The sequence below is a fragment of the Bradyrhizobium sp. JR4.1 genome (genome assembly GCF_040548605.1).
Classification (GTDB): Bacteria; Pseudomonadota; Alphaproteobacteria; order Rhizobiales; family Xanthobacteraceae; genus Bradyrhizobium; species Bradyrhizobium canariense.
Map to the genome: position 1 here is coordinate 56,534 of NZ_JBEPRY010000013.1, position 111,979 is coordinate 168,512.

Sequence of the window (111,979 nt, forward strand, 5' to 3'; positions counted from 1 at the left end):
GCTCGAGCCACTCGACGGCGGCCTGCTCCATCACCGCCGAGGCAGTCGTGTCCCGCAGCGCGGCCGCCGACTTGACCCTCTTGATGATCTCGGGATCCAGCGAGGTGAGAAGCTGCTTCTTGGGACCGCCGGTCGGCGGCTTCCGTCCCGGTCTCCCGGCTTTCTTCTTTTCCGCCATCGGTCCCGTCGCCCATATGCTGTTGGATCGGGGGAAAATTCCACGGTAGGCGGAACGCGGCAAGCCCTCGGGCCTCCACGCGGCCGATTTCCACATCGATCGACGACCTCGATAACCTGAAACGCCCCCAAAAGTCCCGAAAGATCGTGATCCTCATAGACCTATTTGAAATAGGTCTATCTTTTCAATAGAATCTATTGACTCGATGCGGCAGCCTCGGTCATAGAACAAAGCAAGAACATTTGTTGTGTAGGCGTGAGGTGTTGGTATGGCGGGCGTGCTGCAGCGTGACGATTGGCGGGACGATCTGGCGTCGATCCTTCCGGACTTCTTCGCCAGGCCGGGCCGCGCCCCGTGCGTGCCGGAGTGCGGCCCGGGCTGGGCCGGCGTCGTCGACCGCTGCTGCGTCCGGATCGCCGCCGCGCTCGAGCCGCGCGAGTCTTTCCGCTTCGAGAGCATCGAGCAGAGCCATGGCGCGCTGCGCATCAGGTGGGGCGGCCGGCTCTCGGCCGCCAGCGAGGCGGCGGTCCGCGCCGCGGTCGATCTCGCCGAGGCGCGCTCCGTCTGCGTCTGCGAGACCTGCGGCGCGCGGGGCCGGCTGTACCGGGCCGACGACGTCCTCGCGGCCCGCTGCGCCGACCACGCCGAGGGCGCGCCCGCGATGACGCCCGAGATGGAAAACGTGCACCTGACGCAGGTGACGGTGCGCGGCCGGCTCCGCGTGGTGGTCGCGGCCCGCTACGACTACGACACCGACAGCTTCGTCCGGATCGACGACGCCGAGGCGCTCGAGCGCAGGGAGGCGTGACGATGGCCCTGCGGTGCGATTCCGGCTGGCGGGCGACGCTCGTGAAATCCTATCCCGATCTTTTCCACGCGGAGAACGATCCGCTCGCCGCGGAAGGCTGGCCGGCCGTGGAGGACGGCTGGCGCGATCTGCTCGAGCGCGCCTGCAAGCGCATCCGGGCGGCGGTCCGCGCCGACGGCGGGCCGTTCCGCGCGACGCAGGTGAAGGAAAAATACGGCTCGCTCCGCTTCTACTGGTCGGGCCGCCTCTCGCCGACGGCCACGGCTCTGATCGAGGAGGCGATCGAGCTCGCCGAGGCGCGCAGCGCGACGACCTGCGAGATCTGCGGCGAACCCGGGCGCCTCTTCGGCGGCGGCTGGCTCACGACCCGCTGCGCCGTCCATGCGGAAGACCGCCCCGCCGTTCCGGTCGATGAAGGATTCGAAAATCTCTACGTCGATCACCGCCGGGTCGGCGGCCGCTGGCTGCCGCGCTACCGATTCTACGACCGCGACACGGACCGCTTCGTCGAGGCGGGGCGGCCCCGCAGAAAGGGCAAGTGATGGCGAAATTCCGCTGCGGCGCCTGCGGGCGCAAGGGCGAGTGCGAGTACGACGGCGACCGTCACGGCTGTCCGCTGTGCGGTTCGGCGGACCTCGTGTTGGCGCTGGCGATCGAGGAGGTGCCGGACGAGGTGCTCGCCGCGTTCGCTTCGCTCGGATCCGACGACGAGGGACGGGACGGGGACTGAGGTTCACGATTGCGAGGTGGCGTAGATGACGAAGAATCTGAAAAAAAAGCCGAAGAAGCCGAGGAGCGGACGCCGCCCGGCGGTGCGGACGGGGTTCAAGAGACTGTCCGACCTCCACGTGGACGACTCGCTCGGGCCCGAGGACGTCGAATCCGAAGGACCTGAAACCGCAGGACCGGAAACCGAAGCCGCGCCGGCGCGGCCCGAGACGGCCCGGAAACCGCGCGGGACCGCCACCGCCATCGTCGTCGGCGCGGCCTTCGAGGCGGCGACGACGCCGGCCGTCCGCCGCCGCCTCGCGCACGTCCAGGCGCTCGCCGCGATCGTGATCGTCCCCGGCCCCGCCTGGGTCGCGCCCGTGGCGGCCTACGTCGCCTCCGAATTCGGCTCGCGCTGGTGCTTCCACACGCGCGACGGCACGGACCGCAGGCGCGACGACGCCGGCACGGTGGAGGCGGCCCGCGACCTGTCGCGGGGCATGTGCGTGATGGGCGTGAGCCACGACGAAAAGCTGCTGCCCGCCTCGTTGCGGAGCGCGGCGGACATCGTGGTCAGCGTCGCCCCGCCGGACGGCGCCGTGCTGCGCAAGGCCATCGCGCGCTTCGCGCGGCGATCGCCCGGCGAGCTCGAACCCGGGATCGCGGCCGGCCTCGACCTGCCCGAGATCGTCGCCGCGTTCAGGCCGGGCAAGGGCGCGAAGGACGTCGTCCGGCGTCTCGAAGCCGCGCGCCGCTCGCACGTCGGGACGGCGCAGCGCGTCCCGGCGCTCTCCACCGCGGTGGAATACGGAGCGGCTCAGCGATTCGGACTCGACCTGGCGCGCGACCTGGAGGATTTCCGGAATAACCGAATTTCTTGGCGGGACATCGACCGGGGCATCTGCCTGCACTCAATCCCAGGTTGTGGCAAATCATGGTTTCCCGCAGTGCTGTCGCAAGGATGCGGCGGCATTCCGCTGGTCACGACGTCCGCCGGCTCGTGGTTCGCGAACGGTCCGGGGTATCTTGATACCGTCGTGAAGGAAGCGCGCAAGTCGCACGCGATGGCGGTCGCCATGGCCGCGCCGATCGCGATCTGGCATATCGACGAGGTCGACGCCGCAATACCGGAACGTGCAAACATGTCGAATCGCGCGCAAGAGTGGTGGAACGTCGTCGTTTCGGATATTCTGAATATCGTCGATTCCGCACTGGCGGCGAAGGACGCGCATCTCCTGGTGGTCGGCACCTGCAACGATATCAGCCGCGTCGACCGCGCGCTTCTCCGGCCGGGGCGGTTGGAGAAGGTCGTCCGGATCGATCCTCCCGATGCCGCCGGCATCGTCAACATCCTGCGTTTCCATCTCGACGACGAACTCGCGGGCGAGGACCTCGCCGCGGCCGGCGCGGTGATGGAGGGGGCGACCCCGGCCGAGATCATGTACATGGTGCGGACGGCGCGGCGCGCCGCCAGGCACGCCGCCCGCGGCCTCGCCGTGGCCGACCTGATCGCCGCGGCGATGCCGGCGGAGACGCATCCGCCGGCGCGCCTGTTCAGGATGGCGCTCCACGAATCGGCGCACGCGGTGATCCTGCTCGCGCTGGCGGCGGGCACCGTGCAGGGCGTCTTCCTCAGGAGCGCCGGCGACGCCGGCGGCCGCACGTCCGTGCTCTATTCCGACGAGGACCTGACCACCCGGCAGACCATCGAGGACCGCGTCACCGTGGCGCTGGCGGCGCGGGCCGCCGAGCGGCTGTTCACGGGCTCGGTCTCGAGCGGCGGGGGCGGGGCCGCGGACAGCGACATCGGCTTTTCGACGGTCCAGATCGCCTCGCTCCACGCGAGCTTCGGGATGCGCGGGGCGCCGCTCTACCTCGGCGCCGGCGAGGAGGAGCTGCTGCGCGCCGTCGCCTTCGACCCGGACCTGCGCGAGGCGGTCGGCCGCGACCTGCGCCGGCTTCAGCTCAGGGCGGACCGGCTGGTGGCCGCCAACAGCGACGCCATCCTCGCGGTCGCGGAGCGGCTGGCCGAGAGGCGCCATCTGACCGGCGCCGAGGTCGAAGGACTCGTCCGCGGCCGGCTCGCCCGGCCCGAATGCGGCCGCCGCAAGAAGACGAATCCTTGAGAAGGAGAAGGAGGATCGCATGAAACCGAAGCCCAGGCGCGTCGCCGCCAGACCCCTCGAATCCATGTGGTCGGACACGGAATACATGTCGTTCGAGGAGGCCGCCGCGCTGCTGTCGCCCGACGGCGGATTCCTGACCGCATCGTTCTTGCGGTCCGCCTACCGGGCTCAGAAATTGGAAACGGTTCTTCTCAACCGTAAGTTGCTAACGTCGAAGAAGGCCATACGCGAGATGTTCGAGAATGCGCGTCGGCCGGCGAAGAATGCGGGCGGAGCGCGATGACGGACGCGCCGATTCCACCGCTTCCGATCCGTCTTCCGGGCGCCAGCCGGCCTCTTGGCATCGACCGGCCGCTCGATCTAGAACCTTGATGCGTCCGGTCACGGCCGGTCGCGAAGATCCGGAAGGGCCCTGCGGACGAACCGCCGGGAGCGTCCCGTCCGAAAACCAGGGGTTTCCGTCCTTCGAGACGGGCCCCCGACGCGAAGCGCGCCCGGACCTGGCCGTCGAAAAGCAGCCGGCGTGCTTCGCAAGAAGGATGAACGACATGCATTACCTCAAGCACTCCGTCCTCGGCGCCGGCGTCTCGGCACAGGGCGCCTTCGAATTGCGCCGTCGCCCGAGCGGCGTTTGGGCGATCACCCGCAACGGCCTCTACTTGACCAGCACCGGTTTCCGCGACCGCGCGCTCGCCGCGCGCTACCTGAGCGTCTTCGTGCTCCACCTCGACGCGGAAGCCCGCGAGGCCGCGCGCGCCCGCGCGGTCGGCCTGCACTAGCGACCCCACCCTACCGCATCAGGAAGCGCCCGGCGGAATCCGCCGCCGGGAGCTCGCTTCCGTCCCGAAAACCAAGGGCCCCGCCTCGCGGCAGGGCCCCCAACGACGCACGACGCGGACCTAGCCGTCGAAAAGCAGCCGCGACCGTGCGCCAAGAGGCTCAGTCATACCATGAACGAGATCCGACAGGCAATGCACGACGCCAGCGTCGTGCGGGCCGCGTCCATGCCGCAGGTCGCGGACGGCGCGGACTACCGGCCGGCCAAATACGAAATCCGCGAGCGGCCGCACGGCATGTGGGCGATCTTCCGGAACCACTGCTACGTCCGGAGCACCAGGACCAGGGACGAGGCGCTGGCGCGGGACATCCTGGACCTGTTCAAGAAGCAGGACGAGGCCAAGAACCGTCGGATCGTCGACGCCCGTTTCACGCTCGCCTCCGAGGTGGTCGAATACCGCAAGCGCACCTGCCCGAAGAGCAACGTCCGGTCCGTCGCCGTGCTGGAGTCCACCTTCAAACCGCTCGATTCGTATCTCGCGGGCCGGCGGCTGATCGACCTCGACGGCGACTGGCTGCTGGCGACCGAGGAAGGCATGCTCCAAGCCGGTTACGAATACGGCTATTATTACAACTGCATCGTCAAGCTGATCACGGCCATCAACGCCTACTGCAAGGCCAAGCTGTGCGCGTCCGCGGTGGCGTTCCCCCGACCGGAAGCGCCCGAGGGCCGCGACCGCGTGCTGACTCGCGAGGAGCGCGACCGGATCCTGCGCTGGGCCGACGGCGACGAGGACTACGATCCCGCGACGGGTAGCTGGAGGCCGGCGTCGAAACCGCTGACCAAGGCCGAAGCCAACCGGCGCCTGATGGTCGGACGGGCGGTGCGTCTCGGACTGCCGCTCGGCAGCAGGCCCGGTCGCTACGCCGGCATGGCCTGGAAGCCGTTCCTCGGCACCGGCCACATCGACGTCGCCGGCGCGACGATGTACCGCTGGCCTCTCGGCGCTTCGAAGAAGAAGCGCAAGCATGCGCCCCCGGTGGCGCTGCCGCCGAAGCTCCTCGCCGTCATCGCGGAATGGGAGCGGGCCGACGTCGGCCACGACTACGTCTTCCGCAATTCGAAGGGCGGCCCGCTCTCCCAGAAGGGGCTGGAGGACTACTTCGCCGCGGCGATGCGCGAACTGGGCATCGAAAAGGTGACCGGCCACACGCTCCGCCACACGTGCATCACTTGGCTGATCGAGAAGGGCCTGTCCGCCAGCGTGATCTCGGCCGTGGTCGGCATCAGCATCTTCATGCTCAAGCGCCGGTACGACCACTCCGACGAGCGCGTGGTCCAGGTCATCGGCCACGGCGTCATGGACCAGATGCTGCACTGACGCCGGACGGGCCCGTCTGCGCCGCCGCCAAGGCCTCCAGCAAGGCCGCCGCCCCATCGGGTCGGCGGCCTTTTTCGTCCCGGAACGGGCAGCCGGCGCCCGGCCTATGCCCGCCGGCGGCCCCGTGATAGGGTTCGGTCCATCGGCCGCGACGGCCGACAGCGACCGTACAATTCCCGGACAGCCTCCGTCCGCCGCCGCCTCAAGCACCTGAATTCGCTGGACTTTCCGCCTCGTTCGCGAAGTCGGGTTGATGGGGACGGTTAACCGCCTTCGTCCGAACCCAACAAATTCAATGTCCTACGAGGTACGTCGGATCGTCTCGGGACATCGAAAACGGCGTCGCGGCGACCGGTGGAAGCCCAATCCGTACAGAATCCGTACAGCGCTTCTGCCCGTATCCGAGACAACCATCCCATGAACGTGGGCGAAGTCGCTATCTAGTGCGCAAGGCGAGGCGCAATCGACCCGCTTCGTTCGAACCATGGCACGTTTCGGAAGCGCCGGCGCCTGCTCGCGGCGGTTCGGGGCGCCAGATCGGCGTACTGCACTACGGTTCGTAGCCGCCGGATCGCCGCTCTTGGTGTGATGTCCGGTGAGGATCCCGGGTCTCTGCGACCGCCGGACCCGCACCGCCTCGATCACCATTTGTAACTTCAAGTCATTGATCGTGTTCAATAATACGTCAATTCTGCCTTGACGGCGTCTGCTGCTGCTGGCGGGGGAACCGCGCTCCCGCTCGCCATCGTTTCGCGCGGGGCGGGAAATTCGCCAAAGTCGAAAACTCCGGGTCCCGCGCGGTGCGCCATCGGAAACTCCGGGTCCCCGCGGTGCGCCTCCGCGCGCTCAAAGGAAGTCGTCTCGCCGTTTGTAGGATTGGAAAATGGATCCCGGACGGTGGGAGCCGGGGCGGGTTCCCGCGAACGCGCCCATCCCGAGCCTGCGGGGATTCCTTGGGACTCGAGCGGCCCGGTGACGGGCACCGAGCATCGTCCGAATCCTACCGCAAGCCGGAGCTCGGCCGATCCCCTCAATGGCGCCGGACGTTCGAAGCGACCGGCCCTCTCCCGACGGCACCGCCTAGGCGGTCGGCCGCGTCTGCGGCGCCGAAGGCGTGCGGGATTTGCGTGCGGAAAAGACGAAGCGGCGTTCGGCACGTTTCATCGACCGCCTTCCGGGTCCAGTCCGGGCCGTCGGCGACGATCCTGTCTCCTCTATCCCGCCCGCGCGGACAGCCGTCGATGTTCGCCGTCGATGTGCCGAAACAGCTCATACTCCGCGTCAGTCATCAGGGCGTGGCCGTACTCCTCGTAGTGCGAGCGATCGGCACGATTGACGAGGTCCTGCAGCTCAGGTCCGGCGTGTCGGATGTTCTTGCGGACCAGATCGATGATCCTGGCCAACGGGAAGTCTCCGCCATATTCGACCTCGGCGCTTGACGAACGCTGCTTGTCGAAGAGCGCCCGAAAGGCTCGCTTGATGCGTCGCCAGCGCCGCCCCTGGGCACCAAGCGCATCCCAGGCGTTCTCGATCCGCTGCCGCAAGCGCGGCGAGGTGGCGCCGGTGCAGACGGTGACGTGCCGCGTCAGAAAGAGCGCGTTGAGCGGACGATAGAGATGCGTCAACCTCTCTCGTTCGCGGGCTCGCGAGCGCTGCCGGCGCTGGGCGAGATGCGCCAACCACAAGCTCAGGAGATTGCAGACGGTCAACGTCGACACGAAGAACAGCACCAGGGGGACGTTCGAGCGCACCGGTTCGGGAAGCGCGAGCTGGAACGGCGGCCAAAGCCAGATCGACAGGAGCGAAACAAGCAGCCCCGCCAACAGCCATGTCGGCATCGACTTGAACGTATCCAGCATCCTTGCGGCGGGTACACCGAGCGTCGGGTCCATTTCCAATCTCCTGCAGAGCAGGAGCACATGTAGGCGCGGCGTCGCGATTTAAGTAGAAGGTTCCGCTCGCGGGAGGCGCGCAACGCGTCGTCGCGGCGGTGGTGGTCTCGCCGACGCGGCGTCGCCAGCAAGGATTCAGAACTTCTCGAATCGCCCTCGATCGCCCCGAGCTTCGAGTCGAGAATCGCGCGCGTTCGTGGCACAACACCGGTGGGGAGTGCTCCACCGCAGTGCTCCACCGAAAAAATCCGGAGTGCTCGCAGAACGCTGATTCCGAAGGGTTTTTCGTCACGCAATTTATGGTGGCGGAGAGGGAGGGATTCGAACCCCCGATAGGCTTGCACCTATGCCGCATTTCGAGTGCGGTGCATTCGACCACTCTGCCACCTCTCCTGAAGGCGCCAAGTAAGGAGCAGGGCCCCTGTGGTTCGGGCGTTAATAGGCGAGGATGGCGGGCCAGACAAGGCTGGGAGCGCGAAAATCCGCTGCCCGTTTCACCGCTTTCGCTCTGTTTCTCGCCGCGCAATCAATAACCGGCACGTTTTCCTGGGCTACCCCCCTCCCTGGCCCTCCCCCACAAGGGGGGAGGGAACGCACCTTTATCGGGGCACGAGGCCCGTCTCATTCATTATGCGCTGAAAAAGGGGTGGGACCGCCAGACGCGGTAAACACTGGCGGTCCCGTGCCGCTCATTGAAATACTGGCTGGGAAGGGCGGCTTCGCCGGCCAGGTGAGGCGACGGTTCCACCGTAGCGTGTAACCCGTGCACCGCAACGCAATCCGTTTCTTAACCTAACCAGACAAGGTTACTCCTTGTCATTCTTTGTCATTCTTTGCCTTTTTTCTTCCCGTTCTCCGTGGACTCCCGGTCTTTGCCATTATCTTTGCCGTTACCTTTGCCTTGGCCGTTGTCCTTGCGGCGATTGGTGAAGCGGGCATTGCCGAGGCCGGTGCCGATGGTGAGCACGCCCCAGCGATCGACGTCCTGCATGAACGGCACCTCGGAGAGGCCCTGAACCACGCCGTCATTGTGCATCAGGATCGCGGTATCGTGCTCGCCGATGGAAGGGATGCCCTCGAGCAGGCTCGCCGGCAGGTTGAACTTGCTGCTCTCCCAATTGCCCGGCAGGTTCTGCGCGCCTTTCTCGATCGAGCCGTCCGCGTTGATCACGCCGGGACAGGCAATGCCGATGAACGGCGCCAGCTTGTAGCCTTCTTTTTCGGCCTCGGTGATCAGCCCCTTCAGCATCTTGGTGAGCCGCTTCACCGCGCCTTCGCGCGTCGGCTCGTCGTCGGCATGGCGCCACAGCTCGGACTTCACGACCTTGGCTTTCGACAGGTCTTTTGCCTTTTTCCAGCTGGTCTCCACCAGGCCGCAGCGGATGTTGGTGCCGCCGATATCGACGGCGAGGATGCTGTCATGGGCCTCGAAGATCCAGGACGGCGCCAGATGCAGCGCGCCGATCAGGCCGGCTTCGTCGGGGTGATGGCGGATCGGCATCATGTCGATCTTGAAGTCCTCGGATTTGAGGATGATCTCCGCGCGCGCGATCGCGAGCTCGCCCAGCCGGGAATCGCGGAAACCGCCGCCGACCACGATGCGCTCGGTCTTGGCCCAGGCCTTGGACTTGAGGAAACGGCGGGTGACATAGGCGAGCTCCTGGGCAAAGTCCTCGATCGCGCTGTGCACCAGCGCGGAGGCCTCGGTGTCGTCGCCGACCAGGATGGCGTCCAGCGTCTTCTTGCTGATCTCATCCGACGGCTCCTTGCCGAAAGGGTCCTCGCCGGTCTTGCGCAGCGGCTTGCGCCAGCGATCGAGGATCTCGCGAAACGCGCCCTTGCTGGCGCGGTCGCCGAGAAACCCGTCCTCGTCCTTCATCTCGATGTTGAAGCTGTCGATGTCCACCGACGGCAACCGCTCCGCGCCGTGGGTGGCGATGCCCGTCGTCGTCTTGACCAGCTCGTCCGTTGCCATGGTAAGCCCCTTGCCCGTCTGACTGAATTCGCGGGGACAACGGCGGGGGAACCTGTTGGTTGCCGCGCGGGCCGAAATTCGCCTGCGGGGCCGGATCGGGCCCAAATGCTTCAAATCCGGGCCGTTTTCGCCGGCTTTTCCTTGACTCCGTGCTGTCAGCGGCTATAAATCCCGCAACCGGCGCGGGGCGTTTCTCGCGCCGCTTGTTTTTGTGTGGGTTTTCAAAGGGATAACTCCCGCCCGCACAAAACTCGCATAAACCCATAACGACTGACAAAAAGCCGGCCCCGACGATAAGTCGCGAGGCCGGGAATGAACACGAAGGAAAACAACGATGTTCGCAGTCATCAAAACCGGCGGCCGGCAGTACCGCGTCGTTCCGGATGATGTCCTGGAAGTAGGCAAGATCGAAGGCGAAGTCGGCTCGATCGTGCAGCTCAATGAAGTTCTCCTGGTCGGCGGCGACACGCCGATCCTGGGTCTGCCCACGGTCGCAGGTGCGTCCGTTGCGGTCGAGGTGCTCGACCACAAGCGCGGTCCCAAGGTCATCGCTTTCAAGAAGCGCCGCCGCAAGAACTCGCGCCGCAAGCGCGGCTATCGCGACGAGATCACCGTGCTGCGCATCTCGGAGATCCTGACGGACGGCGCCAAGCCCACCAAGGGGCCGCGTCCGAAGCGGGAAAAGGTCGTCAAGGAAACGACCACCGAAGAGGCCGCCGCATAATTTGATCACGCGCCATCACGAATTGATGCGTGAGAAATTGTGAAATGATTCCGTCAAGGAATTGATCTAGAAATACTCAGGATTTCGGAGACGAGCCATGGCTCACAAAAAAGCAGGCGGTTCATCGCGCAACGGTCGCGATTCCAAGGGCAAGCGCCTCGGTATCAAGGCGTTCGGCGGGGAAGTTGTGATTCCCGGCAACATCATTGCGCGTCAGCGCGGCACCACCTGGCATCCCGGCCTTAATGTCGGCATGGGCACGGACCACACCTTGTTCGCCAAGGTCGAGGGCCGCGTAACGTTCCAGGCCAAAGCCAACGGCCGCACCTTCATCTCGGTGCTCCCGCTCGCAGAGGCGGCTGAATAGACGGTGGATCAAATTTGGAGTCCGCCGGGTCCCAGACCGAACCGGCGGAGTCCTTTAGATCCTAGAGATCGAAGGCTCCAGGGGAGGCGGGAAACCGGCCTCCCCTTTCGTTTGCGTGCTCACTTTCACTTTAGTGACTTCGACGGAGCCGGACATGTTGCAGGATTTTTCGAGCGTGACCTTGCGGGAGGCGAGACCGAGCGTCGTCGCCACCGAACGGCTGACCTTGCGGCGGCCGACCCTCGCCGACGTCAGGACCATCGCCCTCCTCGCCAACGACCGCCGTGTCGCCGAAAACACAAGGCGCCTCCCGCATCCCTATTTGCAGGACGACGCTATCGCCTTCGTCCGCGCCACCGCCGCGCCCGGCGGCGAGACGGTGTTCCTGATCGAGCATGACAACGGCCCCGTCGGCGTGGTCGGCATCGACCGCTCGACGCCCGACAATGCCGAGCTCGGCTATTGGCTCGGCGTCGAGCATTGGGGCCGGGGCTTTGCCACCGAGGCCGCGCGCGGCGCGATCGACTTCTTCTTCGAGGAGTTCGAGGACGATCATCTCTATGCGGGCGCGCGCGTCACCAACCCGGCGTCGCGCAACGTGCTGGAGAAGTGCGGCTTCCAGTGGAGCGGCGTCCAGCTGCATCGCTTCCTGGCGCTGGGCTCGTCCACGCCCGTCGACTGCTTCCGCCTGTCACGCAGTGTGTGGGCGTCGCTGAAGAGCTGGAGCAGTGCGCGGAGGGTGAGGTAGGCGGAAGCGCCTCAATCACAATCGTCGTCCTGGCGGAAGCCAGGACCCATTACCCCAGGGTGAAGTCGTGGCGCGAACTATCAACCACGAATCTTCATCAAACTCCTCCCTGGGGTAATGGGTCCTGGATCTGCGCTCCGCTTGTCCAGGACGACGCCGATGACTGTGATTACGCCGGCGGATTCACATCCACGTCCCCGCGCCCCAGATCGCGCTCACGCAAGTAAATATAGAACCCGGCGCCGATGATGATGGCGGCGCCGACGATGGTGGCGATTTCGGGCACGTCGCCGAACACGACGAAGCCGAAGATCACCGCCCAGACGATCATCGAATATTGATAGGGCACGACGACGCTGGCCGGCGCGAGCTTGAGCGAGCGGTTGACGCAGAACAGCGCCGTGACCGAGACGCATCCCGCCAGCGCGAAGATCACGAGGCTGCCCGGTGTCGGCGGCACCCAGTGGAACGCCGACAGCACCGCACCCAGCAAGAACGTGCCGACGAATTGCGACGACGCCATCACGATATCGGGCGTCTTGCGCAGGCTGCGCGTGATCAGCATCAGCGTTGCGAAGGAAAGACTGCCGCCAAGCGCGATCAGCGCCGGCAGGCTCACCGTCTGTGCCGACGGCCGCAGCGCGATCAGCACGCCGCAGAAGCCGATCAGGATCGCCGTCCAGCGCCGCCAGCCGACCTTCTCGCCGAGAAAGATCGCCGACATCGCGGTGACGAAAATGGGCCCGGCGAGATAATAGGTGATGACGTCGGCGAGCGGCAGGTAGACCGTCGCAAGGAAGAAGGCCGCCACTTCCAGCGTCGACAGCACGACGCGAAAGAGCTGGAGGCCCGGCCGCTCCAGCTGCAGGAACTGGTGACGCTGCCGCCAGACCAGCGGCGACAGCAGCAGCAGCGCTGCGCAGGCGCGCAGGAACAGCAGCTGCCCCACCGAATAAGTCCCGACCAGGAACTTGCCCATGGCGTCGCCGAACGAGAACATGAAGATCGACAGCACCATGAGTGCGATCCCGGCGAGGCGCGCCGAGCGTTCGTCATAGGCCGAGAGATTCTTGAACAGGGGCATTGCTGTCGTTCGTGGAAACTCGTCATTGCGAGGAGCTCTTGCGACGAAGCAATCCAGACTGTTGCCGCGGAGACAGTCTGGATTGCTTCGCTTCGCTCGCAATGACGAGCGGAGAGAGCGTCGGAATGGCGACCGGAGTCGCTTGCGGTCGTTTTAATGACGTGAGCGCCCGCGACAAGCCCGCGCAAGCCGAATTGAACGGATTGCCGCACTCTTCGCGTCGCGGTAGCGATAGGCGACACCGAACGAAAGAGCCAGGAAAGAGCTTAGCCATGACCGACTTCGACCCGGCCCGGCATCGCATGATCCCCGCGCAACGCTGGTTTGAGGATTTCGTGGTCGGCGAGCGCTTTGTGCTGCCGAGCCGCACGCAGACGACGGCCGTGTTCGCGGCGTTCCAGACCGCAAGCGGCGACACCCATCCGGTGCATTACGATGTGGAGTATTGCCGCAGCCGCGGCATGCCGCATCTGCTCGCCCACGGTTTCCAGACGCTGATCCACACCGCACCCGGCGCAGGCCTGTTTCCGTTCATGGTCGAGGACTCCCTGGTCGGCTTCCTCGAGCAATCGAGCCGGTTCCTCAAGCCGGTGTTCGCCGACGACACAATCTATCCCGCGCTAGAGGTCACCGAGCTGGTGCCGGGACGCTCGACCGGCGCCGTGACGCTCAAAAGCACCGTGTTCAACCAGCGCAAGGAGCTGGTGCTGGAGGGTGTGCAGAAATTCCTGATCCGGCGCCGGCCCAACTAACGTCGTCCCGGGGTTAAGCACGCCCCAAAATCGCGGAAATTCGGCCGATTTGCGGGTCTATCCGGGTTGCCGCGCGGGACCGGCTGGCCTACCTATGGCCCATGAAATTCCTTGACGAAGCAAAGGTCTATATCCGCTCCGGCGACGGCGGAAACGGCTGCGTGGCGTTCCGCCGCGAAAAATTCATTGAATTCGGCGGCCCCTCCGGCGGCAATGGCGGCCGCGGCGGCAATGTCATCATCGAGGTCGCAGACGGCCTGAACACGCTGATCGACTATCGCTACCAGCAGCACTTCAAGGCCCAGAAGGGCGAGAACGGCTCGGGGTCGGACCGCCACGGCGCCAACGGCAAGTCGATCGTGCTGAAGGTCCCGATCGGCACGCAGATCTTCGACGAAGATCGCGAGACCATGATCCACGATTTCACCACCGTCGGCGAAAAGTTCGTGCTGGCCGAAGGCGGCAATGGCGGCTTCGGCAACGCGCATTTCAAGACCTCGACCAACCGCGCGCCCCGCAATGCCAATCCCGGCCAGCCCGGCGAGGAGCGCTGGATCTGGCTGCGGCTGAAGCTGATCGCGGATGCCGGCCTCGTCGGCCTGCCCAATGCCGGCAAATCGACCTTCCTCGCCAAGGTCAGCGCGGCCAAGCCGAAGATCGCCGACTATCCCTTCACCACGCTGCATCCGCAGCTTGGCGTCGTGAATGCCGACGGCCGCGAATTCGTGCTGGCTGATATCCCCGGCCTGATCGAGGGCGCGCATGAAGGCGTCGGTCTCGGCGACCGCTTCCTCGCCCATGTCGAGCGCTGCCGCGTACTGCTGCATCTCATCGACGCGACCTGCGAGCACGCCGGCAAGGCCTACAAGACGGTGCGAACCGAGCTGGACGCCTATGCCGGGCAGCTCACCGACAAGATCGAGATCGTCGCGCTGAACAAGATCGACGCGGTCGAGCCGGACGAGCTGAAGAAGCAGAAGGAACGGCTGAAGCGCGCCGCCAAGAAGACCCCGCTGCTGCTCTCCGCCGCCACCGGCGATGGCGTGCAGGAAGCGCTGCGCGCTCTAGCGGATGTGATCGGCGAGAGCCCGGTCTCGGCGAAAGCCAAGAGCGCGGCCGAAGCGGAGCCTTGGTCGGTTTGAACAATCCGGCTTGAAGACCCTCATGGTGAGGAGCGCGGAACGCGCGTCTCGAACCATGAAGGCCCGGCTCTCGCCCGTGGCCATCCTTCGAGACGCCCGCTTGTCGCGGGCTCCTCAGGATGAGGTTCGTTGCTTGTGACGCAGCGGAATCGGACCCCCTGCTTGTCTTCGCGCCCTCGATAGCGCAGCATCGGCCAATCAAGAAACGGCAGGGATGATTCATGGCGCGCGCGAAGAACGTTCTCTGGATCATGTGCGACCAGCTTCGCTATGACTATCTCGGCTGCACCGGCCACCCCACGCTGAAGACACCGAACATCGACGCCATGGCGAAGCGCGGCGTGCTGTTCAGCAAGGCCTATGTGCAGTCGCCGATCTGCGGCCCGTCGCGCATGTCGTTCTACACCGGGCGCTACATGCGTTCGCACGGCTCGCACTGGAACGGCTGGCCGTTGCGCGTCGGCGAGCCCACCCTCGGCGATCACCTCAACAAGCTCGGTGTGCGCAACGTGCTGGTCGGCAAGACCCACATGGCGCCCGATCTCGAAGGCATGAAAGCACTCGGCATCCCGCCGGAATCGATGATCGGCGTGCACGTCGCCGAATGCGGGTTCGAGCCCTATGAGCGTGACGACGGCCTGCATCCCACGGGGCGGCCGCGCCCGAAATACGACGAGTATCTGCGCCAGCAGGGTTTTGATGCGCCCAATCCCTGGGAGCATTGGGCCAATTCCGGCGCGGCCGAGGACGGCTCGCTCCAGAACGGCTGGCTGCTCGTGCATGCCGACAAGGCCGCGCGCGTGCCGGACGAGCATTCCGAAACGCCCTACATGACGCGACGCGCGATGGACTTCATCGGCGAAGCGGAGACCGACGGCAGGCCGTGGTGCCTGCATCTGTCCTACATCAAGCCGCACTGGCCCTACATTGCGCCCGAACCTTACGCCAGCATGTATTCCAAGGATGACATGATTCCGGTGATCCGCTCCGAACGCGAGCGCCAGAATCCGCATCCGGTATTCGGCGCCTATATGGACATGCGCTACTCCCGCAACATGGCGCGCGACAATGCCCGTGAGAAGGTGATCCCGACCTATATGGGTCTGATCACCCAGATCGACGACCAGATGGGCGTGCTGATGAAGTTTCTGGAGGAGCGCGGCCTCTCGGACACCACCATGATCGTGTTCACCTCCGATCACGGCGATTATCTCGGCGATCACTGGATGGGCGAGAAGGACCTGTTCCACGAGCAGTCGGCGAAGATCCCGCTCATCATCATAGACCCTTCGAAGGAGGCGGATGCGACGCGCGGCACGCGCAACGATGCGCTGGTCGAAGCCATCGATCTCGCGCCGACGTTCGTGGATTATTTCGGCGGCAAGGTGCCGGGCCATATCCTCGAGGGACGCTCGCTGCTGCCGCTGCTGCGCGGCGAGAGCCCGCCCGATTGGCGCAAGGTGGCGTTCTCCGAATACGACTATGTCATGCAGGACGTGCGGCTGAAGCTGAACCAGCCGATCGAACGCTGCCGCCTGTTCATGGTGTTCGACGGCCGCTGGAAATACATCCACGCGTCAGGCTTCCGCCCGATGCTGTATGACCTCGAAACCGATCCGGAAGAGTTTCTGGATCGCGGCGACGATCCAGAGTGCGCCGGCATCATCGCACGACTGCAAGCCGAATTGTTCGACTGGGCGCTGCATCCCAACGACCACATCACAACACCGCGCGAGAAGATCGCGGCCTATGCCGACAACCAGCTCCAGGTGAAGGGCGGGATTTTGATCGGCATCTGGGACGAAGCGGAGCTGGCGTCGATCAAGGACGGCATCGCGCAACGCGCGAAGCTCTAAGACCCTCATGGTGAGGAGGCGCGAAACGCCGTCTCGAACCATGCAGGCCGCGCTGTGGCAGTCGGGCCTTTCATCCTTCGAGACGCGCGCAAGAGCGCGCTCCTCAGGATGAGGAGAGAGTGAAGCGCTCGGGTCAATTCTCGATCTTGTACCCCGTCGCCTTCACGATCGGCTGCCAAAAGGCGGTGTTGGTGGCGAGCTCCTTGGCCAGACCTTCCGCACTGCTGCCGACCGGGATCAGCCCGATCGCGGTGAGCTTCTCCTTCACCTCAGGCTTGGCGAGCACGGCGCTTGCGGCCGCGCCGAGCTTGCTGGCGAATTCCGGCGCGCTGCCGGCGGGAAGCCACATGCCGTACCAGGCGTCGGCGACGAGATCGATGCCGCTCTCCTTCAAGGTCGGTACCTCCAAGGCAAACGGCGAACGTTCGGCGCTCGCGACCGCGATGATCTTCACGCCCTTGGCGCGATGCTGCGGCAGCGCATCGGCCAAAGTGACGATGCCGAAGGAGATGTGACCGCCGATGATGTCGTTGAGGATGGGCGCACTGCCGCGATAGGGCACGCGCGTCATGGGAATGCCGAGGTCCTTCTCGAGCTTGGAGCCCATGAAATGCGGGATGGTGCCGTTGCTCGGCACACCGAACGATGCCTTGTCCGGATGCGCCTTCAGCCAGGCGACGAATCCCTTGAAATCCGCGGCATCGATCGTCGGACTGATCACGACGGCGAACTCAAACCGCGCCAGCAGCGAGACCGGGACGAAATCTCTTGCGGTGTCGAAGCTCGGGGTCGTCTCCACCATCGGCAGCAGGTACATCGTGGGCCCGGTGGTCACCAGCACCATACTGCCGTCGGGGCTGCCCCCTTTCACCGCCTTGATGCCGATCAGGCCGTCTCCGCCGGTGCGGTTCTCGACCACGATGGTCCGCTGCAGCGCCGGCGCCATCTCCTGCGCGATCAGCCGGCACAGCGTGTCGCCACCCGCTCCCGCCGCGAACGGGAAGATCATTTTTGTCAGCCCGGTCTGTGCTTGCGAACCGCCCACCTGCGCCAACAACGGCAACCCGAGGCATCCGGCGATGAAGTTGCGGCGATCCATTGGTTTCCTCTTTGAGCCCATTATGGTTGGCGACAGTTAGAGCCAGACGGGCGCTCCGGACAAGCGCCGTTTACCGGGCCTGCCGCCTTGCGCCGGCCATCGTCCTGCTGCAAAAGCAGGCCTTACCGGCGCCGCTCTCCAGCACATACACACACCACATACACACATGGCCAGCCCCGAACTCAGTCAATTCCGCCGCATCGTCGTCAAGGTCGGCTCCGCGCTGCTGGTCGATTCCGACAAGGGCGAGGTGCGGGCGTCCTGGCTTGCCGCGCTCGCCGACGACATGGCCAAGCTGCATCGCGAGGGACGTGACGTGCTCGTCGTGTCCTCCGGCTCGATCGCGCTCGGCCGCAGCCGCCTGAAATTGCCGCGCGGCCCGCTGAAGCTGGAGGAGAGCCAGGCGGCCGCCGCCGTCGGTCAGATCGCGCTGGCGCGGATCTGGTCGGAGGTCCTTGGCGCCCACGGCATCGGCGCCGGCCAGATCCTGGTGACGCTGCAGGACACCGAGGAGCGCCGCCGCTATCTCAACGCGCGCTCCACCATCGGCAAGCTCCTGGAGTGGCGCGCGATCCCCGTGATCAACGAGAACGACACGGTCGCCACCAACGAGATCCGCTACGGCGACAATGACCGCCTCGCCGCGCGCGTCGCCACCATGGCGAGCGCCGACCTGCTGGTGCTGCTATCGGACATCGACGGGCTCTACGACGCCCCGCCGAAGAACAACCCGAACGCCAAGCTCATTCCGGTCGTCGACAGCATCTCCTCGGAGATCGAGGCCGTTGCAGGCGACGCCGAATCCGAGCTCTCGCGCGGCGGCATGCGCACCAAGGTCGAAGCCGCAAAAATCGCGACCACCGGCGGCACGCATATGCTGATCGCCTCGGGCAAGATCGAGCATCCGCTTCAGGCGATCGCCGATGGCGGCCGCTGCACCTGGTTCCTGACGCCGGCCAATCCCATCACGTCGCGAAAACGCTGGATCGCGGGCTCGCTGGAGCCGAAGGGCACGCTGACGATCGACGCCGGCGCGGTCGCGGCGCTGCGCGCGGGCGCCAGCCTGCTGCCGGCCGGCGTGATCAAGGTCGAGGGCCAGTTCGCCCGCGGCGACGCCGTGATCGTGCGCGGCCCCGACACCAGCGAGGTCGGCCGCGGCCTGATCGCCTACGACGCCGACGATGCCGAGCGGATCAAGGGCCGCTCCTCCCCGGACGTGATGGCCATCCTCGGCATCAGCGGGCGGGCGGAGATGATCCACCGGGATGATCTGGTGGTGGGCGGGTAGGGGCCGGCAGGCGCCCAGACCGTCATGCCCGGGCTTGTCCCGGGCAACCACGTTCTTTGCACCGCGTGGCAATCCGTGGATGGCCGGGACAAGCCCGGCCATGACGCCGTAGATGGGTCATTGGCCCAGCCGAACCAACACGTGAAGCCCTGCCATACCCTCCCCGCCCTTCGCAAAAGCGGGATTTCCGTGCTAGGACACCGCCTTAGCAGAAGGTTGAACTCCCCATGGCCGCCCCCCTCAAAGCCGTCGACGGCAATGCCGATCTTCAGGCGCTGATGACCGATCTCGGTACCCGTGCCCGCGCTGCCGCGCGCGTGCTCGCGCTGGCGCCGCCGGAGCAGAAGAACCGGGCGCTCGAGGCCATGGAGCGGGCGATCCGCAACAATGCAGCTACGATCCTTGCTGCCAATGCCGAGGACGTCACCGATGCCCGCGCCTCCGGCAATGCCACCTCCTCCTTCATCGACCGCCTGACGCTGACGTCGGCCCGCGTCGAGGCGATGGCCGAGGGCATCGGCATCGTGCGCGGCATTGCCGATCCGGTCGGCATCGTCACCGAGAGCTGGCAACGGCCGAACGGCATGACCATCGAGCGCGTGCGCGTGCCGCTCGGCGTCGTCGGCGTGATCTTTGAGAGCCGGCCGAACGTTGCGGCGGACGCCGGCGTGCTGTGCCTGAAGTCCGGCAATGCCGTGATCCTGCGCGGCGGCTCCGACAGTTTCCGCTCCTGCCGCGCGATCCACGAATGCCTGGTGCAGGGCCTGCGCGAAGCGGGCCTCCCCGAGGCCGCGATCACGCTGGTGCCGACCCGCGACCGTGCGGCAGTCGGCCAGATGTTGTCGGGGTTGAACGGCGCCGTCGACGTGATCGTGCCGCGCGGAGGCAAGAGCCTGGTCGCGCGCGTCGAGCAGGAAGCGCGCGTGCCGGTGTTTGCGCATCTCGAAGGCGTCAACCATGTCTATATCGACGGCAGCGCCGACCTCGCCATGGCGAAGTCGATCGTGCTCAATGCCAAGATGCGCCGTACCGGCGTCTGCGGCGCCGCCGAGACGCTGCTGGTCGATCGCGCCGCTGCCGGTAAAAACCTGAAGCCGCTGGTCGAGATGCTGATCGAGGCCGGCTGCGAAGTGCGCGGCGACGATGCCGTGCAAAAGACCGATGCCCGCGTCAAACCCGCGAGCGCGGACGATTGGGACACCGAATATCTCGATGCGATCATCGCAGCGAAGGTGGTGGACGGCGTCGACGGCGCGATTGCGCATATCCAGAACCACGGCTCGCACCATACCGATGCGATCGTGAGCGCCGATGAGACCGCTGCGAAGAAATTCCTGAGCGAGGTCGATTCGGCGATCGTGCTGCACAACGTCTCGACGCAGTTCGCCGACGGCGGCGAGTTCGGCTTCGGCGCCGAGATCGGCATCGCCACCGGCAGATTCCATGCCCGCGGCCCGGTTGGCGCCGAGCAGCTGACGAGCTTCAAATATCGCGTTCACGGCACCGGGCAGACGCGGCCGTAGACGACGCAGGGCTCGGGGCATTGAGCAACAATTTCGTCGCGCCACGTTTCTTCGCGCAGGCCATACCAAGCCACACTTCGGGCATGCGCATCGGCCTGCTCGGCGGCTCGTTCAATCCGCCGCACCAGGCCCATCGCGCGATCAGCCAGTTCGCGCTGAAACGTCTCCAGCTCGATCGCGTGTGGTGGCTGGTGACGCCAGGCAATCCGCTGAAGGAGAACGGCGCGTTGCACGAGCTCGGCGAGCGCATGCAGGCGGCGCGCGAAATGGCCGACGACCCCAGGATCGAGGTGAGCTGTCTCGAATCCGTCATTCGCACGCGCTATACTATCGACACGATCAACACCTTGCGCCGCCGCCTCTCGGGCTTGCGCTTTGTCTGGATCATGGGCGCCGACAACCTCGCTCAATTCCATCGTTGGCAGCACTGGCGGCGCATCGCCGGTCAGGTGCCGATCGCGGTCATCGATCGCCCGCCGCAGAGCTTTCGTGCCCTCGCCTCTCCCGCCGCCCAGGCGCTCAGGCGCTACCGCTTGCCGGAGAATGAGGCGCCATTGCTTGCCGATCGGGCCGCCCCGGCCTGGGTATTCCTGACCGGTATGAAGCTGAATCTCTCGTCGACCGGCTTACGGAACCCGGACGGAAGCTGGAAAGGTACGAAGTGAGTCGGATTTGTGCGAACGCCATGCGGCCTTCGGCTCTCTGGCATATTGAAACCCTTAACCCCACATGATGTAGTGTAACCAGTGAGCGCCGGATTCGGCGTTCGCGATACAGTGAAAGGAATGGTCCCTGACCACATCTGTATTGTCCAAGACAGCATCACCCAAGACGGCTTCACCGAAGTCTGTTTTACCCAAGGTTGCCAAGCCGACGCGTAAAACATCGACCAAAGCTGCGGCCTTGAAGGCGCAACCCGACGCCGACAAGACGCTGAGCCTGATCCTCTCCCGCCTCGACGACATGAAGGCGGAAGAGACGGTTACCATCGACCTTCGCGGCAAATCGGCCTACTCCGACTACATGATCGTCACGACCGGCCGGGTGAACCGGCACGTCGGCGCGATCGCGGAGAACGTCGCCAAAGGCCTCAAGGAAAACGGCATCAAGAACATCCACGTCGAGGGCTTGCCCAATTGCGACTGGGTGCTGATCGATTCCGGCGATGTGATCGTGCACGTGTTCAGACCCGAGGTCCGCGAGTTCTACAGTCTCGAGAGATTGTACACGCAGGGCCCAGGGGCGGCGAAGGCGATCTGAGAGGCTGCTGGCCGATTTCGAATCGGCTGACGCGCATGCTAGCGTCGTGCGCGCGCATATCGCGCGCGGTCCAGAAAACGCGACCCTGAACATATTATGCGCATAGCCGTCATTGCGGTGGGCCGGCTGAAGCAGGGCCCCGAACGGGAGCTTGCCGACCGCTATTTCGAGCGGTTCGACGAGGCCGGCCGCAAGCTCGGATTCCGCGAGCTCGCCATCCACGAATTGCCCGAAAGCCGTGCGCGCGATACCGCGACGCGGATGGCCGAAGAGGCCGCGGCGATCTCGGCGCATATTCCCGAAAAATCGGTCCTGGTGGCGCTGGACGAGCGCGGCCAGAATCTGGATTCGACCGTTTTCGCACGGCATCTCGGCCGCTGGCGCGACGAGGGTGCCGGTCACACTATCTTCATGATCGGAGGGGCGGACGGACTTTCGCCCGAATTGCGCCGTAAGGCCAAGCTCGCGATCGCGTTCGGCTCTGCGACCTGGCCGCATCAAATGGTCCGCGTCATGCTTCTGGAACAGCTTTATCGGGCCGCCACCATTCTGGCCGGCCACCCCTATCACCGCGCGTGATCCGCGCCACAACGAGCACCTTTGCCTAAAGCGATGCGAGCGCCTGTCCTCAACCTGCTGCTGATCGCCGGCATGACCGGCGCAAGTATTTTGGGCGCAAGCCTTGCGCAAGCTCAGACGCCTGCACCGCAGACTGCGGCCGTCGCGCCCGATGCGATCAAGCAGCGCGAGCAGGAGCTCGAAGCCACGCGCGCCAGCAAGAAGAGCGCGGAGGAAGCGCAGGCCAAGCTCAAGGCCGAGATCACCTCGCTCGGCCAGGACCGCACCCAGCTCAATCAACAGTTGATCGACACCGCCGCCAATGTGCGCACCGTCGAGACCAAGATCGACGAAGCCGAAGCGCGGCTGCGATCGCTGAACGGCCGCGAGCAGGCGATGCGCAGCTCGCTCGATTCGCGCCGCGCCGACATCGTCGAGGTGCTGGCGGCCTTGCAGCGCGCCGGAAGGCGGACGCCGCCGGCGCTGTTGGTAAGGCCCGAGGATGCCCTGCAATCGCTGCGCACGGCGATGCTGCTCGGTGCCGTGGTGCCGGAATTGCGCGGCCGCGCCGAGAAGATCGCAAGCGAGCTCGGCGAGCTCGTGGCCTTGCGCAAGACCATCGCGACCGAGCGCGACCAGCTTGCCTCCGACCGCGACAAGGTGCGCAACGACCAGACCCGGCTCGCAGCTCTGGTCGACGAGCGGCAGCGCCAGCAGGCGTCGCGCGAAAAGGACCTCGACGCCGAGAATGCGCGCGCCGTCGCGCTCTCACGACAGGTCGGCGATCTCCAGGGGCTGATCGCCAAGATGGAGCAGGATCTGCAAAGTGCCGCCAAGGCGGCTGAGAAGGCGGCTGAGGCCGCCAAGCAGGCCGAGGCAAAGGCCGCTGCAAACGCGGCCGCCAGCGCCAAGACCGGCCCTGGCGCTTTCAAGGATCGTTCCCGGACCACCCCCGCGATGGCCTTTGCCGCGGCCAAGGGTCTGCTGCCTCTTCCGGTTAACGGTAACAAGATCAGGGATTTCGGCGGTTCGGACGGGCTCGGCGGGGTCCAGAAGGGCATTTCGCTGGCGACCCGGCCCGGCTCCCAGGTCACGACGCCGTGTGATGGCTGGGTAGTCTATGCCGGCCCCTTCCGCAGCTATGGACAACTCTTGATCCTCAATGCCGGGGGCGGGTATCATGTGCTGATCGCCGGGATGGAGCGCATTTCGGTCAACATCGGTCAGTTTGTGCTCACGGGGGAGCCTGTCGCGACCATGGGGTCGACTTCTCAAGTCGCCTCCATTCTCGCCACGAACGCGAGTCAACCTGTGCTCTATGTCGAGTTCCGCAAAGACGGCACTCCAATCGATCCAGGCCCATGGTGGGCCGCAAATGAAGGCGAGAAGGTTCGCGGATGATGCGCAAGACTTCAGTTATCCTCCTCAGCGCGGCCACCGGTGCGGCGCTGACGCTGTTCGTGACGCAACCGCGCGCAGTCTTCATGGGCTCCAGCGCGCGAGCCGCCACCGCGGACACCTATCGCCAGCTCAATTTGTTCGGCGACGTCTTCGAGCGCGTCCGCTCGGACTATGTCGAGAAGCCCGACGACACCAAGCTGATCGAATCCGCGATCAGCGGCATGCTCACCGGTCTCGATCCGCATTCGAGCTACATGGACGCCAAGAGCTTCCGCGACATGCAGGTGCAGACCCGCGGTGAGTTCGGCGGCCTCGGCATCGAAGTCACGATGGAAGACGGCCTGATCAAGGTGGTCTCCCCGATCGACGACACCCCGGCCTCGCGGGCCGGCGTCATGGCCAACGACATCATCACCAATCTGGACGACGAAGCGGTGCAGGGCCTGACCCTGAACCAGGCGGTCGAGAAGATGCGCGGCCCCGTCAACACCAAGATCAAGCTCAAGATCATCCGCAAGGGCCAGGACAATCCGATCGACGTCACGCTGGTGCGCGACAACATCCGCGTCCGTTCGGTGCGCGCCCGCATCGAGGCCGACGACATCGCCTATATCCGCATCACCACCTTCAACGAGCAGACCACCGAAGGCCTGAAGCGCGAGGTCGCCAACCTCTCGAATCAGATCGGCGACAAGCTGAAGGGCTACGTCATCGACCTCCGCAACAACCCGGGCGGCCTGCTCGAGGAAGCGGTCACCGTCTCCGACTCCTTCCTGGAGAAGGGCGAGATCGTCTCGACCCGCGGCCGCAATGCCGAGGAGACCCAGCGCCGTACCGCGCATACGGGCGACCTCACCAAGGGCAAGCCGGTGATCGTGCTGGTCAATGGCGGCTCGGCTTCGGCGTCGGAGATCGTCGCCGGCGCGCTGCAGGACCACAAGCGCGCGACCATCGTCGGCACGCGTTCGTTCGGCAAGGGCTCGGTGCAGACCATCATTCCGCTCGGCTCCGGCAACGGCGCGCTGCGTCTGACCACGGCGCGCTACTACACGCCGTCGGGCAAGTCGATCCAGGCCAAGGGCATCGTGCCCGACATCGAAGTGCTGCAGGACGTGCCGGACGAGCTGAAGTCGCGCACCGACACCAAGGGCGAAGCTTCGCTGCGCGGCCATCTCAAGAACGACGGCGACGAGAAGACCGGCTCGCAGTCCTACGTTCCGCCGGACGCCAAGGACGACAAGGCGCTCAAGCTCGCCGACGATTTGCTCCACGGCATCAAGAACAGCGCCTCCGCAGCGCCCACCCCGGGCGGCGACAAGGCCACGACCGACAAGCCCAAAGCGGCGAACTAAGTCGGCGCATCGCGATCTGACGAAAAGGGCGGCTCCCGGAGCCGCCCTTTTTGCTTGGAGCTCCTGATATCCCCGGCCTATCCCGGCCTGCCGCCGCTTGACCCCGGCGTGGTATCGTCATCTCGAGTGATTCGGGATCGCGCATGACTGAAACGGCCGATGATCTGAGCGCCCCGCTCGGACGGGACAAGCCGCGCCGGAAGCGCCGGCTGCGGCTGCCGTTCACGGCCATGCAGCTGCTCGCAGTCCTGCTCGGCCTGTTCCTGGTCACCTTTGCCGGCTTCGCCATCTTCAACAAGGATCCGCTCGGCGGCGAGCCGATGACGCGGCTCGCGATCCGCGAGCCCAGTGCCGCAGACAAGACCGGCGACGACAAGCCGGCCGCCGCCAGCCACGGCCAGGACAGCAAGCAGGAAAGCAAGCAAGAGACCAGGGACGCACCGAAGCAGGCGGGCGAGCAGAAGACCGTCACCATGATCGACGGTTCCACCGGCACCCGCCACGACGTGGTGATCGGCGGCGATGCCGCCGGCAAAAGCGAGGCGGCCTCGGCCTCCGCACCGCCGCCAGTCATGGCCGGGATCGACCCAAAACTCCTTGAGAAATCGCGCTACGGCATGATCCCCGCGATGTCCGGGGATCTGAAGCCGTTCAACGTCTATGCGGCGGATGCCGATCGCGCCAAGGCCGCCAAGATGCCGGTGGTCGCGATCCTGATCGGCGGCCTCGGCGTCGGCGCCGCCAAGACCACCGATGCCATCATGCGGCTGCCACCGGCGGTGACGCTGGCCTTCACACCCTATGGTTCCGATCCAGGAAAACTCGCCGAGCGCGCCCGCGCCCAGCGCCACGAGATCTTCCTCCAGATTCCGATGGAGCCCTACGACTTCCCAGACAACGATCCGGGACCGCAGACGCTGCTGACCTCGCTGAGTGCCGACCAGAACATGGACCGCCTGTACTGGCATCTGAGCCGGATCCAGGGCTATGCCGGCCTCACCAATTTCATGGGTGCCCGCTTCATCGCAACGGAGCCGGCGATGCAGCCGATCATTCGCGAGGCGGCCAAGCGCGGCCTCGGCTTCTTCGACGACGGCTCATCGCCCCGCAGCATCGCACCGCAGGCCGCCGGCAGCCTGGCGATGCCGTTCGGCAAGGGCGATATCGCGATCGACGCAGTGCCGACCCCGGCGGAGATCGACCGCGCCCTGACCAAGCTCGAAGCGGCGGCACGCGAGCGCGGCGTGGCCGTGGGCACCGCCTCCGCCCTTCCGGTCTCGATCGAGCGCATCGGCGTCTGGACCAAGACATTGGGCGACCGAGGTATCCTTTTGGTGCCATTGACAACCGCGATGCTGAAATCAAAATCCAGCTAAATCAACGGATTGGTACGGCACAGGCCCGCGGGGCCTGCTTCAGCCTTACCGACGGCATGCGAGAGGTCTGGCGGAATGGCGCGTTACGAGGATCTGCCCTACCGGACCTGCGTCGGCGTGATGTTGCTCAACAAGGACGGACTGGTGTTCATCGGCCGGCGTGCCGGCGGCATCGAGCATGTCGACGACACCCATGTCTGGCAGATGCCGCAGGGCGGCGTCGATCCCGGCGAGGATAATTGGGAGGCCGCCAAGCGCGAGCTCTATGAGGAGACCAGCGTGCGCTCGGTCGAGCGGCTCGGCGAGGTTCCGGACTGGCTCACTTACGACATTCCGCGCACGGTTGCCGGGCGCGCCTGGAAGGGCCGCTACCGCGGCCAGCGCCAGAAATGGTTCGCGGTCCGCTTCACCGGCAAGGACAGCGAGATCAACGTCGAAAAGCCCGGCGGCGGCCACAAGGCCGAGTTCGTGAGCTGGCGCTGGGAACCGATGAAGAACCTGACCGGGCTGATCATCCCGTTCAAGCGTCCGGTCTACGAGCGCGTGGTGAAGGAATTTTCCGCGCTGGCGCGGGATTAGTTCAGGTCGCCATTCCAGCTTGATGCTAATGCATCGCCTGAAATGACGACGAGAGATCCACGCGTGACCCATGAAAAGCCTTACCGTCCCAATGTCGGAATCGCGCTGTTCAACGCCGATGGCCGCGTGCTGATCGGGCACCGCTTCAAGGGCGACGGACCCGAGATCATCCTGCCGGGCCTCGACTGGCAGATGCCGCAGGGCGGCGTCGACGAGGGCGAGGATTTGCGCGATGCCGCGCTGCGCGAGCTCTGGGAAGAGACCAGCGTCAAGAGCGCAACCTATCTCGGCGAGACCGACTGGCTGACTTACGAATTTCCGCCCTATGACGGGCCGCAGACGCATCGGCTGGCGAAATTCCGCGGTCAGCTCCAGAAATGGTTCGCGCTGCGCTTCACCGGCAAGGATGACGAGATCGATCCGCTGACGCCGCGCAACGGGCAGCCCGCCGAGTTCGACGCTTGGCGCTGGGAGCGGCTCGACCGCGTCCCCGATGTCGTGGTGCCGTTCCGCCGCCACGTCTACAGCGCAGTGGCGCAGCAGTTTGCGCCCTTCGCCAACTAAAAACGCGAAAACAACCCCATGCACAGTAGAACGGGGTTGAAATCATTAGAGAACTTTCGCCGGAAATTTGCGCGAGCCTAATTGATCGGTCCCACCGTGAACGGGCCGATCGCGATGACGTGGCAGTCGCTGTCGCGCTTGGCGCAGTCGGCGAGCGCGGAATTGACGGCGGTCTGCTCGTCCGCGGCCTTGAGGCCGAGGCCCGGCCGGCCCGCGGTGCCGACCGCGACGGCGTTCCAGCCCATGCCGTCGGCGAGCTTGCGCACGACCTCGTCGCGCGCATCTGCGACGATCGAGGCGTTGGACGCCGCGTGGAAGAAGCCGGTGATCCTCAGCAGGATCGGGATCGGCACGACGAAATTCTCGTCGACCGCAACGACCAGGCAAGCGACGCCGGCGATCGCGCCGCACGATTCCAGCGAACGCCGCGCGGCATCGTCGGCGGATGATGCGCCCATCACCATGAAATATTGACCGCCCGGGCCGAGCGCGACCGCGCGGGATTTTGCAGCGGGCACGAACATGTTCTCGAGGCGGACTTTCGCGGGATCGCGCACCATCGGAAAGTCTTTGGAGGCAAAGGCACGCTCGGTCATGGCATCATGCCGGATGAACGGTTGCGGCGGCATCGGCGGCTTGCCGTGCGTGTAGACAATGTTGTTGCCGACCGCATAGAGCTCGCAGCGCCGCGGCGACTGCGCGGCATCGGCGCGCTTCTGACACTGATCGAGTGCGGCGTTGCGCGCGGCTTCCTCGTTCGGCTGATTCAACGACGCGCCGGTGAACCCGCCGACATTGAGCGCGAACGCCTTGTAGTTGCCGGCAGCGGAATAGTCGCCAGCCAGGTAGTTGCGGATGCGCTCGTTGATAAAGGGGACGCTGTCGGCGGGAAACTTGCCGGCCATCGGTGAAGCCGATGGTGCCGGCATGGGCATCGGCGCTTTCGCTGCCATGGTGGCTGACGGGCTTGGCGCTGCTGCCGCAGCCGCGCTGGGCATCGGACTTGATGCAGAGCTTGGCGCAATCGCTGCAACCGCCGGCGCCCTGGTGGTCTCGAGCTTGGTGAAATAGAGGAAGCCACCGACGCCGATGGCGACGACGGAGACGACACCGACCACCAGCGGCCACATCCAGTTCGGCGCGGCCGCGGCCTTCGCCATCTTCTTGATCTGCGGCGTCGCGTAGCTGCCGTCCCCGCGCCGCATTGCCACCATGTAGGCGTGCACCGGCGTCGGGATGTTCTTGACCTCCTGCGCGCCGATATCGGCGAACTGCACCGACAGCTTGTTGGCGACCTGCTCGTGCACGGCGCGGGAGACGCAGATGCCGCCGACCTCGGCGAGGCCCTCGAGCCGGGCGGCGATGTTGACGCCGTCACCGAGCAGATCGCCGTCGCGCTCGACCACGTCGCCGATGGTGATGCCGATGCGGAACGACATCTGCCGGCTTGGCGGATAGGCCATGTTGCGGGTTCGCAGGGATTCCTGAATGTCGATCGCGCAGCGCACCGCATCGACTGCGCTTGGAAATTCCGCGAGCACGGCGTCACCCGCAGTGTTGAAGATGCGTCCGCCCGCCTTGGCAATGAAATCGTCGACAACCTCGCGATAGGAGGCGAGACGCCGCAGCGTCTCCTCTTCGTCTTCCGCGACCAGTCGTGAATAGCCGGCAATATCGGCTGCGAAAATCGCTGCGATCTTGCGTTTCATTTTGCGGCCGGCCCCCGGAACAAAGTTCGCGAGTGCAGAATGGCGCGATCGGCGGCGCGGTGCAACAAAGTTTCAGCGCCCGCCACTTCCGTGACGAGCGCTGAACTTATTCAGGAATTTTCAGTTCGGGCCCCGGCGCGATGCACCGGGGCTTAGTGCATAGCCGTGCTGCTGAGCTGCTGCTGGATGCTCTTGAAGTGGTCGAGCCGCGCGATGGCTTGATCGAGCTCGTTGCCTTCGTGCTCCTTCAATCCCTCTTCCATCTCCGAGATAGTCGCGGCGAACTGGGCGCGATCGAGCTCGGCCAGCGAGGTCGCGACGTCGGCGAGTACCGTCAGGCCCTTGTCGGAAACTTCGGCGATACCGCCGAGCACGATGATCTTCTCGTGCTTGCCGCCGGTGGTCACGGTGAGAATGCCGGGCCGGATCGCGGCCACGACCGGAGCGTGTCCCGCCAGCACGCCGAAATCACCTTCGACGCCGGGGATATCGACCTGGTCGACCTCGCCCGAGAAGGCGAGCTTTTCCGGCGAGACGAGATCGAAGTGGAAGGTGGCCATTGGAAACCTGCGAATGGTGAGTAGCGAATTGCGAATGGAGCGGGAGCAGCGCGACTATTCGCTACTCCCTGCTCGCCCTTCGCAGCTTAGGCCGCCTCGGCCGCCAGCTTCTTGCCCTTCTCGATCGCCTCTTCGATGGTGCCGACCATGTAGAAGGCGGCTTCCGGCAGGTGATCGTACTTGCCTTCGCAGAGGCCGCGGAAGCCCTTGATGGTGTCCGCGAGGTCGACGAACTTGCCGGGCGAGCCGGTGAAGATTTCGGCGACGTGGAACGGCTGCGACAGGAAGCGCTCGATCTTGCGGGCGCGGGCCACCGTCAGCTTGTCCTCTTCCGAAAGCTCGTCCATGCCGAGAATGGCGATGATGTCCTGCAGCGACTTGTAGCGCTGCAGCACCTGCTGGACCTGACGCGCGGTGTCGTAATGCTCCTGGCCGACGACGAGCGGCGAGAGCATGCGCGAGGTCGAGTCGAGCGGATCCACCGCCGGATAGATGCCCTTTTCCGAGATCGCGCGGTTCAACACCGTGGTGGCGTCCAAATGCGCGAACGAGGTCGCGGGCGCCGGGTCGGTCAAGTCGTCGGCCGGAACGTAAATGGCCTGCACCGAAGTGATCGAACCCTTCTGCGTGGTGGTGATGCGCTCCTGCAGCGCGCCCATGTCGGTGGCAAGCGTCGGCTGGTAACCCACGGCGCTCGGGATACGACCGAGCAGCGCCGACACTTCAGAACCGGCCTGGGTGAAGCGGAAGATGTTGTCGACGAAGAACAGCACGTCCTGGCCCTGGTCGCGGAAGTGCTCGGCGACGGTCAGACCGGTGAGGCCGACTCGGGCGCGGGCGCCGGGCGGCTCGTTCATCTGGCCGAACACCAGCGCGCACTTCGACTTGACGCTCGGATCCGGATTGTGCGGATCGGCGTTGACCTTGGACTCGATGAACTCGTGATAGAGGTCGTTGCCCTCGCGGGTACGCTCACCGACGCCGGCGAACACGGAGTAACCACCGTGGGCCTTCGCGACGTTGTTGATCAGCTCCTGAATCAGCACGGTCTTGCCGACGCCGGCGCCGCCGAACAGGCCGATCTTGCCGCCCTTGGCGTAGGGCGCGAGCAAGTCGACGACCTTGATGCCTGTGACGAGAATTTCAGCTTCGGTCGACTGGTCGGTGTAGCTCGGCGCTTCCTGGTGGATGGCGCGCATGCCTTCGGACTGGATCGGGCCGGCTTCGTCGATCGGCTCGCCGATCACGTTCATGATGCGGCCGAGCGTGCCCGCGCCGACGGGAACCGAGATCGGCTGACCGGTGTCGGTCACTTCCTGGCCGCGGACCAGACCTTCGGTCACGTCCATCGCGATCGTGCGCACGGTAGACTCACCGAGATGCTGCGCAACTTCCAGCACGAGGCGGATGTTGCCGTTCCTGGTTTCCAACGAATTCAGAATGGCCGGCAGATGGCCTTCGAACTGAACGTCGACGACGGCGCCCATGACCTGGGTGACACGACCGACCTGGGTAGCTGCTGTAGCCATGAAGCTCTCCTTCGAAATTCTTTACTTGAACGACCGTCGTTTGGTTCGTGCGTCAGACCGCCTCGGCGCCGGAGATGATCTCGATCAGCTCCTTGGTGATCTGGGCTTGACGGGTTCGGTTGTAGATCTGGGTTTGCTTGCGGATCATTTCGCCCGCGTTGCGGGTGGCGTTGTCCATCGAGCTCATCTGCGCGCCGTAGAACGAGGCGTTGTTTTCCAGCAGCGCGCGGAAAATCTGCACCGCGATATTCCGCGGCAACAGGCCGGAGAGGAGTTCGTCTTCCTCCGGCTCGTAGTCGTAGGACGTCGACGGCGCGTTCGCCGCCTTTTCTTCCACGGTCAACGGAATGATCTGCTGCGCGGTCGGGACCTGGGCGATCACCGACTTGAACTGCGCGTAGAACAGCGTGCAGACGTCGAATTCGCCGTTGTCGAAGCGGGCCAAGACCTTCTTGGCGATGTCCTCGGCGTTGAGGAAGCCGAGCTGACGAACGCCGCGCAGGTCGAGGTGCTCGATGATCTGCTTGTCGTACAGGCGGCGGAGCTGCTCGTAGCCCTTGCGACCGACGCAGAAGAATTTGACTTCCTTGCCCTGCGCGATCAGCGCCTGGGCGCGCTCGCGCGCGAGACGCACGATCGAGGAGTTGAAGGCGCCGGACAGACCACGCTCGCCGGTGCAGACCAGCAGCAGGTGAACCTGATCCTTGCCGGTGCCGCCCAGCAGCACCGGAGCGCCGGGCGAACCGGCGGCAGCGCTGGCGATGTTGGAGATCACCGCGCTCATCTTGTCGGCATATGGCCGCGCCGCCTCGGCCGCCTGCTGGGCGCGGCGCAACCGGGACGCCGCGACCATCTGCATGGCCTTGGTGATCTTCTGCGTCGCCTTGGTGGAGGCGATGCGGACGCGCATGTCTTTAAGTGACGCCATTCTTCGTTCACCCCGGCGGTTCGACCCCTTGGATCAAGCCGCTAGCCTATCCCAGTCGTCATGCCCGGGCGTGTCCCGGGCATCCACGTCTTCGTTTCCATGCAGTGAGGCACGGAAGGCCGGGACACGAAGCCCGGCCTTGCGACCGTTCTCTTATGCGAAGCTCTTGGCGAAACCTTCGACCACCGACTTCAGCTTGGCGGCACTGTCGTCGGAGAGATCGCGGCTATCGCGGATCGCGTTGAGGATATCGACGTTCTTGCCGCGCAGCAGCGACAACAGACCGTCCTCGAACGCGCGCACCTTGTTGACCGGAAGCGGATCGAGATAGCCGTTGGTGCCGGCCCAGATCACGCAGACCTGCTCTTCCATCTTCAGCGGCGCGAACTGCGGCTGCTTCAGGAGCTCGGTGAGACGCGAGCCGCGGTTGAGCAGGCGCTGGGTCGAGGCGTCGAGGTCGGAGCCGAACTGCGCGAACGCCGCCATTTCGCGGTACTGCGCCAGCTCGCCCTTGATCTTGCCGGCGACCTTCTTGGTGGCCTTGGTCTGCGCCGAGGAGCCGACGCGCGACACCGACAGACCGACGTTCACCGCGGGGCGGATGCCCTGGAAGAACAGGTCGGTTTCGAGGAAGATCTGGCCGTCGGTGATCGAGATGACGTTGGTCGGAATGTAGGCCGACACGTCGTTGGCCTGGGTTTCGATGACCGGCAGCGCCGTCAGCGAGCCCGAGCCCTGGTCCTTGTTCAGCTTCGCCGCGCGCTCGAGCAGGCGGGAATGCAGATAGAACACGTCGCCCGGATAGGCTTCGCGGCCCGGCGGGCGGCGCAGCAGGAGCGACATCTGGCGGTAGGCGACGGCCTGCTTGGACAAATCGTCATAGATGATGACGGCGTGCATGCCGTTGTCGCGGAAGTACTCGCCCATGGTGCAGCCGGTGAACGGCGCGATGTACTGCATCGGTGCCGGATCCGACGCGGTGGCGGCGACGATGATCGAATATTCGAGCGCGCCCTGCTCTTCCAGCACCTTCACGAACTGGGCAACGGTCGAGCGCTTCTGGCCGATCGCGACGTAGACGCAATACAGCTTGATGTTCTCGTCCGGCTGCGCGTTGAGCGGCTTCTGGTTGAGAATGGTGTCGAGCGCGATCGCGGTCTTGCCGGTCTGACGGTCGCCGATGATCAGCTCGCGCTGGCCGCGGCCGATCGGGATCAGGGCGTCGATCGCCTTGAGGCCGGTCGCCATCGGCTCGTTCACCGATTTGCGCGGAATGATGCCGGGCGCCTTGACGTCGACGCGCATGCGCTTGTCGGCCTGGATCGGGCCCTTGCCGTCGATGGGGTTGCCGAGCGCGTCGACGACGCGGCCGAGCAGGCCCTTGCCGACCGGCGCGTCCACGATGGCGCGGGTGCGCTTGACGGTCTGGCCTTCCTTGATCTCGCGGTCGGCGCCGAAAATGACGATACCGACGTTGTCGGTCTCGAGGTTCAGCGCCATGCCGCGGGTGCCGTTCTCGAACTCGACCATTTCACCGGCCTGGACGTTATCCAGACCGTAAACGCGGGCGATACCGTCGCCGACGGACAGCACCTGTCCGACTTCGGAGACTTCAGCTTCCTGGCCGAAATTCTTGATCTGGTCCTTGAGGATCGCGGAAATTTCCGCGGCGCGGATGTCCATCAGCCTGCCTCTTTCATCGCGTGCTTGATCGAATTGAGTTTGGTGCGAAGCGAGCTATCGATCATCCGGCTGCCAAGCTTGACCACGAGGCCACCGATGATCGAGGGATCGATCTTCACGTTGAGCGCGACGTCCTTGCCGGTCACCGACTTCAGGGCAACCTTGAGGGCGTCGAGATTCTTGTCCGAGAGCGCCTCCGCCACGGTGACGTCGGCCGTCGCCTCGCCCTTGAACCTGGCGACCAGGGCGCGATAGGCGCGGATGACGTCAGCCACCGCGAACAGGCGGCGGTTGGCGGTCAGCACTTTCAGGAAATTGGCGGAGATGCCGGCGATGCCCGCCTTGTCCAAAACGGCCGAGAGGGCCCTGGACTGGGCATCGGCCGCGAACACAGGGCTGCGGACGAGGCGCTTCAGATCGGCGCTTTCGTTCAGCATGCCCTCGAATTTTTCGAGATCGGCTTTGACCTCGTCGACCACTTTCTGGTCGCGGGCCAGTTCAAACAAGGCCGTTGCATAACGGCCCGACACACCGGAAACGGACGTATCTTCTGCAGCCACAGACGTGCTCTTTTTGCTGTCAAACTCGCAAGGGAAAAACCGTCGCCACAAAGCGGCGCCTAGCGATCCAAGCCCTTGGAATTCAAGCGGGACTTCGATTTTCGACCCCGCACGGAAGTGCCGGGCTCGTTAAAATCGCGGCTTTGCTAACATAGCAGGCGCGCACGTGCAACATGACGCCAAATTAAAGGCATGACGTTCTGTCGCCAGTTCGTCGCACTCCACGACGACGCGACGACGACCTGCCATGCCGCGGAATTGCCACAGCCCCTAAGCCCACCCCCGAGCCGATGCCGGCCATTGGTTCCTGCCCTCAGCGCATAGCGGCCATGAACACGGATCGCTGAGGCGTGATTCCGGCGCATCCAGCTTCACTCGCCGAATACTTCCGAATTCTAAATGCGGAAAGCGATGACTTCGTTTTACAGTATTCGCGAGTAATTTAGAGGTTAACGAATCGTTAAATTCCAATATTACGGAATGTCGGCCGAATATCTCCGCCGGTAACAAGATATTACACGGCGACACAGAACGGATTTACTGCCCAATTCACGCCTCATTAGGAATCGAAACGCGGTCCCGCTCGCAAACTTACGGGGGCTCCACTTGCCACATATGTGGCAATACTAGCTTAGGAACCAATATATGCTTTGTTTGAAGACGCTGGGCTCAGTGACCCGGCCGCGTACGGCGATCGCTTTTGTTGCCGCAACTCTTCTCATCGGGGGAACTGCCACCGAAGCTTCCGCCAAATCCCGGCATCACCATCGGTATTCCCACCATCATCACCGCCACCAGGCCCAGAACGATGCCAACACGTCCTCCGATTGGCGTAACGCCAATGCGTCGATGACGCCGTCGCAGGGCACCGGACGTGCCTTCTCCGGCATGGCTTCCTTTTACGGGAACGAGTCCGGCAGCAGGACTGCCTCGGGCCAGCGCTTCAACCAGAACGCCATGACCGCGGCGCACCGTTCGCTGCCGTTCGGCACCAAGCTGCGGGTCACCCATGGCGGCTCCAGCGTCATCGTCACCATCAACGACCGTGGCCCGTTCGTTCGCGGCCGTGTCCTCGACCTCTCCACGGGCGCTGCCCGCGCTATCGGCCTCACCGGCGCCGGCGTCGGCCGCGTCACCGCGGAAGTCGTCTCCTAAAGCGCGCGACGCGTGAAACAAGCCCGCCGTCTTGGGGGACGGCGGGCTTCGTCATTCCGGGGCGCGCGCAGCGCGAGCCCGGAATCCATCGAACAGCAGGGTCGGTGGATGAATGGATTCCGGGTTCGCGACTTCGTCGCGCCCCGGAATGACAGCGGCTACAAAAAGCTCTGCGGATCGACGTCGACCTCGAGCTTTTGATTGCCCTTCGGCTTCGGGCATACGGCAAGCCAGTTGCGCAGATAATCCGACAGGTCGAAGCCGCGCGCCGATTTCACCAGGATGCGGAAGCGGTAGCGGCCCTTGATGACGGCGAGCGGGGCTTCCGCTGGGCCCAGCACCACCACCCGCTCGTCGCGCGGCGCGAGCGCAACGAGGTGGCGGCCGAAGCCTTCGGCGCTCGGCCGGTCGCCGGCGGAAATGATCAGGCTCGCGAGCCGCCCGAACGGCGGATACAGCGTGCGTTCGCGCAAATCGATCTCGCTGTCGTAGAACGCTTCACGGTCGCAGGCGATCAGCGCCTTCATCACGGGATGGTCGGGCTGGTGGGTCTGGAGATAGCCGACGCCGCGGCCCTGCTCGCGCCCGGCGCGGCCGATCACCTGGTTGAGCAATTGCCAGGTGCGCTCGGAGGCGCGCGGATCGCCATTGGACAGGCCGAGATCCGCATCGACCACGCCGACAAGATTGAGCCGCGGGAAATTGTGGCCCTTGGCGACGAGCTGGGTGCCGATGATGACGTCGACGCGGCCCTCCGCGATGTCATTCAGCTCGGAGCGCATCGTCTCGATCGAGGTGATGAGATCGCTCGACAGCACCATGGTGCGCGCCTCCGGGAACAGCGCGGCCGCCTCTTCCTGCAAGCGCTCGACGCCGGGCCCGACCGCGACCAGCGATTCCTCCGCCGCGCAATGCGGGCAGGTTTGCGGACGCGGCATCGAGAAGCCGCAATGGTGACAGACGAGGCGCTGGCGGAAGCGGTGATCGACCAACCAGGCATCGCAGATGGTGCAGGCAAAGCGATGGCCGCAGGCGCGGCACAGCGTCAACGGCGCATAGCCGCGGCGATTGAGGAACAATAGCGCCTGCTCGCGCCGCTCGATCGCGGTCCTGATCTCGGACGCCAGCCGCGGCGAGATGAAGCGGCCGCGCGCCGGCGGCTCGCGGCGCATGTCGATGGCCTCGATATGCGGCATGTGCTGGCCGCCGAAGCGTGACGGCAGCGCGATGCGCTGATAGCGGTTCTTGCGCGCATTGACCTCGGATTCGACCGACGGCGTCGCCGATGCCAGCACGATCGGAACCTTCGCGATATGCGCGCGCACCACCGCCATGTCGCGGGCGTGATAATGCACGCCTTCGTCCTGCTTGTAGGCCTGGTCGTGCTCTTCATCGACCACGATGAGGCCGAGATTGGCGTAGGGTAGAAACAGCGCCGAGCGCGCGCCGACCACGACCGGCGCGCTGCCCTCGGAGATCGCCGCCCAATTGCGTGCGCGGGTGCGCGGCGTCAGCTCGGAATGCCATTCCAAGGGACGCACGCCAAAACGCTGCGCGAAGCGATCGAGAAACTGGCCGGTGAGCGCGATCTCCGGCATCAGGATCAGCGACTGTTTTCCGCGGCGGATCGCCTCGGCCACGGCTTCGAAGTAAACCTCGGTCTTGCCCGAGCCGGTGACACCGTCGAGCAGCGCGACGTGAAAGCTGCCGTTGGCCGCGAGCGCGCGCATCGCATCGACTCCGGCGCGCTGGAGCGGCGAAAAATCCGGCCGGCTGAAATCCGGATCGGGCGCCGGCGGCGGTGGAGGCGGCGGCATCGGCTCGACCGTGAGCGTGCCTTCGTCGACGAGGCCGTCGATCACGCCGGCCGAAACGCCGGCCTCCTTGGCCGCCTCGGACTTGCCGTGCAGCAGCCGGTCCGACAGCACCTCGATCAGGCGCTGCCGCGCCGGCGTCAGTCGCCGCGGGAGATCGCCGGTCAGGCGCACGCCGGCGCGCACCCGCTCGGGGCCGAGGTTCTCGCCCATCCGCAGGCACATGCGCAGCACCATGCCGCGCGGGCTCAGCGTGTAATTGGCGATCCAGTCCACGACTGCACGCAGCTCGGGCTTCAGCGGCGGGATGTCGAGCTTTTCGCTGACCTCCTTGAGGCGGTTGTGCAGGCGCGGATCCGGATTGGCGTTTTCGGCCCAAACCACGGCGAGCACCTCGCGCGGGCCGAGCGGCACGCCAATAATGTCGCCCGCCTTCAGCTCCATCCCACGCGGCACCTTGTACGAATAGGTCTGGTCGAGCGCGACCGGCACCAGCACGTCGACCATGCGGGTCGCGTTGGCGGAGACGGCGTTGCTGCGCGACGTGTGGTCCATGGAGGGGAATCGGAACCTGGGGGCTTCAAGGCTAGCGCCCTGAGGCGGCCTTAGCGAACGATAAACGAGTGTGATGCGATATACTGAGTGGAATCACCACGTCCAGAGCGCATGAGCAAAGCGGCCGCCCCACAGATCGAGCTCGCCAGCGCCGATCCTGACATCGCGCAGGAGATGACGCGCTGGCTGTCGCATCTCGGCGCGGAGCGGCGGCTGTCGCCGAAGACGCTGGAAGCCTATGCCCGCGATCTGCGGCAGTGCCTGAATTTCCTCTGCGGCCATTGGGGCGAGCGTGTGACGCTGAAGCGTTTCGCCGCACTGGAGGCCACCGATATCAGGGCCTTCATGGCGATGCGCCGCGCCGACGATATTGCCGGGCGCTCGCTGATGCGCGCACTGGCGGGCCTGCGTTCGTTCGGCCGCTTCCTCGAGCGCGAAGGCAAGGGCAAGGTCGGCGCGCTCTCGGCGATCCGCGCGCCGAAAGTCGCAAGGAGCCTGCCAAAGCCGTTGCCGATGGCGTCGGCCAAACGTCTTGCGGACGCCGACGAGCGCGCCGGCGAGGATCGCGAGACCTGGATTTTGGCGCGCGATGCCGCGGTGATGGCACTCCTCTACGGCTCGGGCCTGCGCATCTCCGAAGCGCTGGGGCTGACGCGCCGCGAGGTGCCGCGTCCCGGTGAAGGCGACGTGCTGATCGTGACAGGCAAAGGCAACAAGACCCGCATGGTGCCGGTGCTCCAGAACGTGCTCGAACTGGTGCAGGAGTATGTCGCGATGTGCCCGTATCCGCTGCCGGCCGAAGGCCCGATCTTCGTCGGCGCACGCGGCGGGCCGTTGAGCCCGCGCATCATCCAGCTCGCGATGGAGCGGCTGCGCGGCGCGCTCGGCCTGCCCGACAGCGCCACGCCGCACGCGCTCCGGCATTCCTTCGCCACGCATCTGTTGTCGCGCGGCGGCGATTTGCGCGCGATCCAGGAATTGCTCGGCCATGCCTCGCTCTCGACCACGCAGATCTATACCGGCATCGATGCCGAGCGGCTGCTGGAAGTCTATGCCAGCGCGCATCCGCGGCGCTGATGCTGACATGAAGCTGTCATAGCAAGCCTCGCGGCGCGCATGCCTCTTGCGCGGCGCCCGCGGTTCGGTCAATCGTGGGGAACCGAGCCAGGAGGAATTTATGAGCGCACATGAAAGCATGGAGCATGCCGAGCACGCCGAACACGCGTCCGGCTCGAACAAGAAGATCGCGCTCCTGATCGCGGTCCTGGCGCTGTTCCTGGCGATCTCCGAGACGCTCGGCAAGGGCGCCCAGACCGAATCGATCAGCAAGAACGTCGAGGCCTCCAACCTCTGGGCCTTCTTCCAGGCCAAGAGCATCCGCCGCACCGTGGTGCAGACCATGGCCGACCAGGGCAAGCTCATCCTCGGCGCGGCGAGCGACGAGGCCAACAAGGTGGCCGTGCAGAAGCAGATCGAGGACTGGCAGAAGACCGCGCAGCGTTACCGCTCCGAGCCCGAGACCGGCGAAGGCACCGAGCAGCTGGCCGAAAAGGCCAAGCACGCCGAGCATGAACGCGACGAGGCGACTGCGAAATATCATCACTTCGAGCTGGCGTCGGCAGCCTTCCAGATCGGCATCGTCCTGGCCTCGGCGACGATCATCACCGGCATGCTACCGCTCGCCTGGATCGCGGGCCTGCTGTCGCTTGCCGGACTTGGAATGACCGTGCTCGGCGCATGGTCGCCGCATCTGCTGCATCTGCATTGAGGCTCGTAACCCGCATGAGCGCAGCGACATGCGGGGAGCCACAATAAGGAATCCCGGATATCGCTTTGCTCATCCGGGCTACGCGACGCTCATTGCGTCGACGCTCAACGCGCTTCGTGCACGCTCTTGCGAAAACGCTGGATCAGGCGGAGGGTTCGTGAGGACCAGCCTTCGCCGTTGCCGGCGATCAGCTCCTTGATGCGCCGCTTGACCGGATCGACCAGCTCGGCGGCCTTGGCACGCAGCTTCAGCACCAGATCATAAAGCCGCTCGAACCAGTGCATCTCCATCAGCTTGTCGCGCGTCACGTCGAACACGAAGGCGGTGACACCGACCCCGAGCAGCTTTGCGAACACGATGGTGAAGACCGCGCTGGTCCAGTATTCGTGCGTGAGCAGCCACAGGCCGACCAGCTTGAGCGGAAACAGCGGGATGATGGGCACGGCGAACACGATCAGCGTCATCGCCGGCGACAGCGCATCGACGCGGTCCGACAGCCATTGCTTGAACCGGGCGAGCGGGACAATTGCGACAACCCGCGCGACGATCGGTTCGAGATGGTCCCACAGCCAGGCTTCGATCAGGAAGATGATCGCAAGCAGGACCCAGACCGGTTGAAGCAGGCGGCGTAGCATGTGTTTCCCGCCCGATTCGGCGCTGGGCGCCACCTACATATGGATGGCCCGCTTGCCGACTGCAAGCGCGGCTTCCTTGATGGCCTCGGAGCGGGTCGGGTGCGCGTGGCAGGTGCGCGCGAGATCCTCCGCGCTGCCGCCAAACTCCATGAGAACGGCCGCCTCATGGATCATTTCGCCGGCCTCAATGCCGATAATGTGCACGCCGAGCACGCGATCGGTCTTCGCATCTGCGAGAATCTTCACAAAGCCGTCGGTGGTCTGGTTGACCTTGGAGCGGCCGTTGGCGGTAAAGGGAAACTTTCCGACCGTATAAGCCACGCCCGCCTGCTTCAGCTCCTCCTCGGTCTTGCCGACGGAGGATACTTCCGGCGTGGTATACACGACGCCTGGGATAACATCGTAGTTCACGTGGCCGGCCTGCCCCGCGATGATCTCGGCAACCGCGACGCCTTCATCCTCGGCCTTGTGCGCGAGCATCGGGCCCGCGACGACGTCGCCGATGGCATAGACGCCCTTCACGCTGGTGGCGAAGTGCGGATCGATCTGCACGCGGCCGCGATTGTCGAGCGCAACGCCGGCTTCCTTCAAGCCCAGCCCATCCGTGTACGGCACACGGCCGATACAGACGAGAACGACATCGGCTTCCAGCGTCTCGGCAGCGCCGCCGGCGGCGGGCTCGACCGTCGCCTTCAGCGCCTTGCCGGAGGTGTCCACGCCCGTGACCTTGGCACCCAGCTTGAACGCAAAGCCCTGCTTCTCCAGGATGCGCTGGAATTGCTTGGCGATCTCCCCGTCCATGCCGGGCAGGATGCGGTCGAGGAATTCGACGACGACGACTTCGGCGCCGAGACGCTTCCACACTGAGCCGAGCTCGAGGCCGATCACGCCGGCGCCGACGATCAAGAGCTTGCCGGGGACCTTGTCCAGCGACAGCGCGCCGGTCGACGACACGATGCGCGTCTCGTCGATCTCGATGCCCTTGAGCCGCGCGATGTCCGAGCCGGTGGCGATCACGATGCTCTTGGTCTCGATCACTTGCGACTTGCCGTCGGCGGAGATCTCGACCTTGCCGGTGCCGAGAATCTTGCCGGCGCCCTTGAGCACGTCGATCTTGTTCTTCTTCATCAGGAACTCGACGCCCTTGACGTTGCCGTCGATGCCCTGCTGCTTGAAGTTCATCATCGCAGGCAAATCGAGCTTCGGCGCGGAAACGCTGACGCCCATCTTGGCGAAGGAGTGTCCGGCCTCCTCGAACATTTCGGAGGCGTGCAACAGCGCCTTCGACGGCATGCAGCCCACATTGAGGCAGGTGCCGCCGAGCGTCGCGTTCTTTTCCACCACGGCGACTTTCATGCCGAGCTGCGCTGCACGCACCGCGCAGACATAACCGCCCGGTCCGGTGCCGATGACGACGAGATCGTATGCCATGAGAGAAAGTCCCGTAAGTTTAGCGTTGAGGGATGTGTCAGCGTCCGCGCGGCGCGTCAGCGTCCGCCGGACACATCGAGAATGGCTGAGGTGACGTAGGAGGCCTCGTCCGACATCAGCCAGACGATGGCATTGGCGACTTCATCGGCAGTACCGACGCGCTTCATAGGCACCATATGGGCCAGACGATGGGCGCGGTCGGGCTCACCGCCGGCAGCGTGGATTTCGGTGTCGATCAGGCCGGGCCGGATGCCCGCGACACGAATGCCCTCGCCGGCAACCTCATGGCCGAGGCCGACGGTGAAGGAATCGATCGCGCCCTTGGACGCGGCATAGTCGACATAGGTGTTCGGCGCGCCGAGCTTGGCAGCAACCGACGACAGATTGACGATGACGCCGCCCTGGCCGCCGTGCCTGGTCGACATCCGCTTCACCGCTTCTCGCGCGCAGAGGATGGAGCCGGTGACATTGACCGCCATCACGCGCTGGATGCGCTCGGCCGACATCTCGTCGACGCGCACGCCGCTGGTCCCGACAATACCGCCATTGTTGACAAGCGCCCCGAGCGTGCCGAACGCGTCCGCGGCCTTGAACAGCGCCAGGATATCGCTTTCCTCGGCGACGTCGCATTTCACCGCGATGGCCTTGCCGTTGCTGGCCGCGATCTCGGCGACCACCTCGTCGGCGGCGGTCTTGTTGCTGGCATAGCCGACCACGACGCGAAAGCCGCGCGCGGCCGCCGCAATCGCGGTCGCCCGCCCGATGCCGCGGCTGCCGCCGGTGATGACAACGACTTTATCCGTCACGCGCGTCTCCATGGTTCGACACGCGCCGTCGCGTAAGGCGACGGCGCTCGCAGAGCATCAGCGATCAGAGATCGAGCACCAGGCGCGCCGGATCTTCCAGGCTCTCCTTGACGCGAACAAGGAAGGTCACGGCTTCCTTGCCGTCGATGACGCGGTGATCGTAGGACAGCGCCAGATACATCATCGGGCGGACCTCGATCTTGCCGCCGACGACCATCGGCCGCTCCTGGATCTTGTGCATGCCGAGAATGCCCGACTGCGGCGCGTTCAGGATCGGGGTCGACATCAGCGAGCCGTAGATGCCGCCGTTCGTGATGGTGAAGGTGCCGCCCTGCATCTCGTCGATCTTGAGCTGGCCGTCGCGGGCACGGCGGCCGAAATCGGCGATGCCCTTCTCGATCTCCGCGATCGACTTGTTGTCGCAGTCGCGCACCACGGGCACGACGAGGCCCTTGTCGGTGCCGACGGCGACGCCGATGTGGTAGTAGTTCTTGTAGATCAGGTCGGTGCCGTCGATCTCGGCGTTGACGGCCGGGATGTCCTTCAGCCCCTGCACGACGGCCTTGGTGAAGAAGCCCATGAAGCCGAGCTTCGAGCCGTGCTTCTTCTCGAACGCATCCTTGTAGTGCGCACGCAGCGCCATGACGTTGGTCATGTCGACCTCGTTGAAGGTCGTGAGCATGGCGGCGGTGTTCTGCACGTCCTTGAGGCGGCGCGCGATGGTCTGGCGCAGCCGGGTCATCTTGACGCGCTCTTCGCGGGCTGCGTCGTCGGCCGGCGAGGGTGCGCGAACCTGGACCGCTGCGGCCGGCTGGTTGACCGGGGTCGGCGCCGAGGCCGCACGCTCGATCGCGGCGAGCATGTCGCCCTTGGTGACACGGCCGTCCTTGCCGGAGCCGGGAACGGTCGAGGCGTCGATGCCGGTCTCGGCCGAGAGCTTTCGCACGGAGGGCGCGAGCGGCGAGTCGGCCGGCGGTGCTTTCGACGCGGCCGGGGCGGCGGATGGAGCCGCCGCGGCGGGAGCAGGCGCGGGCGCGGCAGCCGGCTTGGCGGGCGTCTTTGCGACGCCGGCCGTGCCCTCGGTGATCTGTCCGAGCAGCGCACCGACCGCAACGGTCGTGCCATCTGCGGCGATGATCTCGCTCAGCGTGCCCGCGGACGGCGCCGGGACTTCGATGGTGACCTTGTCGGTCTCGAGCTCCACCAAGGGCTCGTCGACGGCGACGGGATCGCCGGCCTTCTTGAACCAGCGGCCGATGGTGGCCTCGGTGACGGATTCGCCGAGGGTCGGCACACGAATTTCAGTCATGGTCTTTTCCTTAAGGAGATCGCCAATGCGGTCGGGAATTTTCAGGTGTCATCGGCCTGCGAAAAGCAGGCCATCCAGCAAGCCGAAACGTTCGCATTCACGACGGACGCCACGGTTTGCCGGATGCCCCGCTCCAGTGCGCCATTGCACACAAGGCGGCGCATAACGCAGCTCGAAAAAGTTCAGCTCAATGCTTCGTCCAGGAACGCCTTCAGCTGCGCCTGATGCTTCGACATCAGACCTGTGGCGGTCGCGGCGGAGGCGGCGCGGCCGACGTAACGCGGACGCCGGCTCGCACCGTTCACCTGGTTCAGCACCCATTCCAGATAGGGCTCGATGAAGTGCCAGGCACCCATGTTGCGGGGCTCTTCCTGGCACCACACCACTTCGGCCTTCTTGAAGCGCGACAGCTCGGCCACCAGCGCCTTGAGCGGCACCGGATAGAGCTGCTCGATGCGCATCAGGTAGATGTCGTCCATCCCGCGCTTCTCGCGCTCCTCGTAGAGGTCGTAATAGACCTTGCCCGAGCAGAGCACGATGCGGCGGATCTTCTCGTCGGGCACGAGCTTGACCGCTTCGCCCGGCAGCATCTGGGCGTCGTCATACAGGATGCGGTGGAAGGTCGTTCCCTTCGCGAGCTCCTCGAGGCGCGACACCGCCCGCTTGTGACGCAGCAGCGACTTCGGCGTCATCACGATCAGCGGCTTGCGGATCTCGCGATGGAGCTGCCTACGCAGCACGTGGAAGTAGTTCGCCGGCGTGGTCGGATAGACCACCTGCATGTTGTCTTCAGCGCACATCTGGAGATAACGCTCCAGACGCGCCGAGGAATGCTCCGGTCCCTGGCCTTCATAGCCGTGCGGCAGGAGGCAGACGAGGCCGGACATGCGCAGCCATTTGCGCTCACCCGAGGAGATGAACTGGTCGAACACGACCTGCGCGCCGTTGGCGAAGTCGCCGAACTGCGCTTCCCACAGGGTCAACGTGTTCGGCTCGGCGAGCGAATAGCCGTATTCGAAGCCGAGCACGGCTTCTTCCGACAGCAGCGAGTTGATGACCTCGTAATGGCCCTGCTCGTGACCGAGATGGTTGAACGGCGTGTAGCGGCTCTCGTCTTCCTGGTCGATCAGGACCGAGTGGCGCTGCGAGAAGGTGCCGCGCTCCGAATCCTGTCCAGACAGGCGGACATGGTGGTTCTCGTTGAGCAGCGTGCAGAACGCCAGCGCCTCGCCGGTCGCCCAGTCGATGCCCGTGCCGCCGTCGATCGCCTTGGCGCGGTTTTCGAGGAAGCGCTGGATGGTGCGGTGGACGCGGAAACCATCCGGCACCTTGGTAATCTTGCGACCGATGTCCTTCAGTGCGGCGATGTCGACGCCGGTGACGCCACGCCGCGCATCTTCTTCCTGATCCGCGATCTTGAAGCCGGCCCATTTGCCGTCGAGCCAGTCGGCCTTGTTGGGCTTGTAGCCGGAGCCGGCTTCGAGCTCGGCATCGAGCCGCGCGCGCCAGTCGGCCTTGGCCTTCTCGACCTCGCCCTCGGTCAGCACGCCTTCGCTGATGAGGCGGCGGGCGTAGAGCTCGAGCGTCGAGGGATGGGCCGCGATCTTCTTGTACATCACCGGCTGGGTGAAAGCCGGTTCGTCGCCTTCGTTATGGCCATGCCTGCGGTAGCAGAACATGTCGATGACGACGGGCTTGTGGAATTTCTGCCGAAACTCGGTCGCGACCTTGGCCGCGAACACGACGGCTTCCGGATCGTCGCCGTTAACGTGGAAGATCGGCGCGTCGATCATCTTCGCCACGTCGGACGGGTAAGGCGACGAACGGGAATAACGCGGATAGGTGGTGAAGCCGATCTGGTTGTTGACGATGAAGTGCACGGAGCCGCCGGTGCGGTAGCCCTTCAGGTCCGACAGGCCGAAGCATTCCGCAACCACGCCCTGGCCGGCGAACGCGGCGTCGCCATGCATCAGCAGCGGCATCACCGAGATGCGCATATCCGGCGGATCGCCGTGCTGATCCTGCTTGGCGCGGACTTTTCCGAGCACCACGGGATCGACGATCTCGAGATGCGAGGGGTTGGCGGTCAGCGACAGATGGATGCGGTTGCCGTCGAACTCGCGATCCGAGGACGCGCCGAGGTGATATTTGACGTCGCCCGAGCCTTCGACCGCATCAGGATTGGCAGAACCGCCCTTGAACTCGTGGAACAGCGCGCGATGCGGCTTGCCCATCACCTGGGTCAGCACGTTGAGGCGGCCGCGATGCGGCATGCCCAGCACGACCTCCTTCACGCCGAGATTGCCGCCGCGCTTGATGATCTGCTCGAGCGCGGGAATCAGCGATTCAGCACCGTCCAGGCCGAAGCGCTTGGTGCCGGTGAACTTGGTGTCGCAGAACTTCTCGAAGCCTTCGGCCTCGACCAGCTTCATCAGGATGGCGCGGCGGCCTTCGCGGGTGAAGGAGATTTCCTTGTCCGGCCCCTCGATGCGCTCCTGGATCCACGCCTTCTGCGCGGCGTTGGTGATGTGCATGAACTCGACGCCGAGCGTCTGGCAGTAGGTGCGCTCGCAGATCGCGGTGATTTCGCGCAAGCTGGCGTATTCGAGACCGAGCACATGGTCGAGGAAGATCTTGCGGTCGAAATCGGCTTCGCTGAAGCCGTAGGTCCGCGGATCGAGCTCTTCGCGATTGCGCTGGGCTTCGATGCCGAGCGGATCGAGCTTGGCGTGGAAGTGGCCGCGCATGCGGTAGGACCGGATCAGCATCAGGGCCCGGACCGAGTCGCGGGTGGCCTGGAGCAAATCGGCGGAGGAGAGGCCGCCGCCCTTGTCGCCACCCTTGGCCTGCGCTTTGGCCGCGATCTTGGCGCCGACCGTCTTCTCGACTTCCGCCCAATTGCCGTCGAGCGCGGAGGTCAGATCGTCCTGCGGGGTCAGCGGCCAATTGGCGCGCTCCCAGGACGGTCCTTGGGCGTTCTTGCTGATGTCACCCGGCTGGTCGTTGAGGCTCTTGAAGAATTCCTGCCACTCGGCATCCACCGAGGACGGGTCCTTCTCGTAGCGGGCGTAGATTTCGTCGATGTAGGTGGCGTTGGTGCCCTGCAAAAAGGAGGAGAGGGCAAAGGCTGCGTTCGCGTCTTGGCGAGACATACTTGAGTTCCTGGCGATTTCGGTTCGCGCATAACAAACGGCGCTGGCGCTGGGCTCCCCGGCAGAGGACCAGCGCGACAGGCACCATTTACCCTATTTGCTGCGAAACTTCGCCCGGAAAATTACGAAGGTGTGAATCAGGCTTTCAATTTTTCGGCAAGCGTGTGCCCGAGCCGAGCGGGAGACGGGGACACTGTAATTCCAGCCGATTTCATCGCGTCGGTCTTGGAACCGGCGTCCCCCTTGCCTCCGGAAATGATCGCGCCGGCGTGGCCCATGCGGCGGCCGGGAGGGGCTGTGACACCGGCGATGAAACCGACCATCGGCTTCTGGCGGCCGCGCTTGGCCTCGTCCTTGAGGAACTGGGCGGCGTCTTCCTCGGCGGAACCGCCGATCTCGCCGATCATGATGATCGACTCGGTCTTGGGGTCGCCGAGCAGCATTTCCAGCACGTCGATGAACTCGGTTCCCTTGACCGGATCGCCGCCGATGCCGACCGCGGTGGTCTGGCCGAGGCCTTCCTGGGTGGTCTGGAACACGGCTTCGTAGGTCAGGGTCCCCGAGCGGGAGACGATGCCGACGCTGCCGGTCTTGAAGATGTTGGCCGGCATGATGCCGATCTTGCACTCGCCGGCGGTCATGACGCCCGGGCAGTTCGGCCCGATCAGGCGCGACTTGGAGCCCGCCAGCGAACGCTTCACCCTGACCATGTCGATGACCGGGATACCTTCCGTGATGCAGACGATCAGCGGGATCTCGGCATCGATGGCCTCGCAGATCGCATCGGCCGCGCCCGGAGGCGGCACGTAGATCACGGACGCATCGGCGCCGGTCTTCTCACGCGCCTCGCGCACGGTGTCGAACACCGGCAGGCCCAGATGCGTCGCGCCGCCTTTGCCCGGCGAGGTGCCGCCGACCATCTTGGTGCCATAGGCAATCGCAGCCTCCGAGTGGAAGGTGCCGTTCTTGCCGGTAAAGCCCTGGCAGATGACCTTGGTGTTCTTGTCGATCAGGATGGACATGAGGTCTGCTTTCGCGAAACTAACGAGTGAGAGGTCAGTGGATGCGGCGGTAGACGCCGGTGAGCACGTCGGCCCAGCCTTCCGCGTCCGGCGAGAACTGGATCTTCAACGAATAGGAATCGTCGTCGATGATTTCATAGACGTGGCGCGCATTGCCGCGGAGCGAGCCGCGCACCAGCGTCAGGGTCTTGCCGACCCACCCGCCGGAGGCGGGCGAGGGCGGCGTGTAGCCGAGCGAATCGTACCAGAACAATTTGTAGGTCCGGTCTTCGCGGTCGAAGGTGAAGATGCCGTGGGTGGCGAAGCTCTGCTTGCCGTCGCGGGTCTGGACCGAGTCCTGGATCAGGTAGAAGCCATTGAGATCCATGTGGGCCACGACGTGAGAGGTCGCCGTCCCGCCCTCCGTCCAGCGCGACGGAAAGACCACCTCTTCGCCATTCCATTCACCGGCGAACGCGGCAAGACGCGCGTGCTCCGGCAGCGGGGATGATGCAGCGAGATGGTCCTGGGTCATGGCCTCAGCCTTCCTTGACGGCCTTCACGATCTTCTGCGCAGCGTCGTCGAGATTGTCGGCCGGCACCACGTTCAGGCCGGACTCACGGATGATCTTCTTGCCCAGCTCGACATTGGTGCCTTCGAGGCGAACCACCAGCGGCACGCTAAGGCCGACTTCACGAACCGCAGCCGTGACGCCCTCGGCGATCACGTCGCACTTCATGATGCCACCGAAGATGTTGACCAGGATGCCCTTCACGTTGGGATCCGCGGTGATGATCTTGAAGGCGGCCGCGACCTTCTCCTTGCTGGCGCTGCCGCCGACGTCGAGGAAGTTCGCCGGCGCCATGCCGTAGAGCTTGATGATGTCCATCGTCGCCATCGCGAGGCCGGCGCCGTTGACCATGCAGCCGATATTACCGTCGAGGGTGACGTAGTTGAGGTCGTGTTTCGACGCTTCGATTTCCTTGGCGTCTTCCTCGGTCTCGTCGCGCAGCGCGAGCACCTCGGGGTGACGGAACAGGGCGTTGTCGTCGAACGACACCTTCGCGTCGAGCACGCGGAGCTGGCCCTGCTTGGTCACGACCAGCGGGTTGATCTCCAGCATCGACATGTCCTTGGCGACGAACGCCGCGTAGAGCTGCGCGGTGAGCTTCTCGGCCTGCTTGGCGAGATCGCCGGAGAGTTTCAGCGCGTTCGCGACGGTGCGGCCGTGATGGCCCATGATGCCGGTCGCGGGATCGATCGAGAAGGTCACGATCTTCTCAGGCGTGTTGTGCGCGACGTCCTCGATGTTGACGCCGCCCTCGGTCGACACCACGAACGAGACGCGCGAGGTTTCGCGGTCGACCAGGATCGAGAGGTAGAATTCCTTGTCGATGTCGGAGCCGTCCTCGATGTAGAGGCGGTTGACCTGCTTGCCGGCGGGGCCGGTCTGGATCGTGACGAGCGTGGCGCCGAGCATCTGCTTGGCGAATTCGGAAACTTCCGCGGCCGACTTGGCGATGCGGACGCCGCCCTTGTCGCCGGCCGAGGCTTCCTTGAACTTGCCCTTGCCGCGGCCGCCGGCGTGGATCTGGCTCTTCACAACCCAGACCGGGCCCGGGAGTGCCTTTGCCGCCGCGTCCGCATCGGCCGCCTTCAGGACCGGAACGCCCTTGGAGATCGCGACGCCGAACTCGTTCAGCAGCGCTTTGGCCTGATATTCATGGATATTCATATGGTCGCTCCCTGAACCCGCGGGCGGTGACCTCGTAGGCCCACCTCAGTCTTGTGGCTGGCATACCATATACCACAGGAACTGCAACCCGGATTCTCTGACATCGATTTCTGGACTTGCGGACCAGGACCCGCCCCAACCTTAAACAAGGTTTGGCGGACCCCGGAAATGAAACCGCCGAAGACCGGTTTTCGATCTTCGGCGGAATGTTTCGACCTTAGCGGCCCAGAAGATCGGGTGCGATCTTCTTGCAGGCATCAACCAGACCCTGCACCGCGCCGACCGACTTGTCGAAGGCTTCGCGATCCTTGCCGACGAGCTCGATCTCGACGACGCGCTCAACGCCCTTGGAGCCGATCACGACGGGCACGCCGACATACATGTCCTTCACGCCGTATTCGCCGTTCAGGTAGGCGGCCGAGGCCAGCACGCGCTTCTTGTCACGCAGATAGCTCTCGGCCATCGCGATCGCGGAAGCCGCCGGCGCGTAGAAGGCCGAGCCGGTCTTGAGGAGGTTGACGATCTCGGCGCCGCCGTTGCGGGTACGGTCGACGATCTCGTCGAGGCGCGCCTGCGAGGTCCAGCCCATCTTGACGAGATCGGGCAGCGGGATGCCGGCGACGGTGGAGTATTTTACCAGCGGCACCATGGTGTCGCCATGGCCGCCCAGCACGAAGGCGGTGACGTCTTCGACCGAAACGTTGAACTCGTCGGCCAGGAAGTAGCGGAAGCGCGACGAATCCAGCACGCCGGCCATGCCGACGACCTTCTTGTGCGGCAGGCCGCTAGCCTTCTGCAGCGCCCAGACCATCGCGTCGAGCGGGTTGGTGATGCAGATGACGAAAGCGTCGGGGGCGTATTTCTTGATGCCGGCGCCGACCTGTTCCATGACCTTGAGGTTGATCGAGAGGAGGTCGTCGCGGCTCATGCCGGGCTTGCGCGGCACGCCGGCGGTGACGATGCAGACTTTTGCGTTGTCGAGCGCCTCGTAGGAGTTGGCGCCGGTGTAGTGCGCGTCAAAGCCGTCGACCGGCGAGGACTGCGCGATGTCGAGCGCCTTGCCCTGCGGCACGCCCTCGGCGATGTCGAACATCACCACGTCGCCCAGCTCTTTCAGGCCGATGAGATGAGCCAGCGTTCCGCCGATCTGACCGGAGCCAATCAAAGCAATCTTGTCGCGCGCCATGTGAACCTGTCCTTTAGACACGTAAGGAGGGGAAAACTGAGACGGGTGGTTATCCCTTTCGCCTCCCCCGTTCAAGTCACGGGTTGCCCAATTGTCGGGCTTGCCGGGATAGCAGCCAGAATACCCAGGCTGTCATTCCGGGATGCGCCAACAGGCGCAGGCCCGGAATCCATGAGGCGGCAGGATGGATTCCGGGCTCGCGACTTCGTCGCGCCCCGGAATGACGCCGGAGAAGATGGTGAAATAGGACTTAAGTCTCCACCAACCCCTTGGTCGAACCGCTGGCGGTGGAATCCTTGCGACCGTGGGGCAGTGCCAGATAGGATTCCGAGCTCATTTCGATCAGGCGCGAGGCGGTGCGCTTGAACTCGTTGGCCTCGTTGCCCTCATTGGCGAGATAGAGCGAGATCGGGTTGGCATCGGCCGAGGCCATCAGCTTCACGGCATTGTCATAGAGCGTGTCGATCAGCGTAATGAAACGCTTGGCGGCGTTGCGCTGGGAGAAATCCATCACTGGAATATGGTCGACCAGGATGGTGTGATAGTCGTGCGCCAGCCTGAGATAGTCGGATGCCCCGAGCGGCTTCTCGCAGAGATCGGCGAACGCGAAGCGCGCCACGCCGTGGGCCGAGCACGGCACGTGCAGGATGCGGCCCTTGATCGAAATATCGCGCGACTTGCATTTGGCGCTGCCTGACATCTTCGACCAGGCGCGGTCGAGCGCGGCGTCGGCCTCGGTGTCTGCCGGCGTCAACCACATCGGCACGCCCTGAAGCTTTTCCAGCCGGAAGTCGGTGCGCGCGTCGAGCCGCAGCACGTCCATGTGGTCGGTGATCTGTTTGATAAAGGGCAGGAACAGCGAACGGTTCAGACCGCCCTTGTAGAGGTCGTCAGGCGCGACGTTGGAGGTCGCAACCACCACGGTGCCGAGCTCCAGCAGCTTTGCGAACAGGCGGCCGAGGATCATCGCGTCCGCGATGTCGGTGACGTGGAATTCGTCGAAACAGAGCAGCCAGCTCTCCTCGAAAATCGCATGCGCCGTCAGCGCGATGACGTCGCCGTCGGCGATCTCGCCTCGGGCGATGCCCTGGCGAAAATCGTAGATGCGCTCGTGCACATCGGCCATGAATTCGTGGAAATGCGCGCGCCGCTTGTGCTCGACGGTCGAGTGCTGGAAGAACAGATCCATCAGCATGGTCTTGCCGCGGCCGACCTCGCCATGGACGTAGAGCCCATGCGGCGCCTCGTCCTTGTCGCTGCTGAACAGGCGGCTGAGCAGGCCCTGCTTGCGCTGCGGCTTGTAATCGGCGAGCCGCTGGTCGAGCGCCGCATAGGCGTCGGCGATTTCGGCCTGCGCAGCGTCGGGCTCGATCGCACCGGACGCGATCTGGGCCTGATAGGCTTCGCGGAATGAGGAACTGGGGGTCGAGAGCATGCTCTTTACCGCCAGAGATGAGCGGAAATTGCAACTCCGTATTGGCGCAAGGGCTTATGCGCTCCGCCCACATCCACGTGGTCGGAGGCGAATAATTGAGATATCACAGGGCTAAAGCGGCTACTTTGAGGTTCCTGGCATGGCCCTTAGTATCGAGGACTCCGAGGTCGAACGTCTCGCGAGGCGTCTGGCGCAACTCACTGGCGAGACGGTTGCCCTTGCTACGACGCGAGCTATCGAAGAGCGCCTCAGGCGCATCGACAATCAGTACTGCAAAACTGCTCTTTTGGAGGATATGGCCGCAATCCGTCGACGCTGGAGCGAGCTGCCTGTATTAGCCGACCGGATGCCCGACGAAATAGTTGGATACGACGAACACGGATTGCCATTCTGACTTCAGTCGATGCTAGGCATCTACGCGCCATATGGGTCGGCGTCGCTCCATCTTCTGCGAGCCAGACTCACTCACACAACTCATAAGCGTCCTCGACCACATACGGGCCGCCGCCCGTCGATGCGCGGGACGAGAACAGCACGAAACGTTCGGCCGTGAACGCCTTGCTGGGAAAATAGCCGCGCAGCGAAAGATAATCGGCGACGTCACGGTCGGTGGCGTCGTGCAGCCGGGCCAGCGTGACATGCGGGATGAACTTGCGGCCTTCAGGGTCGAGGCCGATCCGCTGCATCAGGCGCTCGAGCTCGGCCTGCAATTCCATCAGCGGCTTGCTCGGCACGATGGTGGCGACCACCGCGCGCGGCTTGCGTCCGCCGAAACTCTGCAAACCCTGCACCTTCACCTCGAACGGCTTGCGGTCGACGCGAAACAGCATCGAGGCGATTTCGTTGGCGGACATGCCATCGATATTGCCGATGAAGCGCAGGGTGACGTGATAATTTTCGGGATCGATCCAGCGGGCGCCGGGAAGGCCGCCCCGCAAATTGGAAAGCGACTGACCAATCTCGGCCGGAATTTCCAGACCAGTGAACAAACGCGGCATCGTTTCGCACTCCCGATGCTTGGGCATGATCCCAGGGCAAGATCATATCCAAATTTTAGAGCCGGCGACGAATCACCGGTACCTCAATTCCTATCGCAGTTGTGTGACTCTGCGAAGCATCGCGCGCCTCACCCCGGTAAAACCCTGGGAATTACGGTTAGCGTTGCCTGCTTTTCAACGCCGCTGCTCAGCTATCGTGCCAATGAATGCCTCAACCGTGGGCAAGATATTCCTGACGATGATGTCGACGCCGGCCGCGGTCGGATGAATGCCGTCGGCCTGGTTGAGCTTGGCATCGGCCGCGACACCGTCGAGAAAAAACGGATAGAGCGGCACGCCGAATTTTTTCGCCAGATCCGGATAAATCGAATTGAAGCGCGCGGCATAGTCCGCGCCGTAATTCGGCGGCGCCAGCATACCGCACAGCATCACCGCGATCTTGCGCGCCTTGAGGCGCTGGACGATCTCGGTCAGCGCGGTGCGCGTCAAATCGGGATCGATGCCGCGCAGCGCATCGTTGGCGCCGAGCTCGATGATCACACCGTCGGTTCCGTTGGGGACCGACCAGTCGAGCCGGTCACGGCCCCCCGAGGAGGTGTCGCCGGACACCCCGGCATTGGTCATGTCGACGTCTATGCCTTTGGATTGTAAGGCTTTTTGAAGCCCAGTGGGGAACGCTTGCTGGGCCGGGAGGCCGAGGCCGGCGCTCAAGGAATCGCCGAGAACCACCAGCTTGATCGGTTTCGCCGCCTCGGCCCATGCCGGATTTGGCACCGTCATCAAAGCGAGCATCAACACGGCTATGTGCATGAACAATCCGTAACGCCTCTCGACCGCGCGTGCGGAGTTGCCATATGACCGGACCATGGACACTCGCATCTCTTCCTCTTCGCTCGCCGACAGTTCGGCGGACACCATCGCCATCTCCAACGTCAATCTGTCATTGGGTACGGGCGCGGCACGCGTTCACATTCTCAAGGATATCAGCCTGCGCGTCGGCCGGAGCGAGACGATCGGCCTGATCGGCCCGTCAGGTTCGGGCAAATCCACGCTGCTGATGGTGATGGCGGGGCTGGAGCGTCCTGATAGCGGAGAGGTGGTGGTCAGCGGCACGCCTTTCAATGCCCTCGACGAGGACGCGCTGGCCCGCTTCCGCGGCCGCCAGGTCGGCATCGTCTTCCAGTCCTTCCATTTGATCCCGACCATGACCGCGCTGGAGAACGTCGCGGTGCCGCTCGAGCTTGCGGGCAATCCCGACGCCACAAAGCGCGCGGCGCAGGAGCTGCAATCGGTCGGGCTCGGCGACCGTCTGCATCACTATCCGACGCAGCTCTCCGGCGGCGAGCAGCAGCGCGTCGCGCTGGCCCGCGCGCTGGCACCCGATCCCGCGATCCTCGTTGCCGACGAGCCGACCGGCAATCTCGACGAAGCCACGGGACAACAGATCGTCGACCTGCTGTTCAGCAAGCATGCCGAGCGCGGCATGACGCTGGTGCTGGTCACGCACGATTCCTCGCTCGCGCATCGCTGCGATCGCGTGATCCGCCTGCGCTCCGGGCGCATCGACACGCAGTCGGCGCCGGCATGAGCCTCGCTGCCGAACCGTTTGCGAAGCCCAATGGCGTTGCGCTGTCGCTGCGCTACGCGCTGCGCGAATTGCGCGGCGGCCTGCGCGGCTTCTACGTCTTCATTGCCTGCATCGCGCTCGGCGTGATGGCGATCGCCGGCGTCGGCTCGGTCTCGGCGAGCCTGAGCGACGGCCTCGCCCGCGAGGGCCGTACGCTGCTCGGCGGCGACGTGTCCTTCGTCTTGTTTCAGCGCGAGGCGAAGCCGGAGGAAGTCGCCTTCCTGCGTTCGCGCGGCACCGTCTCGAGCGCCGCCACACTGCGCGGCATGGCGCGCTCGGCCGAGGGCAAGCTGGCGCTGGTCGAGATGAAGGCCGTCGACGACACCTATCCGATGCTGGGACAGCTGACGCTGGCGCCGCCGCTGCCGATGTCCGACCTGCTCGCAGAGCACGACGGCGCGTTCGGCGCGGCCGCCGATCCGACGCTGCTGGCGCGGCTGTCGCTCAAGACCGGCGATCGCGTCACCGTCGGGGCTGCGACGTTCCAGATCCGCAGCGCCGTCGAAGCCGAGCCCGACAAGCTCGCCGGCGGCATCGGCTTCGGCCCGCGCTTCCTGATCAGCGAAGCGGGCCTGCGCGCCACGGGGCTGGTCCAGCCCGGCAGCCTGGTGCGCTGGGTCTACCGTGTGAAGCTGCCGGAGATCGCCAACGGCGAGCGCGCCACCGAAGCCTTCATCGCGGATTCGCGCAACGCTGCGCCGCAGGCCGGCTGGGAGGTCCGCAGCCGCTCCAACGCCTCGCCGCAGCTCGAGCGCAACATCAACCGCTTCACGCAGTTCCTGACGCTGGTCGGCCTCGCCGCGCTGCTGGTCGGCGGCGTCGGCGTCGCCAATGCCGTCAAGGCCCATATCGACCACAAGCTCGAGGTGATCGCGGCCTTCAAGGCCGTCGGCGCCACCGGGCGCGACGTGTTCGGCATCTATCTGGCCCAGGTTCTCCTGCTCGCCGCGATCGGCTCGGCGATCGGCCTCGCGCTCGGCGCCGCCATGCCCTTCGCAATCGTCGGCCTGTTCGGCAAGCTGCTGCCGCTGCCGGTGGTGCCGGCGGTGCATGCCGACGAACTCGCGCTGTCGTTCGTCTATGGGCTGCTGACGGCGCTTGCATTCGGCCTGTGGCCACTCGGGCGGGTGCACGACGTGCCGGTGGCCGCGCTGTTCCGCGACACCATCAGCTCCGAATGGCACCGGCCGCGCTGGAGCTATCTCGTCTTCATGGCCGTCGTGATCGCGCTGCTCATCGCGGTCGTGATCGGGCTATCCTTCGACAAGCGCATCGCCGCGGTGTTCGTGGCCTCCTCCGTGGTCGTGTTCGCGCTGCTGCGCGGCATTGCCGCTCTGCTGATGACGATCGCACGGCGGCTGCCGCGCACGCGGTGGCCGATGCTGCGGCTTGCGATTGCCAACATCCACCGGCCGGGCGCGCTGACGCCCTCCGTCGTGCTGTCGCTCGGGCTCGGCCTCGCCGTGCTCGTCACCATCACCCAGATCGACGGCAATCTGCGCCGGCAGTTCCTGGCGGCACTGCCCGAGCACGCGCCATCGTTCTTCTTCATCGACATTCCGAGCACGCAGGCCGAGCAGTTCGACTCATATCTGCGCCAGCTCGCCCCTGGCGCGAAGGTCGATGACGTGCCGATGCTGCGCGGGCGCATCGTCGGAGCCCGCGGCGTCCGCGCCGAGGAGCTCAAGCCCAGCGCCGATTCCGAGTGGGTGCTGCAGAGCGACCGTGGCCTGACCTATACCGCCGAGCTGCCGAAGGGCTCCAAGGTGGTCGAGGGCGAGTGGTGGAGCGCCGATTATTCCGGCCCGCCGCTGGTTTCGATGGAGAAGAAGATCGCGGACGGACTCGGCCTCAAGCTCGGCGACGAGGTCGTGGTCAATATCCTCGGCCGCGACATCCCCGCGAAGATCAGCAATCTGCGCAGCATCGACTGGCAGGGCCTCGGCATCAATTTCGTCCTCGTGTTTTCGCCGAACGCGTTCAAGGGCGCGCCGCACACCCACATCGCGACGCTGACGGAAGCCGGCGGCGATGCGGCCGGCGACGGCAAGATCATCAGGGAGGTGGCTGACGCCTATCCGATGGTGACGAGCGTGCGCGTGCGCGAGGTGATGGAGACGGTCGGCTCGGTCGTGACCAACCTGGCGCTGGCGATCCGCGGCGCCAGCGCGGTGACCCTGATCTCGGCGATCCTGGTGTTGGGCGGCGCGCTCGCCGCCGGCCATCGCCACCGGGTCTACGATGCTGTAATCCTCAAGACTCTGGGCGCGACCCGGCTGCGGCTGCTCGGCGCCTATGCCCTCGAATACCTCCTGATTGGCCTCGCTACGGCGGTGTTCGGCGTTTTCGCCGGCAGCGTCGCGGCCTGGATGATCGTGACCCGGCTGATGACCCTCACTTTCGTCTGGCAGGGCGGCAGCGCCGCCGGCGTGGTCGCGGCTGCCTTGGTCGTCACGGTCGGCCTCGGGCTCGCCGGCACGCTGCTGGCGTTGAACAAAAAGCCCGCCACGGTGTTGCGGAATTTGTGACAAATGGTAGCGGGCGGCGGCACGGGAGCGAAATCGCACGATTCCGGCGATTAACCACGTCCGCTCGTCTGGATTGCAGGGAAGGGCGACATTCAGCCGCGCGTGGACGGTTGCAGCGGATGTGTTAGTTTCCCACATATCGAGTGGGTTCGGAGCCCCGATTGTTAGCCAAAATTTAGTCGGCAGACATCGGTATCCGAGATAGAGTTTGACGAACCGGCGGCATGGCGACCCTCATGCCGGACCGGACCAACCAACGGGAATTCGACCATGTCGGACCTAGACCGCAATTACGCTTCTCCTTTCGGCAGGGCCGCCGGGCGTGTTGACGCCGCGACGGTCGATGCCGGCCTGCGCGCCTACATGCTGCGCATCTACAACTACATGAGCATTGGCCTCGCCATCACCGGCTTGGCCGCGCTCGGCGTCTACATGGCCGCCGTGACGGATGTTCCGACCCCGGAAGCCGTCCGCGTCGGCAAGCTGTTCCTGACGCCGTTCGGCTACGCGATGTTCGTCAGCCCGCTGAAGTGGCTGTTCATGCTCGCGCCGCTCGCCATGGTGTTCGTGATCTCGGCGGGCATCAACCGTCTCGCTCCCTCGACCGCCCAGATCCTGTTCTGGGTGTTCGCGGCGCTGATGGGCGTCTCGCTGTCCTCGATCTTCCTGGTGTTCACGCACACCTCGATCGTGCGGGTGTTCTTCATCACCGCGGCGACCTTCGGCGCGCTCAGCCTCTACGGCTACACCACCAAGCGTGACATGAGCGGAATGGGTTCGTTCCTGTTCATGGGCCTGATCGGCATCGTGATCGCGAGCCTGGTAAACCTGTTCCTGGCGAGCTCGGTGCTGCAGTTCGTGGTGTCGGTTGTCGGCGTGCTGGTGTTCGCGGGCCTCACCGCCTGGGATACCCAGCGGCTGAAGAACGACTACATCTACGGCTACGCCTCGGCCGGCGGTGACATCGCAGAGCGTGCGGCCATCACCGGCGCGCTGTCGCTGTACCTGAACTTCATCAACCTGTTCACGCTGCTCCTGCAGCTCCTCGGCCAGCGCGACTAAGCGCTGAGGCGAGAGGACGGACACGAACCCCGGCCGAAAGGCCGGGGTTTTTGTTTGGGTGGGCCGGACGTCGTCATCGCCCGCCTTGTGCGCAATTGCGCACTGGGGCGGGCGATCCAGTACGCCGCAGCGCCTCGATCCTAGCCGTGCTGTCTCGGAGTACTGGATGCCCCGCCTACGCGGGGCATGACAGCGCAGAAGATGGAGGCTGCTTCCCTCGCAATGACGACGTGGGGAGGCCGTTCGCCTCTTCCAGCCGTTCCAGGAAGGCTCTAATCTTGCCCCATGTCCGCACCCGATATCAGGCCCACCACTGAGGCCGACCTCCCCGCCATCACCGCCATCTACCAGCAGGCCGTCCGCGAGGGCACCGCGACGTTCGAGCTGGAGCCGCCCGACCTCGCCGAGATGACGCGCCGCTACCGTGCTCTGATCGACGGCGGCTATCCCTATTTCGTCGCTGTCCTCGACGGGCGCGTCGCCGGCTACGCCTATGCCGGGGCCTACCGGCCGCGCCCGGCCTACCGCTTCACGGTCGAGAACTCGATCTATCTCGATCCGTCCTTCCACCGCCGCGGCATCGGGGCACTCCTGCTGGAGCGGCTGATCGTCGAATGCGAGGCACGCGGCTTCCGCCAGATGATTGCCGTGATCGGCGATTCCGCCAATGCCGGCTCGATCGGCGTGCACACCAAGGGCGGCTTCAAGATGATCGGCACGCATCCCAGCGTCGGGCTGAAATTCGGCCGCTGGCTGGACACGGTGATGATGCAGCGGGACCTTGGTGAGGGCGCGAAGAGCGTGCCGGGGAAGTAAGGCCCGTAGCCCGGGTGAGCGAAGCGATACCCGGGAAGGCTGCAAGCAAAGACCCGGATGTCGCTACGCTCATCCGGGCTACTGGATCCCTGCTCACACCACCGCCAATTTGCGATCGATCACCAGGAGCACGCGCTCCAGCTCGTGGCCGCGGCGCAGGATCAAGCCCGTCGCCGAGATCACGCTGTACATGCCCTGCTTGCGCGCGAGGCGCGGATCCTTCTCGATACGATAAATTGGCACTTCCGAGGCGCGGCGGAAGACCGAGAACACGGCGCGATCCCTGAGGAAGTCGATGGCATAGTCGCGCCACTCGCCGTCGGCGACCATCCGGCCGTAGAGATTGAGAATACGGTGCAGCTCGAGCCGATTGAACGTCACGCGGCTCAGCTGCGCATTCGAAGCGGCGGGGCGCGCCGCCGCGCGCTGTTCGCTCGGATCGGCATCCTCCGACAGACTCATAGGTCGCCTCCTGTCGCATCAGCATGACCGCGTCCGCGAAGACCGTCCCCGGAACCGCGGATCATGACAGTTGCATGATCGCGCCAACTGTTCCCCACCGCAAGGGGCCCCTGGAAGGACACTGGACCGGAGCAAACCGCCCACACGCAGCGGTGGAACTCTGTCGCGGCAAACCGTCACGGGATCGTTAGCAGGAATCATAGTGTCGCCGCTTTTCCGCCAAGCGACTGCCGCCCTGCATTGCGAAAAGACTTGTGTGCGTTGACCCGGTCCTTTCGGTTCCGGATTCCTCAGCCCCCAGCCCCCCGGGGCCGTCAGGATCGGGTCTGTTCGCACGACAAGGAGGGCCAACGCGAGTTGGTCCTTTTTTGTTTGGGTCGGTTTTGTCTGTGTCGGGATGTTTCTGCCTCGACGCATATCTCACCATCTCCGCACAAACTCTCTCCCCTCATCCTGAGGAGCCGCGAAGCGGCGTCTCGAAGGATCGAGGCCGAGCTGCCACAGTAGGGCCTGCATGGTTCGAGACGGCGCTGACGCGCCTCCTCACCATGAGGATTGAGAGCGTGCTTGAGTCGGAAGATTCGAAGTGTGCGCGTCAGTGCAGCGACGTATACGCCGCGCCCAGCATCGGGCCCGGCTTCTCGCGGCTGCCGTCCTGAACATAGACCACGGCACCGTCGACGCCGTCGCGCGTGAGGTTCTCGATCGGCACCGTCCAGCTTTCCGGACGGCCGGTCCAGTCGCCGACCTTGAGTAGGTTGCGCACCACGTTGTGATAGATGACCTGCTGTCCGCGATTTTCGCCGCGGCTGATCGCGATCGGCACCGATTTCGCAATCGAGCAGATCCAGACCTCGCCGTGGGACACGGTCGGCTCGTTGCTCGCGGCCACCGAGACGTTGATCTGCTTGCCCGCGAGCGACATCGTCACCGGCACGCTCATCACGCCCGTGCCCGTGTCGGTTTTGCCGATCGCGCTTTCGATGCCGGTGCGGTCGCTGCCGACGACATGCGTGGAGCCGTTGACCACGACCTGCGGTGTGTAGACTTCGCGATCGCCGCGCATGCGCGAATAGGCACGCTGCCGTGCAGAGAAGCGCGAATCGGCCAATGTGTCCTTCCAGCCGAGATAGTCCCAATAGTCGATCGGCATGCTCAGCGCGATGATCGAGGGATCGCGGGCGAGGTCGCCGATGATCTTGTCGGCCGGCGGGCAGGAGGAGCAGCCCTGCGAGGTAAACAATTCGACAACGGCGCGGGGATCAGCCTCGGCAGGACGAATGACGGCGACGATTGCACAGAGACCAAGAGCTCCCGACCAGAGGGCGCCGGACCAGCGTGAAACCAGATGAGAAGCCGTCATTGTTGTCATGTCGAACGCCGTACACCATTGCTCGTGAGAGGGAAATCTTACCGCCGGATGGTCACCGTAGTCTTACGGGCCTCACACTTTCGTCCGCCAAAGTAACCGTCCAAAGCGTGGGGTTCTCCGCCGGGCGGGCCCATCTGAAGCCTGCCGCAAACGCGTGAAGGCGGCCTTGTGATAGGCCGCCTTCGTGTAACCTACTACTCACTTCGCAGTGAGCCACCGTTCACAAGTCCGCGCTTACGCCGCGAGCTTGCGCAGCACGTAGTGCAAGATGCCGCCGTTGCGGTAGTATTCCAGCTCGTCCAGCGTATCGATGCGGCAGAGCAGCGAAACGCGCTGCAGCGAACCGTCGCCGGAGACGATCTCCGCGGTCAGCTTCTGGCGCGGCTTGAGCTCGCCGACGAGGCCGCGCAGCGTGACCTTCTCGTCGCCCTTCAGACCGAGCGACGACCAGGAGGTGCCGTCCTCGAACGTCAGCGGCAGCACGCCCATGCCGACCAGGTTGGAGCGGTGGATGCGCTCGAAGCTCTGGCAGATCACGGCGCGCACGCCGAGCAGACGCGTGCCCTTCGCGGCCCAGTCGCGCGAGGAGCCGTTGCCGTATTCGGCGCCGGCGAACACCACCAGCGGCACCTGCTCCTGCTGGTACTTCATCGCGGCGTCGTAGATCGACATCTGCTCGCCGTCTGGCCAGTGTTTTGTCAGACCGCCCTCAGGGATATTTCCATCCGCGCCCTTGAGCATGAAGTTCTTGATGCGGATATTGGCGAAGGTGCCGCGCATCATGACTTCATGGTTGCCGCGCCGCGTGCCGTACTGGTTGAAGTCGGCCGGACGTACCTGGTGTTCGCTGAGATATTTGCCGGCGGGCGAGGTGAGCTTGATCGAACCGGCCGGCGAGATGTGGTCGGTGGTGATCTTGTCGCCGAACATGGCGAGGATGCGGGCCTCGACGATGTCGGTGACCGGCTCCGGCTCCTTCTTCATGCCTTCGAAATAGGGCGGGTTCTGCACATAGGTCGAGCTCATGTTCCAACGATAGGTCTCGCTCTCGACCGTCTTGATCTTGCGCCAGTTGGTGTCGCCCTTGAACACGTCGGCATACTTCTTCTTGAAGATCGACGCGGTCACGAACTTCTTCATGAAGGCGTTGATCTCCTTCGTCGTCGGCCAGATGTCCTTCAGGTAGACCGGCTTGCCGTCCTTGCCTTCACCGAGCGGTTCGATAGCGAGGTTCTTGGTGACGGTGCCCGCGAGCGCGTGGGCGACCACGAGCGGCGGCGAGGCCAGATAGTTCGCCTGCACGTCCGGCGAGACGCGGCCTTCGAAGTTGCGGTTACCGGAGAGCACGGCAGCCGCGACGATGCCGTTGTCGTTGATCGACTTCGAGATCTCCTCGGGCAGCGGACCGGAATTGCCGATGCAGGTGGTGCAGCCGAAACCGACCAGGTTGAAGCCGACCTTGTCGAGATCGGCCTGGAGACCGGAATCGGCGAGATAGGCCGCCACCACCTGGCTGCCCGGGGCGAGCGAAGTCTTCACCCACGGCTTTGCCTTGAGGCCCTTCGCGGCGGCGTTGCGCGCCAGCAGACCGGCGCCGATCAGCACGCTCGGGTTCGAGGTGTTCGTGCAGGAGGTGATCGCGGCGATCACGACGTCGCCATGGCCGATGTCGAACTTCTTGCCCTCGACGGCAAAGCGCTTCGCCGGCTCCTCGGCCTTCTTGTATTCGCTGGCGAGCGCGAGCGAGAAGCCCTCGGCCACGGACGGCAGCGCAATGCGGCCTTCGGGGCGCTTCGGACCGGCCATCGACGGCACGACGTCACCGAGGTCGAGCGTCAGCGTCTCCGTGAACACCGGATCGGCCGACTTGGCGGTGCGGAACAGCCCTTGCGCCTTCGCATAGGCCTGCACCAGCGCGACGCGCGCCGAGGCGCGGCCGGAGGTCTTGAGATAATCGAGCGCGGCGGCGTCGACCGGGAAGAAGCCGCAGGTCGCGCCATATTCGGGCGCCATGTTGGCGATGGTCGCCTTGTCGGCGACCGAGAGATGGTCGAGGCCGGGGCCGAAGAACTCGACGAACTTGCCGACAACGCCGAGCTTGCGCAGCATCTGCGTCACCGTCAGCACGAGGTCGGTCGCGGTGACGCCTTCCTTCATCGCGCCCTTCAGCTTGAAGCCGACGACGTTGGGCAGCAGCATCGACAGCGGCTGGCCGAGCATGCAGGCTTCGGCCTCGATGCCGCCGACGCCCCAGCCGAGCACGGCGAGACCGTTGACCATGGTGGTGTGGGAATCGGTGCCGACCAGCGAGTCGGGATAGGCGACCTCGAAGGTGCCGGTCTTCTTGCCGACCGTCATCTTCTCCTTCTTGGTCCAGACCGTCTGGGAGAGATATTCGAGATTGACCTGGTGGCAGATGCCGGTGCCGGGCGGCACGACGGAGAAGTTCGAGAACGCCTTCTGGCCCCATTTCAGGAACTCGTAGCGTTCCTGGTTCTGCTTGTATTCCTCGGTGACGTTCTTGCCGAACGCCTTGTTGTCACCGAAGAAGTTCACGATCACGGAGTGGTCGATGACGAGGTCGACCGGCACCAGCGGATTGATCTTCTCGGCATCGCCGCCAAGCTTCTGCATCGCGTTGCGCATCGCGGCGAGATCGACCACGGCGGGGACGCCGGTGAAGTCCTGCATCAGCACGCGCGCCGGGCGGAAGGCGATCTCATGCTCCAGCGACTTCTTGCGCAGCCACTTCGACACCGCGACGATGTCTTCCTTCTTGACCGAGCGGCCGTCCTCGTTGCGGAGCAGGTTCTCGAGCAAGACCTTCATCGAATAGGGGAGTTTCGAAATTCCCTTCAGACCATTCTTCTCGGCCGTGGGCAGGCTGTAATAGACATAAGTCTTGGCGCCGACCTTGAGGGTCTTTTTGCATTTGAAGCTGTCGAGCGAGGTCATGTAGGAAATCCCAATTGTTAGTTATACCCGGCAGGGTATTTTAACACCGTCAGCGTAGGCAGGCTGAGTCGCTTGCAGGGGCAGGTTGAGTTGCTGCATCAAGTAGTTCCGGGCTTATAGAAGCTTTCTAACCGCGCCGCCACAGCCACAAACGTGCCGCGGCAATCCGCGAGCCAAAAATTCCCATACGCTACCCCAAGTTTTCCTGAGGCCTGACGTTGAGCGGGTTGGTACGAGGCGAGATGCAGCTTTCCGGACATGGGGTCACATGCGTGCGGGGCGGCCGCGAGGTGTTTGCCGGGCTCGATTTCGGGGCCGGCTCCGGCGAAGCCGTGGCGGTCGTCGGCCGCAACGGATCGGGCAAGACCTCGCTGCTGCGGCTGATCGCGGGCCTGCTCATTCCGGCGGGCGGCACGATCGCGCTGCACGGAGGTGACGCCGAGCTGACATTGCCGGAGCAATGCCATTATCTCGGTCATCGCGACGCCCTGAAGCCAGCCCTGAGCGTGGCGGAGAATCTGACGTTCTGGGCCGATTTCTTGGGCGGCGAGCGTTTCGACGCCGGCGAGAGCCTCGCCACCGTCGGGCTCGACCATGCCGCCGATCTGCCCGCCGCCTTCCTGTCCGCAGGCCAGCGCCGCCGGCTCTCGCTGGCCCGCCTGCTGACCGTCCGCCGGCCGGTCTGGCTCTTGGACGAGCCGACCACGGCGCTGGATGTCGCGGGCCAGGACATGTTTTCCGGATTGATGCGCGAGCACTTGGCGCGCGGCGGCCTGATCGTCGCCGCCACCCACGCCCCCCTCGGGATCGATTCGCGGGAGCTGCGGATCGGGGGTGCGGTGTGATTCCGATGGACCCTCAGTTTTCCGAGCGGCGGGGTGCCGCTCTCTCCGTTCCCTCCCCCCTTGTGGGGGAGGGTCAGGGAGGGGGGTGCGGCGGGCGACACTTTCTCGGATCAAGCGCTGGAAAAACGGGCTATCTGTTGCTGGCCGCGCGCGAACGATCCGCATCTCTCCCGGGGCCACCCCTCTCCCCCGCCCTCCCCCACAAGGGGGGAGGGAGCGCAGTTTTCCCTGGGCACCAGCCGAGCTCTTATGGCCGTCTCGCAGTGGAAAGAGCCACCCCATGACCGCCCTGTCTGCCCTGATCCGCCGGGACATCCGGATTGCGCTCCGCGTCGGCGGCGGGGCATTGATTGGCGTGCTGTTCTTCCTGACCGTGGTGGTGCTGATGCCGTTTGCGGTGGGGCCGGATCTGGCACTGCTGTCGCGGCTCGGGCCGGCGATCCTGTGGCTGGGGGCGCTGCTGGCGAGCCTGCTCACCCTGGACCGGCTGTTCATGGCCGACCACGAGGACGGCTCGCTCGACCTGATCACGATGAGCCGGACCCCGCTGGAACTCGCCTGCGCGGCAAAGGCGCTGGCGCATTGGCTGGCCGCCGGCCTGCCGCTGATCGTCGCAACCCCCGTGCTCGGCCTGCTGCTCAACCTCGACATGGTGGCGACCGGCGCGGTGGCGCTGACGCTGCTCGCCGGCACCCCGGCGCTGACGTTCACCGGGATGATCGGCGCGGCGCTGGCGGTGACGCTGCATCGTGGCGGATTATTGATGGCCGTCCTGGTGCTGCCGCTGTCGATCCCGGTGCTGATCTTCGGGGTCGCGGCCTCGCAGGCGGTGATCGTCGGCCCCATGACGTTCGGCGCTCCGTTCTCGATCCTGTGTGCGCTGTCGCTGGTCAGCCTCGTGATCGGCCCCTTCGCGGCCGCGGCGAGCCTGAAACATGGACTGGATTGAGATGGACTGGACTGACCTTGACCCCGATCAACTTTCGCTGCGGACATTCGTGCTGATTGCGTGAGCGCTTACCTGTGATTATCAGGATACCATGACGCTGATCGACCTCGCCAACCCCACACGGTTCCTCGCGCTGACGGCGCGGCTGTTGCCATGGCTTGCGGCTGCGACAATCATCCTGCTCGCGATTGGGCTCTATCAGTCCGCCACCGCGCCCGACGATTATCAGCAGGGCGCGACGGTGAAGATCATGTTCATCCACGTGCCCAATGCCTGGCTGTCGATGTTCGTGTGGGGCGTGATGAGCATCGCCTCGCTGGGCACGCTGGTGTGGCGACATCCGCTCGCCGACGTCGCCGCCAAAGCGGCAGCTCCGATCGGCGCCGCCTTCACCTTCCTTGCGCTGCTGACGGGCTCGCTGTGGGGCCGGCCGATGTGGGGCACCTATTGGGAATGGGACGCGCGGCTGACCTCGGTGCTGATCCTGTTCCTGATGTATCTCGGCCTGATGGCGCTGTGGCGCGCGGTCGACGATCCCTCCCGCGCGGCTCGCGCCGCCGCCGTGCTGACGCTGGTCGGCGCGCTCAACCTGCCCATCATCAAGTTCTCAGTCGACTGGTGGAACACGCTGCACCAGCCGGCGTCAGTGATGCGGATGGGCGGCTCGTCGCTCGACAGATCGTTTCTGATTCCGCTGCTGGTGATGGCGGTCGCGTTCACCCTGCTGTTCGTCACGCTGCACATCGCGGCGATGCGCAACGAGATTTTGCGCCGCCGCGTCCGCTCGCTGCAAATGATGCAGGCGAGCCGTGTGGCGTTTTCAGAAATCGGCACCGGCTCGCGTGAGGGCAGCACGTCAAAAGAAGTCGGGGCTGCATGATCATGTCGCTCGGTCCCTACGCGCCCTTCATCGTGACATCCTATGCCGCGGCCGCCCTCGTGGTCGTGATCCTGATCGGCTGGATCGTGCTCGATTATCGCAGCCAGACACAGCGCCTGCGCGAGCTCGAGCGCAGCGGCGTGACCCGCCGCTCCGGCCGTAGCGCGACGGATCGGCCATGAGAGATCGAGAATGAGCGAGCAATCATGAGCGAGCAATCGACGTCCGCTCCGCCACAGCGCCGCACCTTCCTGATGGTGCTGCCGCTGATCGCCTTCATCGGCCTGGCGCTGTTGTTCTGGTTCCGGCTCGGCAGTGGCGATCCCTCGCGAATCCCTTCCGCGCTGATCGGACGCCCCGCGCCGCAAACCATGCTGCCGCCGCTCGAGGGATTGCAGGCTGACAACGCGCAGATCCCCGGCCTCGATCCCGCCGCGTTCAAGGGCAAGGTCAGCCTCGTCAATGTCTGGGCGTCCTGGTGCGTGCCGTGCCACGACGAGGCGCCGCTGCTGACCGAACTGGCAAAAGACAAGCGCTTCCAGCTCGTCGGCATCAACTACAAGGATGCCGCCGACAATGCGCGGCGCTTCCTGGGGCGCTACGGCAACCCGTTCGGCCGCGTCGGCGTCGATGCCAACGGCCGCGCCTCGATCGAATGGGGCGTCTATGGCGTGCCGGAGACTTTTGTCGTCGGTCGCGAAGGCACCATCGTCTACAAGCTGGTGGGACCGATCACGCCGGAGAATTTGCGGACGGTGTTGTTGCCGCAGATGGAGAAGGCGTTGAAGGCGGCGGGGAGCTGATCGCCGCTCTCGTGCCCCGGACGCTGCGCAGCGCGTGAGCGGTGCGCTGCAGAGCCGGGGCCCATGTCACAGCGCGACGCGTTGCCTTCTGGGTCCCGGCTCTGCGCAGCAGCGTTTCACGCTGCAGCGCGTCCGGGACACGGGACCCTCACCCCTTCCGCACATCCCCCGCCTCGGCCTCGCTCGCTTCCAGCGACGCCGGCTCGAGGTGATAGCGCTTGGTCAGCGGCATCTGGGCAATGGCGAAGATCATCGTGATCGGGGTGACGCCGAACACCTTGAAGTTGACCCAGAAGTCGGTGCTCTGGGTGCGCCAGACGATCTCGTTCAGCACCGCCATGCCGGCGAAGAACAGCGCCCAGCGCAGCGTCAGGATGCGCCAGCCCTGCGGCGTCAGATTGAACATCTGGTCGAACATCACGGCGATGAAGGAGCGGCCGAACAACAGGCCGCCGCCGAGGATCGCGGCAAACAGGGCGTAGATGATGGTTGGCTTGAGCTTGATGAAGGTCTCGTCGTGCAGCACCAGGGTCAGCGTGCCGAACACCAGCACGATCACGCCTGTCACGATCGCCATGATCGGGATGTGGCGCGTCACGACATAGGAGGCGATCATCGCCGCGACGATCGCGACCATGAAGGCGCCGGTCGCGGCGAACAGATTGAACTTCGCATTCACGAAGAAGAACACGAGCAGCGGGCCGAGCTCGGTCGCGAGCTTGAACAGCGGATGCGGCTGGGTCTTGTCCATTCTTCAGCTTTCGATTCCGGCAATCGCGCGGGCGAAATCGCGCGCGGTGAACGGCGCGAGATCGTCGACGCCTTCGCCGACGCCGATGAAATGCACCGGCAGTTTGAATTTCTCCGCGAGCGCCACCAGAATGCCGCCGCGGGCGGTGCCGTCGAGCTTCGTCATCACGAGGCCGGTGACGCCGGCGGTGCGATGGAAGGCCTCGACCTGCGACAGCGCGTTCTGGCCGACGGTGGCGTCCAGAACGAGCAGCACCGCATGCGGCGCAGTCGCGTCCACCTTGCGGATGACGCGCACGACTTTTTCGAGCTCGTTCATCAGCTCGGCCTTGTTCTGAAGCCGCCCGGCGGTGTCGATCAGGAGCACGTCGGTGGCCTGCTCCTTCGCCGCCGTCAGCGCGTTGAAGGCGAGGCTCGCCGAATCCGAGCCTTGCGCACCTGATATGACGGGCGTCTTCGTGCGCTCGCCCCAGACCTTGAGCTGCTCGATCGCCGCGGCGCGAAACGTGTCGCCGGCGGCCAGCATCACCTTGCGGCCTTCGGACACGAATTTTTGCGAGAGTTTCCCGATGGTGGTGGTCTTGCCGGAGCCGTTGACGCCGACCACGAGGATGACGAACGGCTTCTTGCCGGCGTCGATCTCGAGCGGTTTCGCCACCGCCGCCAGCACCTTCTCGACCTCGGTCGCGACGACGTCCTTGACTTCGTCCGCCGAGATCGCCTTGTCGTAGCGCCCGGTGCCGACCGCATCCGCGATCCGCACCGCGACCGAGGTGCCGAGGTCGGCGCGCAGCAGCACGTCCTCGATGTCGTCGAGCATGGCGCGGTCGAGCTTGCGCTTGGTGACGAGGTCGGCGACCGCGGTCCCGAGCGAGGACGAGGTGCGCTTCAGCCCGTCGGACAGGCGGCGCCACCAGCTCAGCTTGGGGGTCTCGGGGGTGGTATCGTTCATGGTGGCGGTGTGTTAGCCGTTCCGGCTCGCAAACGAAAGTCTTGACCGAAAGTCCTGCAATTGCTCGATGTTCCCGAATTGACCGCCGAGGAAATCTTAGGCCGCGTGCTCCATCGCGACGGATTGATGCTGGTCATCGACAAGCCGGCCGGCCTGCCGGTGCATCGCGGACCCAAGGGCGGCGCTAATCTGGAAACCTCCTTCGACGCGCTTCGTTTCGGCTTGCCGCGGCCGCCGGTGCTGGCCCACCGGCTGGACAAGGACACCTCCGGTTGCCTCGTGCTCGGCCGCCATCGCAAGGCGACGGCGTCGCTCGGCCTGCTGTTCAAGCATGGCAAGGTCGGCAAGACCTACTGGACCATCGTGGAGGGAGGCCCCACTGAGGACGAAGGCACCATCGACATGCCCCTCGGCCGGCTCAATGCCGAGCGCGGCTGGTGGCAGAAGCCCGATCCCGAGGGCCAGAAGGCCATCACCAACTGGAAGGTGATGGGCCGGGGCGACGGCCTGACCTGGCTCGCCATGGAACCGGTGACCGGACGGACCCATCAATTGCGGGTGCATGCGTCCGCGACCGGCTGGCCGATCTTCGGCGATAACATTTACGGCAACGGCCCGCGCTTCGGCGAGCCGAAGCTACACCTGCATTCCCGCGAGATCGTGGTGCCGATCTCTCGGAACAAGGAGCCGGTCCGCGTGGTGGCGCCGGCCCCACCCCACATGCACGAGCGGCTCCGGGCCTGCGGGTGGAACGGAGAATAATCCTGTCAGTCCCTCATGGTGAGGAGGCCGCGTAGCGGCCGTCTCGAACCATGCAGGCCCGCATCTCGCCCGCGGCCATCCTTCGAGACGCCCGCTTTGCGGGCCCCTCAGGATGAGGGCAGTGCCCGCCGCGCTCCCTATAGTTTACGAAACGTTCAGTGCTCGTCGCTAATGATAATGGTTGCTTAGAACAAGCTTCCGTCAATCTGCTCAGGACGAGCTGCGCGTCATGTCCACGGCCGAATTATCGATCATCGACGAGGTCGAGTCCGCGCTTCGGACTGGCTCGGCGGAAAAGGGCCTGGCAACAGCCCGCCGCGTCACCGACCTGTTCCTGTCCTCCGCCGGCAGTTTCGATGACGAGCAGATCGCCCTGTTCGACGACGTGCTCGATCGCCTGATCGGCACCATCGAGCTCCGCGCCATCGCCGACATGGGCGCACGCGTTGCGCTCGCCGAGATCAGCGCGCAACTCGCCCCGATCGCGCAGGCGCCGCCATCGGTCATTCGCCGCCTCGCCAACAATGACGAAATCCGCATCGCCGGTCCCGTGCTGCAGGAATCCGCGCGCCTCGACGATGGCGCGCTGGTGCAGATCGCATCATCCAAGGGCGAGCCGCATCTGCTCGCGGTCGCCGGACGTTGGTGGCTGAAGGAGATCGTCACCGATGCATTGCTGGCGCGGCGCTATCCCAGCGTCAGCCGGCGGCTCGCCGCCAATCCCGGCGCGCGCGTGTCCGGAAACGGATTTGCTGTCATCGTCGGACAAGCCGAGGCCGATCCCGAGCTCGCGGTCAGCGTCGGCGTCCGCGTCGATCTGCCGTCAGACCTGCGCCGTCAATTGCTGCGCTCGGCGAGCGATGCCGTGCGGACCCGCCTGTTGTCGCGCGCGCCGCCGCATCTGTTCGAGGAGATCCAGACCGCGATCGCCGCCGTCACCGTCGGTATCGAGCGCGAGATGTCGGGGGTCCGCGATTTCGAAGGTGCCAAGCGCGCCGTCGCAGGCCTTAAGGCGACCGGCCAGCTCAGCGAAGCGACGCTGCTCGGCTTCGCCACGCAGCGGCGCTACGAAGAGGCGGTGGCCGCATTGGCCGCATTGTCGGGATCGACCGTCGAAGTGATTCGCCCGCTGATGCAAAGCCTGCGCGAGGACGGCCTGCTGGTGCCATGCAAGGCGGCGCAGCTCACCTGGGAAACCACCGCCGCCGTGCTCGAAAGCCGCTTTGCGAGCGGCGCGATGAAGCCCGCCGATATCGCAAGGGCTCAAAGCAACTACGCGCGCATGACCCCGGAGAATGCGCGGCGGACGCTGCGGTTCTGGCAGGTGCGGGCGTTGTAGGCGCGTTAGAGACACTGCGCGCCAAATATTCCGCCGTCGTCCTGGCGAAAGCCAGGACCCATAACCACCGAATTCAGTTTGGCGAAGACTGCTAGTTGGCCGTCGCCAGGACGACGGCGGAGCAAGTTCAGCGTCTCGAGAGCTACACCGTCAGCCGCGCGCCATCACGACCGGCGATCCGCAGCGGCACGACGCTGCCGACACGCTCGCCCGCAATCACCACCGGCAGATAATGCTCCGTGCGTCCCTGACCGTCGCTCTCGATCAGCACCTCACGCGCGGCGCCGATCTCGGCTTGCAGCCGCTGCAGAAGCGCAGCCTCACCGGCCGAGCGTAGCCGTTTCGCCCGCTGCTTGATTGCACCGCCCGCCACCTGCGGCATTCGCGCGGCCGGCGTGCCGGGACGCGGCGAATAGGGGAAGACGTGGAGGAAGGTCAGGCCGCATTCCTCGACCAGATCGAGCGAACGCGAGAACATCTCCTCGGTCTCGGTCGGAAAGCCCGCAATGATATCGGCGCCCAGCGCGATATCCGGGCGCAGGCGACGGATCTGGCCGCAAAACGCGATGGCGTCGCCGCGCGTATGCCGCCGCTTCATGCGCTTCAAGATCATGTCGTCGCCGGACTGCAGCGACAGGTGCAGATGCGGCATCAGCCGCGAATCTTCAGCGATGGCATCCAACAGATCGCTGTCCGCCTCGATCGAATCGATCGAGGAGATGCGCAGGCGCCTCAGCTCCGGCACATGCCGCAAAATCTGCTTCGTCAGCAGGCCGAGTTTCGGCGTGCCCGGCAGGTCAGTGCCGTAACTGGTGAGATCGACGCCGGTCAGAACGATCTCGGCATGGCCGCGCGCGACCAATGCCCGGACCTGATCGACCACCGCGCCCATCGGCACAGAGCGCGAATTGCCGCGCCCGAACGGAATGATGCAAAAGGTGCAGCGATGGTCGCAGCCGTTCTGCACCTGCACGAACACGCGCGGCAGCCCGCTCGCAAAGCCGTCGATGAGATGCGGCGCCATCTCTTTCACCGCCATGATGTCGCTGACGGCGATTTTTTCGCTGGCACCGAGATCGAACGCCGCACGCGCCTCGCGCCATGCGGACGATCGCATCTTGTCGTCATTGCCGACGACGCGGTCGACTTCGGCCATCCCGGCAAACATGCCGCTTTGCGTCTGCGCCGCGCAACCGGTGACGACGATGCGTGCTCCCGGCCGCTCGCGCTTCAATTTGCGGATCGACTGCCTCGCCTGCGCCACCGCCTCGTTGGTGACGGCGCAGCTATTAATGACGATGGTATCGGAGAGGCCTGCGCCCTCGGCCTCGCGGCGGATCACCTCGGCCTCGAAGGCATTGAGGCGGCAGCCGAAGGTGACGATGTCGACGGTCATTACCCGACCGGCGCGAACAGCGCGGGATCGAAACTGCCTTCATATTCGAAGGTCGCCGTGCCCGTCATCAGCACGTGATCGTCGCGCTCGCGCCATTCGATCCCGAGCTTGCCGCCGGGCAGCGTGATCTCGACATTGCGCTCGGCGCGCTTCAGCCGCGCCGCCGCGACCGCCGTGGCACAGGCGGCCGAGCCGCAGGCCCTGGTCAGGCCGGCGCCGCGCTCCCAGGTGCGGATCGTGATGTGCTGGGGATCGACGATATGGGCGAGCGTGATGTTGGCGCGCTCCGGGAAGATCGGATGGTTCTCCAGCAGCGGACCGAAACGCTCGAGGTCGTAGGCGTTGACGTCATCGACCCAGAAGATCGCATGCGGATTGCCCATGCTGACCACCGAGGGCGAATGCAGGATCGGATTGTCGATCGGGCCGATCTGCAGCTCGATGTAGCGGGTGTCCCGGAATTCCTGGTCGAGCGGAATGTCCTGCCAGCCGAATTTTGGCGCGCCCATGTCCACCGTATAAAGATCGGGCGCCGGACCCTGCCAGGCATTGAGCAGGCCCGCGGCCGTCTCGAACGTTGCATTGGTCTGGCCGGTCTTCTCGAAGATGCGGCGGACGACGCAGCGCATACCGTTGCCGCAGGCGCCTGCCTCGGAGCCGTCACTGTTGTAGATGCTGATGAAGGCTTCGGTGCCGTCGAAGCGCGGCTTCTGCAGCACCATGAGCTGGTCGTAGGTCACGCCGCCTCGCGCCGATGCCACCGCGCGGGCATCGTCCGGGGTGACCTTTGAGGTGGAATCGCGCATGTCGACAACGACGATCTCGTTGCCGATGCCGTTCATCTTGGCAAATGCGTGGTTGGCCAGCGCGCTCATGAAAATTCCCGAATTTCGCCTGCCTTATATGGCGATCCTTGGCCGGCTTGGCCAGTGATTTGCCGACAACAGCCAGGAGGCTGCCATGACGCATCTGTCATGGGACGAATTCGGCGCTCGCGTGTTAGAACGGCGAAATTCGCGCGATCCGGGACATGCGGCCGGGTTAAGGCCTCGGGGACGTAAGGCCTTGGCGGATAAGCTATTGGGGAGAATAAAAATGTTCAGGTTTCGTCGTCTCGCTTTAGCCGCGCTGATCCCGGCAGCGGCCTTGTCGTTTGATCTGTCCGCCACGCTGGCCCAAACGCCGAGCCCGGCGCCGGCCGCATCAGCGAGCCCCTCGCCGGCTCCGTCGGCCTCGCCCGCCCCCGCGGCAAGTGCCTCACCCGCACCCGTGGCCACCCCGTCGCCGGCGGCAAGCGCCTCGCCCTCGCCCGCAGCCAGTGCCTCACCGAGCCCGGCCGCCCCGCCGCCCGCTGCGGCCGCGACGCCGGCTCCCGTGCAGACGGCCGATCCCTTCGGACAGGAGACCACGCTCGAGCCCAAGAAGGTCGTGATGGTCAAGGGCACTGCCAATTGGGACTCTGCCTTCGACACGCTGATCGACGCCTTCAAGGCGCTGAACACGTTGCTGGACAAGCAGGGAATCAAGCACGCCGGCAATTCGATGATCGTCTACACCTCGACGGACGACACCGGATTCACCTTCCTTGCCGAGATCCCGGTCGAGCAGGACCCGAAGAACCTGCCGAAGGACATGAGCGTCGGCAAATCGCCGGAGGGCAAGGCGTTGAAATTCGTCCATCGCGGCTCCTACGACAACATGGACAACACCTACGAGGCGATCACCAATCACCTCGACGACAAGAAGCTGGAAGCCAAGGACACCTTCATCGAGGAGTACCTCACCGATCCCCTGAAGACGGCGGAGGACAAGCTCGTGATCAATGTTTTCGTGCCGCTGAAATGAGACCGATGAAAAAGCCAGCCATCCTTTTGACCTCCCTCGTTACGTCCTTTGCCGCCGCGCTGCCGGCAACGCCTGCGCTCGCCAACGATTTTCCGTCAGCGATTTCGGTGAGCGGCGAAGCCACCATCTCCGCCGCGCCTGATCTGGCGCAGATCGACGCCGGCGTCGCCAACGACGCCAAATCCGCGAAGGAAGCCTCCGACGCCAACAACGCCGCGATGGGCAAGGTGCTGCTGGCGCTGAAGGGCGCAGGCATTGACGAGAAGGATTACCAGACCTCGCGGCTGTCGCTGCAGCCGCAATACGGCCAGAACAAATCCACCGGCGCCTCGCCCGTAGTCGGCTTCCGCGCCTCAAACCGCGTCACCGTGAAGATCCGCGACGTGACCAAGGTCGCCGCCATCATCGACACACTGGTCGGCGCCGGCGCCAACGATATCGGCAACATCTCTTTCGAGGTGACGCAGGCCTCAAAACTGCTCGACGATGCCCGCGAGAAGGCTGTCGCAGACGCCCGCCGCAAAGCGGAGATCTACGCCAAGGCCACTGGCGTCGCGCTCGGCGCGCCGCTGAGTGTGTCCGAAGGCGGCGCTCCGATGCCGCTGTTCAAGGGACGCATGGCCGCAGCGCCGATGGCCGCAGGCGGCGCGGCCGTTGCGCCCGGCGAGGAAACGCTGGCGGTGACGGTGAATGTGAGCTGGGCGATCAAGCAGGGGCAGTGAGGCCGCAAGAGGCACGCTGCGGCGCCAATTTCAGGCGTCGTCCTGGCGAAAGCCAGGACCCATTACCCCAGGGCGTGGTTATAGCGCGAAGCAGCTAACCCGACTGTTCGCCAAACTACTCCCTGTGGTAATGGGTCCTGGATCAGCGCTCGCTCCGCTCGCTTGTCCAGGACGACGGGTTGTTTGCTTGATGGAGTCAGATCTCCACCACCTGCCCGGGCTTCATCGCCACGAACCGCTCCTGCGGAACCTTCGCGGCGTCGAGCGCCTCGACCAAGGCCTGCGCCGGCGCATCGATTGCTTCATCGGTCAGCTGAAACGTGCCGTGGTGATGCCCGAGCGCGGCTTGCGCGCCGCAATCCGCCAGCGCCTTCACCGCGTCTTCCGGGTTCATGTGCTGATCGCGCATGAACCAGCGCGGCTCGTAGGCGCCGATCGGGAGGATCGCCAGACGGAGCGGCCCGTGCTTGTCGGCGACGCGGCGGAAATGCCCGCCATCGCCATAGCCGGAATCGCAGACGACGTAGATTTTCCCCGCAGGCGTCTCCAGCACGAAACTCGCCCACAGCGCCTTGTTGCGATCGAACATGCCGCGCGCCGACCAGTGCCGGGTCGGCACCAGCGTCACGGCGATGCCGCCGCCGAGCTCGACGCGATCGTGCCAGTCGAACGCTTCCACCTTGATCGTCGCATCGGTGCTGCGCATCGTGACGTCGTTGCCGAGCGGGGTCACCACACGCGGGGCGAAATTCTTGGCGAGCCGCGACAACGTCGCCATGTCGAGATGATCGTAATGGCCGTGCGAGACCAGCACGGCATCGATTTTCGGCAGCTTGTCGAAGGCAATGCCGGGATCGTTGTGCCGCTTCGGCCCGGCAAAGCTGACGGGCGAGACCCGCGAGGACCAGACCGGATCGACGAGAATGTTGAGGCCGCCGGTCTGGATCAGCCAGCTGGCGTGGCCGACGAAGGAGAGCCGCACCTTGTCGCCCTCGACGCGCGCCGGCGGGGTATCGGCAAGGGGGCTCGGCGCCCAATCCGGCCAGGTCGCGCGCTGCCGCTTGCCGCCGAACTGCCAGCGCAGGACCTCACGAAGCGATCGTGGCGGCGCGCCGTCCGGATCGAAGAAGGTCAGTCCGTCGAAATGGTCGGAGACCGGGCCGTCATAGGTTTTCATGCGGGACATCCAAAGGGAGGGCACGCCGACCAATGCGCTGGCCCCGGCGAGCAGTCCGAAAAGGCGGCGGCGGGTGATCGGCACGGATTTGGCTTCAGGGATGGTCGGAGCGGCAGGACATCACCGCTATATGGGCGGGGTCTGCGGAAAAGGAACCCGCCGCAGGAAAGTTCATCTTTTCAAGGCTTTGCCTTCCAAAGCGGCCTCGGCCACCCTAACTTTCCTTGACTTTCGGGCAGCCGCGGCGTTTAACCCCGGCACTTCTCGGAAAGACTTTCTTTTCGACCCGCCCACTGGCCCCAGAGGCCAGAGGCCAACGCCCGACAGCGCTGTGCGCCCTCGGGCGTGAAGGTGTTTGGATTTCTGCTCCCTCGCCCCGCTCTTGCAGGGGGAGGTTAAAGAGGACAACGGCATTGTTCGACAATCTGTCGGAACGGCTTGGCGGCATTCTCGATCGTCTGACGGGGCGCGGTGCGCTGACCGAAAAGGACGTCGACGCCGCGATGCGCGAGGTGCGCCGCGCGCTGCTGGAAGCCGACGTCGCCCTCGAAGTGGTGCGCAGCTTCACCGAGCGGGTCCGCGAGCAGGCCATCGGCGCCACCGTCGTCAAATCGGTGACGCCAGGCCAGATGGTGGTCAAGATCGTCCATGACGAGCTGATCAACACGCTCGGCGCCGAAAGCCAGACCATCGACATCAATTCCGTGCCGCCGGTGCCGATCATGATGGTCGGCCTGCAAGGCTCCGGCAAGACCACCACCACCGCAAAGCTCGCCCGTCGCATGGTCCAGCGCGACAAGCGCAAGGTGCTGATGGCGTCGCTCGACATCTACCGTCCTGCGGCGATGGAGCAGCTGGCCGTCCTGGGCCGCGATCTCGACATTCCGACACTGCCGATCGTCGCCGGCCAGCAGCCGGCCCAGATTGCGAAGCGCGCGCTCGAGGCCGGCAAGCTCGGCGGCTACGACGTCGTGCTGCTCGACACCGCCGGCCGCACCACGCTCGACGAAGAGATGATGGCGGAAGCAGCAGCGATCAAAGCCGCCGCCAATCCGCATGAAGTGCTGCTAGTGGCGGACAGCCTCACCGGCCAGGACGCCGTCAACCTCGCCCGCGCCTTCGACGAGCGCGTCGGCCTCACCGGCATCGTGCTGACACGAGTCGATGGCGACGGCCGCGGCGGCGCCGCGTTGTCGATGCGCGCGGTCACCGGCAAGCCGATCAAGCTGCTCGGCACCGGTGAAAAGACCGATGCGCTGGAGGATTTCCATCCCGACCGTATCGCCGGCCGCATCCTCGGCATGGGCGACGTGGTGTCGCTGGTCGAACGCGCTGCGGCCAATATCGACGCGGAAAAGGCTGCGCGCACCGCCGAGCGGATGCGCAAGGGTCAGTTCGACCTCAACGACATGCGCGAGCAGCTGTCGCAGATGGCGAACATGGGCGGCATCAGCGGCCTGATGGGCATGATGCCCGGCATCGCCAAGATGAAGAACCAGATCGCGGCCGCCGGCATCGACGACAAGATCTTGAAGCGCCAGGTCGCGGTGATCGATTCCATGACGCGCGACGAGCGCCGTCATCCCGATCTGCTCAAGGCCAGCCGCAAGAAGCGTATCGCCGCAGGTTCCGGCCAGAGCGTCGAGCAGGTCAACAAGCTGCTGAAGATGCACCGGAACATGGCCGACATGATGAAGGCCATGGGCTCCGGCAAGCGCGGTCCGCTCGCGGGCATCGCCCAGGCGATGGGTTTTGGCGGCGGCATGAAGCCGCCTTCGCCGGAAGAGATGAAGGCGCTGCAGGAGAAGATGCAGGGTGGCGGCGGACAAGGTCTGCCCAGCCTGCCGAAGGATTTGCCGCCCGGGCTGCGCCAGGGTCTGCCGAACGTTCCGGGCCTGACCGGGCTGAGCGGCAAGCCGATGCTGCCGGGCCTCGGCGGTTTCCCGGGCAAGAAGAAATGAGGAATTCGTCGCGGGAGATCGCAACGGTCTCGCGCAACGCGGAATACCAATCAACCGAACAAAACGTACTTTGAAGGAGAACTTAGATGTCCGTCGTTATCCGTCTCGCCCGCGCAGGCACCAAGAAGCGCCCCGTCTATCACGTCGTCGTCGCCGATTCGCGCTTTCCCCGCGACGGTCGCTTCATCGAGCGTCTCGGCTATTTCAACCCGCTGCTGCCGAAGGACAACGAGACCCGTCTGAAGCTCGACATGGACAAGGTGAAGGCCTGGCTCGCCAAGGGCGCGCAGCCGTCGGACCGCGTGTCCCGCTTCCTCGACGCCGCCGGCGTCAAGAAGCGCGAAGTGCGCAACAATCCCGAGAAGGCCGTGCCGCGCAAGGAGCGCAAGGCGCAGGCCGAAGCCGCCGCGAAGGGTTAAGGCCAGATCATGCCGGCGCTGGTCTGCGTCGCGCGGATCGGCGCCGCGCATGGTGTGCGCGGCGCGGTCAAACTGTGGACCTTTACCGAGGATCCATTTGCCGTGCGGAGCTACGGCCTGCTCTCGTCCAAGGATGGCAAGCGCCAGTTCGAGGTCGCAACGGCGCGCGCGGCCAAGGATCATCTGGTTGCGACGTTCAAGGGCGTCACGACCCGCGATGAGGCCGAGCGCCTCAACGGCATCGAGCTCTACGTCGCGCGCGAAAAGCTGCCCGCGACGGACGAGGGCGAATATTACCACACCGATCTGATCGGGCTCGCCGCCGTCACCACGGCCGGCGATGCGCTCGGCCGCGTGCTCGCGATCCACAATTTCGGCGCCGGCGACATCATCGAGATCGCGCCGCCCACGGGGACCACGATGCTGCTGCCGTTCACGGACGCGGTGGTGCCGGAGGTCGATCTCACAGGGGGCCGCGTCGTGATCGCGCTGCCGCAGGAAATCGAAAGTGATGACGAGGCGTCGCCGTCATGACATGACGGTGACAGGCCGTGGATCAGCCTCACAAAATAGAGACTTGCGTTTGCTGTCCGGCTCGTTCACGTTTGGGTTGCATCCCCCCTCGACGATTCCTGAACATCCGGAGATACAAATGTTGCAGCGCTGTCTCTTGGCAACGATCGGCCTGCTTGCGTCTGTCAGCGTGCTCGCGGCCCAAACGGCGCCGAGCCAGCCGCCTGCCGAGGCATCCACGGAAGCGCCCGAGCAGCAAGAGCCGCGGACGGGCGATCGCTGGACCTTCGAATTTCGCGACGAGATCACGGGCGAGCTGAAATCGACGGTCACCCAAACCATAACCGATGTATCCCCCGCCGAAATCGGCATCCGCCTGACTTTTCTCGGAAAGCCGGGCCTCGGATTCCAGACCTTCGATCATTCGTGGAATGTCGTCGACAATGGTACGTGGAAATTTACCCCAAACGACGGCTCAGGCATCAAGGCCCCACTTCAGGTCGGCAAGTCCTGGACAGCCAGTTCGAGTGATTTCAATAGCAGCAACGGCGCCAGTCTGAAGCGCTCCGTCAAATCAAAAATTACCGGTCAGGAAAGCATCACGACACGCGCCGGCACGTTCGAGACGTACAAGATTGAGACGTCGCTCGAAATGCGAAACGCAAATGATCCGACCAAGAAGTTTCAGACCGAGCAGCAGACGTGGTACGCGCCGGCAATCGATCATTGGGTGAAGCGCACTTGGGTCAACAAGTCGGCCGGCAAGGTCAGCGACAAGGGCTCTCTCGAGTTGATCGAATATGGCCGCCGCTAGTCGCTGGTCGGCGGATTCCGATCGTTATGGATCTTGCTGGAGGCACTTGATGTTTCGTCGCGCCACTGCGGCGATGATTTGCCTGCTCGCCGGCGTCCCCGCGGCACAAGCCGCCGAGAGAGACGCGCTGCCTGCTGCTTCAAGTGGGGTCGAAACAAAGTCGCCCACTTCAATGGAAGAGCCGATCCCGGGTGATTTCTGGACGTACGAGGTGCGAGACGAAATCGGCGGAAGCACTGAAGTCCGCAAATCGATCGTCACCCAAGTAAACCCCGGCGAGATCCGCGTTGATATCACCGGAGGCAAAAGCGGCGATCGGCTCAACGTCTATGACCGGTCATGGAACCTGAAGAGCACAGGCCCATGGAAATACCAGCCGATTGACGGCTCGGGAATTCGCGCGCCATTGAAGGTTGGCGCCGCCTGGAGCGTCACCGCAGACGACGTCAACTCGCAAAACGGCAACATCTTCAGACGATCCGTCAATGCAAAAGTCGTCGGCCAGGAAACCATCACAACCAAGGCCGGCAGGTTCGACACATTCAAGATCGAAACGGTCGTCTCCAGGCACTCGACCAACGACCCATCCAAGAAGGGAGAGATCGCGGCGCAGACTTGGTACGCACCGGCGATCGATCACTGGGTCAAGCGTAGCTTCGTGGTGCGGGCAGATAATCATGTGGTGAACAGCAGCACGAGCGAACTCGTCGAATACGGTCGCAAGAAATAGGGCTGCGCGCTGCGATGACCTGATGGCGAAGTCCGCCGTTCATTGAGCCCTCGACCCGCTGCCCGCAATGCCCTAACCAGCGGCCATGACGACTTCCACACCCTGGCGCGCGACGGTGCTGACGCTGTTTCCGGAGATGTTTCCGGGGCCGCTGGGCGTGAGCCTGGCCGGCCGGGCGCTGGCTGGCGGGCTCTGGGAACTGGAGGCGCGGGACATCCGGGCCTCGGCTACCGACCGCCATCGCAGCGTCGATGACACCCCGGCCGGCGGCGGACCGGGCATGGTGCTTCGGGCCGATGTTCTGGCGGCCGCGATCGATGCCGCCGGGATCGGCCCGGACCGGCCGAAATTGCTGATGAGCCCGAGAGGTCGGCCATTGACCCAGGCCCGCGTCCTCGAACTGGCCAAGGGTCCGGGTCCCCTGATCGTCTGCGGGCGGTTCGAGGGGGTGGACCAGCGCGTGATCGACGGGCGGGGCCTGGAGGAGGTCTCGATCGGGGATTACGTCCTCTCCGGCGGTGAAATCGCGGCCCTGGCCCTGATCGACGCCTGTGTTCGGCTGCTGCCGGGCGTGATGGGCAAGGAAGCCTCGGGAACCGAGGAAAGCTTCTCCGACGGCCTGCTCGAATACCCCCAATACACCCGGCCGCAGCTGTTCGAGGGAACCCCGATCCCGGAGATCCTGACCTCGGGCGACCATGCCAAGGTCGCGAGCTGGCGGCGGGCGGAATCCGAGGCCCTGACGGCGGCCCGGCGACCGGATTTGTGGGCCCGGATCCCGAGCAAAGTCCCGAATCGGGTCGGACGCCAAAAAACGCCAAAAAACAAGACAGACGGGTGACAAACGCTCCGGCTTGCCTTATAGCAGCGGCCACATCCGCAATGGCTGGATAAACGAATTTCGCGCAGCCCCCGTTTTCCAAGGCTGGGCGCGCCGATGGAGATTTACCCATGAACCTGATCCAACAGCTCGAAAAAGAGCAATTCGACAAGCTCTCCGCCAACAAGGAGATCCCGGAGTTCGGCCCCGGCGATACCGTGATCGTCAACGTGAAGGTCGTCGAAGGCGACCGCACCCGCGTGCAGGCCTATGAAGGCGTTTGCATCGGCCGTTCCGGCGGCGGTCTCAACGAGAGCTTCACGGTGCGCAAGATTTCGTACGGCGAAGGCGTGGAGCGCGTGTTCCCGGTGATGTCGCCGATGATCGACTCGATCAAGGTGGTGCGCCGCGGCAAGGTGCGTCGCGCCAAGCTCTATTATCTCCGCAACCTTCGCGGCAAGTCGGCCCGCATCGTCGAGAAGAAGCAGGACCGCCCGGCTGCTGCCGTCAACGAGTAAGCTCCGCTTACATGCGAGTTTCCAAAAGCGCGGGGCGCCAAGCCCCGCGCTTTTTTGTTGCGTCAGCCGTGCGCGTCAAAGCCCTCGCGATTCCAGTTCGGCCTGCTATATATTCTTGGAATGTTTCCAGATTTGACCAGCCTCTCGCCCGTCAAGCGCGTCGTCATCGACGATCGCTCGCGGCTGCCCGGCCGGTTCTTCGGACGCTTCGCGACCTCGGCAACGTCAGAGCTTACGCGCGCAGCCTAAAAGCTGCGCTGACGATTTCGTTGCCCCGCGCGCCAGCCGCGCAACCCGCTCTACACAACATTCCTGGAGCTGACGCTCATGCCCAAGCCGACCACATTGTACGACAAGATCTGGAACGACCATCTGGTGCACGAAGCCGAGGACGGCACCTGCCTGCTCTATATCGATCGCCATCTGGTGCACGAGGTCACTTCACCGCAAGCGTTCGAAGGCCTGCGCGCCACCGGCCGCAAGGTCCACGCGCCCGAGAAGACGCTGGCCGTCGTCGATCACAACGTGCCGACCACCGACCGCACCAAGCCGAACCCCGATCCTGAAAGCATCGAGCAGATCAAGGCACTGGCCGACAACGCCAGGGAATTCGGCATCGAATATTACGACGAGTTCGACAAGCGTCAGGGCGTCGTCCACGTCATCGGCCCCGAGCAGGGCTTCACGCTGCCCGGCACCACCATCGTCTGCGGAGACAGCCACACCTCGACGCATGGTGCGTTCGGCGCGCTCGCGCACGGCATCGGCACGTCGGAAGTCGAACACGTGCTGGCGACGCAGACGCTGATCCAGAAGAAGGCGAAGAACATGCGCGTCACCGTCGACGGCAAATTGCCGGACGGTGTGACGGGCAAGGACATCATCCTCGCGATCATCGGCGAGATCGGCACCGCGGGCGGCACCGGCTACGTGCTCGAATACGCCGGCGACGCGATCCGTGCGCTCAGCATGGAAGGCCGCATGACGGTCTGCAACATGTCGATCGAAGGTGGCGCGCGCGCCGGCCTCGTCGCGCCCGACCAGAAGGCGTTCGACTTCTTGCGCGGCCGCCCGAAGGCACCGAAGGGCGCCGACTGGGATGCGGCGATGCGCTACTGGGAGCGCTTGCGCTCCGACGAGGGCGCGCATTTCGACCACGAGCTGCGGCTCGATGCAGCGAAGCTGCCGCCGATCGTGACCTGGGGCACTTCGCCTGAGGACGTCATCTCGGTCACCGGCAGCGTGCCCGATCCCGACAAGATCGCGGACGAGGCCAAGCGCCTGTCGAAGCACCGCGCGCTGAAATATATGGGCCTGACCGCGGGGACGAAGATCACCGACATCAAGCTCGACCGCATCTTCATCGGCTCCTGCACCAACGGCCGGATCGAGGATCTGCGCGCCGCCGCCAAGATCGCGGAAGGCAAGCAGGTCGCGGGCGGCGTCAACGCCATGGTCGTGCCGGGCTCCGGCCTCGTGAAGGAGCAGGCCGAGGCTGAAGGTCTGGACAAGATCTTCATCAACGCCGGCTTCGAATGGCGCGAGCCCGGTTGCTCGATGTGCCTCGCGATGAACCCCGACAAGCTGGCTCCGGAAGAGCGCTGCGCCTCGACCTCGAACCGCAACTTCGAGGGCCGCCAGGGCTTCAAGGGCCGCACCCATCTGGTGTCGCCGGCGATGGCGGCGGCCGCGGCGATCGCGGGTCACTTCGTCGACATCAGGGAGTGGCGGTAAGCTGCTCGCTTTAATTTGAGCGATTGCGGCAAACCGCCGTTAATCGGTAGCGCCGACAGTGTGTCCTCGCGAGGGTTTCGCGAGGACACGAGCTCATGGCCAGCAAGCCTGAATATGTCGATCTGATCAGCGCGGCGACGCCCCAGCATCGGCGGCGCGCGGCACCGCTGCGCATGGTCGCCAAGCCCGAGGTCGAGGAGACCTCGAAGCTCAGCCGCTGGCCGCCGGCGATGTTCAAGCAATGGAAGATCGAGAACCTGACGCGATGGACGTCGGCGTCGTGGAAACTGAAGGATTGGCTTTAAGCCACCGGATGAACAAAGGGCGCCGTCGAGGCGCCCTTTTCATTTCGATCGTGCTTACCAATAGCGGTACGGATGGTGCCAGCGATGCCAGCGGCAGACGCGGCGCGGGCCGTAATAGGTCCAGATGACCCGGCATCGGCGCGGATGGCTGTAATAGGGATAGTAGCCGCCGTAATAGCGCCGATGAAAATGGCGATAGCCGTAATGCGGGCGATAGATGCCGTAGCGGTGGAATCCGCCTCCGCCATAGTGGCGAACTCCGCCGTAGCGATAGCCGCCGCCATGAAACGCGGGCGCGGCGCGGAAGCCACCAGCATGGAAACCACCGCCGCGGAAGCCACCGATATGTCCTCCGCCACCGTGGAAGCCGCCTCCACCGTGGAAACCGCCGCCGCCATGAAAGCCGCCGCCACCATGCCCACCGCCGCCACCGCCGCCGTGGCGAACCGGGATCACATCGTCACTTGCGGCCTTCGCCACAGGCAACGCCGTCGGATTGATTGGAGTCATCGCCTCAGCACGACGCGTCGTTCCGGCCGACAGCATCAGCGTCGCGGCGGCCGCAATGCCGAGCAAGCGCATCGGGCTTGCCCTGAGACCCAATATTCTCAGCATCGACTTCTCCCTGAATCTGGACAGCGGAGTTGCGACGCTCGCTCCCGGCGTGCATCATCCCTGTTCATTGGCGGTCGCTCCCAAGATTAAATTAGGGACAGCGACGTGAATGCCTCATGAATGAACGACGGGCGCAGCATCGCGCCGCGAGGTCACCGCCACGGCCCGAAGCCGAGCACGAACGGTGCGGGCACGCCGTAGGGATAAGGACGGTAGTAGACCGGCCGCGCGTAGTAATGCGGATCACGACGCGGGGCGTATCGCACGACGTCGGACCGCACATGTCGGCGCCCGTCGAACACCGCGCGCCCGGCCGACGCATCGGGCAGCTTCGTCACCCTGTGCGCAGCGGACGCGTGAGACAGGCCTGCGGCAAGCCCGACGCCAACCGCCAATGCGAACCATCTCGTCATGACGACCTCCGCCTCAGCGCGCGACGGGCACGGCGTTCGTATCAGCCCCGGCGCCAGTAGCAGCTCATATGCGGCACGATCACCGTGCCGCTGGGGCGAAATTCCTGCACATAGGTGGCGTTGCACTCGCGGACCGCATCGGGACCGGGATTGTAACGGGGATAGACGCCATCCGGACTGTAATAGGGCGTGACGCGCAGGCGCGCCGGGGGCCGCTTGCGCGGCGGCGGCAGATCGTCTCGGGAGGCCGCCTGGGCCAGCCTGATCCCGGGAGCCGCGGTCTGGGCCTCCGCGCCAACGCAAAACTGCGAAAACAACCCCATGCACAGTAGCGTCAGCGCTGTTTTCGCTCGCATTTTTCCGCCCACTTGAACGTCCACTCGAGGCCCTACGCTCCCCGTTTTGACGGCGCCCGTCAACCTCGCCGCGCTTATAAAGCCGGATGCGTCGCCGCGAAACCCACGCTATGAGAAGCCCATGTGGACGGAATTGAAAGCGCCCTCGCTGGCCGAGATGGAAGCCATGGCGCATGAAGTCTTCGAACGCCTGCCGGCGGAGTTTCGTAGGCTGTGCGAGGGCGTGATCATCCGCGTCGACGACTTCCCCACCGAGGAAGTCCTGGACGAGATGGCATGCGAGAGCGAGTTCGACCTGCTCGGCCTGTTCCAGGGCGTCGGCCTGCCGCAGCAGAGTTTTGGCGACGTGGCGCGGCTGCCCAACATGGTGTGGCTCTACCGCCGGCCGATCCTGGATTACTGGGCCGAGCACGACGAAAGCCTCGGCCATATCGTTCGCCACGTCCTGATCCACGAGATCGGCCATCATTTCGGCCTGTCGGACGACGATATGGCCGCGATCGAGGCTCAAGAGCCCGGTTAGGCAGACGAGATCTGCCGAATTCGGCCTAGGATTTCCGCCCCGATCGCGATAAATACCGGTTCCCTAGACCACCCCGGGAAAGCGCAACCATGGACAAGTTCACCACGCTGGAAGGCGTCGCGGCGCCGCTGAAGATCATCAATGTCGATACCGACATGATCATTCCGAAGCAGTACCTCAAGACCATCAAGCGCACCGGCCTTGGCAAGGGGCTCTTCTCCGAGCAGCGCTACAAGGACGACGGCAGCGAGAATCCCGATTTCGTCCTCAACCAGCCCGCCTATCGCAATGCGAAGGTGCTGGTCGCCGGCGACAATTTCGGCTGCGGCTCGAGCCGCGAGCATGCGCCCTGGGCGCTGCTCGACTTCGGCATCCGCTGCGTGATCTCGACCTCGTTCGGCGACATCTTCTACAACAACTGCTTCAAGAACGGCATTCTGCCGATCCGCGTGGCCCAGGAAGACCTCGACAAGCTGTTCGACGACGCCGAGCGCGGCGCCAACGCGACGTTGACGATCGATCTGCCGAACCAGGAGATTCGCGGCCCCGACGGCGGCATGGTCAAGTTCGAGATCGACCCGTTCCGCAAGCACTGCCTGATCAACGGCCTCGACGACATCGGCCTGACGATGGAGAAGAAGGCCTCGATCGATACCTATGAGGAGAAGCTCAAGCGCGAACGCGCCTGGGCCTGATCTCAAGTTTTTGTTTGAGCCCCGGTGCTGACAGCGCCGGGGCTTTTTCTTTGCCAGCGTTGTCCTCTATAGCTTGCGCCCATGTTGCCTGACATCGTCACCTTCTGGCACGGCCCAATGGACGCCCTGCGCCAGACCTGTCTGCGCTCGCAGCTGGCTGCCGGCCACAAGGTCACGGTCTACAGTTTCGACACCATTCCCGGCCTGCCCGCAGGCGTCGGCAACGCGGACGCCGAGGCGATCCTGCCGCATGCGTTCTCCGAACGATTGCGACCGCCGCAGCCGGACGGCAGCTGGCGCGACTGGACCACGCTTCAGTTCAGCGACTTCTTCCGCATGAAGCTGATGGCGAAGGGCCTCGGCCTCTGGCTCGACGCCGACGTGCTGCTGCTGAGGCCCGTCGAGATCGATCCGGCAAAGCCCTACTTCGCGTGGGAGCGTCCGCGCCAGCTCGGCAATTCCGTGATTTACCTTCCGCCCCGGCACGGCATCGTTGCCGCCTTCGAAGAGCTGATGGAGCAGGAGGAGCTGACGCCGAACTGGCTGTCGATACGCCATCGCGTCACGTTTGCGATGCGCCGCCTGCGCGGCGGCTCGAACCGCCTCTCCGATATCCGTGTTGCGATCTTCGGCCCGGCGGCACTCACCGCGCTCGCGCGCCGCACCGGCGAGCTGCACTGCGCCTTGCCGAAGCAATCGTTCTACGCCGTGCATGCCGAGCCAAAACTATTCTTCGATCCCTCGAGCTATCTCGGCCTCGTCACCGACCGCGAGATCATCGGCCTGCACATCTCGCCCAAGGGAAGGGGTGGTGAGAAGCCGATTCCGGGTAGTCTTTATGCATGGGCGACGGAGCGGTTCGGCTAACGCCTGATGGGATGAGACTCGCCCGGCGCCGCGACGGCGGTGCGTTCCCTCCCCCCTTGTGGGGGAGGGCTAGGGAGAGGGGTGGCCCAGGAAGAGGTGCTGGGTATTGGCGATGCATCGGGTGTCGATACTCGACCGAAAGAGTCCCCGTGTGGCACCCCCCTCCCTGCCCCTCCCCCACAAGGGGGGAGGGAACGGAAAGAGCATCGCTGTTTCCTGAACTCGATTCGAGTTGGGCCGATGTGCTTTAGGGGCACGGGATCAGTTTCACCGACACATCCAATTTGATCCAGCGCAACGCGCACCTGCACCATTGTGCCTAGTCTCGCTCCAATTCCGCCGTTCCAATGGAGCTTCGCATGAGCACCGCAACCAGGCCTTATCCCATTGTCCAGGACCTCATCGAATCCTTTGCAAGCTGGCTGAAGCATCGCCGCGAGCTGAACGAGATCCGGCAGCTCGACCGCGCTGATTTCGATCGCATCGCGCAAGATCTGCGGATCGCGCCTGACGGCCTCGAAGAGCTGGTCCGCCATGGCCGGCACTCCGCCGACGAGCTGCCGAAGATGCTCGAGCAGCTCGGCATCAGCGCCGAAGGGCTCGGCCGCGCGCATCCGCTGCTGCTGCGCGACATGGAGCGGGTGTGCGCGCTTTGCAGCCACAAGGGCCAGTGCGATCGCGAGCTGGCCGACGGTACCGCCGTGGAGAACTACCACGGCTTCTGCGCCAATGCCTCGACACTGGAGTCGCTCGACCGGGCCGATCACTCGCATCGCTGAGGCATTGCTCTTATCAAGGGATTAGTTTAGCGGCCGGATGTCCCGCCGGTGCTAGATCACGCCCGTTCGGGCACAAGCCTCGCGCCGGGCAAATCCTTTGACGAGCCTTCTGCAAGCACGATAGCGCTCTTCCATGCCCGTCCCACTGACATTGCTTGGCGGGCTAGGTTCGGCCGCGCTTTCCTTTTTGGCAGCATGAGGCTGCGAGGTTTTCTCGCGCTTGCTTGAAGGCTCAACATCCTCTGGCACCGGCACGAGCTTCCAGACAGGGCGGAGCTCTATGTTCGCCGTCTCAGTTGGATTTTCCTTGTTGACGGACGACAGCGCAAGGACGTTCTTGTCCATCCTGACGGTGACAGGTGTTCCGCTGATGGAAAATTTGTCGTTCACAATGTATTCGGAAAACGATCGATACCCCGCCTGATCCTTCACCCACGATGCCTTTGTCGGCGGCCCCCAAAGGTAGTGTCCCTTGGCTAATCCGGTGGCAGAGACCTCCGTAACGATCAGCATGGCATACCGCCCTTTGCCATTCGTCCATCCACGCTTGTTGGACCACACGCCGACAAATCTGGAATTGGCATTGAGCGGATCATTCTGATCAGGCGAGATAGCGAAGCTTGGCAGTTTGAGTTGCTGAGCTGCCGCGATGGCTGCAACTTTCTGATTATCTTCGGGCGCAAATAGATTTCGGACGACGGTTTTTGCGTCCGGTTTCGGAGGGGCAGCTGGAGATGAGAGCACCGCAACTTCGTTGGCCTTGAAATTCTTGACCCGCTGGCGCGCTTCTGCGACGTGACTGCTGCGGGGATACCTGGCCAGAAACTCCTCGTAGAGGCCTGCCACCGTGGACATCTGGATAGCCAGCCAAAACTTCTCGTCTTCCGCGGCATCTGCGGGCACGGGAGCCGACGCGACTGGCGTTTGAGCGCTCGCCACAGGAACTCTCAGGTAAATCTCTTCCTTCGACAAAGAGCCATACACGAAAGGCTGCTGCTCGCGTCTGGTGGCCGCCATCACGTCGTCACGAACACGACGAAACAGAAACGATATCTCCAGCCCCGGCGTTTCAATGTGGCGAAGGAGCGATGCCGTGAATGGGCTGTTCCGGCCATCCCCGTCACTTGCCGTAGTACCGTCCCGGGCGGCGTATGCAATCAGAACGTTATCGGAAGGCTCCGTCGGAGCGAGCCCGCGAGCCACGGCCCGGGTGCTCAGCGAGCGCCTCATCTTTGCGGCAAAAGGATTGTTGCGGCATGCGTCCAGTATCACAAGGCCCAACTTTCGTGCCTTCGAAACCTGAAGGCTCACCGAGCGCAGGCTGATGGCCTCGCTTTCGATGTCGGTATCGCTGCGCAGCTCTGCGCCAACCGGAATCAGCCAATTCTCGCCGCTGACCTCCATGCCGTGTCCGGCATAGAAAACGACCGCAAGGTCTGCTCCCTCGGCAGAGCGGCCGAACTCGACGACGGCCTTCCTCATCTCTTGCGCCGTCGCGTTCTTGACCTGGGTGACTTTGAAATCAAGCCGCTCCAGCGCGCGACCAACGTCTGCCGCATCGCGCGTCGGGTTCGGCAATTCGGGCACTTTCTCATAGGCACCGTTTCCGATGACGAGCGCCACCCGGGCCTGCTGCGCAAGCGCCGGCGAGACCAACGAGAGTGAAGTGGCGACGACGGCAGCTAGCCAAAGAACGCGCATCAAATGCTTGCCCGGATCAAAATGTCGGGCGCGAAGGTAGCATTGTTCTTCACCGCCGCAACGGGAAAAGGCAGAATCGCGGGCGCTCGATCGTGCTGCGATCGCGCCACGGTGACGCGCGCTTACACGATCCAGTCTGGCGCGTGAGGCAGCTCGTCGCTCTCAGCCGTATCGTGATTGATCCAGATTTCGGCATTCTCGGAGCGAAGCAGCTCGACCACTTTGGCCATGGATGCGACCGTTGCCTGCGGGTCGGCATTGAAGGACGGCACGCGCATGTGCCGGAGGTTCTCGCGATTGTGCGCGACGTCGCCGCTCAGCAGCACAGCGCCGCGCCGCGGTAGCCTCACCATGAGCGAGCAATGCCCGAGGGTATGGCCCGGCGTGAAGATCATGCGCACAGCGCCGTCGCCAAATACGTCGTGGTCACCATCGACGATCTCGTACGGCCGCTCCTTCAACGATTTGTAGTGCTGTAGCGAATAGCCGAATTCTTCAGGCTCCGGTCCGAACATGGCCTCGAATTCAGCCCGCTGGGCGATCCATCTTGCATTCTCGAACAGATCGACATTTCCAATATGATCGAAATGCGCGTGGGAAAGCAGGATCGTGCCGATGTCGCGGGGCCGCACCCCGATTTCGTCCAGTTGGTCCGCGATGGGACGACGCACGACGCCGCGTATGCCATGGACAATGATGCGTCCTTCCGGATGCTTCGCTAGCGCATCCTCGATGCCCGTATCCCAGATCAGCCATTCGCCACGATGACTGACGAGATAGGCATTGCAGCTCAGCGTCATGGGTATCCCGACATTGATGCCCGGAGAATAGATCGAACCGTCCGAGACCTGCGCAATGCCGCCGTCGAGGATGTAGAGTCTGTCAACCGTCGCCATTAGGGAACTCATCAAGCCGCCGATTCAATCCGGCGCTTCGCCTCGCGCATGTCGCGCCCAGGCGGCATGCCGAACAGCCGGGAATATTCTCGCGTGAACTGCGTGATGCTTTCGTAGCCGACCTGATGAGCAGCGGTCGCGATCTGCGCACCGTCGGCCAGCATCGCGCGACGGGCTTCGATCAGGCGAAGCTGTTTCTGAAACTGTAGCGGGGTCAGCGAAGTGACGCTCCGGAAGTGCGCGTGAAATGCCGACGGGCTCATCGCCGCGGCCTTGGCCAATCGATCGACGCGCAACGGCTTGGCATAGCCGGCACGAATGAGCGCAACCGCGCGGCCGATCCGCTGTGCATGGCTATCGGCAATTCCGAGCGCCCTGATGGCCCCGCCGTGGCGGCCGGCCAGCAGCCAATAATGCAGCTCTCGCATCAAATGGCCGCGCAGGATCGGCAAGGCCGAGGGACGGTCGATCAGGCGCAGCAGCCGGAGCGCTGCGTCCGCGAGTTCCTGCTCTGTCGGTTCGACCCGCAGCGGCTGCGACGGAATGAACGGGAGCGACCCCATCTCGACCACCAGCCCCTCAATGATGGTGGGGTCGAGCTCGACGACGAGCGAAAGATAGGGCGTGGCCGCCGTCGCGCGCGTGATCTGGCTGACCGTCGGCACATCACTCGCAATCAACAAGGAAGCGCCTGCGCCGAAGTCGAAGGACGTCCGGCCGGTCGCCACACGTTTGGCGCCTTGCAAGACGAGCGCGACCAGAGGCCTGGAGATCGCGTACAGGAGCGCACTCGGCGCGGTCTCGCGGATGATCGAGACGCCGGCGAAGGGCGTGGAGGCGACGCCCCTGTCGTCGGCGTGAGCCGCGGAATAACGACTGGCGATCTGGAGCAGCGTTTCGGTCACGCGCCAATTTTAGGCCGAGCCCGGCGCGCAAGCAATCGGCGCCGGCCGTTCAGGCAGAAAATCAGGAGTTTTGGGCAAGTCCGCCGTCGCCGCATCCCGGAGTGTTGGGCAAGGCACTCCGAGGATCCGGCAACACCGGACGATCGATCGCGGGCAAACGGAGATCACCGCAACGCTTCGAGGAATTTCCGATGCCCACCATTTCTCTCGTCACCGGGGCCAGTCGCGGCCTTGGCCGCAACACCGCCATCGCCATCGCACGTCACGGCGGCGATGTGATCGTGACCTATCGCAACGGGGCCGCCGCAGCACGCGAAGTCGTCGCCGAGATTGAATCGCTGGGGCGCAAGGCCATCGCGCTGGAGCTTGATGTCACCGCGGTGTCGAGCTTTCCCACGTTCTTCACAAAAGTTCGATCCGCGTTGGCGGAGCATTGGCGCGCCGAGAGATTCGATCACCTCGTCAACAATGCCGGTCAGGGCGAGATGGCCGCGATCGCGGAGACGACGGAGCAACAATTCGACGCCCTGTTCGCCACGCACGTCAAAGGACCATTCTTCCTGACGCAGGCCTTGCTACCCTTGCTCGCCGACAAGGGCCGGATCATCAACTTCTCCAGCGGGCTGACGCGCGTGTCCTTCCCCGGCTTCTCGGCCTACGCGGCTGCGAAGGGCGCCATCGAGGTTCTGACCGTCTACATGGCCAAGGAATTTGGTGGACGCGGCATCACGGCCAACATCGTCGCGCCGGGCGCAATCGAAACCGATTTTCTCGGCGGCGCGGTTCGGGACATGCCGGATTTGAACAACCAATTTGCGCAGATGACCGCACTGGGCCGCGTCGGTCTGCCCGACGATATCGGACCGATGGTCGCGAGCCTGCTCGGTCCCGACAATCGTTGGGTCACGGCGCAGCGGATCGAGGTGTCCGGCGGCCAGACGATCTGAGCGAGGCGCGATTGGGTTACGAAGCGGGCGCGTCCCCGGCGCGCCCGCTGTGGCCCGCAGCATCGCCTTTTGATTCCCACACGGCTACTGCGCAATGCGTCAACGCTGGAGTCGCTCGATCGCGCGGATCACGCGCGTCGCTAAGAGGCGCGACAATCCTTATCATGGATTTTCTACAGACGTTTGTCGGGCCCTGAGCGACACGGCAGGACTTCCCTGATATGATTTGGCCACCATCAGGGCGCTTTGCGAAATGGCCAAGAAAAAATCAGCCGCTTCACTCAGATACGTGGTCAAATATGAGCTTGGCGGCTCTCCGCATTACGGCGCAATCCAGATCAAGGATGGCGATCGCCTAAACCTCGAAACGCCGCACGGATCAAGGACTGCGACCTTGAATCCAAAATCCGATTTCCACTCGCTCACCATGATCCTGCTTTTGGAGCTTGGTGCGAAGCTCGTTTCGATCGACACTCATTCGAGTTAGGTCCGACTACACTTTGCGCCTCGGATCTAGCCCTTCCCCATCGCCGCAATCGCGTCCGCGATCTCGATCGTGCGCCGCGCCATGTCGGCGTGCAGGCGCTCCACCATGGCGCCGTCGAGACGGATCGCGCCGCGCGAGACGTTCTCCGGCAATTCGAACGCCGCGATGATCTTTCGCGCGCGCGCGACTTCCTCTTCGGGCGGGGTGAAGATCGCGTTGCAGGCTTCGATCTGCGAGGGGTGAATCAGGGTCTTGCCGTCGAAACCGAGATCGCGCGCTTGCGCGCATTCGGTGGCGAAACCGTCGGAATTGGCGATGTCGCTGTAGGGGCCATCGAGGATTTCGAGGCCATGGGCGCGCGTCGCCAGGATGCAATGGGTGATCATCGGGATCATCGCGGCGCGGCCCGGCAGCATCTTGATGCGCGTCTCGCGCGAGATGTCGTTCGGGCCGAACACGAAGCCTGACAGGCGCCGCGCTGGATCGCGCCCCGCGGCCGCCAGTCCCTCCGCATGCAGCACGGCGCGTGCGGTCTCGATCATGGCCCACACCTTTACGGTCGGCGCCGCGCCGAGTTCGGCGAGACGACGGCCGATCGTGTCGAGGTCCTCGACGCTTGAAACTTTTGGAACCAGGATGCCGTCCGGCGAGGCCTTGGCGGCCATCGCGAAATCGTCGCTCCACCAGGGCGTGTCGAGGCCGTTGGTGCGGATCAGGATCTCGCGCTTGCCAAACCCTTTGGCCGCGACCGCGGCAGCGATGCCGTCGCGCGCCACCGCCTTGGCGTCGGGCGCGACGGAATCTTCCAGATCGAGGATCAGGCCGTCGGCGGCGAGATTGCGCGCCTTTTCCAGCGCGCGGGGGTTGGAGCCGGGCATGAACAGATGGCTGCGGCGCGGGCGGGTCATGCAAGCGTTCCTTCCGTTTCCTCGTCTCACTTCCGACCGAAGCCGATAGCATCTGGCCTGCCTATTCGAAAGGCTTGTTCGTCCCAGCGGTATATGATTAGGCATAGGCTATGACCACATTCCCAGAGCATTTGCTGGAAGGCTACAAGGCCTTCGCCACCCAGCGGCTGCCGACCGAGCAGACCCGCTACCGCGAGCTGTCGGTGAAGGGGCAGTTCCCTGAAGTGATGGTGATCGGCTGCTGCGATAGCCGCGTTTCTCCCGAAGTGATCTTCGACGTCGGGCCGGGCGAACTCTTCGTCGTCCGCAACATCGCCAATCTGGTGCCGGTGTATCAGCCCGACGGCAACGCGCATGGCGTCTCGGCGGCGCTGGAATATGCCGTGACGGTGCTGAAGGTGAAGCACATCGTGGTGCTCGGGCACGCGCAATGCGGCGGCATCCGCGCCTTCGTCGACAAGATCGAGCCGCTCACGCCGGGCGACTTCATCGGCAAATGGATGCAGATGTTCATCAAGCCGGGCGAAGTGGTGGAGCAGCGCGACCACGAGACCATGGCGCAATTCGTCGAGCGCATCGAAAAGGCCGCGGTGTTCCGCAGCCTGGAAAACCTGATGACCTTCCCGTTCGTGCAGAAGGCGGTCGAGAGCGGCCAGATGCAGACCCACGGCGCCTATTTCGGCGTCGCGGAGGGATCGCTGTTCGTGCTGGACAAGGCGGCGAAGGAATTCAGGAACGCGCGCGAGGTGGCCTAGGTCCCCAGCTCTTGTAGGGTGGGCAAAGCGTAGCGTGCCCACCGCTTCTATCGCGATCGTGGAGAGGTGGTGGGCGCGGCGCTCCGCGCCTTTGCCCACCCTACGGCAGCGGAGCTACGCCGCCTTCTTCTTCGCGCTGATCAGCTTGCGGTTGATCAGGACTTCCGCGATCTGGATCGCGTTGAGCGCAGCGCCCTTGCGTAGATTATCCGAGACGCACCACAGCACGAGACCGTTCTCCACCGTCGCGTCCTCGCGGATGCGGCTGATATAGGTGGCGTCCTCGCCGGCGGCTTCGTACGGGGTGGCGTAGCCGCCGGGCTCATGCTTGTCGATGACGAGACAACCCGGCGCCTTGCGCAGGATGTCGCGCGCTTCGTCCGCGCTGATCGGGTTCTCGAACTCGATGTTGACGGCCTCGGAATGGCCGACGAAAACAGGCACGCGCACGCAGGTCGCGGAGAGCTTGATCTTGGGATCAAGAATCTTCTTGGTCTCCGCCATCATCTTCCACTCTTCCTTGGTGTAGCCGTCCTCCATGAAGACGTCGATCTGGGGGATGACGTTGAAGGCGATGCGAGCGGGAAACTTGTTATTGACCAGCTCCTGGTTGGTGTAGACGGCCTTGGTCTGGGAGAACAATTCGTCCATCGCGTCCTTGCCGGCGCCCGACACCGATTGATAGGTCGAGACCACGACGCGTTTGATCGTCGCCTTGTCGTGCAGGGGCTTAAGCGCGACCACGAGCTGCGCGGTCGAGCAGTTCGGGTTGGCGATGATGTTCTTCTTCTTGAAGCCGGCGGTCGCGTCCGCATTCACTTCCGGCACGATCAACGGAACGTCCGGGTCCATGCGCCAGGCCGAGGAATTGTCGATCACGACCGTGCCGGCGGCGCCGATCTTCGGCGACCATTCCTTCGACACCTCGCCGCCGGCCGACATCAGGCAGATGTCGACGTCGGAGAAGTCGTAATGCTCGAGCGCTTTGACCTTCAGGGTGCGGTCGCCGTAGGAGACCTCGACGCCCATGCTGCGGCGTGAGGCCAGGGCCACCACCTCGTCCGCGGGGAATTTGCGCTCATCCAAAATGTTGAGCATTTCCCGTCCGACATTGCCGGTCGCGCCGACGACTGCGACTTTGTAACCCATCGTTCACTCTCCGACGAAAAAGCTCTTTCCTGAAGCTGAGGCTTAAACAGGAAGAGCAGCGCTTCTATGCGAGAACCGGCCTCAAGACAACGTTGGACCATGCCTTAGGGACGTGGATGCAGTCGCCTGAGGCCAGCACGGCCACAAACCCCACCCAGATCCATCTGGCGCTTGCGGCCTTCGCCGACGAGGTCGTCGGCACGCTGGCGCGCCTGTTCGCCTATGTGGGGGCTTTGGTGCTGTTTGCCATCCTCGGCCTTGCCGCACTCGGCCAGCTGCCAAACTTGCGCGACGATGATCCGGCGCTGAAGCCGAGTTGGAGCGTGGCCGACCGCTCGCCTCAGGGTTTCGCCCTTAGCCGGCTGGATTCGTCAGAAAAAACAGCTTCTTACGCCATCTTCAGGCACCCCGAAGGCGGCCGCAGGGACGTGATGCGCTGGGCCAGCGAGGCGGACAAGCCCATAGCCGAACTCATGGCCGAGCTCGAGATCTACCGGGAAGGCGGCGAATTCGACGTGGCGCGCCCGGCAACTCTGGATCTGGCCGCCCGGATGGGACTGGGCACCGCGGCCCGGCTGGAGCAAGCCGGCCTGATCGACACGAAATTCGGCCCCGTCGCCCTATTCCAGCCGACCGGCACGACGGAGGGCGCGCGGGCCTGCCTCGGCTACCTCAAGCGCAGCGAGGAGCCGGCGCTCCAGATCTCCGGATTTTCCTGCCAGGGCGACAGCCTGCCCGCCCGGCGCGCGGCGATCGCCTGCACGCTGAACCGGCTGACGCTGCTGACCTCGGGCAACGAGCCGAAGCTGGCCGAATTGTTCGCCCATGCGGAGCTGAAGCGCCGCCCCTGCGCGCTCCCGGGCTCGTCGGACTGGCTGCTCGGCGCCGCCAATGCGCAATTGCGCGGCGCGCTCTGACCGGCATCAAGCTCAAGTGGCTGTATCCATGCAACTTTTGCCGGCGCGCACGATTATTCAGCGCTGGTGTGACCCAATAGACCTAGTTGCAGCCGCCCCGGCCGGGTTAGTATGAGGGTGAAATTGATTGGCGGCTTGCCGCCTGAAGGGGACGTGATGAGCTCGAATTTCTCTGCCGCGAACAAACTGGCGATGTGGCTTGCGGCCGGCGCCGTGATTGCCATGTCCTCAGCCTTCGCGACACCCGCCTCGGCCGACACCAAGAAGCAGCGCTATGACAGCGGCCGTCACTATTACGGCCCCAGCGGCCCCAATGCGAGCTATCAGCAGGGCCGCACCCGCATCTATGTGAGCAAGCGCTCCTGGCTCGACGGCGGCACCGAGGTCAATCCGGGCGACCGCAAATTCTCCGACTACGCCTTCCCGCCGGCGGTGGGCTACCCGACCTTCGCACGCGAAAATCTCAACCGCCCGATCGATCGCCAGCCGCTGAGCACGCCGCAGGATGTTGGCGGCTATCCGCAGAATTTCCCGCTGTACTGAGGCGGACATATCGACCGAATCAAAATGGCCGGGCTCGCGCCCGGCCATTTTTGTTTTGATGAGACCTTGTAGGGTGGCCAAAGGTGCGAAGCGCCGTGCCCACCATCTCTCGGCAATGGCGATAAGAATGGTGGGCACGCTTCGCTTTGCCTACCCTACAAACACTGCGGTCGCCGTCAGGCGTGCAGCTTCTGCAATTCCTTCAGGATCGCTTCGCCCATCTGCGTGGTCGAGGCGGCAATGGTGCCTTCCGACTTGATGTCGGCGGTGCGCAGGCCGTTGGCCAGCACCGCGGCGATCGCGGCGTCGACCTTGTCGGCGAGATCGCCCATGTCGAAGGAATAGCGCAGCGCCATGCCGAAGGACGAGATCATCGCGATCGGATTGGCGAGGCCCTGGCCTGCGATATCAGGCGCCGAGCCGTGCACGGGCTCGTACAGCGCCTTGCGCTTCTTGCTCTTGACGTCGACCTCGCCGAGCGAGGCCGAGGGCAGCATGCCGAGCGATCCCGTCAGCATCGCAGCGATGTCGGACAGCATGTCGCCGAACAGATTGTCGGTGACGATGACGTCGAACTGCTTCGGCCATTTCACCAGCATCATGCCGCCGGAATCGGCGAGCTGGTGCTCGAGCGTGACGTCGGGATATTCGCGCTTGTGGACCTGGGTCATGACCTCGTTCCAGAGCACGCCCGACTTCATGACGTTGCGCTTCTCCATCGACGTCACCTTGTTCTTGCGCTTCTTCGCAAGCTCGAAGGCGACGCGGCCGATGCGCTCGATTTCATAGGTGTCGTAGACCTGGGTATCGATGGCGCGCTTCTGGCCGTTGCCGAGGTCGGTGATGGTCTTGGGCTCGCCGAAATAGACGCCGCCGGTGAGCTCGCGCACGATCATGATGTCGAGGCCCTCGACCGCCTCGCGCTTCAGGCTGGAGGCCTCCGCCAGCGCCGGGTAGCAGACCGCCGGGCGCAGGTTGGCGAATAGACCGAGATCCTTGCGCAGGCGCAGCAGGCCGGCTTCGGGGCGGACTTCGTAAGGCACCGCGTCCCATTTGGGACCGCCGACCGCGCCGAAGATGATCGCGTCGGCGTCCTTGGCCTTGGCCAAGTCGCCTTCCGAGATCGACACCTTGTGCGCGTCATAGGCCGAACCGCCGACGAGGCCGGTGTCGGTCTCGAACTTGGCGATCCCGGCCGAATTGAGCCAGTCGATCAGCCGCTTCACCTCGCCCATCACTTCGGGGCCGATACCGTCGCCGGGAAGCAGCAGCAGTTTGTGGGTCGCCATGGTCGTTTCCTCTGAGGTCGATTTCGGCCGGAGTGCTAGAGCGGCGATGCGTGCTTGGCAAGACACCATTGCCGCCTCGCGGCTGTGCAAGGCGGGCAGGGCCTGCCACACTGCGCATGCCGGAGTACCCCTTGCACGCACCTGACCGCCCTCCACCCGATGCCCACCCCGCACGGTTGATCCTGACCCTGTCGCTGGCCGCGACAGTTGGGCTCGGCATCGGCCGCTTCGCCTATTCGCTGGTGCTGCCCGACATGCGGGAGGACCTCGGCTGGTCCTACTCGGCGGCCGGTTTCATGAACACCATCAACGCCGTCGGCTATCTCGCGGGCGCGCTTGTGGCGTCCCGGCTGATCCAGCGCGTCGGCTGGTCGGCCGCGATCCGCGGCGGAACCCTGGCCTGCGTCGCCGCGCTCGCGACTTGCGCGCTGACCGGGAATTTCGTCGCGCTGAGCCTGGCCCGTCTCGTGCTGGGCGTGGGCGCCGCGGCCGGCTTCGTCGCCGGCGGTGCGCTGGCCGCTTCCATCGCGCAGTCGCGCCCGGAGCGGGCCAATTTCCTGCTGAGCCTGTTCTATGCCGGGCCCGGCATCGGCATTCTCGCCTCGGGCCTGATCGCCCCGTTCACGCTGCAATATTTCGGGCCGGGCTCGTGGTGGATAGTGTGGTGGGCGATGACCCTTTTGTCCGTCGTCATGACCGTGCCGCTGTTCCTGGTCCGCATCGAGAGCGGCGTGCGGTTCTCGCAAGGCAGCCACGGCGCCTTCGCGATTCTTCCCGTGCTGATCTATCTCGCCGGCTACTTCCTGTTCGGCGCGGGCTACATCGCCTACATGACCTTCATGATCGCCTATGTGCGCGACAGCGGCGGCGGGGCCGCGGCGCAGGCCGCGTTCTGGAGCCTGATTGGGCTGAGCGCCTTCGTCACGCCGTGGGCCTGGCGCCGCGTGCTCGCGCTCGATCGCGGCGGACTGGCCACCGCCATCATTCTCGGCACCAACGCGCTCGGCGCCGCCCTGCCGATGCTCGGGCATTCGCCGGCATGGCTCGCTGTGTCGGCCGTCGTGTTCGGCGTCGCCTTCTTCGCCGTGGTCGGCTCGACCACCGCCTTCGTGCGCTTCAACTATCCGCCCGAGGTATGGCCGACCGCGATCGCGGCGATGACGATCTCGTTCGGCGTCGGCCAGACGCTCGGCCCGATCGTGGTAGGCGCCATCACGGACGCGCTGGGGAGCTTGAGTTACGCGCTGAATGTCTCGGCGGCGCTGCTGGCGTTGGGCGCGGTGGCGGCGCTGTGCCAGCGGAAGGTGGGGCCGGCCAAAAAAACGGTGCCGTAGGGTGGGCAAAGGCGCGAAGCGCCGTGCCCACGATGGCCGTTGTCGCGGATGCAGTGTTGGTGGGCACGCTACGCTTTGCCCACCCTACGGCAGCGGCGCGCCTAGCTCCCACTAAACGAATTGTACCCCTGGTCTTCCCAATAACCGCCCTTGTAGTCGTTGGTGACTTCCATCGACACCACGTATTTCGGGTTCTTGAAGCCGAGTTTTGTCGGCACGCGGATCTTCATTGGAAACCCATACGCGCGCGGCAGGATTTCGCCTGCGTATTTGAACGTCATCTGGGTCTGCGGATGCAGCGCGGTGCGCATGTCGAGCGGGGAATTATAGCCGTCCTTGTCGGCACACTGGAACCAGACGTATTTGGCGCGCGTGTCGGCGCCGATCAGCTTGAGGAAGTCGCGCATCGGCGTGCCGGTCCAGCTGCCGATCGCGCTCCAGCCCTCGACGCAGATGTGACGGGTGATCTGCGTGACCTGCGGCAGCTTGTACAATTCCGGAAGCGTCCACGACTTCTTGTTGTCGACGAGGCCGCGGACTTCGAGCTTCCAGTCGGCACCGTCAACATCGGGTGCGTCGTCGAGATCGTAATAGGCGTTGAACGGAAACGGTTTTGTGATCGCACTCTCGGGAAACGTCGGCGCCAGCGCGTCGGGATTGAAGATGAAGGCCTGCACGGCGTCGTTGAATTTCGAGACGGATTTCAGCATCTCCTCGGCGGAGGACGAGTCGATCACGTCGCAGCCGGTGAGCAGCGTCAGTGCGCCGAGGCTGGCGCCGCCCGCGATGAAGCGGCGGCGGCTGACCTCTGGCATCGTCTTGATGGAGTCCTTGATCAGCAGCCGCTTGTCGACGCCGGGGATCAGGAATGAGCGCTTGGCCATGACTCTCTCTCCGCTCTAGCGACCGATGATCATCGCACGCAGGCTCTTCGGCACCAGCAGCGCGAGTAAAACGTGAATGACGAGGAACGCGCAGATCGCGGCCATGCAGAAGAAATGGATGTAGCGCGCGGTCGGATAGTCGCCGAACAGGGACACCAGCCAGTGCAGCTGCACCGGCTTCCACATTCCCAGCCCCGACAGCACGATGATCACGCCGACCAGGATGATACCGGCATAGAGCGTCCGCTGCACGTAATTGTAGACGGTGAGGTCGGCATGGCCGAGCTTGAAGGTCAGGGCAGCCCTGACATCGTGGAGCACGCCGGACGGCGTGATCGGCAGCAGTTTCTTGCGGAAACGGCCGGTGGCGAAGCCCGTGACGAGATAGGCAAGGCCGTTGATCATCAACAGCCACATCGCCGCAAAGTGCCAGAGCAATCCGCCGCCGAGCCAGCCGCCGAGCGTGTAGTCGCGCGGAAAGCTGAAACCGAACAGCGGCGAGGCGTTGTAGATCTGCCAACCCGACAGGATCATCAGGATCATGGCGAGGGCGTTGATCCAGTGCATGACCCGGACCCAGGCCGGCTGGATCACTTTGGCCGGGGTGGCGCTGACCTGCTCGTCGGTGACAGTGAGGCTCGACATGATGGTTCCGTCCTGAACATCGTCTGACAGCAATTATACGCCGATGCTTCCGCTTTCGTTACGCCCTGCCCGGCATCGAATCGATACCAGCGGGCTATCATGGTCACAATAAAGCGAGCCGGGGACCCCCGGCTCGCCATTTCGTCGCATCCGGTTCGGAGATGAAGCCAGACCGCGCGGTGTCAGGTCGCCGGCATCAGCACGGTATCGACCACATGGATCACGCCGTTGGACTGGTTGACGTTGGAGATCGTCACCATCGAGGTGCCGCCCTTGGCGTCGACGATCCAGACCTTGCCGTCCATCTTCTTCACCGTCAGCTCCTCGCCTTCGGCGGTCTTCATCTTCTTGCCGTCGGTGAGGTCGGACGCCTCGAGCTTGCCGGGCACGACGTGGTAGGTCAGAATCTTGGTCAGGGTCGCCTTGTTCTCGGGCTTGACCAGGGTATCGACGGTGCCGGCCGGCAGCTTGCCGAAAGCGGCATTGGTCGGCGCGAACACCGTGAACGGGCCCTTGCCTTCCAGCGTCGGCACCAGGCCGGCCGCCTTCACCGCCGCCACCAGCGTGGTGTGGTCCTTCCAGTTGACGGCGTTCTGGACGATGTTCTTGGACGGAAACATCGCGGCGCCGCCGACCTTGACGGTCTTTTCCTCGGCGCGGGCGGGCGCGACGACGGTCGCGGTGATGGCCAGCGCGCTGAGAGCTGCGGCGGTGAGATAGGCAATGCGCTTCGACATGGAGAGTCTCCCGATTGGATGAGGACCGGCGACTGCCGGCGTTCGAGTGGGCAACAACGGCGGCTGCGACCTGTGAGCGTGAAGCAGCAGCGACGTCGTTGGCTCGAATTACGGGAGGGTTTGCGAAGCGGTTTCGGATTAAACTTCTTTGTGATGGGTGAAACTAAATGCGGGTGTGTTCGTGGGGGGCGTCATTGCGAGGAGCGAAGCGACGAAGCAATCCAGGCTGCCACCGCGGATGCACCGCTGGATTGCTTCGCTTCGCTCGCAATGACGAGCCTCGACGATCTACCTGCCGCTCAATCCCTGTTGTGCGGCGTCTGGATGAACCCGCGATTATGCGTGGGGCTAATCAACAGTTCGTTGATGCACACCCGCGCCGGCATGCTGGCGATGAATGCGATGGTGCGGCCGAGATCTTCGGATTGAAGCATCCTGGCCTGCTCCTCCTCGCTCGGCACCACCGGGCGCAGCTTCAGGATCGGGGTCGCCACCTCGCCCGGCATCAGGCAACAGGCGCGCAAGCCGTTGACGCATTCGTCCATGTTGAAGGAATGGGTCAGCGCCAGCACCGCATGCTTGGTCGTGGTGTAGGCCGGGCCCGGCATTTTCGAGACGTGGCGGCCGGCCCAGGACGAGACGTTGATGATGGAGCCGTCCTGTTGCTTGCGCATCGTCGGTAGCACCGCGCGCATGCAATAGAGCACGCCGTTGAGATTGACCTGGACCAGCTTATCCCAGCCCTCCAGTTCCATGTCCTTCCAGCTGCGCTTGGGGACATTGATGCCGGCATTGTTGACCAGCAGGTCGATGCGGCCGTGCTTCGCGACGATTTGATCGGCAGCCTTCTGGGCGGCGGCGGCGACCGACACGTCCAGCGCGATGGCCTCGGCGGCGCCGCCCGCCCCGGTGATCTTCGCGACTACGGTATCCAGGGCGTCCTTGCGCCGGCCCGAGACCACCACCGTCCAGCCGTCAGCCGCCAGCGCCTCGGCGCCGGCCTCCCCGATCCCACTGCCCCCGCCTGTCACCCAGGCCACGCGTTTCCCGTTTTTGGTCATGCAAACTGTCTCCGTTGCTTCATCGGGGCGGTTTTTGCTAATCCAGCCCTCGGTTTTGACCGGCCTTGTCTGACGAGCCTTGTGGTCAAGCCTTGCGGTCGAGGAAATCTTGCATGAACCAAGCAGCCAACGCCAATCTGTTTTCCCGCCTGTTCGATGGCCTCGACGATCCGAAGCGCCTCGCGATCGAGACGCACGACGGAGGACGCATCAGCTATGGCGATCTGATCGCCCGGGCCGGGCAAATGGCCAATGTGCTGGTCGCGCGCGGCGTGAAGCCCGGCGACCGCGTTGCGGTTCAGGTCGAGAAATCCGTGGCCAACATCGTGCTGTATCTGGCCACGGTGCGGGCCGGCGCGGTCTACCTGCCGCTCAACACCGCCTATACGCTGAATGAGCTCGATTACTTCATCGGCGATGCCGAGCCCTCGCTGGTGGTCTGCGATCCCGCCAAGGCGGAGGGCCTCGCCCCCATCGCCGCCAAGGTGAAGGCGAAAGTCGAGACACTCGGGGCTGACGGCAAGGGCTCGCTGACGGACGCCGCCGACAAGGCGAGCAGCGAATTCGCCACGGTCCCGCGCTCAAACGACGATCTCGCCGCGATCCTCTACACGTCCGGCACCACCGGCCGCTCCAAGGGCGCGATGTTGACCCACGACAATCTGGCGTCGAACTCGCTCTCGCTGGTCGGCTTCTGGCGCTTCACCGACAAGGACGTGCTGATCCACGCGCTGCCGATCTACCACACCCACGGCCTGTTCGTGGCGACCAACGTGACGCTGTTCGCGCGGGCGTCGATGATCTTCCTGCCGAAGCTCGACCCGGATCTGATCATCAAGCTGATGGCGCGCGCCACGGTGCTGATGGGCGTGCCGACGTTCTATACCCGGCTGCTCCAGAACGCTGCGCTGTCGCGCGAAACTACAAAGCACATGCGGCTGTTCATCTCGGGCTCCGCGCCGCTGCTGGCCGAAACCCATCGCGAATGGTCGGCCCGGACGGGGCATGCGGTGCTCGAGCGCTACGGCATGACCGAGACCAACATGAACACGTCGAACCCTTATGACGGCGAGCGCGTGCCCGGCGCAGTCGGCTTTCCGCTCCCCGGCGTCTCCGTACGCGTCACAGATCCTGAGACGGCCAAGGAACTGCCGCGTGACGAAATCGGCATGATCGAGGTCAAGGGCCCCAACGTGTTCAAGGGCTATTGGCGCATGCCGGAGAAGACCAAGGCGGAATTCCGCGACGACGGCTTCTTCATCACCGGCGACCTCGGCAAGATCGACGCCAAGGGCTACGTCCACATTCTCGGCCGCGGCAAGGATCTCGTCATCTCCGGCGGCTTCAACGTTTACCCCAAGGAAATCGAGAGCGAGATCGACGCCATGCCCGGCGTGATCGAATCTGCCGTGATCGGCGTGCCCCACGCCGATTTCGGCGAGGGCGTCACGGCGGTGCTCGTCTGCAACAAGGGCGCCGATGTGACCGAGGCCGCGGTGCTGAAGGCGCTCGACGGCCGGCTAGCGAAGTTCAAGATGCCCAAACGGGTCTTCGTGGTCGACGAGCTGCCGCGCAACACCATGGGCAAGGTGCAGAAAAACGTGCTGCGGGATATTTACAAGGATCTTTACGCGAAGAAATAGGGGCTGTTGTTCGCTGCACTCTCGTCGTCATTGCGAGGAGCCGTTGCGACGAAGCAATCCAGACTACCGCTGCGGAAAGATTCTGGATTGCTTCGCTACGCTCGCAATGACGGATTTTGCGGCGGCTACTGCCCGCCTATCAAGCTCATCACAAACCGGCTGCCGACAATAAACAGATAGCACCCGAACGCGACCTCCAGCGTCCGCTTCGACATCGCATGCGCCGCCTTCACACCGAGCGGTGCTGTCACAAGGCTCATCGGCATCACCAGCACGGCGCCGATCAGCGAGACGTAGCCGAGCGCGAACGGCACTTGCAGGGCTGCAACGCCGGGATAGCTAGCCGCCGCAGGCCAGCCGGCATAGATGTAGCCGAGCGCACCGGGGATCGAGATCAGCACCGCGAGCGCCGACGATGTCGCCACGGCCTGATGGATCGGACGGCCGTAGAACGTCATCAGCAGATTCGAAAACAATCCGCCGCCGATGCCCATCAAGGTCGACAAAATGCCGACGCAGAAGCCGTAGATTCGCATCAAGATGCCTTTCGGCAGATCATCGCCGAGTTTCCAGCTCTCGCGCGCGAAGATCAGCCGTACCGCGGCCGACCAGGCGACGGCGACGAACACGATCTTGAACAGCCGCTCCGGCGCGTAGCGCGCGACCACGCTGCCGGCGATGACGCCGATCAGGATCGGCAGCCACCAGACCCGAAGGATCGCAAGATCGACGGCGCCGCGCTTGTAATGCGCCTGGAACGAACGAATCGAGGTCGGAATGATGACGGCGAGCGAAGTGCCGATGCAGAGCGGCATGCGCACCTCCAGCGGCACACCGGCGATGCGGAAGCACTCGTAGAACACCGGCACCAGAATCGCGCCGCCGCCGATGCCGAACACGCCGGCCAAAAATCCGGAGAGCGCGCCGGTTGCGATCAGCAGCAGCGTGAGCTCGAGGATCTCCTTGATATCAAGTCCTGCAATCACCCCTGACCTGCCCCGGCGATGGCTCGCAACTTCTCCGATGCATCGCTCGGACAGCTGCCCGCAATGCTCTAGGCGATCTGATTTGTCGGGTCGACCGCCGCATCGGCGGTCTGGGGTGGGATGCAGGTTGCGCATATCCGCCCGTCTCGCGAAAAATCGGTGCGCTTTGCGGAAATTGAAAATTGCTCGCCGATCATCCCTGCCGGTCCGAACGTCATGAATGACTGGTTCGAACCCTGGTTGGCCTGCGGCGGCTTAGAGCCGTTCCAATAGTAATTTCAATGCGCCGCGGCCCTCCTGACAAGAGATGAATTCTTGTTCTGTCTTTAGCCGGTGCGCCGTGGCCCTGGTATACCAAGCCGCCGATTGGCCTTGTTACATCAAGGGCCTAGAGCTGAACCCAGGTTCGATTTATGGCGATTTGGTGATTGCGCAGGTGAAATCGACTCCGTAAATAGAGCCGACCTTTCGCGATCCCCGCGCGCCCCATGCTGGGCCGCAATAAAGCAATCGAAGCCCATGACCGCACGGATCGAACGACCGCTTTCGCCACACATGCAAGTCTACCGCTGGACGCTGACGATGGCACTTTCCATCGTCCATCGCGCCACCGGGATTGCCCTCTACGCCGGAACGCTGCTGCTGGCCTGGTGGCTGATTGCGACGGCCTCCGGCCCGGCCGCCTATAGCCACGTCCAGGCCTTCACCGGCAGCATCATCGGCCGGCTGATCGTGTTCGGATTCACCTGGGCGCTGATGCACCACATGCTCAGCGGCATCCGGCATTTCGTCTGGGACCTGGGCTACGGCTTCAAGGCCAATGAGCGCGAAGCGTTGACCTGGGGCGCGTTGATCGGCGGCATCGTGCTCACGGTCCTGGTCTGGATCATCGCCTACGCGATCGGAGGCGGCCGATGAGTTTCGACGAATCCCACGGCGCTCCGAAGGGCTCCTCCATGCGCACCCCGCTCGGCCGCGTGCGCAATCTCGGCGCGGCGCATTCGGGCACCTCCGATTTCTGGCGCCAGCGCATCACCGGCGTCGCCATGACGCTGCTGATGATCCCGGTGATCGTGATCGTGATGATGCTGCTCGGCCGCAACCAGGCCGGCGCCGCACAGATTCTCGGCTCGCTGCCGATCGCGGTGATCCTGCTGCTCTTCATCTTCGCCAGCGCCTGGCACATGAAGATCGGCATGCAGGTCGTGATCGAGGACTACATCCATAACGAGAAGCTGAAGCTCATCTCGATCATGCTCAACAACTTCTTCTCGTTCGCCGTGGCGCTCGCCTCGACCTACGCGATCCTGAAACTTTCCTCCGGAGTCTAACCCATGGCCACAGAGACCAATGGCAAGGGCAACGGCGCTCCCGCCACCAACGGCAAAGCCTATCCGATCGAAGACCACACCTACGACGTCGTCGTGGTCGGCGCCGGCGGCGCGGGCTTGCGCGCCGTGGTCGGCTGCAGCGAAGCCGGTCTTCGTACCGCCTGCATCACCAAAGTATTTCCGACCCGCTCGCACACCGTCGCGGCGCAGGGCGGCATCTCGGCGTCGCTCGGCAACATGCACAAGGACGACTGGCGCTGGCACATGTACGACACCGTGAAGGGGTCGGACTGGCTGGGCGACCAGGACGCGATCGAATACATGGTGCGCAACGCGCCCGAGGCGGTCTACGAGCTCGAGCATTGGGGCGTGCCGTTCTCGCGCACCGAAGACGGCAAGATCTACCAGCGTCCGTTCGGCGGCATGACGATGGACTACGGCAAAGGTCAGGCGCAGCGCACCTGCGCCGCCGCCGACCGCACCGGCCACGCCATGCTGCACACGATGTACGGCCAGTCGCTGCGCCACGCGGCCGAGTTCTTCATCGAGTTCTTTGCCATCGACCTGATCATGGACGACCAGGGCACCTGCCGCGGCGTCATCGCGCTCAAGCTCGACGACGGCACGCTGCACCGCTTCCGCGCCCAGTCCGTGATTCTGGCGACCGGCGGCTATGGCCGCGCCTATGCGTCCTGCACCTCGGCGCACACCTGCACCGGCGACGGCGGCGGCATGGTGCTGCGCGCCGGCCTGCCGATGCAGGACATGGAGTTCGTGCAGTTCCACCCGACGGGGATCTACGGCTCCGGCTGTCTCGTCACCGAAGGTGCGCGCGGCGAAGGCGGTTATCTCGTCAACTCCGAGGGCGAGCGCTTCATGGAGCGCTATGCGCCGTCGGCGAAGGATCTGGCTTCGCGTGACGTCGTCTCGCGCGCGATGACCATCGAGATCCGCGAAGGCCGCGGTGTCGGCAAGAAGAAGGACCATATCTTCCTTCATCTCGACCATCTCGATCCCGCGGTGCTGGCCGAGCGCCTGCCGGGCATCTCGGAATCCGCAAAGATCTTCGCCAATGTCGACGTGACGCGCGAGCCGATCCCGATCGTGCCGACCGTGCACTACAACATGGGCGGCATCCCGACGAACTATCACGGCGAAGTCCTGACCAAGAAGGACGGCGACGACAACGCCATCATTCCCGGCCTGATGGCGATCGGCGAAGCCGCCTGCGTCTCCGTGCACGGCGCCAACCGCCTCGGCTCCAACTCGCTGATCGACCTCGTCGTATTCGGCCGCGCCGCGGCGCTTCGCCTCGCCGAGAAGCTCACCCCGAACGCCAGCCAGCCGGAATTGCCGGCGAACTCGTCCGACCTGGCGCTCGGCCGCCTCGACCATTATCGCTACGCCTCCGGCGGCACGCCGACCGCGAAGCTGCGCGAAGGCATGCAACACGTGATGCAGAACAATTGCGCGGTGTTCCGCACCGGCGACATCCTGAGCGAAGGCCAGAACCTGATCGAGAAGGTCCACAGCGGCATCACCGACATCGCCGTGTCCGACCGCTCGCTGGTGTGGAATTCCGACCTGATCGAGACGCTCGAATTCGACAATCTGATCGCGCAGGCGGTGGTGACGATGAACTCGGCCGCCAACCGCACCGAGAGCCGCGGCGCGCATGCCCGCGAGGACTTCTCCGAGCGCGACGACAAGAACTGGATGAAGCACACGCTGGCCTGGCTGGAAGATTCCGGCAAGGTCAAGATCGAGTACCGCCCGGTTCACGACTACACCATGACCAACGACGTGCAGTACATCCCGCCGAAAGCTCGCGTTTACTAAACGGCGCGCATTTACTGAGCGAACAGCGAAAGCTTTATCGAAATGGTTGAATTCGCACTTCCGAAGAACTCCAAGATCAGCGGCGGCAAGACGTGGCCGAAGCCCGCGGGCGCGACTGAAACTCGTGAATTCCGCGTCTATCGCTGGAACCCGGACGACGGCAAGAATCCCAGCGTCGACACCTATTACGTCGACACCCATGATTGCGGGCCGATGGTGCTGGACGGCCTGATCTGGATCAAGAACAACATCGACCCGTCGCTGACCTTCCGCCGCTCCTGCCGCGAAGGCGTCTGCGGCTCCTGCGCGATGAACATCGACGGCCAGAACACGCTGGCCTGCACCCGCTCGATGCACGACGTGAAGGACGGCGCGGTGAAGATCAATCCGCTTCCGCACCAGCCTGTCGTGAAGGACCTCATCCCCGACCTCACGAATTTCTATGCGCAGTACGCTTCGGTCGAGCCGTGGCTGAAGACGACCTCGCCGACGCCGCAAAAGGAATGGAAGCAGAGCCACGAGGATCGCGAGAAGCTCGACGGCCTCTACGAGTGCATCCTCTGCGCCTGCTGCTCGACCTCGTGCCCGAGCTATTGGTGGAACAGCGAGCGCTATCTCGGTCCCGCCGCGCTGCTCCAGGCCAACCGCTGGGTATCGGATTCGCGGGATGAAGCGACCGGCGAGCGGCTTGACAATCTCGAGGACCCGTTCCGCCTCTATCGCTGCCACACCATCATGAACTGCGCCAAGGCCTGCCCGAAGGGCCTCAACCCGGCGGAGGCCATCGCGGAGCTCAAGCTCAAGATGGTCGAGCGCCAGATCTAGGCTCGTTCATGCTGCGATCCCCGGCCGGAATGGCCGGGGCATTCTACGGCGGGCGCGTCTTCCAGTAGATTTCGCCTCTGCCCCTGCGCGGGCAAGCCGGCGGGTTGCAACCTCTGGTTCCCGCCACAAGCCGCTTCCTTCCCGGCGCGAAATTCAAGTAAGCTCTCCGGCGTGGGACCGGAGCGACCGTGCAGGGCGCACAACGCAATTCGCTGAGATTGCTGCAGTGGATGATGGCTGCGTCCCTGGCGCTGCCGATTGCGCTGTTCGCGATCGCCGCCTCGATCTCCTACACCTCGACCAAAGAGATCGCCGACCGCGAGATCGAGCGCACCCTCGATGTCGCGCACGAGCACGCGCTCAAGGTGTTCGAGACCATCGACCGCAGCCTCGCCGAGATCAACGAGGTGGTGCGCGACATGCCCGACGAAATCATCCGCTCGCGCGAACCGGCCCTGCACCGCCGCCTGAAGCAACTGACCGATTCGCTGCCGCAGCTCAAATCGGCATGGATCTTCGATGCGGACGGAAAGTCGCTGGTCAACAGCCTGGCATCGCCGCCGCCGGCGCAGAGCTTTGCGGACCGTGATTACTTTGCCGCCCATGTCGACCAGAGCATCGGCAGCTACATCGGCGTTCCCCTGACGCCGCGCCAGCCCTATCAGGGCGCGCGCTTCTTCGGGGTCAGCCGCCGCCGCAGCTCCGACGACGGCAGCTTCATCGGCGTGATCCAGGCCTCCGTCCTGCCGGAATATTTCGAGAGCTTTTATGCCAGGATCGGCTCCGATCCCGGCAGCTTCCTCGCCATGGCACGTACCGACGGCGTGGTGCTGGCGCATCTTCCGCGGCGGGACCGCGACCTCAGGCTCGATCCTAACGGGCCGGTTGGCCGCAGCATCGCAGCTCACCCCGAGCATGGCCTCATCACCATCGCCTGGCCATCGGACGAGGTCGAGCGGCGCATCGGCTACCGACGCATCGCCGAATACCCGATCTATGTCAGCGCGGGGCTGGAGACCTCGGCAATCCGCGCGCGCTGGTTCGCCACCATGGGCCAGCATCTGGTGTTCGGTATTCCCGCCACCGCGCTGCTGTTTCTGCTGCTGGCGTTCGCGTTCCGGCGCACCCAGCATCTTCAGGCCGAGGCCGCCGCGCGGCGCGAAGCCGAGGAGGCGCTCAAGCACAGCCAGCGCCTGGAGGCGCTCGGCCAGCTCACCGGCGGCGTCGCGCACGACTTCAACAACCTCCTGACCGTGATTCGCGCCTCTGTCGACCTGCTGAACCGGCCGCAGCTGAGCGAGGAGCGGCGCCAGCGCTACATCACCGCCATCGCGGACGCGGTCGGGCGCGCGGCCAAGCTGACCTCGCAGCTGCTCGCCTTTGCACGGCGCCAGACCTTGAAGCCGGAAGTGTTCGACGTCGGC

The 111,979-nt window shown here is 64.6% G+C and carries 111 protein-coding genes and 1 tRNA gene (2 of these 112 cut by a window edge); 65 read left to right on the forward strand and 47 right to left on the reverse strand.

Annotated features, from left to right (window positions below):
• A protein-coding gene (locus ABIB90_RS23905; protein WP_354201489.1) for a hypothetical protein crosses the window boundary here: on the reverse strand, positions 1–178 show its 5' portion. The gene continues 23 nt to the left of window position 1, outside the view; 178 of the gene's 201 nt are visible here — the first part of the coding sequence; it begins with the start codon at positions 176–178; the stop codon falls past the left edge of the window.
• 268 nt (positions 179–446) lie between these two features.
• Between ABIB90_RS23905 and ABIB90_RS23910 the strand changes: the two genes are divergently transcribed.
• From ABIB90_RS23910 to ABIB90_RS23940, 7 genes are all read left to right on the forward strand, one after another.
• Entirely contained in the window at positions 447–986 is a 540-nt protein-coding gene (locus ABIB90_RS23910; RefSeq protein ID WP_354201490.1) for a hypothetical protein, read from the forward strand.
• A gap of 2 nt (positions 987–988) precedes the next feature.
• Entirely contained in the window at positions 989–1,528 is a 540-nt protein-coding gene (locus tag ABIB90_RS23915; RefSeq protein WP_354201557.1) for a hypothetical protein, read from the forward strand.
• On the forward strand, positions 1,528–1,716 hold the full coding sequence (locus tag ABIB90_RS23920; RefSeq protein WP_354201491.1) for a hypothetical protein: 189 nt from the start codon (positions 1,528–1,530) through the stop codon (positions 1,714–1,716). Before ABIB90_RS23915 ends, ABIB90_RS23920 begins: the two co-directional genes overlap by 1 nt.
• Positions 1,717–1,741: 25 nt before the next feature.
• Complete coding sequence (locus tag ABIB90_RS23925) at positions 1,742–3,820, forward strand: AAA family ATPase (RefSeq protein ID WP_354201492.1); 2,079 nt, start codon at positions 1,742–1,744, stop codon at positions 3,818–3,820.
• A gap of 19 nt (positions 3,821–3,839) precedes the next feature.
• Positions 3,840–4,103, forward strand: a complete 264-nt coding sequence (locus ABIB90_RS23930; protein WP_354201493.1) for a hypothetical protein — start codon at positions 3,840–3,842, stop codon at positions 4,101–4,103.
• Between the two features lie 265 nt (positions 4,104–4,368).
• Entirely contained in the window at positions 4,369–4,599 is a 231-nt protein-coding gene (locus tag ABIB90_RS23935; RefSeq protein WP_354201494.1) for a hypothetical protein, read from the forward strand.
• A gap of 192 nt (positions 4,600–4,791) precedes the next feature.
• Positions 4,792–5,979, forward strand: coding sequence for a tyrosine-type recombinase/integrase (locus ABIB90_RS23940; RefSeq protein ID WP_354201495.1), 1,188 nt, complete (start codon positions 4,792–4,794; stop codon positions 5,977–5,979).
• 1,214 nt (positions 5,980–7,193) lie between these two features.
• On the opposite strand, the gene ABIB90_RS23945 is transcribed toward ABIB90_RS23940, so the two are convergent.
• The 3 genes from ABIB90_RS23945 to ABIB90_RS23955 all read right to left on the reverse strand — a co-directional run bounded on the left by ABIB90_RS23945 (position 7,194) and on the right by ABIB90_RS23955 (position 9,846).
• Positions 7,194–7,871 carry a hypothetical protein gene (locus tag ABIB90_RS23945; protein WP_354201496.1) on the reverse strand — a complete coding sequence of 226 codons (678 nt, stop codon included), beginning with the start codon at positions 7,869–7,871 and terminating at the stop codon, positions 7,194–7,196.
• 303 nt (positions 7,872–8,174) lie between these two features.
• Positions 8,175–8,264 (reverse strand) — tRNA-Ser (locus tag ABIB90_RS23950).
• Positions 8,265–8,697: 433 nt separating this feature from the next.
• Positions 8,698–9,846 carry an ROK family protein gene (locus tag ABIB90_RS23955; protein ID WP_219681798.1) on the reverse strand — a complete coding sequence of 383 codons (1,149 nt, stop codon included), beginning with the start codon at positions 9,844–9,846 and terminating at the stop codon, positions 8,698–8,700.
• Between the two features lie 334 nt (positions 9,847–10,180).
• Between ABIB90_RS23955 and rplU the strand changes: the two genes are divergently transcribed.
• The 3 genes from rplU (at position 10,181) to ABIB90_RS23970 (ending at position 11,685) form a co-directional block, all read left to right on the forward strand.
• Entirely contained in the window at positions 10,181–10,570 is a 390-nt protein-coding gene (gene rplU / locus ABIB90_RS23960) for a 50S ribosomal protein L21 (protein WP_007598925.1), read from the forward strand.
• Positions 10,571–10,667: 97 nt separating this feature from the next.
• Positions 10,668–10,937 carry a 50S ribosomal protein L27 gene (gene rpmA / locus ABIB90_RS23965; RefSeq protein ID WP_007598923.1) on the forward strand — a complete coding sequence of 90 codons (270 nt, stop codon included), beginning with the start codon at positions 10,668–10,670 and terminating at the stop codon, positions 10,935–10,937.
• 154 nt (positions 10,938–11,091) lie between these two features.
• Positions 11,092–11,685, forward strand: coding sequence for a GNAT family N-acetyltransferase (locus tag ABIB90_RS23970; RefSeq protein ID WP_007598921.1), 594 nt, complete (start codon positions 11,092–11,094; stop codon positions 11,683–11,685).
• Between the two features lie 169 nt (positions 11,686–11,854).
• On the opposite strand, the gene ABIB90_RS23975 is transcribed toward ABIB90_RS23970, so the two are convergent.
• Complete coding sequence (locus tag ABIB90_RS23975; protein ID WP_354169779.1) at positions 11,855–12,769, reverse strand: DMT family transporter; 915 nt, start codon at positions 12,767–12,769, stop codon at positions 11,855–11,857.
• A gap of 272 nt (positions 12,770–13,041) precedes the next feature.
• Here ABIB90_RS23975 and ABIB90_RS23980 point away from each other — a divergent pair, with 272 nt between their 5' ends.
• From ABIB90_RS23980 to ABIB90_RS23990, 3 genes are all read left to right on the forward strand, one after another.
• Positions 13,042–13,521, forward strand: coding sequence for a MaoC family dehydratase (locus tag ABIB90_RS23980; RefSeq protein ID WP_354201497.1), 480 nt, complete (start codon positions 13,042–13,044; stop codon positions 13,519–13,521).
• Between the two features lie 101 nt (positions 13,522–13,622).
• A complete protein-coding gene (gene obgE / locus ABIB90_RS23985) occupies positions 13,623–14,663 on the forward strand; it encodes a GTPase ObgE (RefSeq protein WP_354201498.1) in 1,041 nt (346 codons plus the stop codon).
• Positions 14,664–14,884: 221 nt separating this feature from the next.
• Positions 14,885–16,519, forward strand: coding sequence for an alkaline phosphatase family protein (locus tag ABIB90_RS23990; RefSeq protein ID WP_354201499.1), 1,635 nt, complete (start codon positions 14,885–14,887; stop codon positions 16,517–16,519).
• Between the two features lie 133 nt (positions 16,520–16,652).
• Here ABIB90_RS23990 and ABIB90_RS23995 read toward each other — a convergent pair whose 3' ends face one another.
• On the reverse strand, positions 16,653–17,618 hold the full coding sequence (locus ABIB90_RS23995; RefSeq protein WP_354201500.1) for a Bug family tripartite tricarboxylate transporter substrate binding protein: 966 nt from the start codon (positions 17,616–17,618) through the stop codon (positions 16,653–16,655).
• Positions 17,619–17,784: 166 nt separating this feature from the next.
• Here ABIB90_RS23995 and proB point away from each other — a divergent pair, with 166 nt between their 5' ends.
• The 10 genes from proB to ABIB90_RS24045 all read left to right on the forward strand — a co-directional run bounded on the left by proB (position 17,785) and on the right by ABIB90_RS24045 (position 27,519).
• A complete protein-coding gene (gene proB / locus ABIB90_RS24000) occupies positions 17,785–18,906 on the forward strand; it encodes a glutamate 5-kinase (protein WP_354169787.1) in 1,122 nt (373 codons plus the stop codon).
• A gap of 227 nt (positions 18,907–19,133) precedes the next feature.
• Positions 19,134–20,429, forward strand: coding sequence for a glutamate-5-semialdehyde dehydrogenase (locus ABIB90_RS24005; protein WP_354201501.1), 1,296 nt, complete (start codon positions 19,134–19,136; stop codon positions 20,427–20,429).
• Between the two features lie 20 nt (positions 20,430–20,449).
• The gene (locus ABIB90_RS24010) at positions 20,450–21,094 is read left to right on the forward strand and encodes a nicotinate-nucleotide adenylyltransferase (RefSeq protein WP_354201502.1); all 645 of its coding nucleotides are present in this window, start codon (positions 20,450–20,452) and stop codon (positions 21,092–21,094) included.
• 238 nt (positions 21,095–21,332) lie between these two features.
• Entirely contained in the window at positions 21,333–21,689 is a 357-nt protein-coding gene (gene rsfS / locus ABIB90_RS24015) for a ribosome silencing factor (protein ID WP_007598906.1), read from the forward strand.
• Between the two features lie 96 nt (positions 21,690–21,785).
• Complete coding sequence (gene rlmH, locus ABIB90_RS24020; RefSeq protein ID WP_007598905.1) at positions 21,786–22,268, forward strand: 23S rRNA (pseudouridine(1915)-N(3))-methyltransferase RlmH; 483 nt, start codon at positions 21,786–21,788, stop codon at positions 22,266–22,268.
• A gap of 33 nt (positions 22,269–22,301) precedes the next feature.
• Positions 22,302–23,648 carry a murein hydrolase activator EnvC family protein gene (locus ABIB90_RS24025; protein WP_354201503.1) on the forward strand — a complete coding sequence of 449 codons (1,347 nt, stop codon included), beginning with the start codon at positions 22,302–22,304 and terminating at the stop codon, positions 23,646–23,648.
• Positions 23,645–25,000 carry a S41 family peptidase gene (locus ABIB90_RS24030; protein WP_007598902.1) on the forward strand — a complete coding sequence of 452 codons (1,356 nt, stop codon included), beginning with the start codon at positions 23,645–23,647 and terminating at the stop codon, positions 24,998–25,000. Before ABIB90_RS24025 ends, ABIB90_RS24030 begins: the two co-directional genes overlap by 4 nt.
• 143 nt (positions 25,001–25,143) lie before the next feature.
• Entirely contained in the window at positions 25,144–26,376 is a 1,233-nt protein-coding gene (locus ABIB90_RS24035; protein WP_354201504.1) for a divergent polysaccharide deacetylase family protein, read from the forward strand.
• A gap of 75 nt (positions 26,377–26,451) precedes the next feature.
• Positions 26,452–26,955, forward strand: a complete 504-nt coding sequence (locus ABIB90_RS24040; protein WP_007598900.1) for an RNA pyrophosphohydrolase — start codon at positions 26,452–26,454, stop codon at positions 26,953–26,955.
• A gap of 63 nt (positions 26,956–27,018) precedes the next feature.
• Positions 27,019–27,519, forward strand: coding sequence for an RNA pyrophosphohydrolase (locus tag ABIB90_RS24045; protein WP_354201505.1), 501 nt, complete (start codon positions 27,019–27,021; stop codon positions 27,517–27,519).
• Between the two features lie 77 nt (positions 27,520–27,596).
• On the opposite strand, the gene ABIB90_RS24050 is transcribed toward ABIB90_RS24045, so the two are convergent.
• From ABIB90_RS24050 to ABIB90_RS24075, 6 genes are all read right to left on the reverse strand, one after another.
• On the reverse strand, positions 27,597–29,228 hold the full coding sequence (locus tag ABIB90_RS24050) for an adenylate/guanylate cyclase domain-containing protein (protein ID WP_354201506.1): 1,632 nt from the start codon (positions 29,226–29,228) through the stop codon (positions 27,597–27,599).
• A gap of 152 nt (positions 29,229–29,380) precedes the next feature.
• Complete coding sequence (locus ABIB90_RS24055; protein ID WP_007598897.1) at positions 29,381–29,788, reverse strand: F0F1 ATP synthase subunit epsilon; 408 nt, start codon at positions 29,786–29,788, stop codon at positions 29,381–29,383.
• 86 nt (positions 29,789–29,874) lie between these two features.
• Positions 29,875–31,317: a F0F1 ATP synthase subunit beta gene (gene atpD / locus ABIB90_RS24060; protein WP_007598896.1), complete on the reverse strand. Its 1,443-nt coding sequence runs from the start codon at positions 31,315–31,317 to the stop codon at positions 29,875–29,877.
• A gap of 52 nt (positions 31,318–31,369) precedes the next feature.
• Positions 31,370–32,245 (reverse strand): F0F1 ATP synthase subunit gamma, encoded by an 876-nt coding sequence (locus tag ABIB90_RS24065; protein WP_007598895.1) that lies wholly within the window; start codon positions 32,243–32,245, stop codon positions 31,370–31,372.
• Between the two features lie 153 nt (positions 32,246–32,398).
• On the reverse strand, positions 32,399–33,928 hold the full coding sequence (atpA, locus tag ABIB90_RS24070; protein ID WP_007598893.1) for a F0F1 ATP synthase subunit alpha: 1,530 nt from the start codon (positions 33,926–33,928) through the stop codon (positions 32,399–32,401).
• Positions 33,928–34,488: a F0F1 ATP synthase subunit delta gene (locus ABIB90_RS24075; RefSeq protein WP_007598889.1), complete on the reverse strand. Its 561-nt coding sequence runs from the start codon at positions 34,486–34,488 to the stop codon at positions 33,928–33,930. The genes atpA and ABIB90_RS24075 overlap by 1 nt, the downstream gene beginning before the upstream one ends.
• Before the next feature lie 645 nt (positions 34,489–35,133).
• On the opposite strand from ABIB90_RS24075, the gene ABIB90_RS24080 reads away from it, so the two are divergent.
• The gene (locus ABIB90_RS24080) at positions 35,134–35,643 is read left to right on the forward strand and encodes a septal ring lytic transglycosylase RlpA family protein (RefSeq protein ID WP_007598887.1); all 510 of its coding nucleotides are present in this window, start codon (positions 35,134–35,136) and stop codon (positions 35,641–35,643) included.
• Positions 35,644–35,801: 158 nt separating this feature from the next.
• Here the strand turns inward: ABIB90_RS24080 and ABIB90_RS24085 are convergent, their stop codons facing one another.
• Positions 35,802–38,012, reverse strand: coding sequence for a primosomal protein N' (locus ABIB90_RS24085; protein WP_354201507.1), 2,211 nt, complete (start codon positions 38,010–38,012; stop codon positions 35,802–35,804).
• Positions 38,013–38,123: 111 nt separating this feature from the next.
• Between ABIB90_RS24085 and ABIB90_RS24090 the strand changes: the two genes are divergently transcribed.
• Together ABIB90_RS24090 and ABIB90_RS24095 are read left to right on the forward strand one after the other, a co-directional pair.
• Positions 38,124–39,089, forward strand: a complete 966-nt coding sequence (locus tag ABIB90_RS24090) for a tyrosine recombinase XerC (RefSeq protein ID WP_007598884.1) — start codon at positions 38,124–38,126, stop codon at positions 39,087–39,089.
• 100 nt (positions 39,090–39,189) lie between these two features.
• Complete coding sequence (locus tag ABIB90_RS24095; protein ID WP_007598882.1) at positions 39,190–39,780, forward strand: DUF4337 domain-containing protein; 591 nt, start codon at positions 39,190–39,192, stop codon at positions 39,778–39,780.
• Positions 39,781–39,884: 104 nt separating this feature from the next.
• Here ABIB90_RS24095 and ABIB90_RS24100 read toward each other — a convergent pair whose 3' ends face one another.
• The 10 genes from ABIB90_RS24100 to zapE form a co-directional block, all read right to left on the reverse strand.
• Entirely contained in the window at positions 39,885–40,415 is a 531-nt protein-coding gene (locus tag ABIB90_RS24100) for a hypothetical protein (protein ID WP_219681808.1), read from the reverse strand.
• Positions 40,416–40,448: 33 nt separating this feature from the next.
• A complete protein-coding gene (lpdA, locus tag ABIB90_RS24105; protein ID WP_219681809.1) occupies positions 40,449–41,846 on the reverse strand; it encodes a dihydrolipoyl dehydrogenase in 1,398 nt (465 codons plus the stop codon).
• A gap of 56 nt (positions 41,847–41,902) precedes the next feature.
• Positions 41,903–42,664 (reverse strand): SDR family oxidoreductase, encoded by a 762-nt coding sequence (locus ABIB90_RS24110; RefSeq protein WP_088941101.1) that lies wholly within the window; start codon positions 42,662–42,664, stop codon positions 41,903–41,905.
• Between the two features lie 52 nt (positions 42,665–42,716).
• Entirely contained in the window at positions 42,717–43,961 is a 1,245-nt protein-coding gene (gene odhB, locus ABIB90_RS24115) for a 2-oxoglutarate dehydrogenase complex dihydrolipoyllysine-residue succinyltransferase (protein WP_007598877.1), read from the reverse strand.
• A gap of 182 nt (positions 43,962–44,143) precedes the next feature.
• A complete protein-coding gene (locus ABIB90_RS24120) occupies positions 44,144–47,113 on the reverse strand; it encodes a 2-oxoglutarate dehydrogenase E1 component (protein WP_354201508.1) in 2,970 nt (989 codons plus the stop codon).
• A gap of 137 nt (positions 47,114–47,250) precedes the next feature.
• Positions 47,251–48,135 carry a succinate--CoA ligase subunit alpha gene (gene sucD / locus ABIB90_RS24125; RefSeq protein WP_007598874.1) on the reverse strand — a complete coding sequence of 295 codons (885 nt, stop codon included), beginning with the start codon at positions 48,133–48,135 and terminating at the stop codon, positions 47,251–47,253.
• 34 nt (positions 48,136–48,169) lie between these two features.
• Complete coding sequence (locus ABIB90_RS24130; protein WP_007598873.1) at positions 48,170–48,649, reverse strand: DUF1579 family protein; 480 nt, start codon at positions 48,647–48,649, stop codon at positions 48,170–48,172.
• 4 nt (positions 48,650–48,653) lie between these two features.
• The gene (gene sucC, locus ABIB90_RS24135; protein WP_007598871.1) at positions 48,654–49,850 is read right to left on the reverse strand and encodes an ADP-forming succinate--CoA ligase subunit beta; all 1,197 of its coding nucleotides are present in this window, start codon (positions 49,848–49,850) and stop codon (positions 48,654–48,656) included.
• 217 nt (positions 49,851–50,067) lie between these two features.
• The gene (gene mdh, locus ABIB90_RS24140) at positions 50,068–51,036 is read right to left on the reverse strand and encodes a malate dehydrogenase (RefSeq protein ID WP_007598869.1); all 969 of its coding nucleotides are present in this window, start codon (positions 51,034–51,036) and stop codon (positions 50,068–50,070) included.
• 250 nt (positions 51,037–51,286) lie between these two features.
• Positions 51,287–52,471: a cell division protein ZapE gene (gene zapE / locus ABIB90_RS24145; RefSeq protein WP_007598866.1), complete on the reverse strand. Its 1,185-nt coding sequence runs from the start codon at positions 52,469–52,471 to the stop codon at positions 51,287–51,289.
• Positions 52,472–52,610: 139 nt separating this feature from the next.
• Here zapE and ABIB90_RS24150 point away from each other — a divergent pair, with 139 nt between their 5' ends.
• Positions 52,611–52,865 carry a type II toxin-antitoxin system VapB family antitoxin gene (locus ABIB90_RS24150; RefSeq protein WP_354201509.1) on the forward strand — a complete coding sequence of 85 codons (255 nt, stop codon included), beginning with the start codon at positions 52,611–52,613 and terminating at the stop codon, positions 52,863–52,865.
• Between the two features lie 67 nt (positions 52,866–52,932).
• On the opposite strand, the gene thpR is transcribed toward ABIB90_RS24150, so the two are convergent.
• Both thpR and ABIB90_RS24160 read right to left on the reverse strand, forming a co-directional pair.
• Positions 52,933–53,469: an RNA 2',3'-cyclic phosphodiesterase gene (thpR, locus tag ABIB90_RS24155; protein WP_007598862.1), complete on the reverse strand. Its 537-nt coding sequence runs from the start codon at positions 53,467–53,469 to the stop codon at positions 52,933–52,935.
• A gap of 174 nt (positions 53,470–53,643) precedes the next feature.
• Complete coding sequence (locus ABIB90_RS24160; protein ID WP_354201559.1) at positions 53,644–54,279, reverse strand: arylesterase; 636 nt, start codon at positions 54,277–54,279, stop codon at positions 53,644–53,646.
• Positions 54,280–54,334: 55 nt separating this feature from the next.
• Between ABIB90_RS24160 and ABIB90_RS24165 the strand changes: the two genes are divergently transcribed.
• From ABIB90_RS24165 to ABIB90_RS24180, 4 genes are all read left to right on the forward strand, one after another.
• Complete coding sequence (locus ABIB90_RS24165) at positions 54,335–55,057, forward strand: ABC transporter ATP-binding protein (RefSeq protein ID WP_007598857.1); 723 nt, start codon at positions 54,335–54,337, stop codon at positions 55,055–55,057.
• Positions 55,054–57,624 carry an ABC transporter permease gene (locus ABIB90_RS24170; protein WP_354201510.1) on the forward strand — a complete coding sequence of 857 codons (2,571 nt, stop codon included), beginning with the start codon at positions 55,054–55,056 and terminating at the stop codon, positions 57,622–57,624. The genes ABIB90_RS24165 and ABIB90_RS24170 overlap by 4 nt, the downstream gene beginning before the upstream one ends.
• Positions 57,625–57,894: 270 nt before the next feature.
• The gene (locus ABIB90_RS24175; RefSeq protein WP_007598855.1) at positions 57,895–58,686 is read left to right on the forward strand and encodes a Bax inhibitor-1/YccA family protein; all 792 of its coding nucleotides are present in this window, start codon (positions 57,895–57,897) and stop codon (positions 58,684–58,686) included.
• Positions 58,687–58,971: 285 nt separating this feature from the next.
• Entirely contained in the window at positions 58,972–59,502 is a 531-nt protein-coding gene (locus ABIB90_RS24180) for a GNAT family N-acetyltransferase (protein WP_354201512.1), read from the forward strand.
• Between the two features lie 93 nt (positions 59,503–59,595).
• Here ABIB90_RS24180 and ABIB90_RS24185 read toward each other — a convergent pair whose 3' ends face one another.
• The 3 genes from ABIB90_RS24185 to acnA all read right to left on the reverse strand — a co-directional run bounded on the left by ABIB90_RS24185 (position 59,596) and on the right by acnA (position 64,291).
• The gene (locus ABIB90_RS24185) at positions 59,596–59,964 is read right to left on the reverse strand and encodes a DUF2794 domain-containing protein (RefSeq protein ID WP_007598853.1); all 369 of its coding nucleotides are present in this window, start codon (positions 59,962–59,964) and stop codon (positions 59,596–59,598) included.
• 595 nt (positions 59,965–60,559) lie between these two features.
• Positions 60,560–61,336 carry a DUF1223 domain-containing protein gene (locus ABIB90_RS24190; protein WP_007598850.1) on the reverse strand — a complete coding sequence of 259 codons (777 nt, stop codon included), beginning with the start codon at positions 61,334–61,336 and terminating at the stop codon, positions 60,560–60,562.
• Positions 61,337–61,570: 234 nt separating this feature from the next.
• A complete protein-coding gene (gene acnA, locus ABIB90_RS24195) occupies positions 61,571–64,291 on the reverse strand; it encodes an aconitate hydratase AcnA (protein WP_354201513.1) in 2,721 nt (906 codons plus the stop codon).
• A gap of 242 nt (positions 64,292–64,533) precedes the next feature.
• On the opposite strand from acnA, the gene ccmA reads away from it, so the two are divergent.
• From ccmA to ABIB90_RS24220, 5 genes are all read left to right on the forward strand, one after another.
• Positions 64,534–65,136: a heme ABC exporter ATP-binding protein CcmA gene (gene ccmA, locus ABIB90_RS24200; RefSeq protein ID WP_007598847.1), complete on the forward strand. Its 603-nt coding sequence runs from the start codon at positions 64,534–64,536 to the stop codon at positions 65,134–65,136.
• Between the two features lie 280 nt (positions 65,137–65,416).
• Positions 65,417–66,085 carry a heme exporter protein CcmB gene (gene ccmB / locus ABIB90_RS24205; RefSeq protein WP_007598845.1) on the forward strand — a complete coding sequence of 223 codons (669 nt, stop codon included), beginning with the start codon at positions 65,417–65,419 and terminating at the stop codon, positions 66,083–66,085.
• 91 nt (positions 66,086–66,176) lie between these two features.
• Positions 66,177–66,965 (forward strand): heme ABC transporter permease, encoded by a 789-nt coding sequence (locus tag ABIB90_RS24210; RefSeq protein WP_007598843.1) that lies wholly within the window; start codon positions 66,177–66,179, stop codon positions 66,963–66,965.
• Positions 66,962–67,147: a heme exporter protein CcmD gene (gene ccmD, locus ABIB90_RS24215; protein ID WP_007598841.1), complete on the forward strand. Its 186-nt coding sequence runs from the start codon at positions 66,962–66,964 to the stop codon at positions 67,145–67,147. The genes ABIB90_RS24210 and ccmD overlap by 4 nt, the downstream gene beginning before the upstream one ends.
• A 24-nt stretch (positions 67,148–67,171) precedes the next feature.
• A complete protein-coding gene (locus ABIB90_RS24220; protein WP_007598840.1) occupies positions 67,172–67,768 on the forward strand; it encodes a DsbE family thiol:disulfide interchange protein in 597 nt (198 codons plus the stop codon).
• A 148-nt stretch (positions 67,769–67,916) separates the two neighbouring features.
• On the opposite strand, the gene ABIB90_RS24225 is transcribed toward ABIB90_RS24220, so the two are convergent.
• Together ABIB90_RS24225 and ftsY are read right to left on the reverse strand one after the other, a co-directional pair.
• Positions 67,917–68,519 (reverse strand): septation protein A, encoded by a 603-nt coding sequence (locus ABIB90_RS24225; RefSeq protein ID WP_007598838.1) that lies wholly within the window; start codon positions 68,517–68,519, stop codon positions 67,917–67,919.
• A 3-nt stretch (positions 68,520–68,522) separates the two neighbouring features.
• A complete protein-coding gene (gene ftsY, locus ABIB90_RS24230) occupies positions 68,523–69,470 on the reverse strand; it encodes a signal recognition particle-docking protein FtsY (protein WP_354201515.1) in 948 nt (315 codons plus the stop codon).
• A gap of 60 nt (positions 69,471–69,530) precedes the next feature.
• Between ftsY and ABIB90_RS24235 the strand changes: the two genes are divergently transcribed.
• Entirely contained in the window at positions 69,531–70,232 is a 702-nt protein-coding gene (locus tag ABIB90_RS24235; RefSeq protein WP_354201516.1) for an RluA family pseudouridine synthase, read from the forward strand.
• 229 nt (positions 70,233–70,461) lie between these two features.
• A complete protein-coding gene (locus ABIB90_RS24240; protein ID WP_354201517.1) occupies positions 70,462–71,571 on the forward strand; it encodes a DUF2336 domain-containing protein in 1,110 nt (369 codons plus the stop codon).
• Between the two features lie 142 nt (positions 71,572–71,713).
• Here ABIB90_RS24240 and mtaB read toward each other — a convergent pair whose 3' ends face one another.
• Together mtaB and dapF are read right to left on the reverse strand one after the other, a co-directional pair.
• Positions 71,714–72,967 carry a tRNA (N(6)-L-threonylcarbamoyladenosine(37)-C(2))-methylthiotransferase MtaB gene (gene mtaB / locus ABIB90_RS24245; RefSeq protein ID WP_354201518.1) on the reverse strand — a complete coding sequence of 418 codons (1,254 nt, stop codon included), beginning with the start codon at positions 72,965–72,967 and terminating at the stop codon, positions 71,714–71,716.
• Positions 72,967–73,842: a diaminopimelate epimerase gene (gene dapF / locus ABIB90_RS24250; RefSeq protein WP_354201519.1), complete on the reverse strand. Its 876-nt coding sequence runs from the start codon at positions 73,840–73,842 to the stop codon at positions 72,967–72,969. The genes mtaB and dapF overlap by 1 nt, the downstream gene beginning before the upstream one ends.
• A gap of 220 nt (positions 73,843–74,062) precedes the next feature.
• Here dapF and ABIB90_RS24255 point away from each other — a divergent pair, with 220 nt between their 5' ends.
• The gene (locus ABIB90_RS24255) at positions 74,063–74,812 is read left to right on the forward strand and encodes a GyrI-like domain-containing protein (protein ID WP_083869895.1); all 750 of its coding nucleotides are present in this window, start codon (positions 74,063–74,065) and stop codon (positions 74,810–74,812) included.
• Positions 74,813–74,817: 5 nt separating this feature from the next.
• Entirely contained in the window at positions 74,818–75,534 is a 717-nt protein-coding gene (locus ABIB90_RS24260; protein ID WP_354201520.1) for an SIMPL domain-containing protein, read from the forward strand.
• Between the two features lie 196 nt (positions 75,535–75,730).
• On the opposite strand, the gene ABIB90_RS24265 is transcribed toward ABIB90_RS24260, so the two are convergent.
• On the reverse strand, positions 75,731–76,795 hold the full coding sequence (locus ABIB90_RS24265) for an MBL fold metallo-hydrolase (protein WP_354201521.1): 1,065 nt from the start codon (positions 76,793–76,795) through the stop codon (positions 75,731–75,733).
• Between the two features lie 329 nt (positions 76,796–77,124).
• On the opposite strand from ABIB90_RS24265, the gene ffh reads away from it, so the two are divergent.
• The 9 genes from ffh to ABIB90_RS24310 all read left to right on the forward strand — a co-directional run bounded on the left by ffh (position 77,125) and on the right by ABIB90_RS24310 (position 84,525).
• Complete coding sequence (ffh, locus tag ABIB90_RS24270) at positions 77,125–78,672, forward strand: signal recognition particle protein (RefSeq protein ID WP_027514978.1); 1,548 nt, start codon at positions 77,125–77,127, stop codon at positions 78,670–78,672.
• A gap of 86 nt (positions 78,673–78,758) precedes the next feature.
• Complete coding sequence (rpsP, locus tag ABIB90_RS24275; RefSeq protein ID WP_007598827.1) at positions 78,759–79,091, forward strand: 30S ribosomal protein S16; 333 nt, start codon at positions 78,759–78,761, stop codon at positions 79,089–79,091.
• Between the two features lie 9 nt (positions 79,092–79,100).
• Entirely contained in the window at positions 79,101–79,625 is a 525-nt protein-coding gene (gene rimM, locus ABIB90_RS24280; protein WP_354201522.1) for a ribosome maturation factor RimM, read from the forward strand.
• 43 nt (positions 79,626–79,668) lie between these two features.
• Positions 79,669–80,418, forward strand: a complete 750-nt coding sequence (locus ABIB90_RS24285) for a TapB family protein (protein ID WP_354201523.1) — start codon at positions 79,669–79,671, stop codon at positions 80,416–80,418.
• Between the two features lie 49 nt (positions 80,419–80,467).
• Positions 80,468–81,148, forward strand: a complete 681-nt coding sequence (locus tag ABIB90_RS24290; protein WP_354201524.1) for a TapB family protein — start codon at positions 80,468–80,470, stop codon at positions 81,146–81,148.
• An 85-nt stretch (positions 81,149–81,233) separates the two neighbouring features.
• Positions 81,234–81,989: a tRNA (guanosine(37)-N1)-methyltransferase TrmD gene (trmD, locus tag ABIB90_RS24295; RefSeq protein ID WP_354201525.1), complete on the forward strand. Its 756-nt coding sequence runs from the start codon at positions 81,234–81,236 to the stop codon at positions 81,987–81,989.
• A 110-nt stretch (positions 81,990–82,099) separates the two neighbouring features.
• Positions 82,100–82,486: a 50S ribosomal protein L19 gene (gene rplS, locus ABIB90_RS24300; protein WP_007598824.1), complete on the forward strand. Its 387-nt coding sequence runs from the start codon at positions 82,100–82,102 to the stop codon at positions 82,484–82,486.
• A 327-nt stretch (positions 82,487–82,813) separates the two neighbouring features.
• Positions 82,814–84,220 carry a 3-isopropylmalate dehydratase large subunit gene (leuC, locus tag ABIB90_RS24305; protein WP_007598823.1) on the forward strand — a complete coding sequence of 469 codons (1,407 nt, stop codon included), beginning with the start codon at positions 82,814–82,816 and terminating at the stop codon, positions 84,218–84,220.
• Between the two features lie 95 nt (positions 84,221–84,315).
• On the forward strand, positions 84,316–84,525 hold the full coding sequence (locus ABIB90_RS24310) for a hypothetical protein (protein ID WP_007598821.1): 210 nt from the start codon (positions 84,316–84,318) through the stop codon (positions 84,523–84,525).
• A gap of 54 nt (positions 84,526–84,579) precedes the next feature.
• On the opposite strand, the gene ABIB90_RS24315 is transcribed toward ABIB90_RS24310, so the two are convergent.
• From ABIB90_RS24315 to ABIB90_RS24325, 3 genes are all read right to left on the reverse strand, one after another.
• Entirely contained in the window at positions 84,580–85,140 is a 561-nt protein-coding gene (locus ABIB90_RS24315; protein ID WP_219681829.1) for a hypothetical protein, read from the reverse strand.
• A gap of 152 nt (positions 85,141–85,292) precedes the next feature.
• Complete coding sequence (locus ABIB90_RS24320) at positions 85,293–85,553, reverse strand: hypothetical protein (RefSeq protein ID WP_007598817.1); 261 nt, start codon at positions 85,551–85,553, stop codon at positions 85,293–85,295.
• A gap of 41 nt (positions 85,554–85,594) precedes the next feature.
• Positions 85,595–85,876 carry a hypothetical protein gene (locus tag ABIB90_RS24325; RefSeq protein ID WP_035993898.1) on the reverse strand — a complete coding sequence of 94 codons (282 nt, stop codon included), beginning with the start codon at positions 85,874–85,876 and terminating at the stop codon, positions 85,595–85,597.
• Between the two features lie 154 nt (positions 85,877–86,030).
• On the opposite strand from ABIB90_RS24325, the gene ABIB90_RS24330 reads away from it, so the two are divergent.
• From ABIB90_RS24330 to ABIB90_RS24345, 4 genes are all read left to right on the forward strand, one after another.
• Entirely contained in the window at positions 86,031–86,432 is a 402-nt protein-coding gene (locus tag ABIB90_RS24330; protein ID WP_007598813.1) for a metallopeptidase family protein, read from the forward strand.
• A gap of 89 nt (positions 86,433–86,521) precedes the next feature.
• The gene (gene leuD / locus ABIB90_RS24335) at positions 86,522–87,127 is read left to right on the forward strand and encodes a 3-isopropylmalate dehydratase small subunit (protein WP_007598811.1); all 606 of its coding nucleotides are present in this window, start codon (positions 86,522–86,524) and stop codon (positions 87,125–87,127) included.
• A gap of 81 nt (positions 87,128–87,208) precedes the next feature.
• Entirely contained in the window at positions 87,209–87,994 is a 786-nt protein-coding gene (locus ABIB90_RS24340) for a glycosyltransferase family 32 protein (protein WP_007598809.1), read from the forward strand.
• Between the two features lie 359 nt (positions 87,995–88,353).
• Positions 88,354–88,773, forward strand: coding sequence for a hypothetical protein (locus tag ABIB90_RS24345; protein ID WP_354201526.1), 420 nt, complete (start codon positions 88,354–88,356; stop codon positions 88,771–88,773).
• Positions 88,774–88,824: 51 nt separating this feature from the next.
• Here ABIB90_RS24345 and ABIB90_RS24350 read toward each other — a convergent pair whose 3' ends face one another.
• The 3 genes from ABIB90_RS24350 to ABIB90_RS24360 form a co-directional block, all read right to left on the reverse strand.
• A complete protein-coding gene (locus ABIB90_RS24350; RefSeq protein ID WP_354201527.1) occupies positions 88,825–90,474 on the reverse strand; it encodes a caspase family protein in 1,650 nt (549 codons plus the stop codon).
• A 122-nt stretch (positions 90,475–90,596) separates the two neighbouring features.
• Positions 90,597–91,370 (reverse strand): N-acyl homoserine lactonase family protein, encoded by a 774-nt coding sequence (locus ABIB90_RS24355; protein ID WP_354201528.1) that lies wholly within the window; start codon positions 91,368–91,370, stop codon positions 90,597–90,599.
• Positions 91,371–91,381: 11 nt separating this feature from the next.
• Complete coding sequence (locus ABIB90_RS24360; RefSeq protein ID WP_354128855.1) at positions 91,382–92,275, reverse strand: AraC family transcriptional regulator; 894 nt, start codon at positions 92,273–92,275, stop codon at positions 91,382–91,384.
• A gap of 191 nt (positions 92,276–92,466) precedes the next feature.
• Between ABIB90_RS24360 and ABIB90_RS24365 the strand changes: the two genes are divergently transcribed.
• Positions 92,467–93,222, forward strand: coding sequence for an SDR family oxidoreductase (locus ABIB90_RS24365; protein ID WP_354201529.1), 756 nt, complete (start codon positions 92,467–92,469; stop codon positions 93,220–93,222).
• Between the two features lie 253 nt (positions 93,223–93,475).
• Positions 93,476–93,709 (forward strand): hypothetical protein, encoded by a 234-nt coding sequence (locus ABIB90_RS24370; protein ID WP_354201530.1) that lies wholly within the window; start codon positions 93,476–93,478, stop codon positions 93,707–93,709.
• Between the two features lie 26 nt (positions 93,710–93,735).
• Here ABIB90_RS24370 and ABIB90_RS24375 read toward each other — a convergent pair whose 3' ends face one another.
• On the reverse strand, positions 93,736–94,617 hold the full coding sequence (locus tag ABIB90_RS24375) for an HpcH/HpaI aldolase/citrate lyase family protein (protein WP_354201531.1): 882 nt from the start codon (positions 94,615–94,617) through the stop codon (positions 93,736–93,738).
• Positions 94,618–94,727: 110 nt separating this feature from the next.
• Between ABIB90_RS24375 and ABIB90_RS24380 the strand changes: the two genes are divergently transcribed.
• Complete coding sequence (locus ABIB90_RS24380; protein WP_007598798.1) at positions 94,728–95,372, forward strand: carbonic anhydrase; 645 nt, start codon at positions 94,728–94,730, stop codon at positions 95,370–95,372.
• A 114-nt stretch (positions 95,373–95,486) separates the two neighbouring features.
• Here ABIB90_RS24380 and ABIB90_RS24385 read toward each other — a convergent pair whose 3' ends face one another.
• Positions 95,487–96,521, reverse strand: a complete 1,035-nt coding sequence (locus ABIB90_RS24385; RefSeq protein WP_007598796.1) for an aspartate-semialdehyde dehydrogenase — start codon at positions 96,519–96,521, stop codon at positions 95,487–95,489.
• Positions 96,522–96,637: 116 nt separating this feature from the next.
• Here ABIB90_RS24385 and ABIB90_RS24390 point away from each other — a divergent pair, with 116 nt between their 5' ends.
• On the forward strand, positions 96,638–97,438 hold the full coding sequence (locus tag ABIB90_RS24390; protein ID WP_354169883.1) for a hypothetical protein: 801 nt from the start codon (positions 96,638–96,640) through the stop codon (positions 97,436–97,438).
• A gap of 156 nt (positions 97,439–97,594) precedes the next feature.
• Positions 97,595–97,981, forward strand: a complete 387-nt coding sequence (locus ABIB90_RS24395) for a hypothetical protein (protein WP_027566362.1) — start codon at positions 97,595–97,597, stop codon at positions 97,979–97,981.
• 176 nt (positions 97,982–98,157) lie between these two features.
• Here ABIB90_RS24395 and leuB read toward each other — a convergent pair whose 3' ends face one another.
• Positions 98,158–99,270: a 3-isopropylmalate dehydrogenase gene (gene leuB / locus ABIB90_RS24400; RefSeq protein WP_354201532.1), complete on the reverse strand. Its 1,113-nt coding sequence runs from the start codon at positions 99,268–99,270 to the stop codon at positions 98,158–98,160.
• A 131-nt stretch (positions 99,271–99,401) separates the two neighbouring features.
• Between leuB and ABIB90_RS24405 the strand changes: the two genes are divergently transcribed.
• Positions 99,402–100,604, forward strand: a complete 1,203-nt coding sequence (locus ABIB90_RS24405; RefSeq protein WP_354201533.1) for a YbfB/YjiJ family MFS transporter — start codon at positions 99,402–99,404, stop codon at positions 100,602–100,604.
• A gap of 101 nt (positions 100,605–100,705) precedes the next feature.
• Here ABIB90_RS24405 and ABIB90_RS24410 read toward each other — a convergent pair whose 3' ends face one another.
• From ABIB90_RS24410 to ABIB90_RS24425, 4 genes are all read right to left on the reverse strand, one after another.
• The gene (locus tag ABIB90_RS24410; RefSeq protein WP_027566359.1) at positions 100,706–101,488 is read right to left on the reverse strand and encodes a molybdopterin-dependent oxidoreductase; all 783 of its coding nucleotides are present in this window, start codon (positions 101,486–101,488) and stop codon (positions 100,706–100,708) included.
• Between the two features lie 15 nt (positions 101,489–101,503).
• Positions 101,504–102,133, reverse strand: a complete 630-nt coding sequence (locus ABIB90_RS24415; RefSeq protein WP_007598786.1) for a cytochrome b/b6 domain-containing protein — start codon at positions 102,131–102,133, stop codon at positions 101,504–101,506.
• 182 nt (positions 102,134–102,315) lie between these two features.
• Complete coding sequence (locus tag ABIB90_RS24420; RefSeq protein ID WP_354201534.1) at positions 102,316–102,870, reverse strand: fasciclin domain-containing protein; 555 nt, start codon at positions 102,868–102,870, stop codon at positions 102,316–102,318.
• Positions 102,871–103,169: 299 nt separating this feature from the next.
• The gene (locus tag ABIB90_RS24425; RefSeq protein ID WP_007598784.1) at positions 103,170–103,931 is read right to left on the reverse strand and encodes an SDR family oxidoreductase; all 762 of its coding nucleotides are present in this window, start codon (positions 103,929–103,931) and stop codon (positions 103,170–103,172) included.
• A gap of 113 nt (positions 103,932–104,044) precedes the next feature.
• On the opposite strand from ABIB90_RS24425, the gene ABIB90_RS24430 reads away from it, so the two are divergent.
• Entirely contained in the window at positions 104,045–105,574 is a 1,530-nt protein-coding gene (locus tag ABIB90_RS24430) for a malonate--CoA ligase (protein ID WP_354201535.1), read from the forward strand.
• Positions 105,575–105,699: 125 nt separating this feature from the next.
• Here ABIB90_RS24430 and ABIB90_RS24435 read toward each other — a convergent pair whose 3' ends face one another.
• Positions 105,700–106,560: a sulfite exporter TauE/SafE family protein gene (locus ABIB90_RS24435; protein WP_219681843.1), complete on the reverse strand. Its 861-nt coding sequence runs from the start codon at positions 106,558–106,560 to the stop codon at positions 105,700–105,702.
• A gap of 519 nt (positions 106,561–107,079) precedes the next feature.
• On the opposite strand from ABIB90_RS24435, the gene sdhC reads away from it, so the two are divergent.
• The 5 genes from sdhC to ABIB90_RS24460 all read left to right on the forward strand — a co-directional run.
• Entirely contained in the window at positions 107,080–107,478 is a 399-nt protein-coding gene (gene sdhC / locus ABIB90_RS24440; protein WP_007598778.1) for a succinate dehydrogenase, cytochrome b556 subunit, read from the forward strand.
• Complete coding sequence (gene sdhD / locus ABIB90_RS24445; protein ID WP_007598776.1) at positions 107,475–107,891, forward strand: succinate dehydrogenase, hydrophobic membrane anchor protein; 417 nt, start codon at positions 107,475–107,477, stop codon at positions 107,889–107,891. The genes sdhC and sdhD overlap by 4 nt, the downstream gene beginning before the upstream one ends.
• Before the next feature lie 3 nt (positions 107,892–107,894).
• Entirely contained in the window at positions 107,895–109,730 is a 1,836-nt protein-coding gene (sdhA, locus tag ABIB90_RS24450) for a succinate dehydrogenase flavoprotein subunit (protein ID WP_027566352.1), read from the forward strand.
• A gap of 42 nt (positions 109,731–109,772) precedes the next feature.
• On the forward strand, positions 109,773–110,555 hold the full coding sequence (locus ABIB90_RS24455; protein WP_027566351.1) for a succinate dehydrogenase iron-sulfur subunit: 783 nt from the start codon (positions 109,773–109,775) through the stop codon (positions 110,553–110,555).
• Between the two features lie 188 nt (positions 110,556–110,743).
• Positions 110,744–111,979, forward strand: partial view of an ATP-binding protein gene (locus ABIB90_RS24460; RefSeq protein WP_354201536.1) — the 5' portion only. The gene runs 954 nt beyond the window's last position; 1,236 of the gene's 2,190 nt are visible here — the first part of the coding sequence; the start codon lies at positions 110,744–110,746; the stop codon falls past the right edge of the window.

Excerpts from the sequence above, each read along its gene's own strand:
- ABIB90_RS23910 (WP_354201490.1), top strand. The coding sequence starts at position 447 with ATGGCGGGCGTGCTGCAGCGTGACGATTGGCGGGACGATCTGGCGTCG.
- ABIB90_RS23915 (WP_354201557.1), top strand. The coding sequence starts at position 989 with ATGGCCCTGCGGTGCGATTCCGGCTGGCGGGCGACGCTCGTGAAATCC.
- ABIB90_RS23920 (WP_354201491.1), top strand. The coding sequence starts at position 1,528 with ATGGCGAAATTCCGCTGCGGCGCCTGCGGGCGCAAGGGCGAGTGCGAG.
- ABIB90_RS23925 (WP_354201492.1), top strand. The coding sequence starts at position 1,742 with ATGACGAAGAATCTGAAAAAAAAGCCGAAGAAGCCGAGGAGCGGACGC.
- ABIB90_RS23930 (WP_354201493.1), top strand. The coding sequence starts at position 3,840 with ATGAAACCGAAGCCCAGGCGCGTCGCCGCCAGACCCCTCGAATCCATG.
- ABIB90_RS23935 (WP_354201494.1), top strand. The coding sequence starts at position 4,369 with ATGCATTACCTCAAGCACTCCGTCCTCGGCGCCGGCGTCTCGGCACAG.
- ABIB90_RS23940 (WP_354201495.1), top strand. The coding sequence starts at position 4,792 with ATGCACGACGCCAGCGTCGTGCGGGCCGCGTCCATGCCGCAGGTCGCG.
- ABIB90_RS23945 (WP_354201496.1), bottom strand. The coding sequence starts at position 7,871 with ATGGACCCGACGCTCGGTGTACCCGCCGCAAGGATGCTGGATACGTTC.
- ABIB90_RS23955 (WP_219681798.1), bottom strand. The coding sequence starts at position 9,846 with ATGGCAACGGACGAGCTGGTCAAGACGACGACGGGCATCGCCACCCAC.
- rplU (WP_007598925.1), top strand. The coding sequence starts at position 10,181 with ATGTTCGCAGTCATCAAAACCGGCGGCCGGCAGTACCGCGTCGTTCCG.
- rpmA (WP_007598923.1), top strand. The coding sequence starts at position 10,668 with ATGGCTCACAAAAAAGCAGGCGGTTCATCGCGCAACGGTCGCGATTCC.
- ABIB90_RS23970 (WP_007598921.1), top strand. The coding sequence starts at position 11,092 with ATGTTGCAGGATTTTTCGAGCGTGACCTTGCGGGAGGCGAGACCGAGC.
- ABIB90_RS23975 (WP_354169779.1), bottom strand. The coding sequence starts at position 12,769 with ATGCCCCTGTTCAAGAATCTCTCGGCCTATGACGAACGCTCGGCGCGC.
- ABIB90_RS23980 (WP_354201497.1), top strand. The coding sequence starts at position 13,042 with ATGACCGACTTCGACCCGGCCCGGCATCGCATGATCCCCGCGCAACGC.
- obgE (WP_354201498.1), top strand. The coding sequence starts at position 13,623 with ATGAAATTCCTTGACGAAGCAAAGGTCTATATCCGCTCCGGCGACGGC.
- ABIB90_RS23990 (WP_354201499.1), top strand. The coding sequence starts at position 14,885 with ATGGCGCGCGCGAAGAACGTTCTCTGGATCATGTGCGACCAGCTTCGC.
- ABIB90_RS23995 (WP_354201500.1), bottom strand. The coding sequence starts at position 17,618 with ATGGATCGCCGCAACTTCATCGCCGGATGCCTCGGGTTGCCGTTGTTG.
- proB (WP_354169787.1), top strand. The coding sequence starts at position 17,785 with ATGGCCAGCCCCGAACTCAGTCAATTCCGCCGCATCGTCGTCAAGGTC.
- ABIB90_RS24005 (WP_354201501.1), top strand. The coding sequence starts at position 19,134 with ATGGCCGCCCCCCTCAAAGCCGTCGACGGCAATGCCGATCTTCAGGCG.
- rlmH (WP_007598905.1), top strand. The coding sequence starts at position 21,786 with ATGCGCATAGCCGTCATTGCGGTGGGCCGGCTGAAGCAGGGCCCCGAA.
- ABIB90_RS24025 (WP_354201503.1), top strand. The coding sequence starts at position 22,302 with ATGCGAGCGCCTGTCCTCAACCTGCTGCTGATCGCCGGCATGACCGGC.
- ABIB90_RS24030 (WP_007598902.1), top strand. The coding sequence starts at position 23,645 with ATGATGCGCAAGACTTCAGTTATCCTCCTCAGCGCGGCCACCGGTGCG.
- ABIB90_RS24035 (WP_354201504.1), top strand. The coding sequence starts at position 25,144 with ATGACTGAAACGGCCGATGATCTGAGCGCCCCGCTCGGACGGGACAAG.
- ABIB90_RS24040 (WP_007598900.1), top strand. The coding sequence starts at position 26,452 with ATGGCGCGTTACGAGGATCTGCCCTACCGGACCTGCGTCGGCGTGATG.
- ABIB90_RS24050 (WP_354201506.1), bottom strand. The coding sequence starts at position 29,228 with ATGAAACGCAAGATCGCAGCGATTTTCGCAGCCGATATTGCCGGCTAT.
- ABIB90_RS24055 (WP_007598897.1), bottom strand. The coding sequence starts at position 29,788 with ATGGCCACCTTCCACTTCGATCTCGTCTCGCCGGAAAAGCTCGCCTTC.
- atpD (WP_007598896.1), bottom strand. The coding sequence starts at position 31,317 with ATGGCTACAGCAGCTACCCAGGTCGGTCGTGTCACCCAGGTCATGGGC.
- ABIB90_RS24065 (WP_007598895.1), bottom strand. The coding sequence starts at position 32,245 with ATGGCGTCACTTAAAGACATGCGCGTCCGCATCGCCTCCACCAAGGCG.
- atpA (WP_007598893.1), bottom strand. The coding sequence starts at position 33,928 with ATGGACATCCGCGCCGCGGAAATTTCCGCGATCCTCAAGGACCAGATC.
- ABIB90_RS24080 (WP_007598887.1), top strand. The coding sequence starts at position 35,134 with ATGCTTTGTTTGAAGACGCTGGGCTCAGTGACCCGGCCGCGTACGGCG.
- ABIB90_RS24085 (WP_354201507.1), bottom strand. The coding sequence starts at position 38,012 with ATGGACCACACGTCGCGCAGCAACGCCGTCTCCGCCAACGCGACCCGC.
- ABIB90_RS24090 (WP_007598884.1), top strand. The coding sequence starts at position 38,124 with ATGAGCAAAGCGGCCGCCCCACAGATCGAGCTCGCCAGCGCCGATCCT.
- ABIB90_RS24095 (WP_007598882.1), top strand. The coding sequence starts at position 39,190 with ATGAGCGCACATGAAAGCATGGAGCATGCCGAGCACGCCGAACACGCG.
- ABIB90_RS24100 (WP_219681808.1), bottom strand. The coding sequence starts at position 40,415 with ATGCTACGCCGCCTGCTTCAACCGGTCTGGGTCCTGCTTGCGATCATC.
- lpdA (WP_219681809.1), bottom strand. The coding sequence starts at position 41,846 with ATGGCATACGATCTCGTCGTCATCGGCACCGGACCGGGCGGTTATGTC.
- ABIB90_RS24110 (WP_088941101.1), bottom strand. The coding sequence starts at position 42,664 with ATGGAGACGCGCGTGACGGATAAAGTCGTTGTCATCACCGGCGGCAGC.
- odhB (WP_007598877.1), bottom strand. The coding sequence starts at position 43,961 with ATGACTGAAATTCGTGTGCCGACCCTCGGCGAATCCGTCACCGAGGCC.
- ABIB90_RS24120 (WP_354201508.1), bottom strand. The coding sequence starts at position 47,113 with ATGTCTCGCCAAGACGCGAACGCAGCCTTTGCCCTCTCCTCCTTTTTG.
- sucD (WP_007598874.1), bottom strand. The coding sequence starts at position 48,135 with ATGTCCATCCTGATCGACAAGAACACCAAGGTCATCTGCCAGGGCTTT.
- ABIB90_RS24130 (WP_007598873.1), bottom strand. The coding sequence starts at position 48,649 with ATGACCCAGGACCATCTCGCTGCATCATCCCCGCTGCCGGAGCACGCG.
- sucC (WP_007598871.1), bottom strand. The coding sequence starts at position 49,850 with ATGAATATCCATGAATATCAGGCCAAAGCGCTGCTGAACGAGTTCGGC.
- mdh (WP_007598869.1), bottom strand. The coding sequence starts at position 51,036 with ATGGCGCGCGACAAGATTGCTTTGATTGGCTCCGGTCAGATCGGCGGA.
- zapE (WP_007598866.1), bottom strand. The coding sequence starts at position 52,471 with ATGCTCTCGACCCCCAGTTCCTCATTCCGCGAAGCCTATCAGGCCCAG.
- ABIB90_RS24150 (WP_354201509.1), top strand. The coding sequence starts at position 52,611 with ATGGCCCTTAGTATCGAGGACTCCGAGGTCGAACGTCTCGCGAGGCGT.
- thpR (WP_007598862.1), bottom strand. The coding sequence starts at position 53,469 with ATGCCGCGTTTGTTCACTGGTCTGGAAATTCCGGCCGAGATTGGTCAG.
- ABIB90_RS24160 (WP_354201559.1), bottom strand. The coding sequence starts at position 54,279 with ATGCACATAGCCGTGTTGATGCTCGCTTTGATGACGGTGCCAAATCCG.
- ABIB90_RS24165 (WP_007598857.1), top strand. The coding sequence starts at position 54,335 with ATGGACACTCGCATCTCTTCCTCTTCGCTCGCCGACAGTTCGGCGGAC.
- ABIB90_RS24170 (WP_354201510.1), top strand. The coding sequence starts at position 55,054 with ATGAGCCTCGCTGCCGAACCGTTTGCGAAGCCCAATGGCGTTGCGCTG.
- ABIB90_RS24175 (WP_007598855.1), top strand. The coding sequence starts at position 57,895 with ATGTCGGACCTAGACCGCAATTACGCTTCTCCTTTCGGCAGGGCCGCC.
- ABIB90_RS24180 (WP_354201512.1), top strand. The coding sequence starts at position 58,972 with ATGTCCGCACCCGATATCAGGCCCACCACTGAGGCCGACCTCCCCGCC.
- ABIB90_RS24185 (WP_007598853.1), bottom strand. The coding sequence starts at position 59,964 with ATGAGTCTGTCGGAGGATGCCGATCCGAGCGAACAGCGCGCGGCGGCG.
- ABIB90_RS24190 (WP_007598850.1), bottom strand. The coding sequence starts at position 61,336 with ATGACAACAATGACGGCTTCTCATCTGGTTTCACGCTGGTCCGGCGCC.
- acnA (WP_354201513.1), bottom strand. The coding sequence starts at position 64,291 with ATGACCTCGCTCGACAGCTTCAAATGCAAAAAGACCCTCAAGGTCGGC.
- ccmA (WP_007598847.1), top strand. The coding sequence starts at position 64,534 with ATGCAGCTTTCCGGACATGGGGTCACATGCGTGCGGGGCGGCCGCGAG.
- ccmB (WP_007598845.1), top strand. The coding sequence starts at position 65,417 with ATGACCGCCCTGTCTGCCCTGATCCGCCGGGACATCCGGATTGCGCTC.
- ABIB90_RS24210 (WP_007598843.1), top strand. The coding sequence starts at position 66,177 with ATGACGCTGATCGACCTCGCCAACCCCACACGGTTCCTCGCGCTGACG.
- ccmD (WP_007598841.1), top strand. The coding sequence starts at position 66,962 with ATGATCATGTCGCTCGGTCCCTACGCGCCCTTCATCGTGACATCCTAT.
- ABIB90_RS24220 (WP_007598840.1), top strand. The coding sequence starts at position 67,172 with ATGAGCGAGCAATCGACGTCCGCTCCGCCACAGCGCCGCACCTTCCTG.
- ABIB90_RS24225 (WP_007598838.1), bottom strand. The coding sequence starts at position 68,519 with ATGGACAAGACCCAGCCGCATCCGCTGTTCAAGCTCGCGACCGAGCTC.
- ftsY (WP_354201515.1), bottom strand. The coding sequence starts at position 69,470 with ATGAACGATACCACCCCCGAGACCCCCAAGCTGAGCTGGTGGCGCCGC.
- ABIB90_RS24240 (WP_354201517.1), top strand. The coding sequence starts at position 70,462 with ATGTCCACGGCCGAATTATCGATCATCGACGAGGTCGAGTCCGCGCTT.
- mtaB (WP_354201518.1), bottom strand. The coding sequence starts at position 72,967 with ATGACCGTCGACATCGTCACCTTCGGCTGCCGCCTCAATGCCTTCGAG.
- dapF (WP_354201519.1), bottom strand. The coding sequence starts at position 73,842 with ATGAGCGCGCTGGCCAACCACGCATTTGCCAAGATGAACGGCATCGGC.
- ABIB90_RS24255 (WP_083869895.1), top strand. The coding sequence starts at position 74,063 with ATGTTCAGGTTTCGTCGTCTCGCTTTAGCCGCGCTGATCCCGGCAGCG.
- ABIB90_RS24260 (WP_354201520.1), top strand. The coding sequence starts at position 74,818 with ATGAAAAAGCCAGCCATCCTTTTGACCTCCCTCGTTACGTCCTTTGCC.
- rpsP (WP_007598827.1), top strand. The coding sequence starts at position 78,759 with ATGTCCGTCGTTATCCGTCTCGCCCGCGCAGGCACCAAGAAGCGCCCC.
- rimM (WP_354201522.1), top strand. The coding sequence starts at position 79,101 with ATGCCGGCGCTGGTCTGCGTCGCGCGGATCGGCGCCGCGCATGGTGTG.
- ABIB90_RS24290 (WP_354201524.1), top strand. The coding sequence starts at position 80,468 with ATGTTTCGTCGCGCCACTGCGGCGATGATTTGCCTGCTCGCCGGCGTC.
- trmD (WP_354201525.1), top strand. The coding sequence starts at position 81,234 with ATGACGACTTCCACACCCTGGCGCGCGACGGTGCTGACGCTGTTTCCG.
- rplS (WP_007598824.1), top strand. The coding sequence starts at position 82,100 with ATGAACCTGATCCAACAGCTCGAAAAAGAGCAATTCGACAAGCTCTCC.
- leuC (WP_007598823.1), top strand. The coding sequence starts at position 82,814 with ATGCCCAAGCCGACCACATTGTACGACAAGATCTGGAACGACCATCTG.
- ABIB90_RS24310 (WP_007598821.1), top strand. The coding sequence starts at position 84,316 with ATGGCCAGCAAGCCTGAATATGTCGATCTGATCAGCGCGGCGACGCCC.
- ABIB90_RS24315 (WP_219681829.1), bottom strand. The coding sequence starts at position 85,140 with ATGCTGAGAATATTGGGTCTCAGGGCAAGCCCGATGCGCTTGCTCGGC.
- ABIB90_RS24320 (WP_007598817.1), bottom strand. The coding sequence starts at position 85,553 with ATGACGAGATGGTTCGCATTGGCGGTTGGCGTCGGGCTTGCCGCAGGC.
- ABIB90_RS24325 (WP_035993898.1), bottom strand. The coding sequence starts at position 85,876 with ATGGGGTTGTTTTCGCAGTTTTGCGTTGGCGCGGAGGCCCAGACCGCG.
- ABIB90_RS24330 (WP_007598813.1), top strand. The coding sequence starts at position 86,031 with ATGTGGACGGAATTGAAAGCGCCCTCGCTGGCCGAGATGGAAGCCATG.
- leuD (WP_007598811.1), top strand. The coding sequence starts at position 86,522 with ATGGACAAGTTCACCACGCTGGAAGGCGTCGCGGCGCCGCTGAAGATC.
- ABIB90_RS24340 (WP_007598809.1), top strand. The coding sequence starts at position 87,209 with ATGTTGCCTGACATCGTCACCTTCTGGCACGGCCCAATGGACGCCCTG.
- ABIB90_RS24345 (WP_354201526.1), top strand. The coding sequence starts at position 88,354 with ATGAGCACCGCAACCAGGCCTTATCCCATTGTCCAGGACCTCATCGAA.
- ABIB90_RS24350 (WP_354201527.1), bottom strand. The coding sequence starts at position 90,474 with ATGCGCGTTCTTTGGCTAGCTGCCGTCGTCGCCACTTCACTCTCGTTG.
- ABIB90_RS24355 (WP_354201528.1), bottom strand. The coding sequence starts at position 91,370 with ATGGCGACGGTTGACAGACTCTACATCCTCGACGGCGGCATTGCGCAG.
- ABIB90_RS24365 (WP_354201529.1), top strand. The coding sequence starts at position 92,467 with ATGCCCACCATTTCTCTCGTCACCGGGGCCAGTCGCGGCCTTGGCCGC.
- ABIB90_RS24370 (WP_354201530.1), top strand. The coding sequence starts at position 93,476 with ATGGCCAAGAAAAAATCAGCCGCTTCACTCAGATACGTGGTCAAATAT.
- ABIB90_RS24375 (WP_354201531.1), bottom strand. The coding sequence starts at position 94,617 with ATGACCCGCCCGCGCCGCAGCCATCTGTTCATGCCCGGCTCCAACCCC.
- ABIB90_RS24380 (WP_007598798.1), top strand. The coding sequence starts at position 94,728 with ATGACCACATTCCCAGAGCATTTGCTGGAAGGCTACAAGGCCTTCGCC.
- ABIB90_RS24385 (WP_007598796.1), bottom strand. The coding sequence starts at position 96,521 with ATGGGTTACAAAGTCGCAGTCGTCGGCGCGACCGGCAATGTCGGACGG.
- ABIB90_RS24390 (WP_354169883.1), top strand. The coding sequence starts at position 96,638 with ATGCAGTCGCCTGAGGCCAGCACGGCCACAAACCCCACCCAGATCCAT.
- ABIB90_RS24395 (WP_027566362.1), top strand. The coding sequence starts at position 97,595 with ATGAGCTCGAATTTCTCTGCCGCGAACAAACTGGCGATGTGGCTTGCG.
- leuB (WP_354201532.1), bottom strand. The coding sequence starts at position 99,270 with ATGGCGACCCACAAACTGCTGCTGCTTCCCGGCGACGGTATCGGCCCC.
- ABIB90_RS24410 (WP_027566359.1), bottom strand. The coding sequence starts at position 101,488 with ATGGCCAAGCGCTCATTCCTGATCCCCGGCGTCGACAAGCGGCTGCTG.
- ABIB90_RS24415 (WP_007598786.1), bottom strand. The coding sequence starts at position 102,133 with ATGTCGAGCCTCACTGTCACCGACGAGCAGGTCAGCGCCACCCCGGCC.
- ABIB90_RS24420 (WP_354201534.1), bottom strand. The coding sequence starts at position 102,870 with ATGTCGAAGCGCATTGCCTATCTCACCGCCGCAGCTCTCAGCGCGCTG.
- ABIB90_RS24425 (WP_007598784.1), bottom strand. The coding sequence starts at position 103,931 with ATGACCAAAAACGGGAAACGCGTGGCCTGGGTGACAGGCGGGGGCAGT.
- ABIB90_RS24430 (WP_354201535.1), top strand. The coding sequence starts at position 104,045 with ATGAACCAAGCAGCCAACGCCAATCTGTTTTCCCGCCTGTTCGATGGC.
- sdhC (WP_007598778.1), top strand. The coding sequence starts at position 107,080 with ATGACCGCACGGATCGAACGACCGCTTTCGCCACACATGCAAGTCTAC.
- sdhD (WP_007598776.1), top strand. The coding sequence starts at position 107,475 with ATGAGTTTCGACGAATCCCACGGCGCTCCGAAGGGCTCCTCCATGCGC.
- sdhA (WP_027566352.1), top strand. The coding sequence starts at position 107,895 with ATGGCCACAGAGACCAATGGCAAGGGCAACGGCGCTCCCGCCACCAAC.
- ABIB90_RS24455 (WP_027566351.1), top strand. The coding sequence starts at position 109,773 with ATGGTTGAATTCGCACTTCCGAAGAACTCCAAGATCAGCGGCGGCAAG.